Origin of the sequence: Microbacterium arborescens, from assembly GCF_049707515.1 — a bacterium.
GTDB lineage: Bacteria > Actinomycetota > Actinomycetes > Actinomycetales > Microbacteriaceae > Microbacterium > Microbacterium arborescens_B.
In genome coordinates this window covers 57672-170007 of record NZ_JBNAFI010000005.1, presented here as the reverse complement: position 1 = coordinate 170007, position 112336 = coordinate 57672, and the positions used below count along the sequence as shown (strand labels likewise).

General features: G+C 71.3%; 103 protein-coding genes and 2 tRNA genes (2 of these 105 only partly in view). 38 read left to right on the top strand and 67 right to left on the bottom strand.

Translation table 11 applies throughout. The annotated features are described in order from the left end of the window. Window positions 1–2, bottom strand: partial view of an asparagine synthase gene (locus ACPYN5_RS11435; protein ID WP_424449114.1) — a 2-nt sliver only. Its footprint begins 616 nt before the window's first position; a 2-nt sliver of its 618-nt coding sequence is all that appears in the window; the start codon is cut by the window's left edge — 2 of its three bases fall inside, at window positions 1–2; its stop codon lies off the left edge, out of view. Between the two features lie 44 nt (window positions 3–46). After that, window positions 47–457, bottom strand: coding sequence for a YdeI/OmpD-associated family protein (locus ACPYN5_RS11430; RefSeq protein ID WP_424449223.1), 411 nt, complete (start codon window positions 455–457; stop codon window positions 47–49). Window positions 458–627: 170 nt separating this feature from the next. Here ACPYN5_RS11430 and ACPYN5_RS11425 point away from each other — a divergent pair, with 170 nt between their 5' ends. Beyond that, entirely contained in the window at window positions 628–1044 is a 417-nt protein-coding gene (locus tag ACPYN5_RS11425; RefSeq protein WP_424449113.1) for a DUF4383 domain-containing protein, read from the top strand. Next, entirely contained in the window at window positions 1044–1589 is a 546-nt protein-coding gene (locus tag ACPYN5_RS11420; RefSeq protein WP_424449112.1) for a hypothetical protein, read from the top strand. The genes ACPYN5_RS11425 and ACPYN5_RS11420 overlap by 1 nt, the downstream gene beginning before the upstream one ends. Window positions 1590–1649: 60 nt before the next feature. On the opposite strand, the gene ACPYN5_RS11415 is transcribed toward ACPYN5_RS11420, so the two are convergent. The 8 genes from ACPYN5_RS11415 to ACPYN5_RS11380 all read right to left on the bottom strand — a co-directional run bounded on the left by ACPYN5_RS11415 (window position 1650) and on the right by ACPYN5_RS11380 (window position 12283). Then, a complete protein-coding gene (locus ACPYN5_RS11415) occupies window positions 1650–2585 on the bottom strand; it encodes an aldose 1-epimerase family protein (protein WP_424449111.1) in 936 nt (311 codons plus the stop codon). Window positions 2586–2617: 32 nt separating this feature from the next. Then, window positions 2618–4120, bottom strand: coding sequence for an L-arabinose isomerase (gene araA / locus ACPYN5_RS11410; RefSeq protein ID WP_424449110.1), 1503 nt, complete (start codon window positions 4118–4120; stop codon window positions 2618–2620). A gap of 28 nt (window positions 4121–4148) precedes the next feature. Beyond that, window positions 4149–5774, bottom strand: coding sequence for a xylulokinase (locus tag ACPYN5_RS11405; protein WP_424449109.1), 1626 nt, complete (start codon window positions 5772–5774; stop codon window positions 4149–4151). Window positions 5775–5847: 73 nt separating this feature from the next. Further along, window positions 5848–6864, bottom strand: a complete 1017-nt coding sequence (locus ACPYN5_RS11400; protein ID WP_424449108.1) for a LacI family DNA-binding transcriptional regulator — start codon at window positions 6862–6864, stop codon at window positions 5848–5850. A gap of 20 nt (window positions 6865–6884) precedes the next feature. Beyond that, window positions 6885–7808: a carbohydrate ABC transporter permease gene (locus ACPYN5_RS11395; RefSeq protein ID WP_424449107.1), complete on the bottom strand. Its 924-nt coding sequence runs from the start codon at window positions 7806–7808 to the stop codon at window positions 6885–6887. Further along, on the bottom strand, window positions 7805–8743 hold the full coding sequence (locus tag ACPYN5_RS11390) for a carbohydrate ABC transporter permease (RefSeq protein WP_424449106.1): 939 nt from the start codon (window positions 8741–8743) through the stop codon (window positions 7805–7807). Before ACPYN5_RS11390 ends, ACPYN5_RS11395 begins: the two co-directional genes overlap by 4 nt. Before the next feature lie 52 nt (window positions 8744–8795). Further along, the gene (locus tag ACPYN5_RS11385; RefSeq protein ID WP_424449105.1) at window positions 8796–10145 is read right to left on the bottom strand and encodes an ABC transporter substrate-binding protein; all 1350 of its coding nucleotides are present in this window, start codon (window positions 10143–10145) and stop codon (window positions 8796–8798) included. Window positions 10146–10189: 44 nt separating this feature from the next. After that, entirely contained in the window at window positions 10190–12283 is a 2094-nt protein-coding gene (locus tag ACPYN5_RS11380; protein ID WP_424449104.1) for a beta-galactosidase, read from the bottom strand. A gap of 129 nt (window positions 12284–12412) precedes the next feature. Here ACPYN5_RS11380 and ACPYN5_RS11375 point away from each other — a divergent pair, with 129 nt between their 5' ends. After that, window positions 12413–13429, top strand: coding sequence for a LacI family DNA-binding transcriptional regulator (locus ACPYN5_RS11375; protein WP_424449103.1), 1017 nt, complete (start codon window positions 12413–12415; stop codon window positions 13427–13429). A 236-nt stretch (window positions 13430–13665) separates the two neighbouring features. Here the strand turns inward: ACPYN5_RS11375 and ACPYN5_RS11370 are convergent, their stop codons facing one another. From ACPYN5_RS11370 to ACPYN5_RS11360, 3 genes are all read right to left on the bottom strand, one after another. Beyond that, a complete protein-coding gene (locus ACPYN5_RS11370; protein WP_424449102.1) occupies window positions 13666–14337 on the bottom strand; it encodes a hypothetical protein in 672 nt (223 codons plus the stop codon). A 231-nt stretch (window positions 14338–14568) separates the two neighbouring features. Then, on the bottom strand, window positions 14569–15168 hold the full coding sequence (locus ACPYN5_RS11365; protein ID WP_424449101.1) for a PadR family transcriptional regulator: 600 nt from the start codon (window positions 15166–15168) through the stop codon (window positions 14569–14571). An 81-nt stretch (window positions 15169–15249) separates the two neighbouring features. Continuing rightward, window positions 15250–16320 carry an FUSC family protein gene (locus ACPYN5_RS11360; protein ID WP_424449100.1) on the bottom strand — a complete coding sequence of 357 codons (1071 nt, stop codon included), beginning with the start codon at window positions 16318–16320 and terminating at the stop codon, window positions 15250–15252. 73 nt (window positions 16321–16393) lie between these two features. Here ACPYN5_RS11360 and ACPYN5_RS11355 point away from each other — a divergent pair, with 73 nt between their 5' ends. Continuing rightward, window positions 16394–16939, top strand: a complete 546-nt coding sequence (locus tag ACPYN5_RS11355) for a DnaJ family domain-containing protein (protein WP_424449099.1) — start codon at window positions 16394–16396, stop codon at window positions 16937–16939. Window positions 16940–16960: 21 nt separating this feature from the next. Here the strand turns inward: ACPYN5_RS11355 and ACPYN5_RS11350 are convergent, their stop codons facing one another. The 3 genes from ACPYN5_RS11350 to ACPYN5_RS11340 form a co-directional block, all read right to left on the bottom strand. Next, window positions 16961–18115, bottom strand: a complete 1155-nt coding sequence (locus ACPYN5_RS11350; RefSeq protein WP_424449098.1) for a cystathionine gamma-synthase — start codon at window positions 18113–18115, stop codon at window positions 16961–16963. Further along, window positions 18112–19143 carry a pyridoxal-phosphate dependent enzyme gene (locus ACPYN5_RS11345; RefSeq protein ID WP_424449097.1) on the bottom strand — a complete coding sequence of 344 codons (1032 nt, stop codon included), beginning with the start codon at window positions 19141–19143 and terminating at the stop codon, window positions 18112–18114. The genes ACPYN5_RS11350 and ACPYN5_RS11345 overlap by 4 nt, the downstream gene beginning before the upstream one ends. A gap of 155 nt (window positions 19144–19298) precedes the next feature. Next, window positions 19299–20117, bottom strand: a complete 819-nt coding sequence (locus ACPYN5_RS11340; RefSeq protein WP_424449096.1) for an NADPH-dependent oxidoreductase — start codon at window positions 20115–20117, stop codon at window positions 19299–19301. A gap of 109 nt (window positions 20118–20226) precedes the next feature. Between ACPYN5_RS11340 and ACPYN5_RS11335 the strand changes: the two genes are divergently transcribed. Both ACPYN5_RS11335 and ACPYN5_RS11330 read left to right on the top strand, forming a co-directional pair. Continuing rightward, window positions 20227–21573: an O-acetylhomoserine aminocarboxypropyltransferase/cysteine synthase family protein gene (locus ACPYN5_RS11335; RefSeq protein ID WP_424449222.1), complete on the top strand. Its 1347-nt coding sequence runs from the start codon at window positions 20227–20229 to the stop codon at window positions 21571–21573. A gap of 80 nt (window positions 21574–21653) precedes the next feature. After that, complete coding sequence (locus ACPYN5_RS11330) at window positions 21654–22223, top strand: flavin reductase family protein (protein ID WP_424449095.1); 570 nt, start codon at window positions 21654–21656, stop codon at window positions 22221–22223. Window positions 22224–22267: 44 nt separating this feature from the next. Here ACPYN5_RS11330 and ACPYN5_RS11325 read toward each other — a convergent pair whose 3' ends face one another. Next, window positions 22268–23125 (bottom strand): sulfurtransferase, encoded by an 858-nt coding sequence (locus ACPYN5_RS11325; protein ID WP_424449094.1) that lies wholly within the window; start codon window positions 23123–23125, stop codon window positions 22268–22270. A 172-nt stretch (window positions 23126–23297) separates the two neighbouring features. Between ACPYN5_RS11325 and ACPYN5_RS11320 the strand changes: the two genes are divergently transcribed. Both ACPYN5_RS11320 and ACPYN5_RS11315 read left to right on the top strand, forming a co-directional pair. Continuing rightward, entirely contained in the window at window positions 23298–24626 is a 1329-nt protein-coding gene (locus ACPYN5_RS11320) for an O-acetylhomoserine aminocarboxypropyltransferase/cysteine synthase family protein (protein WP_424449093.1), read from the top strand. Continuing rightward, window positions 24623–25948, top strand: coding sequence for an NtaA/DmoA family FMN-dependent monooxygenase (locus ACPYN5_RS11315; protein ID WP_424449092.1), 1326 nt, complete (start codon window positions 24623–24625; stop codon window positions 25946–25948). Before ACPYN5_RS11320 ends, ACPYN5_RS11315 begins: the two co-directional genes overlap by 4 nt. Before the next feature lie 115 nt (window positions 25949–26063). Here ACPYN5_RS11315 and ACPYN5_RS11310 read toward each other — a convergent pair whose 3' ends face one another. Both ACPYN5_RS11310 and ACPYN5_RS11305 read right to left on the bottom strand, forming a co-directional pair. Next, window positions 26064–28550 (bottom strand): MMPL family transporter, encoded by a 2487-nt coding sequence (locus ACPYN5_RS11310; RefSeq protein ID WP_424449091.1) that lies wholly within the window; start codon window positions 28548–28550, stop codon window positions 26064–26066. A gap of 54 nt (window positions 28551–28604) precedes the next feature. After that, window positions 28605–29159 (bottom strand): TetR/AcrR family transcriptional regulator, encoded by a 555-nt coding sequence (locus tag ACPYN5_RS11305; RefSeq protein WP_424449090.1) that lies wholly within the window; start codon window positions 29157–29159, stop codon window positions 28605–28607. A gap of 105 nt (window positions 29160–29264) precedes the next feature. Between ACPYN5_RS11305 and ACPYN5_RS11300 the strand changes: the two genes are divergently transcribed. Beyond that, the gene (locus tag ACPYN5_RS11300) at window positions 29265–29720 is read left to right on the top strand and encodes a CinA family protein (RefSeq protein WP_424449089.1); all 456 of its coding nucleotides are present in this window, start codon (window positions 29265–29267) and stop codon (window positions 29718–29720) included. Window positions 29721–29725: 5 nt separating this feature from the next. Here ACPYN5_RS11300 and ACPYN5_RS11295 read toward each other — a convergent pair whose 3' ends face one another. The 3 genes from ACPYN5_RS11295 to ACPYN5_RS11285 form a co-directional block, all read right to left on the bottom strand. Beyond that, window positions 29726–30019 carry a hypothetical protein gene (locus ACPYN5_RS11295; RefSeq protein ID WP_424449088.1) on the bottom strand — a complete coding sequence of 98 codons (294 nt, stop codon included), beginning with the start codon at window positions 30017–30019 and terminating at the stop codon, window positions 29726–29728. Between the two features lie 64 nt (window positions 30020–30083). Next, a complete protein-coding gene (locus ACPYN5_RS11290) occupies window positions 30084–31040 on the bottom strand; it encodes a Gfo/Idh/MocA family protein (protein ID WP_424449087.1) in 957 nt (318 codons plus the stop codon). A 41-nt stretch (window positions 31041–31081) separates the two neighbouring features. Beyond that, on the bottom strand, window positions 31082–31390 hold the full coding sequence (locus ACPYN5_RS11285) for a hypothetical protein (RefSeq protein WP_424449086.1): 309 nt from the start codon (window positions 31388–31390) through the stop codon (window positions 31082–31084). A 158-nt stretch (window positions 31391–31548) separates the two neighbouring features. On the opposite strand from ACPYN5_RS11285, the gene ACPYN5_RS11280 reads away from it, so the two are divergent. Further along, window positions 31549–31848, top strand: coding sequence for a DUF7882 family protein (locus ACPYN5_RS11280; protein ID WP_424449085.1), 300 nt, complete (start codon window positions 31549–31551; stop codon window positions 31846–31848). Window positions 31849–31850: 2 nt separating this feature from the next. Here the strand turns inward: ACPYN5_RS11280 and ACPYN5_RS11275 are convergent, their stop codons facing one another. Further along, a complete protein-coding gene (locus tag ACPYN5_RS11275; RefSeq protein ID WP_424449084.1) occupies window positions 31851–32168 on the bottom strand; it encodes a MarR family winged helix-turn-helix transcriptional regulator in 318 nt (105 codons plus the stop codon). A gap of 282 nt (window positions 32169–32450) precedes the next feature. Between ACPYN5_RS11275 and ACPYN5_RS11270 the strand changes: the two genes are divergently transcribed. From ACPYN5_RS11270 to ACPYN5_RS11260, 3 genes are read left to right on the top strand one after another with little or no spacing between them, the layout of a single operon-like run. Further along, complete coding sequence (locus tag ACPYN5_RS11270) at window positions 32451–32819, top strand: ArsR/SmtB family transcription factor (protein WP_424449083.1); 369 nt, start codon at window positions 32451–32453, stop codon at window positions 32817–32819. Continuing rightward, window positions 32816–33277: an SRPBCC family protein gene (locus ACPYN5_RS11265; protein ID WP_424449082.1), complete on the top strand. Its 462-nt coding sequence runs from the start codon at window positions 32816–32818 to the stop codon at window positions 33275–33277. The genes ACPYN5_RS11270 and ACPYN5_RS11265 overlap by 4 nt, the downstream gene beginning before the upstream one ends. 20 nt (window positions 33278–33297) lie before the next feature. After that, window positions 33298–33906: a dihydrofolate reductase family protein gene (locus ACPYN5_RS11260; protein ID WP_424449081.1), complete on the top strand. Its 609-nt coding sequence runs from the start codon at window positions 33298–33300 to the stop codon at window positions 33904–33906. Window positions 33907–34015: 109 nt separating this feature from the next. On the opposite strand, the gene ACPYN5_RS11255 is transcribed toward ACPYN5_RS11260, so the two are convergent. Genes ACPYN5_RS11255 through ACPYN5_RS11240 form a run of 4 tightly spaced genes read right to left on the bottom strand, consistent with a single transcriptional unit; the run spans window position 34016 to window position 37322 of the window. Next, the gene (locus ACPYN5_RS11255; protein ID WP_424449080.1) at window positions 34016–35470 is read right to left on the bottom strand and encodes a phytoene desaturase family protein; all 1455 of its coding nucleotides are present in this window, start codon (window positions 35468–35470) and stop codon (window positions 34016–34018) included. Next, the gene (locus tag ACPYN5_RS11250; protein ID WP_424449079.1) at window positions 35467–35907 is read right to left on the bottom strand and encodes an SRPBCC family protein; all 441 of its coding nucleotides are present in this window, start codon (window positions 35905–35907) and stop codon (window positions 35467–35469) included. Before ACPYN5_RS11250 ends, ACPYN5_RS11255 begins: the two co-directional genes overlap by 4 nt. Before the next feature lie 24 nt (window positions 35908–35931). Continuing rightward, complete coding sequence (locus ACPYN5_RS11245) at window positions 35932–37107, bottom strand: zinc-dependent alcohol dehydrogenase (RefSeq protein ID WP_424449078.1); 1176 nt, start codon at window positions 37105–37107, stop codon at window positions 35932–35934. After that, window positions 37104–37322: a multidrug transporter gene (locus ACPYN5_RS11240; RefSeq protein WP_424449077.1), complete on the bottom strand. Its 219-nt coding sequence runs from the start codon at window positions 37320–37322 to the stop codon at window positions 37104–37106. Before ACPYN5_RS11240 ends, ACPYN5_RS11245 begins: the two co-directional genes overlap by 4 nt. A gap of 104 nt (window positions 37323–37426) precedes the next feature. Here ACPYN5_RS11240 and ACPYN5_RS11235 point away from each other — a divergent pair, with 104 nt between their 5' ends. Continuing rightward, the gene (locus tag ACPYN5_RS11235) at window positions 37427–37549 is read left to right on the top strand and encodes a hypothetical protein (protein WP_424449075.1); all 123 of its coding nucleotides are present in this window, start codon (window positions 37427–37429) and stop codon (window positions 37547–37549) included. 61 nt (window positions 37550–37610) lie between these two features. On the opposite strand, the gene ACPYN5_RS11230 is transcribed toward ACPYN5_RS11235, so the two are convergent. Further along, window positions 37611–38120, bottom strand: a complete 510-nt coding sequence (locus ACPYN5_RS11230; protein ID WP_424449074.1) for a MarR family winged helix-turn-helix transcriptional regulator — start codon at window positions 38118–38120, stop codon at window positions 37611–37613. Between the two features lie 174 nt (window positions 38121–38294). Here ACPYN5_RS11230 and ACPYN5_RS11225 point away from each other — a divergent pair, with 174 nt between their 5' ends. Both ACPYN5_RS11225 and ACPYN5_RS11220 read left to right on the top strand, forming a co-directional pair. Beyond that, a complete protein-coding gene (locus tag ACPYN5_RS11225; protein ID WP_424449073.1) occupies window positions 38295–38651 on the top strand; it encodes a DUF7882 family protein in 357 nt (118 codons plus the stop codon). Window positions 38652–38805: 154 nt separating this feature from the next. Beyond that, window positions 38806–40458: a thiamine pyrophosphate-binding protein gene (locus tag ACPYN5_RS11220; protein ID WP_424449072.1), complete on the top strand. Its 1653-nt coding sequence runs from the start codon at window positions 38806–38808 to the stop codon at window positions 40456–40458. Here the strand turns inward: ACPYN5_RS11220 and ACPYN5_RS11215 are convergent. Next, window positions 40455–42344, bottom strand: coding sequence for an FAD-dependent monooxygenase (locus ACPYN5_RS11215; RefSeq protein ID WP_424449071.1), 1890 nt, complete (start codon window positions 42342–42344; stop codon window positions 40455–40457). The two genes, ACPYN5_RS11220 and ACPYN5_RS11215, sit on opposite strands and share 4 nt — an antisense overlap. Before the next feature lie 25 nt (window positions 42345–42369). Then, entirely contained in the window at window positions 42370–43770 is a 1401-nt protein-coding gene (locus tag ACPYN5_RS11210; protein WP_424449070.1) for an MFS transporter, read from the bottom strand. Window positions 43771–43846: 76 nt separating this feature from the next. On the opposite strand from ACPYN5_RS11210, the gene ACPYN5_RS11205 reads away from it, so the two are divergent. From ACPYN5_RS11205 to ACPYN5_RS11180, 6 genes are read left to right on the top strand one after another with little or no spacing between them, the layout of a single operon-like run. Beyond that, window positions 43847–45319, top strand: coding sequence for a fumarylacetoacetate hydrolase family protein (locus ACPYN5_RS11205; RefSeq protein ID WP_424449069.1), 1473 nt, complete (start codon window positions 43847–43849; stop codon window positions 45317–45319). Next, a complete protein-coding gene (locus tag ACPYN5_RS11200) occupies window positions 45316–46008 on the top strand; it encodes a GntR family transcriptional regulator (protein WP_424449068.1) in 693 nt (230 codons plus the stop codon). Before ACPYN5_RS11205 ends, ACPYN5_RS11200 begins: the two co-directional genes overlap by 4 nt. A gap of 27 nt (window positions 46009–46035) precedes the next feature. Beyond that, window positions 46036–47547: a 5-carboxymethyl-2-hydroxymuconate semialdehyde dehydrogenase gene (gene hpaE, locus ACPYN5_RS11195; RefSeq protein WP_424449067.1), complete on the top strand. Its 1512-nt coding sequence runs from the start codon at window positions 46036–46038 to the stop codon at window positions 47545–47547. A gap of 39 nt (window positions 47548–47586) precedes the next feature. Next, window positions 47587–48747, top strand: a complete 1161-nt coding sequence (gene hpaD / locus ACPYN5_RS11190) for a 3,4-dihydroxyphenylacetate 2,3-dioxygenase (RefSeq protein ID WP_424449066.1) — start codon at window positions 47587–47589, stop codon at window positions 48745–48747. A 9-nt stretch (window positions 48748–48756) separates the two neighbouring features. Beyond that, complete coding sequence (locus ACPYN5_RS11185; protein ID WP_424449065.1) at window positions 48757–49542, top strand: 2-keto-4-pentenoate hydratase; 786 nt, start codon at window positions 48757–48759, stop codon at window positions 49540–49542. Further along, on the top strand, window positions 49527–50330 hold the full coding sequence (locus ACPYN5_RS11180; RefSeq protein WP_424449064.1) for an aldolase/citrate lyase family protein: 804 nt from the start codon (window positions 49527–49529) through the stop codon (window positions 50328–50330). The genes ACPYN5_RS11185 and ACPYN5_RS11180 overlap by 16 nt, the downstream gene beginning before the upstream one ends. Before the next feature lie 97 nt (window positions 50331–50427). Here ACPYN5_RS11180 and ACPYN5_RS11175 read toward each other — a convergent pair whose 3' ends face one another. The 3 genes from ACPYN5_RS11175 to ACPYN5_RS11165 are packed head-to-tail and all read right to left on the bottom strand — an operon-like array spanning window position 50428 to window position 54645. After that, window positions 50428–51255: a PRD domain-containing protein gene (locus ACPYN5_RS11175; RefSeq protein ID WP_424449063.1), complete on the bottom strand. Its 828-nt coding sequence runs from the start codon at window positions 51253–51255 to the stop codon at window positions 50428–50430. Between the two features lie 44 nt (window positions 51256–51299). Continuing rightward, on the bottom strand, window positions 51300–52751 hold the full coding sequence (locus tag ACPYN5_RS11170) for a family 1 glycosylhydrolase (protein WP_424449062.1): 1452 nt from the start codon (window positions 52749–52751) through the stop codon (window positions 51300–51302). Beyond that, window positions 52738–54645, bottom strand: a complete 1908-nt coding sequence (locus ACPYN5_RS11165; protein ID WP_424449061.1) for a glucose PTS transporter subunit IIA — start codon at window positions 54643–54645, stop codon at window positions 52738–52740. Before ACPYN5_RS11165 ends, ACPYN5_RS11170 begins: the two co-directional genes overlap by 14 nt. A 218-nt stretch (window positions 54646–54863) precedes the next feature. Between ACPYN5_RS11165 and ACPYN5_RS11160 the strand changes: the two genes are divergently transcribed. The 3 genes from ACPYN5_RS11160 to ACPYN5_RS11150 all read left to right on the top strand — a co-directional run bounded on the left by ACPYN5_RS11160 (window position 54864) and on the right by ACPYN5_RS11150 (window position 58416). Continuing rightward, window positions 54864–55559, top strand: a complete 696-nt coding sequence (locus ACPYN5_RS11160) for an SDR family oxidoreductase (RefSeq protein ID WP_424449060.1) — start codon at window positions 54864–54866, stop codon at window positions 55557–55559. A gap of 4 nt (window positions 55560–55563) precedes the next feature. Continuing rightward, window positions 55564–57096: a glycosyltransferase gene (locus ACPYN5_RS11155; RefSeq protein WP_424449059.1), complete on the top strand. Its 1533-nt coding sequence runs from the start codon at window positions 55564–55566 to the stop codon at window positions 57094–57096. 87 nt (window positions 57097–57183) lie between these two features. Beyond that, the gene (locus ACPYN5_RS11150; RefSeq protein WP_424449058.1) at window positions 57184–58416 is read left to right on the top strand and encodes a glycosyltransferase family 4 protein; all 1233 of its coding nucleotides are present in this window, start codon (window positions 57184–57186) and stop codon (window positions 58414–58416) included. Here ACPYN5_RS11150 and ACPYN5_RS11145 read toward each other — a convergent pair whose 3' ends face one another. Genes ACPYN5_RS11145 through ACPYN5_RS11130 form a run of 4 tightly spaced genes read right to left on the bottom strand, consistent with a single transcriptional unit; the run spans window position 58417 to window position 62451 of the window. Then, window positions 58417–59214 (bottom strand): glycosyltransferase family 2 protein, encoded by a 798-nt coding sequence (locus ACPYN5_RS11145; RefSeq protein WP_424449057.1) that lies wholly within the window; start codon window positions 59212–59214, stop codon window positions 58417–58419. Next, window positions 59211–60209 (bottom strand): hypothetical protein, encoded by a 999-nt coding sequence (locus ACPYN5_RS11140; protein WP_424449056.1) that lies wholly within the window; start codon window positions 60207–60209, stop codon window positions 59211–59213. Before ACPYN5_RS11140 ends, ACPYN5_RS11145 begins: the two co-directional genes overlap by 4 nt. Further along, window positions 60206–61324, bottom strand: coding sequence for a glycosyltransferase (locus ACPYN5_RS11135; RefSeq protein WP_424449055.1), 1119 nt, complete (start codon window positions 61322–61324; stop codon window positions 60206–60208). The genes ACPYN5_RS11140 and ACPYN5_RS11135 overlap by 4 nt, the downstream gene beginning before the upstream one ends. Next, the gene (locus ACPYN5_RS11130) at window positions 61321–62451 is read right to left on the bottom strand and encodes a glycosyltransferase (RefSeq protein WP_424449054.1); all 1131 of its coding nucleotides are present in this window, start codon (window positions 62449–62451) and stop codon (window positions 61321–61323) included. The genes ACPYN5_RS11135 and ACPYN5_RS11130 overlap by 4 nt, the downstream gene beginning before the upstream one ends. 115 nt (window positions 62452–62566) lie before the next feature. Between ACPYN5_RS11130 and ACPYN5_RS11125 the strand changes: the two genes are divergently transcribed. Continuing rightward, window positions 62567–63607 carry a hypothetical protein gene (locus ACPYN5_RS11125; protein WP_424449053.1) on the top strand — a complete coding sequence of 347 codons (1041 nt, stop codon included), beginning with the start codon at window positions 62567–62569 and terminating at the stop codon, window positions 63605–63607. After that, entirely contained in the window at window positions 63604–64893 is a 1290-nt protein-coding gene (locus tag ACPYN5_RS11120; protein ID WP_424449052.1) for a glycosyltransferase family 2 protein, read from the top strand. Before ACPYN5_RS11125 ends, ACPYN5_RS11120 begins: the two co-directional genes overlap by 4 nt. 1 nt (window position 64894) lies before the next feature. On the opposite strand, the gene ACPYN5_RS11115 is transcribed toward ACPYN5_RS11120, so the two are convergent. Then, a complete protein-coding gene (locus ACPYN5_RS11115) occupies window positions 64895–65527 on the bottom strand; it encodes a flavodoxin family protein (RefSeq protein ID WP_424449051.1) in 633 nt (210 codons plus the stop codon). Window positions 65528–65644: 117 nt separating this feature from the next. Continuing rightward, window positions 65645–67723 carry a beta-galactosidase gene (locus ACPYN5_RS11110; protein ID WP_424449050.1) on the bottom strand — a complete coding sequence of 693 codons (2079 nt, stop codon included), beginning with the start codon at window positions 67721–67723 and terminating at the stop codon, window positions 65645–65647. Between the two features lie 61 nt (window positions 67724–67784). Here ACPYN5_RS11110 and ACPYN5_RS11105 point away from each other — a divergent pair, with 61 nt between their 5' ends. Both ACPYN5_RS11105 and ACPYN5_RS11100 read left to right on the top strand, forming a co-directional pair. Further along, window positions 67785–68381, top strand: a complete 597-nt coding sequence (locus ACPYN5_RS11105) for a TetR/AcrR family transcriptional regulator (protein WP_424449049.1) — start codon at window positions 67785–67787, stop codon at window positions 68379–68381. A 164-nt stretch (window positions 68382–68545) separates the two neighbouring features. Then, the gene (locus tag ACPYN5_RS11100; protein ID WP_424449048.1) at window positions 68546–71629 is read left to right on the top strand and encodes a chitobiase/beta-hexosaminidase C-terminal domain-containing protein; all 3084 of its coding nucleotides are present in this window, start codon (window positions 68546–68548) and stop codon (window positions 71627–71629) included. A 127-nt stretch (window positions 71630–71756) separates the two neighbouring features. Here ACPYN5_RS11100 and ACPYN5_RS11095 read toward each other — a convergent pair whose 3' ends face one another. From ACPYN5_RS11095 to ACPYN5_RS11065, 7 genes are all read right to left on the bottom strand, one after another. Beyond that, window positions 71757–72566, bottom strand: coding sequence for a sugar nucleotide-binding protein (locus ACPYN5_RS11095; RefSeq protein WP_424449047.1), 810 nt, complete (start codon window positions 72564–72566; stop codon window positions 71757–71759). 63 nt (window positions 72567–72629) lie between these two features. After that, window positions 72630–73586 carry a sugar kinase gene (locus tag ACPYN5_RS11090; protein WP_424449046.1) on the bottom strand — a complete coding sequence of 319 codons (957 nt, stop codon included), beginning with the start codon at window positions 73584–73586 and terminating at the stop codon, window positions 72630–72632. Beyond that, entirely contained in the window at window positions 73583–74245 is a 663-nt protein-coding gene (locus ACPYN5_RS11085) for a bifunctional 4-hydroxy-2-oxoglutarate aldolase/2-dehydro-3-deoxy-phosphogluconate aldolase (protein ID WP_424449045.1), read from the bottom strand. Before ACPYN5_RS11085 ends, ACPYN5_RS11090 begins: the two co-directional genes overlap by 4 nt. Further along, complete coding sequence (gene manD, locus ACPYN5_RS11080) at window positions 74235–75476, bottom strand: D-mannonate dehydratase ManD (protein ID WP_424449044.1); 1242 nt, start codon at window positions 75474–75476, stop codon at window positions 74235–74237. The genes ACPYN5_RS11085 and manD overlap by 11 nt, the downstream gene beginning before the upstream one ends. Window positions 75477–75510: 34 nt before the next feature. Beyond that, a complete protein-coding gene (locus tag ACPYN5_RS11075) occupies window positions 75511–76902 on the bottom strand; it encodes an MFS transporter (protein WP_424449043.1) in 1392 nt (463 codons plus the stop codon). A gap of 87 nt (window positions 76903–76989) precedes the next feature. After that, window positions 76990–77994 carry an L-idonate 5-dehydrogenase gene (locus tag ACPYN5_RS11070; RefSeq protein ID WP_424449042.1) on the bottom strand — a complete coding sequence of 335 codons (1005 nt, stop codon included), beginning with the start codon at window positions 77992–77994 and terminating at the stop codon, window positions 76990–76992. Continuing rightward, the gene (locus tag ACPYN5_RS11065) at window positions 77991–79514 is read right to left on the bottom strand and encodes a mannitol dehydrogenase family protein (protein ID WP_424449041.1); all 1524 of its coding nucleotides are present in this window, start codon (window positions 79512–79514) and stop codon (window positions 77991–77993) included. Before ACPYN5_RS11065 ends, ACPYN5_RS11070 begins: the two co-directional genes overlap by 4 nt. Window positions 79515–79665: 151 nt before the next feature. On the opposite strand from ACPYN5_RS11065, the gene ACPYN5_RS11060 reads away from it, so the two are divergent. Continuing rightward, entirely contained in the window at window positions 79666–80631 is a 966-nt protein-coding gene (locus ACPYN5_RS11060) for a LacI family DNA-binding transcriptional regulator (RefSeq protein WP_424449040.1), read from the top strand. A gap of 17 nt (window positions 80632–80648) precedes the next feature. On the opposite strand, the gene ACPYN5_RS11055 is transcribed toward ACPYN5_RS11060, so the two are convergent. Then, a complete protein-coding gene (locus ACPYN5_RS11055; RefSeq protein ID WP_424449039.1) occupies window positions 80649–81722 on the bottom strand; it encodes an alanine racemase in 1074 nt (357 codons plus the stop codon). A 129-nt stretch (window positions 81723–81851) separates the two neighbouring features. On the opposite strand from ACPYN5_RS11055, the gene ACPYN5_RS11050 reads away from it, so the two are divergent. Beyond that, window positions 81852–82802, top strand: coding sequence for a manganese catalase family protein (locus ACPYN5_RS11050; protein ID WP_424449038.1), 951 nt, complete (start codon window positions 81852–81854; stop codon window positions 82800–82802). A gap of 79 nt (window positions 82803–82881) precedes the next feature. On the opposite strand, the gene ACPYN5_RS11045 is transcribed toward ACPYN5_RS11050, so the two are convergent. Both ACPYN5_RS11045 and ACPYN5_RS11040 read right to left on the bottom strand, forming a co-directional pair. Then, window positions 82882–82973: transfer RNA gene (locus tag ACPYN5_RS11045), tRNA-Ser, on the bottom strand. 90 nt (window positions 82974–83063) lie between these two features. Next, entirely contained in the window at window positions 83064–84386 is a 1323-nt protein-coding gene (locus ACPYN5_RS11040) for an LCP family protein (RefSeq protein WP_424449037.1), read from the bottom strand. Between the two features lie 363 nt (window positions 84387–84749). Here ACPYN5_RS11040 and ACPYN5_RS11035 point away from each other — a divergent pair, with 363 nt between their 5' ends. Beyond that, a complete protein-coding gene (locus ACPYN5_RS11035) occupies window positions 84750–86411 on the top strand; it encodes a helix-turn-helix transcriptional regulator (RefSeq protein ID WP_424449036.1) in 1662 nt (553 codons plus the stop codon). On the opposite strand, the gene ACPYN5_RS11030 is transcribed toward ACPYN5_RS11035, so the two are convergent. Together ACPYN5_RS11030 and ACPYN5_RS11025 are read right to left on the bottom strand one after the other, a co-directional pair. Beyond that, the gene (locus ACPYN5_RS11030) at window positions 86354–87985 is read right to left on the bottom strand and encodes a RecQ family ATP-dependent DNA helicase (protein WP_424449035.1); all 1632 of its coding nucleotides are present in this window, start codon (window positions 87983–87985) and stop codon (window positions 86354–86356) included. The genes ACPYN5_RS11035 and ACPYN5_RS11030 overlap by 58 nt on opposite strands. 4 nt (window positions 87986–87989) lie before the next feature. Next, window positions 87990–88766, bottom strand: coding sequence for a hypothetical protein (locus tag ACPYN5_RS11025; protein WP_424449034.1), 777 nt, complete (start codon window positions 88764–88766; stop codon window positions 87990–87992). 95 nt (window positions 88767–88861) lie between these two features. On the opposite strand from ACPYN5_RS11025, the gene ACPYN5_RS11020 reads away from it, so the two are divergent. Beyond that, window positions 88862–91360, top strand: a complete 2499-nt coding sequence (locus tag ACPYN5_RS11020; protein WP_424449033.1) for an acyltransferase family protein — start codon at window positions 88862–88864, stop codon at window positions 91358–91360. 308 nt (window positions 91361–91668) lie between these two features. Then, window positions 91669–92538: a hypothetical protein gene (locus tag ACPYN5_RS11015; protein WP_424449032.1), complete on the top strand. Its 870-nt coding sequence runs from the start codon at window positions 91669–91671 to the stop codon at window positions 92536–92538. A 343-nt stretch (window positions 92539–92881) separates the two neighbouring features. Here ACPYN5_RS11015 and ACPYN5_RS11010 read toward each other — a convergent pair whose 3' ends face one another. The 5 genes from ACPYN5_RS11010 to serS all read right to left on the bottom strand — a co-directional run bounded on the left by ACPYN5_RS11010 (window position 92882) and on the right by serS (window position 96358). Further along, window positions 92882–93277: a hypothetical protein gene (locus ACPYN5_RS11010; protein WP_424449031.1), complete on the bottom strand. Its 396-nt coding sequence runs from the start codon at window positions 93275–93277 to the stop codon at window positions 92882–92884. Continuing rightward, window positions 93270–93914, bottom strand: a complete 645-nt coding sequence (locus ACPYN5_RS11005; protein ID WP_424449030.1) for a helix-turn-helix domain-containing protein — start codon at window positions 93912–93914, stop codon at window positions 93270–93272. Before ACPYN5_RS11005 ends, ACPYN5_RS11010 begins: the two co-directional genes overlap by 8 nt. Before the next feature lie 88 nt (window positions 93915–94002). Beyond that, window positions 94003–94090: transfer RNA gene (locus ACPYN5_RS11000), tRNA-Ser, on the bottom strand. A gap of 49 nt (window positions 94091–94139) precedes the next feature. Then, window positions 94140–95096 (bottom strand): HAD family hydrolase, encoded by a 957-nt coding sequence (locus ACPYN5_RS10995; protein WP_424449029.1) that lies wholly within the window; start codon window positions 95094–95096, stop codon window positions 94140–94142. After that, on the bottom strand, window positions 95093–96358 hold the full coding sequence (gene serS / locus ACPYN5_RS10990; protein WP_424449028.1) for a serine--tRNA ligase: 1266 nt from the start codon (window positions 96356–96358) through the stop codon (window positions 95093–95095). The genes ACPYN5_RS10995 and serS overlap by 4 nt, the downstream gene beginning before the upstream one ends. Window positions 96359–96475: 117 nt before the next feature. On the opposite strand from serS, the gene ACPYN5_RS10985 reads away from it, so the two are divergent. The 3 genes from ACPYN5_RS10985 to ACPYN5_RS10975 all read left to right on the top strand — a co-directional run bounded on the left by ACPYN5_RS10985 (window position 96476) and on the right by ACPYN5_RS10975 (window position 100229). Further along, window positions 96476–97666: a diacylglycerol/lipid kinase family protein gene (locus ACPYN5_RS10985; RefSeq protein ID WP_424449027.1), complete on the top strand. Its 1191-nt coding sequence runs from the start codon at window positions 96476–96478 to the stop codon at window positions 97664–97666. Window positions 97667–97749: 83 nt separating this feature from the next. After that, on the top strand, window positions 97750–99114 hold the full coding sequence (locus ACPYN5_RS10980) for a cryptochrome/photolyase family protein (protein WP_424449026.1): 1365 nt from the start codon (window positions 97750–97752) through the stop codon (window positions 99112–99114). Window positions 99115–99182: 68 nt separating this feature from the next. Continuing rightward, complete coding sequence (locus ACPYN5_RS10975; protein ID WP_424449025.1) at window positions 99183–100229, top strand: LLM class flavin-dependent oxidoreductase; 1047 nt, start codon at window positions 99183–99185, stop codon at window positions 100227–100229. A gap of 38 nt (window positions 100230–100267) precedes the next feature. Here the strand turns inward: ACPYN5_RS10975 and pheA are convergent, their stop codons facing one another. Next, the gene (gene pheA, locus ACPYN5_RS10970) at window positions 100268–101233 is read right to left on the bottom strand and encodes a prephenate dehydratase (protein ID WP_424449024.1); all 966 of its coding nucleotides are present in this window, start codon (window positions 101231–101233) and stop codon (window positions 100268–100270) included. A gap of 164 nt (window positions 101234–101397) precedes the next feature. Here pheA and pgm point away from each other — a divergent pair, with 164 nt between their 5' ends. Next, entirely contained in the window at window positions 101398–103038 is a 1641-nt protein-coding gene (gene pgm / locus ACPYN5_RS10965; RefSeq protein WP_424449023.1) for a phosphoglucomutase (alpha-D-glucose-1,6-bisphosphate-dependent), read from the top strand. 110 nt (window positions 103039–103148) lie between these two features. On the opposite strand, the gene ACPYN5_RS10960 is transcribed toward pgm, so the two are convergent. The 10 genes from ACPYN5_RS10960 to ACPYN5_RS10915 all read right to left on the bottom strand — a co-directional run. Then, entirely contained in the window at window positions 103149–103769 is a 621-nt protein-coding gene (locus ACPYN5_RS10960) for a bifunctional 4-hydroxy-2-oxoglutarate aldolase/2-dehydro-3-deoxy-phosphogluconate aldolase (RefSeq protein ID WP_424449022.1), read from the bottom strand. After that, window positions 103766–104698: a sugar kinase gene (locus tag ACPYN5_RS10955; protein ID WP_424449021.1), complete on the bottom strand. Its 933-nt coding sequence runs from the start codon at window positions 104696–104698 to the stop codon at window positions 103766–103768. Before ACPYN5_RS10955 ends, ACPYN5_RS10960 begins: the two co-directional genes overlap by 4 nt. After that, the gene (gene kduI / locus ACPYN5_RS10950) at window positions 104695–105531 is read right to left on the bottom strand and encodes a 5-dehydro-4-deoxy-D-glucuronate isomerase (RefSeq protein WP_424449020.1); all 837 of its coding nucleotides are present in this window, start codon (window positions 105529–105531) and stop codon (window positions 104695–104697) included. Before kduI ends, ACPYN5_RS10955 begins: the two co-directional genes overlap by 4 nt. A gap of 53 nt (window positions 105532–105584) precedes the next feature. Then, a complete protein-coding gene (gene kduD, locus ACPYN5_RS10945; protein ID WP_424449019.1) occupies window positions 105585–106349 on the bottom strand; it encodes a 2-dehydro-3-deoxy-D-gluconate 5-dehydrogenase KduD in 765 nt (254 codons plus the stop codon). Further along, entirely contained in the window at window positions 106346–107203 is an 858-nt protein-coding gene (locus ACPYN5_RS10940) for a fumarylacetoacetate hydrolase family protein (protein WP_424449018.1), read from the bottom strand. Before ACPYN5_RS10940 ends, kduD begins: the two co-directional genes overlap by 4 nt. Next, the gene (locus ACPYN5_RS10935; protein WP_424449017.1) at window positions 107200–108423 is read right to left on the bottom strand and encodes a glycoside hydrolase family 88 protein; all 1224 of its coding nucleotides are present in this window, start codon (window positions 108421–108423) and stop codon (window positions 107200–107202) included. Before ACPYN5_RS10935 ends, ACPYN5_RS10940 begins: the two co-directional genes overlap by 4 nt. A 19-nt stretch (window positions 108424–108442) precedes the next feature. Continuing rightward, entirely contained in the window at window positions 108443–109114 is a 672-nt protein-coding gene (locus ACPYN5_RS10930; RefSeq protein ID WP_424449016.1) for a DUF624 domain-containing protein, read from the bottom strand. A gap of 4 nt (window positions 109115–109118) precedes the next feature. Next, window positions 109119–110039 (bottom strand): carbohydrate ABC transporter permease, encoded by a 921-nt coding sequence (locus tag ACPYN5_RS10925; protein WP_424449015.1) that lies wholly within the window; start codon window positions 110037–110039, stop codon window positions 109119–109121. Further along, complete coding sequence (locus tag ACPYN5_RS10920) at window positions 110039–110974, bottom strand: carbohydrate ABC transporter permease (RefSeq protein ID WP_424449014.1); 936 nt, start codon at window positions 110972–110974, stop codon at window positions 110039–110041. The genes ACPYN5_RS10925 and ACPYN5_RS10920 overlap by 1 nt, the downstream gene beginning before the upstream one ends. Before the next feature lie 93 nt (window positions 110975–111067). Then, a protein-coding gene (locus tag ACPYN5_RS10915; protein ID WP_424449013.1) for an ABC transporter substrate-binding protein crosses the window boundary here: on the bottom strand, window positions 111068–112336 show its 3' portion. Its footprint extends 15 nt past the window's final position; only the last 1269 of its 1284 coding nucleotides appear in the window; its start codon lies off the right edge, out of view; its stop codon occupies window positions 111068–111070.

Here is a 112336-nt window from a genome sequence, read left to right as displayed (position 1 = left end):
AACGCTGCCCCTCCTCACCTCACCCCAATCCTACGGGGCCGCTGCGTCAGCCGAGCTTGGCGAGAATCGCCGCGACTCTCCTTGCACGCGTCTCCGGCGCTTTCGCGGAGTCGACGTTCGAGACGTGCGCCTTGCGCGCGCTCGGCGAGAGCCGGTCGAAAGCCTCGCGCGCGCCCGCGGCCTCGAGCGCGTCGGACAGATCGGTGGGCACCTCCACCTCGCGTGGCGCGTCGTCGAGCTCGAGGTCGACGACGATGGCATCCCCGCCCGCGAGGCCACTCTCGCGCCGGCGTTCGGCCGAGACGGGGACGAGCGCGAGGCCTCGCATCGCGCCGACCGTGGTCCGGAAGGTGTAGCCGTTCACGGTGACGGAGACGGCCGGACGGCGACCGCCGCCGAGGGCTTCGAGCACCGACGGCGGCACCTCGATGCCGGTGTTGTTGCCGAACTGCGACAGCGTCGCTGACCGTAGCCTCGCGTCACGGCCTGGGCCTCACTCACACCGAGATAAAACGACCCATGACACAAGATCGGCAGCTCCGGGCCCGACCAGAGGCAAACCGATCTGCCACCGTCACCGAACAACCGCTGCACCGCGACATCCGTCGCCCAATGGAGGGAACCCTCATGCGTACATCACCGAACCGCCTCGTGGCGATCATCTTCGGAGCCGTCTACATCCTCGTCGGCCTTCTCGGCTTCACCGTGACCGCCGGCGTCGACTTCATCGCCACCGAAGGTGGCCTGCTGCTCGGCATCTTCGAGGTCAACCCGCTGCACAACATTGCGCACCTCCTGATCGGTGCCGCACTGCTCATCGGCGGCCTTTCGAACGTCCGCGCCGCGAAGGGCGTCAACATCACCATCGGTGCTGCATACCTGCTGCTCGGCATCGTCGGCTTCTTCATCCAGGACAGCGCCGCCAACGTGCTCGCCCTGAACACCGCCGACCACTTCCTCCACCTCGCCAGCGCGCTCGTGCTGCTGGGCGTCGGTCTCGGCGCTGACCGCGCGGTGGACCACCACCGCACCGCCACGGTCTGATGAACGCCGCCGCGCTCACCCGCTCCTGGCCCACGCTCGCCGCGTGGGGGGCTGGTCTGCTCCAGCTCGGCGTGGGCGCCGGCATGATCACCCAGGGCACCGGCGTCGCCGATCGCGGCGCCGGTGTCCTGGCGGTCGTGACCGGGGCAGCTGCGCTCGGTTGGGGCGTCGCCGCCCTGGCCCGCGGCCGCCTCGTCGCACCCCGGGTCGCGATGGCCATCGCCGTCGTCGGCACGGTCGTCGCCGGCGTCGCACTGGTAGCCGATCCCCAGCGCGTCAGCGTGCACGCGGTCGGCGTCACGGCGCTGCTCCACGTCGCCTACGGCGTGGCCGCGGCCGCCGTCGTGCGACGGGCACGCTCCGCCCTGGGCGACGCGCGCGCGACCCAGGACCGCACCGCTCAGCGCACGAGCGTCTGGGGACTCGTCGCCGGCTGCGTCATCGTCGCCGGCCTCGTCACCCCGGCACTCGGCGCGACCGAGGCCGGTCGTGCCGCGCCGAGCCACTCCGACCACCCGCTCTTCTCCACCGAGCACGGTCACTGAACCAGCGAAAGGCCCGGGCGGCGATGCTGCCCGGGCCTTTCGCTGTCCGATCGGGCTCGATCAGATCGCGCTGATGCGCCAGGAGGCCTCGACCGTCTCGGCCGGCTCGATGAGGATGAGGCCCGGGTCATAGTCGTAGCGGCTCGCGTTGAAAGCGTCCGGCGCGCACGTCATCGGCTCGACCGCGAGACCCGCACGATGCCCCGGCTGAGCCGGCCCGCCCGGAAGGTCGGCCGTGTGGACCTGCACCCACGAGCACGCGGCGCCCCACGAGATCGCGACGCCGGTTCCCGAGGGGTCGATCACGCGCACGGCGGCCTCGTCGTCCGCGGCGCGCGAGATGCCCGTGAAGGCGTGGTCGATCTCGATCGAGCCGAGCGTCCGGGGCTCACGGAAGTCGAACCCGGCGACATCCGCGACGTCCGCCAGCCTCACCGGCGACAGCCGATCGGGGGTCACCTCGAGCACGCGCTCGGCCGGCAGCTCGAGCGTCCACTCATCCAGCGGCGACGGCCCGGCGACGAGGTAGGGATGCGGCCCGGTTCCGTAGGGCGCGGCATCCGCGCTCTCGTTCGTCGCACGCACGGTCTGCGTGAGGCCGTCCGCACCGAGGCGATAGGTCGTCTCGACGCGGACCGTCCACGGATAGGCCGTCTGCGCGACGATCGTCGCACCGAGCGTCACGTGGTCGGCAGCGACGACCACCGGCTCGAAGTCGAGCCAGGCGACGAGGCCGTGCAGGGCGTGGTGCCGTTCCGGCTCGGTGAGCGCGAGTCGGTACCGGGTACCGGCGACCTCGTACTCACCGTCGACGACGCGATTCGGCCAGGGAGCGAGCGTCGCGCCGCGGTAGCCGGGCCGCACCTCGTCCTCGCCGTAGGGCACGACGAGGTCGCGTCCGGCGACCTGGAAGGAGCGCAGAGACGCTCCCACGCTCGCCACGCTCGCCTCGGTGTCGCCGAATCGCAGCACGTACGACGTTCCGGATGCCGCCACGGGCGTCCCCTCTCGGTTCTGGTGCTCGGAGGTCACAGTCCGCGCGCCAGGCGGTAGTAGGCCTGGTTCCAGCGGAGCTCCTTCTGGAATCCTCGCACCGTCGTGTCGTCGTCGATGACCACCAGCTCCGTGCCCGCGATCTCGGCGAAGTCGCGGAACACCTCGATGCCGACCGCCGTCGTCATGACGGTGTGGTGGGCAGCACCGGCGGCGAGCCAGCACGCGGCCGAGGTCGCGAAGTCGGGTGCCGGCTTCCAGATCGCACGCCCCACGGGCAGCTTCGGCAGGTCGGGGGCCTCGACGTTCTCGACCACGTTGGCCGTCAGGCGGAAGCGGTCGCGCATGTCGCTCATCGCGACGACGAGAGCCGGGCCGGGGTCGGCGGTGAAGACCAGGCGCACCGGGTCGTCCTTGCCGCCGATGCCGAGCGGGTGGATCTCCAGACGCGGCTTGGCGGTCGTCAGCGACGGCGAGACCTCGAGCATGTGCGCACCGAGGATGCGCTCCGAGCCGGGCACGAGGTCGTAGGTGTAGTCCTCCATGAGGCTCGCACCACCCGGAAGCCCCGCTCCCATGACGTTGGCGACCCGAACGAGGATGGCGGTCTTCCAGTCGCCCTCCGCGCCGAAGCCGTAGCCCTCGGCCATGAGGCGCTGAACCGCGAGCCCCGGCAGCTGCTTCAGCTCGCCGAGGTCTTCGAACGACGTCGTGAAGGCGCCGAACCCGCCCGCCTCGAGGAAGGAGCGCAGCCCGATCTCGATGGCCGCGCCGTCGCGCAGCGACTGGTGCCGCTCGGCCCCGGGGAGAAGCTCCTCGGCGACGTCGTACTGCGCGAGGTACACCTCGACGAGCGCGTCGATGTCGGCGTCGGAGGCCGCCGCGACGGCATCCGCCAGTTCGTTGACGCCCCAGGTGTTCACCTGCACGCCGAACTGCAGCTCGGCCTCGGTCTTGTCGCCCTCGGTGACGGCGACGTAGCGCATGTTGTCGCCGAAGCGCGCGAGCTTGAGCGTGCGGGCGGCCTGCCAACCGGCCGCAGCACGCTGCCAGTCCGCGATCTGACGGGTGACCTCGGGGTTGGAGACGTGTCCGACGACGGTCTTGCGCGAGACCCCGAGGCGCGTCTGGATATAGCCGAACTCGCGGTCGCCGTGGGCGGCCTGGTTGAGGTTCATGAAGTCGAAGTCGATGTCGGCCCAGGGCAGCTCGACGTTGGCCTGCGTGTGCAGGTGCAGCAGGGGCTTGCGGAGCGCGTCGAGACCCGTGATCCACATCTTGGCGGGGCTGAAGGTGTGCATCCACGCCATGACGCCGATGACCGAGTCGTCGGCGTTCGCGTCGAGGGCGAGGCGGCGGATCGAGTCGGAGTCCTTCAGCACGGGCTTCCACTCGACGCGGACCGGCAGCCCGGCGAGGCCTTCGACGACCTGCTGCGATTGCTCCGCGACCTGGCGCAGCGTTTCCTCGCCGTAGAGGTTCTGGCTGCCCGTCACGAACCAGACGGTGTACTGCTCGAGAGAGGTGGAGAGGGTCATTGTTCTTCTTCCAGTGGTGTCGGACGGGTCAGGACAGTGCTGCGACGGCGGCGCGCTCGATGGCGAGACCCGCGTCGTAGCGATCGAGGTATGCGGCGAAGCCGGCGGCATCCGCCGAATCGGGCTCGGCGACGTCGACGGATGCCGACGCGAAGACACGCTCGCGGAGGTAGGTGTCGAGGTCGAGCCGGTCGCTGTGGGCGAGGTAGTCGGCCAGGACGGCGATGCCCCATGCCCCGCCCTCGGACGCGGTGTCGCCGACGGCGACCGGTGCGCCGAGCGCGGCGGCGAGGAAGCGCTGTGCGACACCGGCGGTGCGGAACATGCCGCCGTGCGCGAACATCCGATCGAGCCGCACCCCTTCGCGGTCGAGGACGCGCATACCGAGCGCGAGCGTGCCGAACACGCCGTAGAGCTGGGCGCGAACCGCGTTGGCGAGCGTGAAGCGGCTGTCGGGAGTGCGGACGAACAGCGGCCGGCCCTCGTCGGTGCCCGCGATCGGCTCACCGGCGAGGTGGTTGTACGCGAGCAGCCCGCCGGCATCCGGATCGCCCGAGAGGGCCTCGCGGAAGAGGGTGTCGTAGACGGCGTCGGCGTCCGGCTCGGCGCCCGAGAGGACGGCGAAGCGTTCGAACATCGCCACCCAGGCCGCGAGCTCGCTCGCCCCGTTGTTGCAGTGGACCATGGCGACGAGGTCGCCCGCCGGAGTCGTGACGACGTCGATCTCGTGATGCGTGCTCTGGAGCGGCCCCTCGAGCACGACCATCGCGAAGATGCTCGTGCCCGCGCTGACGTTGCCCGTGCGGGGAGCGACGGCGGCCGTGGCGACCATGCCGGTTCCGGCGTCGCCCTCGGGCGGGCAGAACGGGATGCCGGGACGCAGCGTCCCCGACGGGTCGAGCAGCGCAGCGCCGGCCGGCGTGAGCGAGCCGGCGACCTCGCCGGCGACGCGGACCTCGGGGAGCAGGGCGCGGAGGCCGGCCGGCAGGCGACCGGCGGCGTGGGCGTCGAAGAGGTCGACCCGGCGCTGGTCGTAGTCGCGCGTCGCCGGGTCGATGGGGAACATGCCCGAGGCGTCGCCGACGCCGAGCACCTTCTCCCCCGTGAGTCGGGCGTGGACGTAACCGGCGAGGGTGGTCACGTGGTGGATGTCGGCGACGTGCGCCTCGCCGTCGAGGACGGCCTGATGCAGGTGCGCGATCGACCACCGCAGCGGGATGTTGATGCCGAGCAGCTCGGTGAGCTCGGCTGCGGCCGCGCCGGTGCTGGTGTTGCGCCAGGTGCGGAACGGGACGAGGAGCCGGTCGTCGGCGTCGAAGGCGAGGTAGCCGTGCATCATCGCCGAGACCCCGATCGCGCCGAAACTCGCGGGAACGACGTCGTACTCCGCGGCGACGCCGGCGACGAGTTCTGCGTACGCCGCCTGCACCCCGGCCCACACATCCTCGAGGGCGTAGGTCCAGCGGCGCTCCTCGAAGCGGTTCTCCCACGCGTGCGATCCGGTCGCCAGGACCTCGGCGGGATCGGGGCCGACCAGGCACGCCTTGATGCGGGTCGAGCCGAACTCGATGCCGAGGCTCGTGCGGCCAGCGAGGATGTCGTCGCGCTGTGCGGATCGGTCGCGCGTGGCGGTGTGGGTCACGGATGCCTCCATTGGTCGTGCCGCGGATGATTCATGTTACCGGTAACACAGCTCCGGCGCGAGGGTGATCCGATCGTGTGCGTCGTCAGATCTCCCGGGTCGAGGCGCGGACGACGAGGCGGGGCGCCTCGGGCTGCGCCGGCGCCCGGTCGCCCAGCAGGATCCTGACGCACCGCTCCGCCTCCCCCGCGATGTCGAGCCGCACGGTCGTGAGCGCGGGGCGGTAGAACGCGGCGTCGGGATGGTCGTCGAACCCGACGACGCTGACGTCCTCGGGCACACGGAGCCCGAGGGAGGTCAACCCCGAGACGAGACCGAGGGCCATCTGATCGTTCGCCACAACGACCCCCGTCGGACCTTCCGGGCCGCGCACCGCGCGCGCGATCTCCGGCGCGCGTGCCGCACCGGATGCCGCCGACCAGTCGCCTCGCCACCGGCTCACGAGTTCCTCGCCCCGCCGCGCCAGCGCCGACTCAACGCCGGCGTCCCGGGCGACGGCTTCGAGCCAGGCGGCCGGGCCGGAGAGTTGGGCGATGCGGCGGTGCCCGGCATCCAGCAGGTGATCCACGGCGAGCGCGGCTCCCTCGGCGCCGCGGTCGGGTCCGCCACCGCGCTGCTCCGGATCGTCTGCCCGAGAATGCAACAGCACGACCGGCACGTCGAGGCCCGCCGCGGCGAGCGCCTCCAGGGCCGCGGTGTGGGGTGCCACGACGATGATGCCGTCGACGCCCTGAGCCAACAGGTGGTCGGCCGCGGCCGTCACGCCGGCGCCGTCCGACCCGTCTGCGTACGCCGTCGCGATCCAGCGTCCCGCCGTGCGAGCCGCGCGCTCGAGCGCCCCGATACCGGCGGCCGGTCCGTACAGGTCGGTGTCGGAGACGATCACCCCGATCGTCCGCGTCGTCGCCGTGCCGAGCGCCCGCGCCGCGTTGTTCACGCGATAGCCGAGCTCGGCCATCGCCGCGACGACGCGATCGCGGGTCTCGGGGCGGATATGCGGGTGGTCGTTCAGAACCCGCGAGACCGTCTGCGTCGAGACGCCGGCTGCGGCGGCGACGTCCCGCACCCCCACTCGGGTCCGCCCCGGCATCGCTTCGCTCACTGCGCCAGGGTAGCGGGCGCTCAACCCTTGACCCCTCCGGTCCCCAGCCCCGACTGCCAATACCGCTGCAGGAAGAGGAAGGCGATGACCAGAGGGAGGATCGAGACGAACGACCCGGTGATGACGGTGGAGAACACGGCCTGCGACCCGCCGCCCGCCGACGCAGCGGCCTGAAGCTGCGCGAGCCCGACGGTGATCGGGTACAGGTCGGACGAGTTGAGCATGATGAGCGGCAGGAAGTAGTTGTTCCACGTGCCGACGAGCGAGAAGAGGAAGACGGTCACCAGTCCCGGCCCCATGAGCCGCAGGCCGACCTGCCAGAAGATCCGGAACTCCCCCGCCCCGTCCATCCGCGCCGCCTCGATGAGACTGTCGGGGATGGCGTCGGCCGCGTACACCCGCATGAGGTACACGCCGAAGGGCGACACCAGGGAGGGGATGATGATCGACCAGGGCGTATCGGTCAGGCCCGCCCGCGAGAACAGCAGGTAGGTCGGCAGGGCGAGGGCCGTCAGCGGGATCATGATCGCACCGAGCGTGATGCTGAACAGGGCGGAGCTGCCCGGGAAGCGGTACTTGGCGAAGGCGTAGCCCGCCATCGCGGCCAGCAGCGTCGCGCCGATCGCCGAGACGCCCGCGTAGAACACCGTGTTGAGCATCCAGCGGCTGAACAGCCCGCCTCGGGTGGTGAACAGATCGGCGAGGTTGTCGAAGAACGAGAACTCCGGCGCGAACCACAGCCCGAACGACGAGAAGAGCGCCGACGTGTCCTTCGTCGAGGCCACCGTGAGCCACCACAGCGGCAGCAGGAAGTAGGCGACGCAGGCCCATAGGACGACGGTGAGCAGCCAGCTCCGGCGCCGCTGCGGCGTGTACGGTCGCGGCCGGCGACGGCTGCGGGGCGGGCGACCTGTGACGATGGCCCGGGTCTCGAGGGAGGTCATGCCGTTCCCTTTCGCTCGCGGCGTTCCCGGCGCTGCTCGCCCAGCTGCACCACGTAGGACACGACGGCGATGACGAGCCCCAGGAGGAATGCGATGGCGGAGGCGTAGTTCAGCTCCTGATTGATGAACGCGAGGTTGTAGGCGTAGTAGTTCGGTGTGAACGAGTTCGAGATCGCGTCGGGGGCGACGGCGTTCAGGAGGCTCGGTTCGTTGAAGAGCTGGAACGATCCGATGACCGAGAAGATCACTGTGAGGATGATCGCGGGTCGGATGGCGGGGATCTTGATGCTCCACGCGGTGCGGAACTGACCGGCCCCGTCGATCTCGGCGGCCTCGTAGAGCTCGGCGGGGATCGCCCGCAGCGCCGCGAACATGATGATCATGTTGTAGCCGACGAACTCCCAGGTGACGATGTTCATCATCGACCCGAGGATGCTCTGCGGCGACAGGAAGTCGGGGGTGCCGAGCCCGGCGGCCCGCGCGATCTGCGCGAGCGGCCCGAAGTCGGGTCCGTAGAGGTAGCCCCACATCAGGGTCGCGATGACGGCGGGGACGGCGTACGGCATGAAGATGAGCAGCCGGGCGCTGCGGGATCCCCGGGCGCGGCCGCTGTCGAGGGCGAGCGCGAAGAAGAGCGCGAGGCCCAGCATGATCGGCACCTGCACGACGAGGAACGTCGCGACCCGGCCCAGCCCGCCCCAGAAGTTGGGGTCGCCGAAGGCGCGGAGGTAGTTGGCCAGGCCGACGAAGCTCTCGCCTCCGATCAGCCGTCTCTCGAAGAGGCTGAGGTAGCCGGAGTAGACGAGCGGCACGACGAGCATCGCCACGAAGACGACGAAGAACGGAAGGACGAAGAGGTAGGCCGCGCGATGCTGCCTCCGCGTCGCGGTCGAGGGGCGGCGGGTGGTGCCGGCTCGGGTCTGCGTGGTGGACATGTTGCTCCTGAGGAAGGGGTGGGGACCCGGCAGCAGCCGGGCCCCCACGTGCTCACTGGACCGTGAAGCCCTGGGCTTCGGCGTACGACACGAGCTGGTCCTGCCAGGTGTCGAGGGCGGCGGAGATGTCGCCGCGGTCGGCGATCACCGTGCCCAGGGTCTCCTCGTAGCTCGAGTAGACGTAGTCCATGAACGGCAGCCACTGGAAGTCCGTGTCGACGGTGTCGGAGATCTCCGCGAACAGCTTGTTGACCTGCTGGCCGCCGTAGAACTCCGACTCCTGGTCGACGAACGCGGGATCCTCGAGCACCGACGTCTGCGGCGGGTAGAGGAACTGCTGCGTCGCCAGCTGCATCGCCGATTCCTCGTCGTGGTTGATGAACTGCGCGAGCATGGCCGCCGCGATCGGGTTCTCGCTGCTGGCGAGCACCGCGTCGGCCGAGCCGCCCCAGTTGCCCGAGACGTTCTGCCCGGCCTCCCACTGCGGCAACGGCGCCGCGCGCCACAGCCCCGAGGTGCCCTCCGCCGTGCCTTGCAGGAACACGGGCCCCCACGCGGCCGTCAGCCAACCGGCGTACTTGCCGCTCGCGAGCCCCTGGTACCAGGCGTCGTTGAAGTCGACGTCGGTGGAGATGAGGCCGCGCTGGATCAGGTCGGTCCAGTAGTCGGCGACCTCCTTGGCCCCCTCGCTGTTGACGTCGATCGTGACGGTCTCGGCGCCGTCGTAGCCGAAGGGCTTGACGCCGGCCTGCCAGAAGAAACCGATCATCTGCCCGGCCTGGGTCGCGCCGAGGTTGGAGATGTACGACCCGGTGGAGGTCTTGACCGCCTCGGCGGCCGTCGCGTACTCCTCCCAGGTGGCCGGCGGCTCGGTGATGCCCGCCTGGGCGAGGATGTCCTCGCGATACAGGTTGCCCATCGGGCCCACGTCCTGCGGGATCGCCCAGACCTCCTCGCCCGGCGACACCTGGTTCCACGCCCACTCGACGTAATCGCCCGAGAGGTCGTCGGCGCCGTACGGCGTGAGGTCGAGCAGGGACTCGCCCAGCACGAACGACGGGATGTACTGATACTCGACCTGTGCGACGTCGGGGGCGCCTTCGCCCGCCTCGATCGCGCTGCGCAGCTTCTGGTAGTGCGGCAGACCCTGGCCGACGTTCTCGACCGTGACGCTGATGTCGGGGTACTTCTCCTCGAAGAGGGCGACCTCGTCCTCGATGTCGGGCACCCACGTCCAGAACGTCAGCTCGGTGGGCGTGGTCATGGCCTCGTCGATCTGGTCCTGCGTCACCGCCTCTCCCGAGGGCGCATCCGACGCGCTCGGGCTGCACCCCGTGAGCACGAGCCCCAGAACGGCGGCGCTTCCGAGCACCGACGCTGCTGCTCTCCGCGTGTTCCTCATGGTTTCCTCCTGTGATTGTGCGGATCGAAAGATCCCTCGGTGACTCACTGCTCCAGCAGAGTCCGGGTAGACCACGCGGGCAGCGAGAGCTCGGAGCCGGCGGCGAGGTGCTCGCCGGTCTCGGCATCGGTGACGGCGGCAGCGAGCGTGACCAGCTGCGGCTCCCATCCCCAGTTGAAGACGAACCACGCCCGTGAGCCCGCCCCGGTGCGCCCGGACGAGACGGTCACCGGAAGCGCGCGCTCGGGCGCCAGGACATCGGCGATCGGATGCGGGACCAGCCGGGCCACCAGCGCGGCGGCCAGCTCGGGCGAGGGGACGGTGCCGACGGTCGTGATGGTGCCGGCGCCGTGCGGATGCTCGGCGACGGCCGCGAACGTGCCGAACCACGGGTGGTCGTAGCCGGCGAGGACCTCGGCGTCGCGGGCGACCAGCCCATCGGCCCACAGGGTCGCGGACGCGTCGTCGGGGAAGACGTCCGAGCGGAGCCCGAGCGGATGCCGCAGGTTCGAGAACTCCGAGTACTCCAGGCCGGCCGCCTCGGTCAGCCGCGGCGGCGCCACCTCGACGCGCGCACGACCCTCCTCGTCGGCGTACCCGGTGCGGATGCCCAGCACGAGCCGGCCGCCCGCTGCCGCATAGTCGCGCAGGAGGTCGAGGTCGGCGTCGGTGGCGACGTACAGCGCCGGCGCGATGAGGACCGGGAAGCGCTCCGCGAGGGCTCGCGCCCCGATCTCCCGCGCCTGCCCGACGTGGAGGAGGCGCGCCTGCGCGCCCGCCGCGACAACGCCGGCGTGGAAGGCATCGAAGATCCGCGTGTAGGCACCGGTGTCGGGCGTTCCGTCGGACGTGACCAGCGGGGGCGAGAACTCGAGGGCGAACCGGCTGTCGTTCGACCAGAGCATCGCCACGTCGGCATCCGGCTCGAAACCGTCCAGCGCCGTCCCGATCGCCCGGAGGCGACCGCCGAGCTCGCTGACCTCGCGGTAGATCCGCCCCGGCTCCAGGCTGTGCGGGATCACGCCGCCCCAGTAGGTCTCGGTGCCGTAGGGCAGCGTGTGCCAGTGCCAGTACTCGATCATCGCGGCGCCGCGCGAGATCAGGGCGAAGGCGGATTGAGCGAGCTGGCCCGGGTAGGGCGGGAGGTTGAACTCGGGCCCGCCGATCGACTGCGCGTCGGTCTCGGTGACGAGGAACCGCGACTGCTTCGATGAGAAGAGCCGGTCCGCCTGCCGGAAGAGCCCGGCCACGCCGCTCGTGGTCCACGGCGAGGCGGGAGTCAGTGTCTGCCCGGCGTCGAGGTGGTCCTGCATCGCGTAGTAGGGATTGCCCGCGGTGATGTCGAGGGTGCGGACGAGATCGTCGTCGGCGACCGCGCGGCGCGGGTAGGCGATGCACGTGGTGACGAACTGCTCGGGCGCCGCGTACTCGCGGACGATGCCGACCTGCCAGGCGATGAACTCGGTGGTGAGGTCGGCCTGGTATCGACGCCAGGCCAGGTCGTACTCGGGCAGCGTGTTGCCGTCGGGGGTCCACAGCTCCGACCAGTCGGCGATGCGGTGAGACCAGTACGTGAGCCCCCACTCGCGGTTGAGCGTCTCGACGTCGCCGTAGCGGTCTTCGAGCCGGCGGACGAATCGGCGGAACGTGCCGCGGTTGTGCAGCAGCAGCAGGCCGGGCTCGTTGTCGACCTGGAACCCGATCACGGCGGGATGGTCGGCGTAGCGCGACACGACGGCGCGGATGATGCGCTCGGCGTGGAACCGGAAGGCGGGATGGGTGAAGTCGACCTCTTGCCGTCCGCCCCACGGCACGGGCTGCCCCGTGCGGGTCTCGCCGGCGATCTCCGGGTGCGCAGCCTGCAGCCACGGCGGCACGGCGTAGGTGGGCGTGCCGAGGATGACGCGGATGCCGCGGGCGTGGGCGGCGTCGAGGACGGGCTGCAGCCAGTCGAGGTCGAATTCGCCGTCGCGCGGCTCCCAGGTGGACCACACGGACTCGCCGACCCGGATCACGGTGAACCCGGCGGCGGCCATCAGATCGAGGTCGGTCTCGGTGCGCTCATCGCGGTGGTACTCGGCGTAATACGCCGCACCGAAGAGGATGCCGGTCGGGCGATGGCTCGGTCGCGAGAACATGTGACTCCGTCGTCGCAGGGAACCGGAAACTCCGATGTTTCCGATAACAATCCCCGTCGGGCTCCACTATGTTGCCGATAACATTGGATGTCAAGAGCCGCATCGCACGAGTTACCCGAAGGGGGGACGATGACCTCGACCACGGATCTCGCCGACCACGGCGGGCGCAAGCCGGCGACGATCTACGACGTCGCGACGGCAGCCGGAGTCTCCCACCAGACGGTCAGTCGCTTCCTCGCCGGATACGAGGGCATCCGTCCCGCCACCCGCGCGCGCGTCGAGCTCGCGCTGGCCGAGCTGGACTACCGCCCGAACATGTCGGCGCGCAGCCTGAAGTCGGGGCGCTCGCACCGGATCGGCGCGCTCACCCACGAAACGGCGCAGGTCGGCCCCGGCCGCATCGCCGAGGGTGCGGCGGCTGCGGCCCGCGATGCCGGCTACGTGCTCGATCTGATCTCGGTCGACCTGCACAGTCCGCACGCCATCGACGACGCGCTCGGCCAACTGACCAGCCACAGTCTCGCCGGCGTGCTCGCGCTCGTGTCGACCGACGAGATGCGCGATGCCGTCACGGCCGCGCGATTCGATGTGCCCGTGGTGATCGAGCGCGAGAGCGACGACGCCCACGGCATCTCCGAATCGGGAGTCCAGGCGCTCGTCGCGCACCTCGCCGCGCTCGGCCACCGTCGCCTCCTGCACATCTCCGGCCCCTCGAACTGGTCGTCCGCCCGCAGCCGCGAACGCTCCTTCCGCGCGGCGGCCACCGCACTCGGCCTCGAGACCGAACCCACCCGCTACGGCGACTGGTCACCGGGATCCGGCTACGCGGCGATCGCCTCCGCTCCGCTGCGGAGCACGGCCATCGTGGCATCCAATGACCAGATGGCCCTCGGCGCCATGCTGGCGCTCAAGCGCCAGGGCCTCGCGGTGCCGGCCGACGTCAGCGTCGTCGGCGTCGACGACATCCCCGAGGCGGAGTACTTCGATCCCCCGCTGACGACCGTGCGCAACGACTTCGCCGCAACCGGCCGCTACGCCGTCGAGGAGCTGATCGCCCGCATCGAGGGCACCCCTGCCCCCGGGCCTCCGGTGCGCCTCGCGGAACTGGTGGCGCGGGAGTCCTCGGCCCCGCCTCGCGGAGCCTGACGGCGCACCCCGCGCGATACGTCTGTCGGGCGCGTGGGGCTGGCGCGACCTCCGACCGCCGCCGAGGCGACACCAGCCCCGGCGGTCCGACAGGTGTATCGCCGTGGGGGTGCCGCGACCCCGCGAATCCGGTCGGACGGCGACGGGCGGCACCGACCGTGGTCGATGCCGCCCGTGGCTTCTGCGGCGCCGCCTCTGTCGAGCCGGACCGCACGAGTATCAGCGGTCGCCGAGGATCAGCGGTCGCCGAGGATGCCGCCGACCAGGTCGTCGACGTCGGAGGTGACATCGCCCACGACGCCGTCGACCGTGTCGCCGATCTCGCCCGTGAGGTCACCGGTGCTCACATCGCCGGTGCCGACGTCGGTGCCGTTGCCGAGGTCCGTGTCGGTCTCGTTGCCGCTCCCGGTCTCGTTGCCGCTGCCGGTCTCGTTGCCGTTGCCGCTGCCGTTGCCGACCTCGTTGCCCGAGCCGATCGGCGCGTCCACCGCGGTGTCGTTGCCCGAGCCGACCGGAGCGTCGACCTCGTTGCCCGAGCCGATGGGCGCATCGACGGGCGCGTCGATGTCGTTGCCCGACCCGATCGGGGTGTCGTTGCCCGACAGCAGGGCGCCGTTGCCGACGTCACTGACGAGCGGCCCGTTGATGAGCCCGCCGTCGAGACCGAGGTTGCCGATGGCGGCGTTCTCGCCGACAGCATTGCCGTTGGCGTCGATGACGTCATCGAGCCACGTCGACAGGGCGTCGAAGGACGGCGAAACGTCGGTGGAGGTGTTCGTGTCGGTGGTGGACGAGTCGACCGAGGTGTCGTCGGCCGACGCGGGCAGAGCGAATCCGGCGGTGGCGATGGCGGCGGCGCCGAGGCCCGCCGTGCCGAAGATTGCTGCTCGCTTCAGGTTCGTACGCATGTCTCTTCCTTCCGTCACGTGCGCTCTTTGTCGCACGTGGGGCTATCCGGAAAGACCCGCGAAGCGGATTGGCGCCGACCACGGAATCGGCTCGCATCCGACGACCGTGAGCAGCCGCGATCCGCATGAGCATGCGGATCGCGACCGTCTCCTGACAGTCGGCTGAGAACGCGGCGGACACGCTCCTGCGCCCGCCGCTGCGCGCGGGTTCCAGGGAGGGGATGTCGTCGTTCAGGCCGAGGCCTCCGTCTTCGCCGGTCGACCACGCTTCGGCTTGTCGGTCGACAGGGCGAGCGCCATCGCGTGCTGCGGATGCTGCGCGAGGCGCTGCTCGGTGTGGTCGAGCCAACGCACCTCGGCCTCGGCCGCGAAGATCATCGAGTCCACGACGAGAGACCATGCCAGCTCTTCGGGGCCGTCGGGGCCGTTGCCCGCGTACTTCGCCCGGTTCAGGCTCTGCAGTTGCGCGACCGAGGCGCGCCGCTGCGCCTGGATCACCTCGGCGACGTCGACGCCGGGAAGGGTCGCCGCGACGGCCAGCTTGATCGCGAGCTCATCGCGCGTGCCCGGGGAGCGTTCGACGGGCGCCCGCAGCCAGGTCGACACCTCCGCGCGGCCGGCATCCGTGATCTGCCAGTAGACGTGACCCTGATCGTCGATCGCCCCCTTCTCGACGAGGCCGTCGCGCTCGAGCCGGTCGAGGGTGTTGTAGATCTGCCCCACGTTCAGCGGCCAGGTCGATCCGGTGCGCCGGTCGAACTCCGCCCGCAACTGGTAGCCGTAGCAGGGGCCCTGGTCGAGGATCGCCAGGAGACTCAGTCGCACCGACATGGTCGTCCTTTCGCATACTGGGTATGTAGTTTGCGAGTATATACATACCGAGTATTTAATGACGCGCCATGCGCCCTCGCGTCAACTGCGGCGCCGAACCACGATGAGGCCGCTGATCAGCCCCAGGCCTGCTCCGACGAGCGTGTCGACGACGCGTTCGACCGCGAGGTCGGGCCCGCCCACGCCCGCGGCGCCGAGGATGAGCAGCACCAGCGGCGTGATGAACGCGAGGGCGAGGGCGTAGTGCCGGACCACCACCAGCTCGATCGCGAACTGCAGCAGTCCGAGCACGAGCCCGAGCACGATCCCCGTGAACGGAACCAGCGTCAGCGCGAGATACACCCCCGCGCCCACCGCGGTTCCGACGGCACGGTGCACGCCGCGCGTCAGCGCGACGCGGCGGCTCGTGCTCACCCCGAGCACGGCGATGCCCGCCCCCACCACCCAATAGGCCCGCTCCGGATCGACGATCGTCGCGAGCACCGTCCCGACGACCGCGATGGCCGCCGCGCGGAGGAGCAGCGTGAGGGCCGCGGCATCCCACCGCGCCCCCGGGAAGAGCGCCCGCAGCGGTCGCGCTGCCGCGCGCCGGTGCCGCGGCCGAACGAGCGGGGCGAGGACGACGACGCTGGCGAAGACCAGTGAGCCCGCCACCACGGCCAGGTACACCCGTGGATCGACGTGCGCGGCGACGGGGTCGGCGAGATGCGCCGACAGGCCGTAGACCAGGATGCCGAACAACGGCCCGGGCGGCCCGACCGACCATCCGAAGCAGAGCGCCGAGACGCCGACGGCGACCGCGACGAGCCCGAACGCGACGGCGACGGGTCCGAGGAACGCCGCACCGACACCGGCCGCCGCGATCGCGAACAACGCCACGGCCACGAGCGGCACGAACGCCGCGCGCTCACGTGCGCTCAGCCGGCCTCCGTAGAGCACCGCGAATGCTCCCGTTGCCGAGAGGAGACCCAGGTCGTCGCGGCCGAGCGCCGAGAGCACGACGACCGGCACGGCCATCGCGATCCCGGCCTGCAGCGCCAGCGGCAGACGCGGCCCCGGCGAGGGACCGAACCGCCCGAGACTGCGGAAGACCTCGCCGGCCTCGGTCCGCCAGCTCGGCCTGCGCGGAGCGGGACGGGGGTCTTCGGGCACCCCTCATTATCCCGCCCTGGCCCCGCGAACACGTCGTAGCCTGGTTCGACGAACCCGCAGGAGAGGTGACGGGATGAACGACGACCCGCGCATCGCGGCGGCCCGCTATCGCGCACGGCAGGACGGCGTGGAGACCGAGGACGCCGAGCCCGAGGCCCCGGTGCCGACCGAGCGCGAGCGGGCGGCCTACGTCGAGACCGTGATCCAGCAGGCCATCCGCCGCGGCGACTTCGAGAATCTGCGCGGCGCCGGGAAGCCCATCGCCGACCTCGGCCCGCAACATGACCCGGACTGGTGGATCAAGCGGAAGATCCGCGAAGAGCAGCTCACCGGGCTCGGCCCGCCCGCGCTGACTCTGCGCATCGAACACGCCGAGTTCGACGCACGAGCGGATGCTCTCGCCCGCGAGGAAGACGTGCGGGAGTACGTCACCGACTTCAACCGGCGCGTCATCGAGGCCCGTCGTCAGCTGCAGGGCGGACCGCCCGTCGTCACCCCGACGCGCGACGTGGAGAGCGAGGTCGCGGCGTGGCGTCAGCGCCGCGCGGATGCCGCCGCCGCGGCATCCGCCGCTCCCCCGGCCACGACCCGGCGCCGTCGGCGACTGTTCCGGCGCTAGGACGCCCTCGCCCCAGGGGGATCAGCGCAGCGCCTGCTCCACGTCGGCGAGCAGATCGTCGACCGACTCGATGCCCACCGACAGCCGCACGATCTCGACCGGCACGGCCGCTTCGGTTCCGCGCACCGACGCGTGCGTCATGGCGTCGGGGTAGTTCACGAGCGACTCGACGCCGCCGAGCGACTCGGCCAGCTGGAAGAGCCGGGTCGACTCCGCGAAGCGCCGCGCCGCCTCGCCCGACTCCAGCGCGAGCGAGAGCATGCCGCCGAAACGCGTCATCTGGGATGCGGCGAGCTCGTGGCCCGGGTGCGACGCCAGGCCCGGGTAGAACACCCGCGCCACCCGCTCGTGCCCCTCGAGGAACGCCGCGATAGCCGCGGCGTTCTCGCTGTGGCGCTGCATCCGCACGTCGAGGGTCTTGATGCCACGCGTCGTGAGCCACGCGTCCATCGGGCCCGACACCGCTCCTGCCGCGTACTGCAGGAAGCCGATCTTCTCCGCGAGCGCATCGTCGTCGAGTACGAGCGCGCCGCCGACGACATCCGAGTGCCCGCCGAGGTACTTCGTCGTCGAATGCACGACGACGTCCGCACCGAGTTCGAGGGGGCGCTGGAGTGCCGGCGTCGCGAAGGTGTTGTCGACCACGACGAGCGAGCCCGCCTCATGCCCGACCGCCGCGAGACCGGCGATGTCGGTGATGCGCAGGAGCGGGTTCGACGGCGTCTCGACCCACAGCACCCGGGGCGCGCGCTCGACGACCGCGGCGCGCACGGCGGCGAGATCGCTCATGTCGACCACGCGCAGCTTCACTCCCCAAGGAGCCAGGACGCGCGCGATGAGGCGGTGCGTTCCGCCGTACACGTCGTTGCCGAGGAGGACCTCGTCGCCGGGCTGAAGCGCCGCGCGCAACAGGACGTCCTCGGCGGCGAGTCCGGAGGCGAACGAGAAGCCGTGGGCGCCGCCTTCGAGCGCGGCGAGCTGGACCTGCAGCGCCGTGCGCGTCGGGTTGCCCGAACGGCCGTACTCGTAGCCGCCGCGAAGACCGCCGATGCCGTCCTGAGCGAACGTCGTCGAGAAGTGGACGGGCGGGATGACGGCACCGGTCGTGGGGTCGAACTCCTGGCCGGCGTGGACGGCGAGGCTCGCGAGGCCGCGGGCGGAATCGTGGGTGCTCATACGTCGCTCCTGGAATCGGCTGTGTCGTTATCGGATGTGTCGGTATCGGATGTGTCAGTGGTGGGTGCGTCGACGAGATCGGCGAACCCGTGGTCCCGCATCCAGCCGTCGTCGTAGATCTTCGAGAGGTAGCCCCGGCCATGGTCGGGAAGCAGGACGACCACGACGTCGTCGCGGCCGAGATCGCGCGCTGTCCGCAGCGCCGCGACGACGGCCATGCCGGACGACCCGCCGACGAGCAGCCCCTCCTCGCGCGCCAGGCGCCGGGTCATCGCGAACGCCTCCCGGTCGCCGACGCGCTCGTAGCGGTCGACGACCGACGGGTCGAAGGTCTGGGGCCAGAAGTCCTCGCCGACCCCCTCGACGAGGTAGGGGCCGACGTCGCCGCTGTAGATCGACCCGGCCGGGTCGGCGCCGACGATCGTCACCGCTCCGTCGGAGGCCTCACGGAGGTATCGTCCAGTGCCGGTGATGGTGCCGCCGGTGCCGACGCCGGCGACGAAGTGGGTCACGCGACCACCGGTGTCGCGCCAGATCTCCGGACCGGTCGTCTCGTAGTGCGCGCGCGGCCCGTTGGCGTTGGCGAACTGGTTCGGCTTGAACGCGCCCGGGATCTCGCGGGCGAGACGGTCCGAGACGCTGTAGTACGAATCCGGGTGCTCGGGGGGCACGCTCGTCGGCGTCATCACGACCTCGGCGCCGTAGGCCTTCAGCACGGCGACTTTCTCGCCGGCGAACTTGTCGGGCACGACGAAGACCATCCGGTAGCCCCGCTGCTGGGCGACGAGGGCGAGGCCCACCCCGGTGTTGCCGCTCGTGGGCTCGACGATCGTGCCGCCGGGCCGCAGCAGCCCATCGCGCTCCGCGGCCTCGACGATGCGGGCGGCGATGCGGTCCTTCGACGAGCTGCCCGGGTTGAAGTATTCGATCTTGGCGAGCACGGTGGCCTGCGTCGAGCGCGCGACGCTGTTCAGGCGCACGAGCGGGGTGTTGCCGACGAGTTCGGCGATGTTCTCTGCGTAACGCACGAGCGTGTCCTCACGGTGTCCGCGCGCTCAGAGGCGCGGGTGCTGTCGGGGTCGTCGAGGGTGTGCCGAGGGCACTCAGGGACGACAACGACAGGTCTGCACGCGTCCACCCTAAGCCAGGGCCACCCCGCTGTCGAGCGACCCGGCGTCGCGCGTCAGCGCGAGGCCAGTCCGCGCCGTTCGAGCGAGGCGCGCATCGTATGGCGCCCGTGCAGGCTCGCGGCATCCCGCACCCGCGCGATGGCCGCGCGCAGCCAGCCGCGGCTCTCGCCCTGGGTGCCGTAGTAGGCGGTGACGGCCTCGTCGTAGGCGGCGATCGCGGCGTCATCGGGCAACCGGTAGGTCTCGCGGTGCCGGACGACGCTCTGCGGCAGCCGCGGCTTGACTCCCGCGCGGTCGTCGGGATCGGGATGGCCGAGCACGACGCCGAATGCCGGGAACGCACCCTCGGGCAGCCCGAGGAGGTCGGCGATCTGCTCCGGGTTGTTGCGGACCGAGCCGACGTACACGGCGCCGAGGCCGAGCGATTCCGCCGCCACGACCGCGTTCTGGGCGGCGAGCGCCGCATCGACGAAGCCGACGATCGTGCTCTCGATGTAACCGACGGCGTCGGCCGGCTCGCCGACGCGACGCGCCAGCTCCCCCGCGCGCGCCCAGTCGGCGACGAAGACGAGGAAGACGCCGCCTCGGCGGATGAAGTCCTGGTCCCCGGCGAGCCGGGCGAGCGCGTCGAGCCGATCGGGATCCCGCACCTCGATGACCGACCACGCCTGGAGGTTCGAGCTGGTCGACGCGGACTGTGCCGCGCCGATGATCGCCGTCAGGGTCGCATCGTCGACGTCGCCCGGCGCGAAGGCCCGCACCGAGCGGTGGCGGTAGAGCAGATCCAGCACCGGGTTCCGCGGCAGGTCGGACGCGGGCGCGACCGATCCGTATCGGCGGAGCCACGCATCCTGGTCGTTCGTCGTCGTCACGCATCCTCCTCGGGGGCCGAGATCATCGTACGCACGCCGGGAATTCTGTCGGCGTGTGACGCCAGGATCGGGCGCCGCCCGCCCGGCCCCCTAGCCTGAGCCCGTGAGCCTGCGTCCCGACGAGACCCCCCACGAGACCCTGTCGCCCCGTTACGACTGGAACGGGTTCGGTTTCGACACCCGTCAGGTGCACGCGGGCGAGGCGGCCGAGCCGGCCCACGGCGCCCGCATCACGCCCGTCTACCTGACCGCCGCGTACCGCTTCGACTCCTTCGCCCAGGCCGAGGCGCGCTTCACCGGAGCCGACGAGGGACAGCTCTACTCGCGCAACCTCAATCCCACGCATCAGGTCGCCGAACGCCGCATCGCCTCGCTCGAGGGAGGCTCCGGCGCGATCGTCCTGGGGTCGGGCCAGGCCGCCATCACCGCCGCGCTCCTCGGGCTCGCCGGGGCGGGCGAGCGCATCGTGTCGACCGCGAGCATCTACAGCGGCACCCGCATCCTCTTCGACCGGACCTTCGCGCGTCTCGGCGTCTCGAGCGACTACGTCCGGGATGCGCGCAGCGAGGCCGATTGGGAGGCGGCGATCGGTCCCGACACGAAGGCGATCTTCGTCGAGACCATCCCCAACCCCAAGAACGACCTCGTCGATGTCGTCGCCATCGCGCAGATCGCCCGACGCCACCGCATCCCGCTCGTCGTCGACAACACCGTGGCGACCCCATATCTCATCCGACCGCTCGAGCTCGGCGCCGACATCGTCGTCCACTCGTCGACGAAGTTCCTCTCCGGACACGGGGCGGCCCTGTCGGGGGCGATCGTCGACGGCGGCCGCTTCGACTGGACCGGGTCGTCGCGCTCGTTCCCGGGACTGACCGACCCGACCGCGCCGGGCAAGCCCTCGTTCGTCGAGGCCCACGGCGAGCGCGCTTTCGAGGCCTACCTGCGCTTCGGGATCGTCAACGACCTCGGCGCCGCCCTCTCGCCGGTCAACTCGTTCCTGCTGCAGCAGGGCATCGAGACGCTGTCGCTGCGCATGGAGCGCCACCTGTCGAACGCGTCGACCGTCGCGGCCTGGCTCGATGCCCATCCCGCCGTCGAGAGCGTCGATTTCGCGGGCCTTCCCCACAACGCCTTCCACGACATCGCGCAGGCGCGGTTCGGCGGACACGCCGGTTCGGTCTTCGCGTTCACCGTGCGCGGCGGGCGACCTGCCGCCGAGGCCTTCTTCGACTCTCTGCGCGTCGTCAGCCGCATGACCAACATCGGCGATGTGCGTTCCATGGCCCTGCACCCTGCGACGACGACCCACGTCTCGTTCTCGGCCGAGGAGCGCGACCGCCTCGGCATCGGCGACGGGCTCATCCGCCTGTCCATCGGCATCGAGACCGTCGACGACCTCATCGCCGACCTGAGCGACGCTCTGGATGCCGCGAGCCGGCGCGTCGGCGACTGAGCGCGTCACACGGAGTCATCGACTGTCTCTCGGCGACACGGAACATGTGCGCGGCCTCGGGGGTTACTAACGTCGTGATCATGTCGCAGCCGAACCTCGACCCCTCCGCAGAGCACCCGTCACGTCATCTGGGCGCATCGCTGTCCGCCGACGAGTTCAAGACGCTCTTCCGCGGACACCCCGGCGGCGTCGCCGTCATCACCGCGGACGCCGGCGACGGACCGGTCGCCCTGACGGCCACCTCGGTGTCGTCGGTGAGCGCCGACCCGCCCCTCCTGGTCTTCTCGGTCTCGGCGCAGTCGTCCGCTTCGGCCGTGCTCTCGTCCGCTGAGACCGTCGTGGTCCACCTGCTCGACGCCGACGACCTCGCGCTGGCCAAGCTCGGCGCCACGAGCGGCGTCGACCGCTTCGCCGACACCTCCTCGTGGTCGCGGTTGACCACGGGCGAGCCGGTCTACCGCGGTGTCCGCGCCTGGGTCCGCTGCTCGGTCGTGTCACGGATGGATGCCGGCGGCTCGATCGTCATCGCCGGCCACGCCCTGCAGTCGCACGTCGAGCGCGACGTCGAGCCGGGCGGCCACGGCGAAGCGCTCGTCTACCACAACCGCACCTGGCACCGCCTCAGCGAGCACTCCGCGCTCGCGGACTGAATCCACGGTCACACGCGCACACTCGGGCACACGCGCCCCCTCGGTCACACCACGCTGATGGCTCCGGACGGGCTCGATCCCGTCGCGACGGGGCGCCCGGGGTCGCGCGACCACTGACTCCACGACCCGGCGAAGACCCGGACCCGCGGGTATCCCGCGACGGCGAAGGCGAGCGCCGTATGGGCGGAGGCGATGCCCGAGCTGCACGAGACGACGACGTCCGTGCCGGCGCCGATGCCGACGGCGGCCAGCGACGTGCGGATCTCCTCCGCGCTACGCAGCAGACCGTCGGGCGCGATGTGAGTGACCGTCGGGAGGTTGACGGCGCCCGGGATGTGCCCGCTCACCGGATCGGCCCCCGCCACCTGACCGCGATAGTGCTGCGGGGCACGCACATCGAGCAGCACGCCGAGCGCGGGAGCGACGGCTGCCTCGTCGATGTCGGCGAGCCCGCCCCGGCCCGGCACGAGGTCGACGTCGCCGATCGGCGCCGCGCGGTCGCTGCGCTCGAGGCGACGCCCCGACGCCACCCACGCTCGAAAGCCGCCGTCGAGAACGCGGATGTCGAGACCGTGCCGACGAAGCAGCCACCATGCCCGGGCTGCGGCGACCCCGTCGTTGTCGTCGTACGCGACGAGCCGGTCGCCCGCATTCACTCCCCAGCGGCGCACCGCCGCCTCGAGGTCGGCGCGATCGGGAAGCGGATGCCGTCCCTGCTCGGGGACCCCGGGACGTGCGAGCTCGCGTTCGAGATCGACGTACACGGCGCCGGGCAGGTGGCCGGCGAGATAGTCGGGTCGCCCTTCGGCACGGTCCAATCGCCACCGGACGTCGAGCAGACGCACGGGAGCGTCCGCGGCGATCTCGGCGGCGAGGTCGTCGACGCTCACCAGAGGGGACATGACCCCATGCTGACCAGCAACGACGATCCCCCGCCCTGCCCGGCGCAACATGCGGAAACGAGAGAACACACGGCGCAACACGAGGGCACGCGGCACCCCTCGCGTGACGCAGCGTGACGCAGCGTGACGGCGCGTGCGCGGCGGTGGCGGGGCCCGCCGTACTCTTCCAGCCATGCCCGCACCCGAGAACAGCGTCGAACCCCTCGCCTTCGCGACGCGTCAGCTGCACGCCGGCGCGCGCGGCTACGACCCGTACGGGTCGCGCGCGACGCCCATCTACTTGACCGCCGGATTCGAGTTCGACGACCTCGCCGACGGCGAGGGCCGCTTCGCGGACCCCGACACGGGCTTCAGCTACACGCGGGTGGGCAATCCGACGGCGGCCGCCGCCGAGCGCCGGATCGCCGACCTCGAGGGCGGAGTCGGCGCGCTGCTCGTGGGCAGCGGACAGGCGGCGACCTCCACGGCGCTGCTGACCATCCTCGAGGCCGGCGACCACGTCGTGGCGGCGTCGGCGATCTACGAGGGCACACGCGAGCTGCTGCGGTCCGACCTCGCGCGCCTGGGCATCACGACCGATTTCGTCGACGATCCGCGCGATCCGGCGGCGTGGGAGGCGGCCATCGGGCCGCGCACGCGCGCCCTCGTCGCCGAGACGATCGCCAACCCGCGGGGCGGCGTGCTCGACATCCCCGCCGTCGCCGCGATCGCGCACCGCCACGGCATCCCGCTCGTGGTCGACTCCACCCTCGCGACCCCGTACCTGCTGCGGCCGCTCGAGCTGGGCGCCGACATCGTCGTCCACTCCGCCTCGAAGTTCCTCTCGGGCCACGGCACCGCCCTGGGCGGCGTCATCGTCGACGGCGGCCGGTTCTCCTGGGATGCCGTCCCCCGCCGCTTCCGCCAGATCGCGGTGGAGACGGGGCCCGACGGCCGGACCTTCGTCGACCGGTCCCGCGAACGGGCCTTCCTCGACGCCGCCCGTCGCGTCGCGATGCGCTTCGGTCCCTCGCCCTCGCCCCTGAACGCCTTCCTGCTGCTGCAGGGCGTCGAGACGCTGTCTCTGCGGGTCGAGCGCCAGTCGCGGACGGCGGCGGCTCTGGCCGCCTGGCTCGAGACCCGCCCCGAGGTCGCCGGTGTCGACTACAGCGGACTCGCATCGCACCCCGACCACGACCTCGCCCTCCGACTCCTCCCCTCCGGACAGGGCGCGCTGTTCTCGTTCACCCTCGCGGGGGGCCGCGCCGCAGCGGAGGCCTTCACTGCGAGCGTGCGCCTGTTCACGCCGATGACGCACCTCGGCGACGTCCGCTCGCTCGTGCTGCATCCGGCCACCACCACCCACGCGAGCCGCAGCGACGCCGACCTCGAACGCATCGGCGTCGGTCCCGGGCTGCTGCGTCTGTCGATCGGGCTGGAGGATGTCGGCGACCTCACCGCCGATCTCGAGCGAGGACTCACCGCCGCGCGTGCCCGAACCGTCGAGGCGGTGCCGGCATGACGCGCACTCAGCACTTCGGATGGTTCCTGTCGCGGGGTTTCGGGCCGCACGGGTGGGCGCGGCCCTACCAGCGGTGGAACTGGCCGTGGCAGAAGCCCGACCTCTATCAGCACTCGGCGCGTGAGCTCGAGCAGGCCGGCTTCGACTTCGTCCTCATCGAGGACGCCCTCTCGGTGGGCATCACGCCCGAGACCCTCAACCTCCGCGTTCGCAAGGCCTACGGCGGGCCGAAGCACGACCCCTGGACCCTTGCGCCGTACCTCTTCGCCGCGACCCAGCATCTCGGCGTCATCCCGACCGTCAATCCCGCCGCCTGGCCGCCCTATCTCGCGGCACGCCAGTTCGCGTCGCTCCAGCACCTGAGCGGCAGCAGGCTCGGGCTCAACGTCGTCACCGATGTCGGTTCGGCGCACCACTTCGGCACGGAGCGCCTCGGTCACGACGCCGCCTACGACCGGGCGCAGGAATGGCTCGACGCCCTGCGCCTGCTCTGGCACAGCTGGGACGACGACGCCCTGATCGCCGACCCCGACACGCAGATCTACGCCGACGGCTCGAAGATCCACGCCGTGCAGCACCGTGGCGAGTACTTCTCCTTCGACGGCCCGCTCAACGCCGAGCCGCTGCCGTCGGGCGACCCGATCGTCGCCTCACCCGGCGGCTCGCCCCGCGGCATCGGCTTCGCCGGCGCCAACTCCGAGATCCAGCTCGCGCTGTCGAACCTCGACCCGGCCAGCATCCGCGCTTACCGGGCGCGCGTGCGCGAGGCGGCGACCGCTGCGGGGCGCGACGCCGACGCCGTCAAGACGTTCTTCGTGTTCAAGCCGATCGTCGCGAGCTCGATCGACGAGGCCGAGCGGATCGTCGAGGCGTCGCGGCATCCCGACGAGGCGGCGCTGCGCGAGGTCGCGGAGGCGTGGTCGAGCGATCTCGAGACCGACCTCACCGCGCTGGACCTCGATCGCCCCCTCGACCCCGCGATCTTCGGGGACCACGTCTCGAAAGGCACGATCAAGGGACTGCTCGGTCGCCACGCCGACTTCTCCGAGGCGCCGCTGCGCGACATCCTGGCAGGCAAGGCCCGGCTGGGCCGCGTGACCGACGGCGCGGGCGGCACCGTGGGCACGGCCGAGGAGATCGCCGACGTCATCCAGGCGCTCGGCGACGACGCCGACAACGACGGCCTGATCTTCTCGGGCGACTTCCATCCCGTCACTCTCCATCGGGCGCTCGACGAGCTCGTGCCGGTGCTGCGGCGGCGCGGCATCCTGCGCACTGAGCACACCGGCCAGGGCCTGCGCGCCGACCTCACCGCCTTCTGACCCGCCCGCCCGCGCGGCGGGTCAGCATCCGCGGCGAGAATCAGCATTCGCGGTGGGAATCGGCGGCTGTGACCGATTCCCACGGCGAGCACTGATTCTCGCGGGCGATGCGGGGTCAGACGTGCGGATGCGTGCGCTCGAGCTTGGCGCCCTCGACGTCGACATCCGGCAGGATGCGGTCGAGCCACCGCGGCAGCCACCAGGCACCGCGCCCGATGAGGTGCATGAGCGCCGGCATCAGCAGCATGCGGACCACGAGGGCATCGACCAGGATGCCGAAGGCGAGACCGAAGCCCATCGAGCGGATGATCGTGGCCTCGGCGAAGATGAAGCCGCCGAACACCGACACCATGATGAGCGCGGCCGCGATCACGACCGAGCGTCCGGCGCGGAAGCCCTGCATGACGGCGAGCCGCGCCTCGGAGCCGTGGACGTACGCCTCGCGCATGCCCGATGCGAGGAACAGCTGGTAGTCCATCGCGAGACCGAACAGGATGCCGACGAGGATGACCGGCAGGAAGTTCAGGATCGGCCCGGTGGTGTGCAGCCCGATGAGCTCGGCGCCCCAGCCCCACTGGAACACCGCGACGACGGCTCCGTAGGTCGCGAACAGCGACAGGATGAATCCGCCCGTCGCGATCAGCGGCACGACGAGCGACCGGAAGACGACGATCATGATGACGAGAGAGAGCCCCACGACGACGGCGAGGTAGATCGGGAGGATGCCGACGAGCCCCTCGGAGATGTCGATGTTGATCGCGGCCTGTCCGGCGACTCCCAGTTCGTACTCGCCGCCGATCGGCGGCAGCGAGCGCAGGTCGCGCACGAGGTCCTCGGTCGCGACGCTGCTCGGCCCCTCGGCGGGGATGACCTGGAACGCGGCGACCGCGCCGCTGTCGGACACGGCGATCGGTGCGACGGCGCTGACGTGATCGCGCTCGGCGATCGCCTCGGCGACGGCGACCTGCGCGCGCAGCTGCTCGGTCTCGTCGAGGCCGCCCGGCAGACTCGCCGTCACCAGCAGCGGCGAGTTGGCGCCGGGTCCGAACGCATCGTCGGTGAGCTCGAACGCGCGCTGGCCGTACGATCCCTCCGGCTCGGACGCGCCGTCGGGCAGGCCCACCCGCATCGACAGTGCGGGAACGGCGAGGACGAGGAGCAGTCCGACCGACACGACGGCGGTCGTCACAGCGCGCCAGGTCGGCATCGCGCGCGTCGGCGTCGTGACGGCGTCGGGCTGACCGATGCGCAGGCGGGCGCGGCGTCCGAGCACCCGCAGTCCCAGCAGCCCGAGGAGCGCCGGCAGCAGGGTGATCGCGATGAGCACCGCGATCGCGACGCAGACGGCCCCCGCCGTGCCCATGAGACCGAGGAACGGGATGCCGGTGATGTTGAGCGCGAGAAGCGCCACGACGACCGTCGAGCCGGCGAAGACCACGGCGTTGCCCGCCGTGCCGCCGGCGAGGCCGATCGACTCGTGCAGGTCGATGCCGCGCAGCAGCTGCTTGCGGTGCCGGTTGAGAACGAAGAGTGCGTAGTCGATGCCGACCGCGAGCCCCAGCATGACCCCGAGCACCGGGGTCACCGACGCCATCTGCACGACGCCCGACAGCGACAGCACCCCGAGCACGCCGACGCCCACCCCGATGATCGCGGTCACGAGCGGCAGCGCCGCGGCGATGAGGCTGCCGAGCATGACGAGCAGCACGACGGCGGCCACGGCCACGCCGACGGCCTCGCCGATACCGAGGATCTTCGGCACGCCCTGCGAGATCTCGGTCGAGAAGCCCACCTCGACGCCGTGGATCGGCTCGGCGGTGAAGTGCTCGACGACGGCATCCTTCGCGTCCTGCGGCAGCTCGAGGCGGGGCAGCGTGAAGGCGACGTTGACCGTTGCCGTCGAGCCGTCGGGTGAGACGAGCGCGATGCCCTCGGCAAGGCTGAGCAGGCGGCCGCCGAGGTCGGCGGTCTCGGCCTGCGCGTCGAGCTCGGCCCGTCCCGCGTCGAGGGCGGCCTGCTGCCGTTCCAGCTCGGCGCGTCCGGCGTCGAGGGCCGCCTGCTGCGCATCGAGGGCTGCGAACTGAGCCGCAGGAGCCCCGGCGGCCTCGGCCTGCGCCCGTGCGGCGTCGAGCTGCGCCTGGCCCTGCGCCAGCTGCGTCGTGCCCTGATCGAGCTGCGCCTGTCCGGCGTCGAGCTGGTCGCGTGCGGCGTCGAGCTGCGCTCGGCCGTCGGCGACCTGCTGCGCCTGCGCCGCGCGCTGGGCCTCGGCCTCGAACGGGTCGTTGACCGTCGCGACGTCGGGGAGATCGGTCGCGGTGGCGACGAGATCGGAGATGGCGGCACGCTGCTGGTCGGTCAGAGCGCCGTCCTCGGCGTGGAAGACGACGGTCCCGGCGGCGCCGGCGAAGTCGGGGAGCTCCTCGGAGAGCCGGTCGGTGACCTTCGACGAGGCGGTCCCCGGAATGTCGAAGCTCGACGAGAGACCGCCGAAGCCGAGAGCGAATGCACCGCCGGCGATCCCGAGCACCGCCACCCATGCCACGACGACGAGCCAGGCCCGGCGTGCGGCCCCCTTGCTCAAGCGGTACAGCAACTCGGCCATCGACGACTCCTTCGGGATGTGGACGTCTTGACGAGACGCGGCGTCTCGTCAACCCTAACCCGGGACGAGGACCTGGACGATCGCCCGGATGCCGTCCGGCGTGGGCGCCGCACCCGAGAGCGCGCGCATGATCATCCAGCCCGCGACCGCGTCTCCGATCTCGACCGCCGCGAGCGCCGGGTCGCCGTGGGCGACGATGCGCGCGCGGATGCCGCCGTCGGCGCTGAGTCGGTCACGCAGGAGCTCGCCGATGGCCGCGTCCTCGGTCGCCGCCGCAACGAGCGAGCGCAGCAGCAGCCGTCCCTGAGGTGCATCGAGGACGGTCCACACCCGCGACATCCACTCGGCGAGGTCACGCCGGAGATCGCCGGTGTCTCGCACGACCAGCTGCTGCTGGAGGATCATGCCCTCGAGCAGCGCCTCGGTCAGGATCGCCGCACGTGAGGGCCACCATCGGTAGATCGTCTGTTTGCCGACCGACGCCTCCCGAGCGATGGCCTCGATCGTGAGGTTCTCGTAGCCGCCCTTCGCGAGGAGCTCGGCCGCGGCCGTCAGCACGGCGAGGCGCGCGTGCTCGCTGCGCCGCGGTCCGGCCCGATGCTCCTCCATCCCCCCACCGTAACGAGCCCGGCGCGCGATATCACCGCGCCGAATCCAGGACAATCCCCGCGCCCGCCCCGACGCGGCGTACGTAGGGTCTGTCCAGGAGGAGTTATGACTGACATCGAGGAACTCGCCCGCCGCGTGCAGGAGACCGGCACGGTCGTGGCCGTCGCCGAATCGCTGACCTCGGGCAACCTCGCGGCCACGGTCGGCGCCGCAGAGGGCGCCGGAGAATGGTTCGCGGGCGGCGTCGTGGCCTACCGGCTCGAGACGAAGCAGCGCGTGCTGGGCCTCGCCGAGGGCATCGACCCCTGCTCCCCGGAGTGCGCCGAGCACCTGGCCGGAGCCGTCCGCGACCTGACCGGCGCAGACCTGGCCGTGTCGGTGACCGGTGTCGGCGGGCCCGAGCCCCATGACGGTCACGAACCCGGAACCGTCTACCTGGGGTGGAGCAACGACGCGGGCACCGGACACGTGCTCCTCGAGCTCGACGGAGACCCCGAGCAGGTGATCGACGCGAGCGTCAACGCCGCGGTCGGGCTCCTTCTCGATCGTCTGCGCGGCTGAACGCCTCACGCCGGAGAGAGCGGGGGCCGGTGCGCGATGGGGATCGGCTTCGTCGCGAGCGGCGAGCCCGTCCGACGCGAGGCCGCGTACCGGTGGCTGACGGCGGCAGCCGCTTCGTCGATGGAGGCGAAGGTCTCGGTGCCGGCGGTCCCGCAGAGCCACACCACTTCCAGGATGCCGTCCTTCCGTCGCTCGACGTAGGCGACGACGGCATCGGCGTCGGACGACGGGCGCGCCGGATCGCACACCCGCCAGGCATCCTCAGCGATCTCATCCCAGCGCAATCCCGAGTCGTGCATGGCACGAGGATGCGCGGAGACGCCGCGAAACCCCAGGGCCTTGACAGCGCGATGCGGGAGTGCGTCAGCCGGCTGCCCGTCGGATGCGCTCGAGGGTGCGGAGGGTCTGCGAGGTGCGAGCCTGATCTTCGTCGGGCGCGACTCCCCCCTCGACGAGTTCGACGAAGCGCGCGACCTCGCCATCGAGGACGTCGACGGCGGCATCCGATTCCCACGTCGACTCGGCGCCGTCGAGACCGATGCGCGTGAGGCGCCGGGGGCTCGCGAGGTGGTCGATCAGGAGCGTCGCGTCTTCGCCCTGGATCTCGCTCGGCCGCACGGCCGAGGTGATCTTCGAGTAAGCGACGTCGACGACGAGGCCCGGGTACTCCAGCACCGCCAGACCCGCTCCGTCGGCTCCCGTGGCGATCGGCACCGACGAGGCCGACACCCCGAGAGGCTCGCCGAACAGCAGCACGGTCGCGTGCACGCCGTAGACGCCGAGGTCTGCGAGGGCTCCCCCGCCCATCGCGGGATCGAAGATGTTGGGGGTCTCGCCCGCAAGCACCGCGTCGTAGCGGGACGACCGCTTGGCGTAGTGGAAGGACGCGCGACGGAGGACGCCGAGGGTCGCGATCCGCTCGCGCAGGGCGACGATGCCGGGGTCGTAGGCCGTGCGCATCGCCTCCAGGAGGACGACGCCGGCAGCGCGCGATCGTTCGACGAGGTCGTCCCATTCCTCGGCGGTCGCCACGGCGGGCTTCTCGACGAGCACGTGCTTGCCCGCCTCGATGGCAGCGGCCACCTGTCCGCCGTGGGCGGAGTTCGGCGAGCCGACGTAGACGGCGTCGATCCGCGGGTCGGCGAGCAGGTCGTCGAGTCCGGCGAACGATTCCGCGACGCCGAGGCGATCAGCGTACGCTCGTGCTTTCGCCGCGTCGCGCGAGGACACCGCAGCCACCTCGATACCGGGGGTGCGGGATGCCGCGCCGATGAAGGCGTCGGTGATGACGCTCGTGCCGATGGTGGCGATTCGGATCATCACCCCAGCCTACGAGGCCGAGGTCGCCTCGTTCGGCGGGCTCAGTGGCGCCGCGTGGAGCGCAGCGTCTGCACGGCCTCGTCGAAGCGCAGGGTCTGCCGCAGCTCGACGGCGGCCGAGTACCAGGGGCCGCCGAGAGCGACGAACACCGCTCCGACCACGTCGATGTACCCGAGGATGACCTCGCCCTCGCGAACCTCATAGCGGTCGACGTCGACGAGCTCCCAGCGGATGTCGGACTCCGGGCCGGCGGCCTCGGGTCGCCGCGTGGGCAGCTGACGCAGGGCACCCGCCGTGGCCAGACGCACGGCGCTGGGCTTGCGGGCGATCGGTGACATATCCAGGACCATGACCACTCCCATCGCTCTGCGTAGAGTGTCGCGGCCGGACGCACCCGCGCCTACCCGCTTGACAGAAGCGATCGATGCGGTTAGGCAGCCGTGCCCGTTTCTAGTTTTGCTAACTAATCAGAATTAGTTAGGCACGCCCCCGCGATTAGCCTCGGGCCGTGGGAACACTCGTTTACGGCAGCCAGGGACGGACGTTCGATGTCGAGGACCGTCTCCTCGCGCATCTGCGGGTCGTCTTCATGAACAAACTGCGACGCAACGAGCCCTTCATGTTCCACCGCTCAGTCGACAGCGGGCTGTTCAGCGTGTGGGTGCATCCGGCGGTTCCGATGGTGTTCCTCTTCAGCGGCAGCCGACCGCCGACGATCAATCGTCACTGGGTCGAGGCCCTCATGCTCGAGGCGGGGGGCGCGAACGGTCTCCGCGTCGTTCCCGAGCCGGCCACGGCCGACGCCTGACCTCAGCGGCACTCCTCGTCGACCGCGTCCGCGATCGCGTCGAGCAGCGTCGCCAGCTTCGCCGCCGTTTCGCCGTCGAGCCCGCGCGCGATGTCGCGCACCCGCACGGTGAGGGGATCGACGCCCTCGACGTCGGCGTTGCGGTCCGTCGGCACGACGTACTTGCTCCGGCCGTCGTCGGGATTGCGCTCGAACGCGACCAGACCGCCCTCGCGAAGCCGCTTGAGCATCGTCGTGGCCGTCGGGGTCGAGACCCCGAGCGTCGCGGCGATGTCGGTCGGGGTCACCCGCTTGCCGGCATCCGCGCTGTCGTAGACCACGCGCATCGCGGCTCGGGCCGTCTCGCTCGGACCGCAATCGCTCTGTCTCCGGCGCGAGAGACTCGCTTCCGCGAGACGGAGCCGCTCGACCGCGCGCGCGACGGACTCGGGTTCGGACGCACCGGACACCATGGAACCTCCCGCAGACGACGATGATCCGTCCACTGTAGGAGCGCGGCGTGCCGCAGCACCGGTGCTTGACTCCGGCGGCACCCGCACCTAGACCGTGCCTGCTGATCGGTCGTGCGGGTCACTTACTCATATGGGTATATGATGCGTGGTATGGCCCGTGCAGCGACGACATCGGACGTCTTCAACGCGATCGCGGAACCGCAGCGGCGTGCGATTCTGACGCTCCTGCGCACCGGCGACCGTCCCGCCGGCGAGGTGGCTCGGGAGTTGGGGCTGACCCAGCCCGGCACTTCGAAGCACCTGCGGGTGCTGCGCGAGGTCGGGCTGGTGCATCACCGCACGGCCGGCAAGCAGCGGGTGTACGGCCTGGATGCGAGAGGGCTTCGGCCGGTCCACGAGTGGACGGGCGGCTTCGAGGGATTCTGGAGCGAGAGCCTCGGCCGCCTGGACGCGTACGTGCGGCGGCTTGTCGGGGACGACGCGCGGCCCGCCAGCGGGCTCACGGAGAAGGAGCAATGACCGATACGAGCGACCGCGAGATCATGGTCTCGCGTGTGATCGCCGCCCCGCGTGAGCGGGTGTTCGAAGCCTTCACCGAGGTGCGGCACCTCTCGCAGTGGTGGGGACCGGAGGGGTTCACGACCACGACGCGGTCGTTCGTTTTCGCGGTCGGCGGGGTGTGGGAGTTCACCATGCGGGGTCCTGACGGCGTCGACTACCCCGAATGGATCGTCTGGGAGGAGATCGCCCGCCCTGAGCGCATCACGCTGCTGCACGGTGAACGCGAAGGAGATCCGAACGCCTTCACGACCGTCCTGTCGTTCACGTCCCACGGTGCGGCGACACGGGTGGAGTTGCGCACCATGTTCCCCACGAAAGCTCTGCGCGACGAGGCGGCGGAGAAGTATCACGCCGTCGAAGGCGGGAACCAGACCCTCGCAGGCCTCGATGCGTACGTCACCACTGCCGCCTCATGACCGGGAACATGGATAAGACGGTGGCCGACACCACCTGCCACATGTCCATGTCACTCGACGGGTACGTCGCCGGCCCCGAGCAAAGTCTCAACGACGGCCTCGGCGTCCGGGGCCAGGAGCTGCATCCCTGGCACATGGGCGATCCGCGCGCGAACGATGCCGACCGCATCGCCACCTCCTGGCTCATGCGTCCCCGCGGCGCGTATGTGATGGGACGCAACATGTTCGGGCCTGTTCGCGGGGAGTGGGACGATGCCTGGCAGGGGTGGTGGGGCGCCGAGCCGCCGTACCACGCGCCCGTGTTCGTGCTTACGCACTACCCGCACAAGCCGATCGAGATGACCGGCGGCACGACCTTCCACTTCGTGACCGAGGGCTTCGACACCGCCTACGCGCGGGCCCTCGCCGCCGCCGACGGCAGGGGCGTCGACATCGCTGGCGGAGCATCCACCGTCCGCCAAGCGCTCGCGGCCGACGTCATCGACGAGCTGGTCCTCGATATCGCCCCGGTTCTCCTCGGAGCCGGCGAACGTCTCTTCGACGGGGTCGGCGCCTTCGGGTTCGAGCCCGTCGAGGCCCTGCACTCCCCACTGGCAACCCACATCCGATACCGCCGCGCCACGCACTGACGCGATACGGCGGCTGGTCGACCTGGCCGGTGCCGTGCAAGGCCGATGGTCCCGGCCGCCTGGACGACATCACCCCGCGAGGCGCCGTCGCGGATGAGGAGACCCGCACCTAGGCGCGCGGCGACAAGTCGGGGCGCGTGAGAACACCGAACTCGTGACGCAGTGCACTGAGGGCCGCCCACCAACCACCGAGACCGTGTACGCCCGGCCCGGGGCTCGTCGAGGACGAACACAGGTAGACGCCGTCCATGGGCGTGCGCCACGGGTCTCGCGCGAGCACGGGGCGGGCGATCAGCTGGTCGAGCGAAGGCACGCCGGCCGAGATGTCGCCGTCGGGGTAGTTGAGGTTGCGTGCGGCGACCTGCTGCGCCGTCTCGGAATGGGTGGCGATGATCGTGTCGCGGAAACCGGGCGCGAAGCGCTCGATCTGACGGACGATCGCGTCGGTGCGGTCCACCTCGCTCCCCGCGGGAACGTGCGTGTACGCCCACAGGGTGTGATGGTCGCCGGGCGCACGCGTCTCGTCGAAGAGCGACGGCTGGGCAACCAGCACGTACGGCGCATCGGGCAGGTGGCCTGCCCGGACGGCGTTCTCCGACGCGGCGATCTCCGCGCGCGTTCCCCCCACATGCACGGTGCCGCTGCGCGCGATCTCGGCGTCGCGCCACGGCACGGGCGCCGAGAGGGCGAAGTCCACCTTGGCGACCGCATCGCCGTAACGGAAGCGCTCGAGGCGGTGCCGGTAGCGGGACGGCATCCGCTCCCCCGACATCTCGATGAGGGCCTGCGGGGTCACATCGAGCAGAACGGCGCGCGCCGGCGGCAGTTCGTCGAGCGATCGGATGCGGCGGCCCGCGAACAGCTCGCCGCCGTGAGCACGGATGTCGTCGATCATGGCCGCGACGATGGCGCCGCTGCCCCCGAGCGGAATCGGCCACCCGCGCGCGTGCCCGTAGGTCGCGAGAGTGAGGCCGCCGCCTGCCGCCGCGAGGCTGGGGAGTCCGAGGATCGTGTGCGCGGCGACGCCCGACATGAGGGCGGGGGCGGTCTGCTCGCGGAACCGCAGCCCCCAGGCCGGAGTGCCCTGCTCGAGCGTGCGCAGCCCGAACCAGAAGGCCGCGATCGGGTCTCCGGGCACCCGCAGCAGCGACCCTCCCGTGAAGTCGGCGATGCCGCGCACCCGGTCGACGAGCGGCGCCATGAGGCGCGCATACGCGGGGCCGTCTGCCCCGAGCGCATCGGCCGTGCGGTCGAGGTCGCGGTAGGCGAGCGCAGCGCGATCGTCGAGGGGATGCGCGTACGACACCTCGGGGACAACGAAGTCGACGCGCCGGCGCAGCCCGAACTCGCGGAAGAAGGCCGACTCGAAGGCGAGCGGATGCACCGCCGAGCACAGGTCGTGCAGGTAGCCCGGCAGGGTGATCTCCCCCGATGCCGCGCCGCCGCCGAAATGATCCTCGGCTTCGAAGACCGCGACCGCCAGCCCCGAACGCGCCAGGGTGACCGCCGCCGCCAGCCCGTTCGGCCCCGAGCCGACGATGACGGCGTCGTACTCGGTCGTCACCGTCCCGCGCCGCCTTCCGCCAGGTGCGCCAGCCGGCGCAGCGTCTCGGCGTTGCGCACCATCAGCGGCAGGTCGAGGAGAGGCTGCGGGATCAGCGAGCCCGGACCTTCCGCCGCGACCTCCTGGATGCGCACGACGCAGCTGTCGCCGCGCGGCTTGACGTCGAGGGTGATGCGGGCCTCGCCGATCGGCCAGCCGCGCGCCTGGAGCACCATGCGCCGCGGCGGATCGTACTCGAGCACCGACGTGGTGTCGTCGATGACGAGCGGCCAGGCACCGAACGAGTGGTGGAGGCGGGAGCCCTCGCGGGGCCACGAGTCGGACACGTCGCGCATGCGCGAGGCGCCGACGACCCAGGCCGGGAACAGCCACCCGTCGCTCAGCACCGCGAAGACATCCTCCGGTGCGCAGTTCATCACCCGGACGTTACGCGCCATGGCGGCCTCCTCGATCGGCGGGGGTCACGGCTGCAGCACCACCTTGATGCAACCGTCCTCCTTCTTCTGGAACATCTCGTAGAGGCCCGGCGCGTCGGCGAGCGGCGCCCGGTGCGTCGTCAGATCCATCACGCCGAGCGGGTCGGAGGGGTCCTCGACAAGGGGCAGGAGGTCGTCGACCCAACGCTTGACGTTGCACTGCCCCATGCGCAGGCTCAGCTGCTTGTCGAACATCGTCTTCATCGGCATCACGTCCGCCTCACCGGCGTACACACCGCTGAGGGACACCGTGCCGCCGCGGCGGACGATGTCGATGGACGAATGGAGGGCGGCGAGCCGGTCGAGCCCGCCGGTCTCCATCACCTTCTGGGCGAGGGCGTCGGGCAGCAGCCCCAGCGCCTTGTGCACGGTGGCCACGCCGGGGTTGCCGTGCGCCTCCATGCCGACGGCGTCGACGACGGCATCCGCTCCCCGCCCGTCGGTGAGGTCGCGCAGCTCGTCGACGACCGAGTCGGTGAGGTCGAAGACGTCGGCGCCGTGTCGCTCGGCCATCGCGCGACGCTCGGCGACGGGATCGACGGCCAGCACGCGGTAGCCGCGGTGGACACCGACGCGCGCGACGAACTGACCGACCGGGCCGAGCCCCATGACGGCGAGCGTCCCGCCCTCGGGCACGTTCGCGTACTCGACGCCCTGCCATGCCGTGGGGAGGATGTCGCTGAGGAACAGGTACCGGTCGTCGGGCAGGTCGGCGCCGACGAGGATGTGGTTGTAGTCGGCGAGCGGGACGCGGAGGTACTCGGCCTGTCCGCCCGGGACCTGGCCGTAGAGCTTGGTGTAGCCGAACAGCGATGCTCCGCTGCCGTACTCGGTGACCTGCGTGGTCTCGCACTGCGACTGCAGCCCGCGCCGGCACATGAAGCAGTGTCCGCAGGAGATGTTGAAGGGAACGACGATGCGGTCGCCGACGGCGAGATTCGTGACGGCCGAGCCGACCTCGACGACGACTCCCATCGGCTCGTGGCCGAGCACGTCGCCGCTGTCGATGAACGGTCCGAAGATCTCGTACAGGTGCAGGTCGGAGCCGCAGATCGCCGTCGAGGTGATCTTCACGATCGCATCCGTCGGCTCGAGGATCTCGGGGTCGGGCACGGTCTCCACGGAGACATTGCGTCGCCCCTGCCAGGTCAGCGCCTTCATCGTGCCTCCTCCGTGTCGTCGCCGTCCGCTTCGGGCGTGCCGGGTCCGGGCCCGGGTCGCACGGCCGCCGTGTCGGCGATGTCGATGCGCGTGACGCCGTCGTGCTCGCTCGTCTCGATGCGGGGTGCCGCGTCGGCCTCGGTCGATCCGCCGGCGCGCAGCAGCTCTTCTCGACGGGCGTCTTCGTCGGTCAGGGAATCAGATGAGTCGGACATGGCCCGACCGTAAGCACGACGCCCGGGCCGGGGCCAGGGGATGGCGAGGGCGGAACAAGCGTGATAGCCAGAAGACGACAAGCCACCGCGAAAGGAGACCGTCGATGTCACGAGACGACGCGAAGCCCAGCCAGGCCGAAGGCGCAGACCCGGAGCACCCCGATACGGGCGAGGCGCCCGAAGAGGCTCCAGGTCACCCCTCGCAGGCCGAGGGCGAAGACAGCTGACAGACGAAGGCGAGGGCCGGTTCCCACTGACGTGCGAACCGGCCCTTGTGCGTGTTCGGGGTCAGGCGCTGCGCTCGGCGACGTCGTCGAGCGCAGCGGCGAGCATCCCGATGACCTCTGCCGCGATCGCGGCGCGCTCGTCGTCGAGCTGATCGATGACGCTCACGATCGCGCGGTGGTGGGCGGCGAAGGCCTCGTCCACGCGTTCGATCGCCGACTCCGTGGGCACCAGGTAGTGCGCGCGACGGTCGCTGGGGTGCTGCACCCGCTCGACGAGCCCCTTCGAGGCGAGACGCTCGACGACGTTGGTCACGGTCGCGCTCGAGGTGGCGAGCATGACGATGAGGTCTTTCGGCCCGAGGTCGCGCCCGTCGCGGTGCCCCTGCACGAGATAGCGCAATGCGGTCAGATCGATCGCCGACAGCTCGGCCGCGCGCACGGCGAGCCCGGCCTGCACCTGCTCTGCACGGCGTAGCTGCAGAACGGCATCGCTCAGCCGGCGGCCGACCTCGTCGCGGGGCTGATCCGCATAGAGGTGAAGTCCTTCATGACGGACGACGTTTTGAAGCATCGGGTTGCCACCTCCTAGCGAGCATCTTAGAACACTAGCCGACCTTGACACTAGGCATCTTTCACAGGACGTGAGATACTTAGGAACTAGGAATTGACAGAAACTGTCTTGTCTGGCTAGATACTTAACAAGGGAACCAACACTTCCCCGACCCGACGATCTCAGGAGGACAGCATGGGACAGCTCCACTACGGAAACTCCGACACCCGAATCGAGATCCCGGACCGCCTGCTCGCACACCTGAAGGTGGTCATCGCGACGAAGCTGCGTCGCAACGAAAGCTTCATGATGTCGTGGACCGCCGACGACGGCCGTTCCTCGATCTGGCTGCAGCCGTCCATCCCGCTCCGCTTCGTCTTCGACACCGCCGACATGGAGGTGCTGAACCCCGCGGCCGTGCGCGACATGGCGAACGCCGCGACGTCGTCGGCCGGGCTCATCGTCGCGCTCGACCAGGAGATCCCCGAAGCACCGCAGCGGGAGCTCCGCCCCGTGACCGCGGGCGTCCCGCGCCTCAAGATCCCGGCGTAACCCGCTCTCCTCTTCACGCCGCCGCCGGACGTTCCTATAATCGGAACGTCCGGCGGCGGCGTTGTCGTCGGTGCTCGAAAAATGAGCACGAAGCGGCATCCGCGCGTGAGACACATACGGCCTCGATCTCCGTTACGTCTCGAAAGGCATCGCCATGCCGTCCGTCTCCGCGCACGTCTCCGCCGCACTCTCTCGCCACATCACGGACGTCTTCGGGGTGATGGGCAACGGCAACGCCCACCTGCTCGACGCGATCGAGCGCTCCCCCGAGGTCGCCTTCACCGCCCTCCGCCACGAAGCGGGCGGCGTCGTGGCGGCCGACGCCCACTACCGCGCGGGTGGCGGGCTCGCCGCGGCGACTGCGACGTACGGCGCGGGATTCACCAACACTCTCACCGCTCTCGCCGAGGCGGCCCAGGCACGCACGCCGCTCGTCCTGGTCGTCGGAGACGCTCCCACGTCGGGGCCTCGCCCCTGGGACGTCGATCAGATCGCCCTCGCCTCGGCGGTCGGGGTCCGCACGTACACGGTCGGCCGGACGGATGCGGTGGCCACGACGATCATCGCGATCGAACACGCTCTCGCCTTCTCCTCGCCCGTCGTCCTCGCGATCCCCTACGACGTCGCGAGAGCCGACGCGGGCCCGCTCCCCCCGATCCCCGAGCCGCGGCCCGCACCGGCGCTCCCCCCGGCCACGCCCTTCACGACCGGTGTCCTCCGGCAGGTCGCCCGGGCTCTCAGCGGGGCGCAGCGACCCCTCCTCGTCGCGGGTCGGGGGGCGTGGCTCGCCGGTGCGGGTCCGGCACTCGGGGCGATCGCCGATGCCACCGGTGCCCTCACCGCCACGACAGCCCTCGGGCGCGGCCTGTTCCCCCGGTCCGAGTTCGACCTCGGCGTGACCGGCGGGTTCGGTGCCGAGGGCGCGATGGCCGCCGTCCGCGAGGCCGACGTGGTCGTGGTGTTCGGCGCCTCGCTCAATCAGTTCACGATGCGGTTCGGCGCGCTCTTCGCCCCCGGCACCACGGTGGCGCAGGTCGACGTGGCGCCCACGGCGACGCATCCGAACGTCGGACTGTACGTCCGAGCCGATGCCGGCGTCGCCGCCCGCGCCCTGGTCGACGAGCTGGCCGCTCTCGGCGCGCGCTCGAGCGGGTGGCGCGAGACGCTCGACGTCGCGGCCCTGCGCTCCTACGACCACGGCGACGGGCTCGCGCCCGACGGGCGCCTCGACCCCCGCGCGGCCGCACGGCGTCTGGCCGATCTGCTCCCGGAGGATCGCGTCGTCGTCTCGGACGGCGGCCACTTCATCGGGTGGGCGAACATGTACTGGCCGGTGGCATCACCCGACCGGATGATGATGGTGGGCACGGCCTACCAGTCGATCGGACTCGGATTCCCGTCCGTTCCCGGCGCGGCGCGCGCTCGTCCCGACGCGACCATCGTCCTGACGACGGGCGACGGCGGGGGCCTCATGGCCGTCAGCGACCTCGAGTCCGCCGTCCGGGTCGCGGGCGGCCATGGCCTCGCGGTCGTCTGGAACGATCGCGCCTATGGGGCGGAGGTGCACCTGTACGGCGCGCAGGGTCTCGCTCCGGAGCCCATGCTCATCCCCGAGGTCGCCTTCGCAGCGCTGAGCCGCGCGGTCGGCGGCGAAGGCGTCGTCGTGCGCACGCTCGACGACCTGGACGCCCTCGCCCGGTGGCGCGAGCGGCCCGCCGAAGACCGGCCGTTCCTCCTGCTCGACCTGCGAGTGTCGAGCTCGATCCGTGCCCCGTATCAGGAGGAGATCCTGCGGGTGAACTCCTAGCGCGAGGCCAAGGCACCCGCGAAGAAGGCGGTGAGCTCGTCGGTCGCAGCCAGCGGCAGCACCGCCGCGACGTACTGGTCGGGACGCACCACGACGAGGACCCCGTCGCGCGAGAGGCCGCGCTCGTCGAAGATGTCGACACGATGCCACGCGCTCGGCGCCGCCGCGAACACCTTCTCCCAGTCCGTGAGACCGAGCGGCCCCGTCTGCGGGCGGAAGATCGCGGGCACGAGCGGGAGTTCGATCTCGTCGTATCGCTGCTGGTAGACGACCTTGACGTCGAACACCGCGTCGATGTCGGCACCTGCGGGCGTGTGCCGCACCACCGGGGATGCGGGCGACGCGAGCCACGCGGCGAGGTCGGCCAGGGCGGAGGGCTCGCCGGGCCCCGGGGAATCGGCGAACGCGTAGATGCGCCACCGCCCGTCGGCCCGCGCGTGGTGCCCGAGGTGGACGGCGTTGCCGTCCGCGACACGGGCGACCTCGACCGACGCGAAGCGCATCCCGATCGGGAAGCCGATCGCCAGGTCCTGGTGCTCGCCGCCGGCGACGATCTCCGACGGTTCGTAGCGGGTGCGGAAGCCCGAGGGGAACTCCGCTGTCGCGAGGTAATGGGTCGCGAGATCCTGCGGATCGGTGATCTCCTGGGGCTTCCGGGCCATGAGCGCCGACCACTCCCGGTCGAAGTCGATGAGCTGCTGCGCGACGGGGCGCCGCTCGGCGGAATAGGTCGACAGCAGCGTCGGCGACGCGAGACCGGTGAGGACGTGCCCGAGCTTCCAGCCGAGATTGAAGCCGTCCTGCATCGAGACGTTCATGCCCTGCCCCGCCTTCGCGCTGTGGGTGTGGCACGCGTCTCCGGTGAGGAACACGCGCGGCTCGCGATCGACCCCCTCGGGGACGTCGTCGAACCCGTCGGTGACCCGGTGCCCGACCTCGTAGACGCTGTGCCAGGCGACCTCTTTCACGTCGATCGAGTACGGGTGGAGGATCGCGTTGGCGCGCCGGATGATCTCGTCGATCGGGGTCTGGCGCACGCGGTGGTCGTCGTCGGGTGCGACCTCGCCGAGATCGATGTACATGCGGCTGAGGTATCCGCCCTCCCGTGGGATGTGCAGGATGTTGCCGGCGGCGGAGTTGATGGCGCACTTGATGCGCCAGTCCGGGAAGTCGGTGTTCACGAGCACGTCCATGACACCCCATGCGTGCGCCGACGCATCGCCGACGTGCACGCGGCCGATCGCCGCGCGCACGCGGCTGCGCGCGCCGTCGCAGCCGGCGACGTACTTCGCGCGGATCGTCCGTTCCTCTCCCGTCCGCTCACCCGTGAGGTGACGCACGCGGACCTCGATCGGGTACTCGCCCTCGTCGCCGACGGACAGGCCGAGGAACTCCACTCCGTAGTCCGGCGCGACGCGACCCGGACCCGCGGCCGCGGCCTCGGCGAAGTAGTCGAGCACGCGCGCCTGGTTGACGATGAGGTGCGGGAACTCGCTCATGCGGAGGGCGTAGTCCTCGGTGCGCGCGGTGCGCACGATCCGGTCCGGATCCTCCGGGTCGGGCGCCCAGAAGTTCATGTGACCGATGTTGTACGCCTCGGCCGTGATGCGCTCGGCGAAGCCGAACGCCTGGAACGTCTCGACGCTGCGGGGCTGGATGCCGTCGGCCTGGCCGAGCTCCAGCCGTCCCTCGCGCCGCTCGATGAGACGCACGTCGACGTCGGGGAACTGCGACAGCTGGGCCGCCAGCAGCATCCCCGCCGGACCCGAGCCGACGATCAGCACGTCGGTCTCGTCGGGCAGCTCCGTCGGACGGTTCAGGCCCCGCCCGGCCGCGGGCTGCACGCGCGGATCACCCGAGACGTAGCCGTGGTGATGGAACTGCATCTCCGCACTCCTCGTTCGAGGCCGGTCAGCGCCGGCCGGTGCCGACGACGGGGCTGACCGACTGCTCGGCCTCGTGATCGGGATCGAGCGGAATGCCGCTGCGGTCCCGGAGCAGCAGGGTCGCGATGAGCCCGAGCATCGTCATCCCGGCCAGGTACCAGGTGACCGACATGGTCGTCCCCGTCGCCTGGACGAGCGCGGTCGCGATGGTCGGCGCGAACGCACCGCCGAGGATCGCGCCGATCGCGTACGAGATCGACACCCCCGAGAACCGGATCGACGCCGGGAACAGCTCGGCGTAGAGGGCCGCCTGCGGGCCGTAGGTGAGGCCCAGGCCGATCGTGAGGATGGCGAGCCCGAGGAAGAGCAGACCGATGCTGCCGGAGTTCACGAGCGGGAAGAGCGTGAACACGCCCACGAGCTGGAGGATCCACCCGGCGATGTAGGTCGTCCGGCGGCCGATGCGGTCGGAGACGAAGCCGGCGACGAGCGTCGAGATCAGCCACGTGACCGCCGAGCCCGCGACCGCCCACAGCACCGGCTCGCGGTCGAACGCGAGGGGGCCGTCGGGGTTGGTCGCGTAGTTTTGGATGTAGCCGCCGGTGGTCATGTAGCCGACGGCGTTGTTGCCCGCGAACACGAACGCCGCGATGATGACGACCAGCGCGTGCTTCCGGAACAGCTGCACGATCGGCATGTGCGCCTTCTCGCGGCGCTCGGCGAGCTCCGTGAAGACCGGGCTCTCCTCGACGCGGCGTCGCACGTACCAGCCGACGAGGATGAGGACGACGCTCAGCAGGAACGGCACGCGCCAGCCCCACACCAGGAAGGCGTCGCCCGGGGCGATCATCGCCATGAGCGCCATCACGCCCGACGCGAGCAGAAGTCCGAGCGGCACCCCGATCTGCGGCGACGCGCCGAACGCGCCGCGTCGCGTCTTCGGGGCGTGCTCGACGGCCATGAGCACGGCGCCGCCCCACTCGCCGCCGGCCGAGATCCCCTGGAGGATCCGCAGGAGGACGAGGAGGACGGGCGCTGCGAGCCCGATCGTCTCGTAGGTCGGGAGGACGCCGATCAGGGCGGTCGCCGCGCCCATGAGGACGAGCGTCCACATCAGCACGACCTTGCGTCCGAGCCGGTCGCCGAGGTGGCCCGCGAGGAAGGCGCCGAGGGGCCGGAAGAGGAAGCTCACACCGACGGTGGCGAAGCCGATGAGGGCGCTGTTGGCGCCGAGCGGCGCGAAGAAGAGCTGGCCGAACACGAGCCCGACAGCGGTGGCGTAGATGAAGAAGTCGTACCACTCGACGGTGGTCCCGACGACGGTGGCGAACACCACGCGGCGGCGGTCGGCCGCGGTCGCGATGGTGCCGGTGGGGGTGAAGCCGCTGCGCGCGGCGCGGCCGGATGCGGGTGTGGGGGTGCTCATCTTCGTGCTCCCGAGCTGTCGACGACGTTGTCTGCAGACGTTGTTCTGCTGCCGCTGATCATATACGATTTCGAATATGAGACAAGAGCGAGGACGCTCCGACCGGCCCGGCAAGATCATCGCCGTCCACCTGAGCTACGGATCGCGAGCCGCACAGCGAGGCCGCACCCCCGCCGCGCCCTCGTACTTCCTCAAGGCGTCGAGCTCCGTCGCCGCCTCCGGTGGCACGGTCGAGCGTCCCGCGGGCACCGAGCTGCTCGCGTTCGAGGGCGAGATCGCGCTCGTCATCGGCCGCGACGCCCGCCGGGTCGGCCTCGGCGACGCCTGGGATCACGTCGCGGCGGTCACCGCCGCGAACGACCTCGGCCTCTACGACTTCCGCGCCGCGGACAAGGGGTCGAACCTGCGATCGAAGAGCGGCGACGGCTTCACTCCCCTGGGTCCAGACCTCATCGACGCGCGCACCGTCGACCCCGGTCGGCTGCGCGTACGCACGTGGGTCAACGGCGACCTCGTTCAGGACGACACCGCCGCCGACCTGTTGTTCCCGCTCGCGCAGATCGTCGCCGACCTCTCGCAGCACCTGACCCTCGAGACCGGCGACGTCATCCTCACGGGCACACCCGCCGGCTCCTCCGTCATCGTCCCGGGCGACGTCGTCGAGGTCGAGGTCGACGCACTCGAGACCGGAGCAACCTCCGGGCGCCTCGTCACGACCGTCACCGCAGGCACGGCCGACGGGTTCGACCCGGGCCTCGGGTCGCTGCCCGCCGTCGACGACACGCAGCGCGAGGAGGCCTGGGGGTCGCGCGCCGCCGCGGGGCTGCCCGCCGCAGAGCCGGCCCCCGCGGCATCCGGCCTCTCACCGGAACTGCGCGACAAGCTCGAGCGCGTCCCCGTCGCAGCCCTGTCGCAGCAGCTGCGCAAGCGCGGGCTCGACAACGTCTCGATCGACGGCGTGCGACCGATGCACCCCGAGCGCAGACTCATCGGAACCGCTGCCACGCTGCGGTTCGTCCCCCTGCGCGAAGACCTCTTCGCCGACTTCGGCGGCGGGTTCAACGCGCAGAAGCAGGCGTTCGACCGTGTCGCCACGGGTGAGGTCATCGTCATCGAGGCCCGCGGCGAGACCGGATCGGGAACGCTCGGCGACATCCTCGCCCTGCGGGCGCAGGCGCGCGGAGCCGCCGGCATCGTCACCGACGGCGGCGTGCGCGACGCGGCGGCCGTGGCCGACACCGGCCTCCCCGTCTACAGCGCCGGCGCGCACCCGGCCGTCCTCGGTCGCAGGCACGTGCCGTGGGAGGCCGGCGGCACGATCGCCTGCGGCGGGGCGACGGTGCAGCCGGGTGATGTCATCGTCGGCGACGCGGACGGGGTCATCGTCATCCCGCCGGGGCTCGTCGTCGAGATCGTCGACGCCGCGCTCGCCCAGGAGGACGAGGACGCCTGGATCGCCCAGCGCGTCGCCGAGGGAGCAGCCATCGAGGGCCTGTTCCCGATGAACGCGAGCTGGCGGGCCCGGTACGACGGCGAGCGCGGCGCATGAGCACCCCCGCCCCCGCCGACACGCAGAGCAAGTCGCAGCGCGCCTATCACTGGATCCGCGAGCGCATCGCGGAGCAGGAGTTCACGCCCGGCTACCGCCTCGTGCTCGGCACGATCGCCGGCGAGCTCGACATGAGCGTCGTTCCGGTGCGCGAGGCGATCCGTCAGCTGGAGGCCGAGGGCCTCGTGACGTTCGAGCGCAACATCGGCGCGCGCGTGGCGATGGTCGACGACTCGCAGTACCGCTACAGCATGCAGGCCCTGTCGATCCTCGAGGGGACGGCCACGGCTCTCGCCGCCCGCGCGCTCGACGTCGACGACATCCGGCGTGCGCGCGAGATCAACGAGCTGATGACCGAGTCGCTCGACCACTTCGATCCGCGCTCGTTCACCCGGCTGAACCAGGAGTTCCACGCCGTGCTGTTCGAGCGGTGCGTGAACCCCCGGATGCTCGAGCTGGTGCAGACCGAGTGGGCCCGACTCGGTCACCTGCGCGACTCGACCTTCAGCTTCGTGCCGGGACGCGCGCAGGAGTCGGTGCGCGAGCACGAGCAGATCCTCGCCCTGATCGAGCGGGGCGCGCCGCTCACCGAGATCGAGCACGCCGCGCGGCGGCACCGCTCGGCCACCCTCGACGCGTACATGACGCACGAGCACCCCGACCAGGCGCTCGGCCTGCCCAACTTCTGACCGCCCCCTGTTGCAAGGACGCACGAGATGACCGATCCGACGATGAACGCACCCCACACCCCCGCCGACCTGCCGGCGTCGATCCGTCACTACATCGACGGCGAGCTCGTCGACTCGATCGACGGAGCGACCTTCGACGTCCTCGATCCGGTGACGGGCCGCGTCTACCTGCAGACAGCGGCCGGCAAGAAGGCCGACATCGACGCGGCCGTCGCAGCCGCCCGGCGCGCGTTCACCGATGGACCCTGGCCCCGGATGCTGCCGCGCGAGCGCTCGCGGGTGCTGCACCGCATCGCCGACCTCGTCGAATCGCGCGACGCCCGTCTCGCCGAGCTCGAGTCGTTCGACTCGGGGCTCCCGATCACGCAGGCGCTCGGTCAGGCCCGCCGAGCCGCCGAGAACTTCCGCTTCTTCGCCGACCTGATCGTGGCGCAGACCGACGACACCTATAAGGTCCCCGGCCGCCAGATCAACTACGTCAACCGCAAGCCCATCGGCGTCGCGGGACTCATCACGCCGTGGAACACCCCGTTCATGCTCGAGTCGTGGAAGCTCGCCCCGGCGCTCGCGACCGGCAATACCGTCGTGCTCAAGCCGGCCGAGTTCACGCCGCTGTCGGCATCGCTGTGGGCGGGCATCTTCGAAGAGGCGGGGCTGCCGCCGGGGGTGTTCAACCTCGTGAACGGCCTCGGCGAAGACGCCGGCGACGCGCTCGTGAAGCATCCCGACGTCCCGCTCATCTCGTTCACGGGCGAGAGCTCGACGGGCCAGCTGATCTTCGCCAACGCGGCGCCGCACCTCAAGGGCCTGTCGATGGAGCTCGGCGGCAAGAGCCCCGCGATCGTGTTCGCCGACGCCGACCTCGACGCGGCGATCGACGCGACGATCTTCGGGGTGTTCTCCCTCAACGGCGAGCGCTGCACCGCCGGCAGCCGCATCCTCGTCGAACGCGCGATCTACGACGAGTTCGTCGAGCGCTACGCGGCGCAGGCGAAGCGCGTGACAGTGGGCTACCCCCACGACCCGGCCACCGAGGTCGGCGCGCTGGTGCACCCGGAGCACTTCGAGAAGGTCATGTCGTACGTCGAGCTCGGAAAGAGCGAGGGCCGGCTCGTCGCGGGCGGCGGGCGCCCCGAGGGGTTCGAGAGCGGCACCTTCGTCGCCCCCACCGTGTTCGCCGACGTCGCCTCGACCGCGCGGATCTTCCAGGAGGAGATCTTCGGGCCGGTCGTCGCCATCACCCCGTTCGACACGGATGCCGAGGCCCTCGCTCTCGCCAACGACACGAGGTACGGCCTGGCCGCGTACGTCTGGACCAACGATCTGAAGCGCGCGCACAACTTCTCGCAGGCGGTGGAGGCGGGCATGGTGTGGCTCAACTCCAACAACGTGCGCGACCTCCGCACGCCCTTCGGCGGGGTGAAGGCGTCGGGCCTCGGGCACGAGGGCGGCTACCGGTCGATCGACTTCTACACGCACCAGCAGGCGGTGCACATCACGCTCGGCGGGGCGCACAACCCCACGTTCGGCAAGAGCTGAACAACCGCCACCACCGACTTCGAGAGCAAGGACGCTGTCATGACCCACCGCGACCAGATGACCCGGACCTCATCGGGCCATTTCGTGAGCCAGGAGGCGCCGATCGCCGCCTCCGACCCGATTCCGACCCCCACCGCGCCGGCCCCCGACATCCTGCGCTGCGCCTACATGGAACTCGTCGTCACCGACCTCGCCGCGTCGCGCGAGTTCTACGTCGACGTGCTCGGGCTCTACGTCACCGAGGAGGATGACGAGGCCGTCTACCTGCGCTCGACGGAGGAGTTCATCCACCACAACCTCGTCCTCCGCCAGGGACCGGTCGCCGCCGTGGCGGCGTTCTCGTACCGCGTGCGCTCGGCCGCCGACCTCGACCGCGCCGTGGCGTTCTACACCGAGCTCGGATGCCGGGTCGAACGTCGCGCGGGCGGTTTCGTGCGGGGCATCGGCGACGCCGTGCGCGTCGAGGACCCGCTCGGCTTCCCGTACGAGTTCTTCTTCCAGACCGAGCACGTCGAGCGTCTCTCGTGGCGGTACGACCTGCACACCCCCGGCGAGCTCGTCCGTCTCGACCACTTCAACCAGGTCACCCCCGATGTCCCGAGAGCGGTGAACTTCATGCAGTCGCTCGGCTTCCGGGTGACCGAGGACATCCAGGACGAGGCCGGCACCGTCTACGCGGCGTGGATGCGGCGCAAGCCGACCGTCCACGACACCGCGATGACCGGCGGCGACGGCCCCCGCATGCACCACGTGGCCTTCGCGACGCACGAGAAGCACAACATCCTCGCCATCTGCGACAAGCTCGGCGCGCTCCGCCGATCCGACGCGATCGAGCGCGGCCCCGGCCGCCACGGCGTGTCGAACGCCTTCTACCTCTATCTGCGCGACCCCGACGGTCACCGGGTCGAGATCTACACGCAGGACTACTACACCGGCGACCCCGACAACCCCGTCATCACCTGGGACGTCCACGACAATCAGCGCCGCGACTGGTGGGGCAATCCCGTCGTGCCGTCGTGGTACAGCGAGGCATCCCTCGTCCTCGACCTCGACGGCAACCCGCAGCCGGTCCTCGCCCGCACGGACGACTCCGAGATGGCCGTCACCATCGGCGCGGACGGGTTCTCGTACACCCGCCCGGGCGACGACGAGCTGCCCGAATACAAGCAGGGCGAGTACAAGCTCGGCCACCAGCTCTGAAGGACGCTCATGCTCTCTCACGACGACATCGCCGCGATCGCCGGCGAGCTGGCCGAGGCGGATCGCTCGCACGGGGTCATCCCCCGCATCACCGCGCGCTACCCGGATGCGACGATCGACGACTCGTACGCCATCCAGCGTGTCTGGCGCGACCGCATGATCGCTGCGGGCCGCCGGCTGGTGGGCCGCAAGATCGGTCTGACCTCGCGGGCGATGCAGCAGGCGACCGGGATCACCGAGCCCGACTACGGCGTCATGTTCGACGACACCGTCTACGGCTCGGGGGCGGAGATCCCCACCGAGCGGTTCTCGAACGTGCGCGTCGAGGTCGAGCTCGCCTTCGCACTGGCCCGCCCCCTCGCGGGTCCGGACTGCACTTTGGCCGATGCGCTGGCTGCCATCGACTACGCCGTCCCGGCTCTGGAGGTGCTCAATTCGCACATCGAGCTCGAGGGGCGGACGATCGTCGACACGATCGCCGACAACGCCGCCTACGGCGCGATGGTGCTCGGCACCGAACGCCGTCGCCCCGACGAGATCGACCTGCGCTGGGTGCCCGCGCTGCTCTCGCGCAACGGTGACATCGAGGAGACCGGTGTCGCCGCGGGCGTGCTCGGACACCCCGCGACGGGGGTCGCGTGGCTCGCCAACAAAGTGGCCCAGCACGGTGCGCGCCTGGAGGCGGGCGAGCTGATCCTCGCGGGCTCGTTCACGCGGCCGATGTGGGTCTCGCGCGGCGACGAGGTCCGCTGCGACTATGGCCCGATGGGAGTGATCGCATGCCGTTTCGTCTGACACCGACCTTCCGCGACGTGCTCGCGCGGGCCGATCGACCCCTCGCCGGGATGTGGGTGTGCTCCGGGTCGCCGCTGGTCGCCGAGATCTGCGCGGGCGCGGGACTCGACTGGCTGCTCATCGACATGGAGCACTCCCCCAACGGGCTGGAGTCGGTCCTCGCGCAGCTCCAAGCCGCCGCTGCGACTTCGGTGACGACGGTCGTTCGCGTTCCGACCGCCGATCCGGTCGTCATCAAGCAGGTGCTCGACCTCGGGGCGCAGAACCTGCTCGTCCCCATGGTGTCGTCGGTGGCCGAGGCCGAAGCGGCCGTGCGGGCGGTGCGCTATCCGCCGCGCGGCATCCGCGGGGTCGGATCGGCGCTGGCACGCTCGGCGCGCTGGAACCGCGTCGACGACTACCTGGCCGAGGCCGACCAGCACGTGTCGCTTCTCGTGCAGATCGAGACGGTCGCCGGGGTCGAGGCTGCGGCCGCGATCGCGGCGGTCGACGGGGTCGACGGCGTGTTCGCCGGCCCGAGCGACCTCGCCGCGTCGATGGGGCTGCTCGGCCAGCAGACGCATCCCGAGGTCGTCGCCGCGGTGCGCCGGGTCTTCAGCGACGCGCGAGCCGCGGGCACCCCCGTGGGAGTCAACGCCTTCGATCCCGCAGTGGCCCGCGAGTACGCCGACGCCGGCGCTGACTTCGTGCTCGTCGGAGCCGACGTCGCGCTGCTCGCCCGCGGCTCCGAGGCGCTCGCGGCGGCCTGGGTGCCCGAGGCCGATCGCACGTCCCGCGCCGGCTACTGACGCGATACACCTGTCGGACGGCCGAGGCAGGTGGGACACCCGGGGTCGCTGCCGACCACTTCAGTCCCGCCCGTCCGGCAGGTGTATCGGCGCCGACTCAGCCCGGTACTGCTCGGGCGATGTGCAGCGCGAGGTAGGCGACCTCCTCGTCGGAGATCTCGATGTCGTGCTGCGCGCGCACGAGGGCTCGCACCCGCTCGGCGGTCGACAGGGCACGCGGATGCCGCTGCCCCATGCTCTCGAAGAGGAATCCGTCGTCGCCGTCGAGCATGCGCCCCGCGAACACGCGCTCGGCGAAGAACTGCAGGTGCACGAGGAAGCGCGACGAGTGCAGGTCGTCGGAGAAGACGATGCCGGTGGAGTTGGTGACGATCGTCGTCGCCGCCGATATCAGCCGCACGACGTGCATCGTGTCGGCACCCGCTCGGCCGTTCGCGGCGTTCGCGAGGTGGAACGCGATGTTCGCCGCCTCTTCGTCGGGCACCTCGACCCGCATGCGCGTGCGCAGCAGCTCGACGCCCCGCCGGCCGACCGCGTACTCGTCGGGATAGACGGTGCGCAGCTCCCACGCGAGCCGGTTCACGACGACGAGCCCGCGACGGTGTCGCTCGACGGCGAAGTGGAGGTGGTCGGTGAGGGTCAGATAGATGTGCGGGTCGAGGTCGAGTCCCGCCGCGACGGCGTCGCGGACGATCTCCCGGGTGAGCTCGACGAACTCACCCGGGATCTGAGCGAGCAGCTCGACGAGGTTCCGCTGGTCGGCGTCGTCGAGCGCGACGAACACGCGGTCCGTCGCGCTCTCGTCGACGGCTCCGCCGGGCTTGGCGCCGAAGCCGATGCCCTTGCCCAGCAGCACCCGCTCGACACCGCGCTCGTCCTCGACGAGCACGACGCTCGAGTTGAGCACCTTCTTGATGATCTGCATGCCTGTCCTCATCGACCCGGCCTCACGCTCGTGAAGCAGTGGGGTCACCCGAGGTCTGCGCCGTTCGTGGCGATCACCCGCTGGTACCACCAGAACGAATCCTTGCGCCGACGCTCACCGCTGCCCTGACCCAGGTCGTCGAGGTCGACGTGAATGAAACCGTACCTCTTCGATATCTGCGACGACGACGCGCTGATGATGTCGATGGGCGCCCAGCTGGTGTATCCCATCAGCTCCACACCCTCATCCACCGCGCGGATCATCTCCCGGAAGTGCGCGCGGAAGTAGTCGATGCGGTACGGATCGTGGATGCGGCCGTCCGCGGTGACCTGATCGCGCATCCCCAGCCCGTTCTCGACGATGAACAGCGGCTTGCCGTAGCGGTCGTACAGGTCGATCAGCGAGATGCGCAGGCCCACGGGATCGATCTGCCATCCCCACTCGCTCGATGGGAGATACGGGTTCTTCACCCCCAGCACCGTGTTGCCCGGCGTCCGCTCGGCTTCGGGGTCGACCGACTCGGCGAGCGTCATGTAGTACGACAGCGAGATGAAGTCGACGGGATGCTCGCGCAGCAGCTCGGCGTCGCCGGGCGCGAACGGGATCTCCACGCCCTGGCGGGCGAGGGCGTTGAGCGCGAGCCGGGGATAGGCGCCGCCGGCCTGGACGTCGGTGCAGAGGTAGAGCAGCCGGTCCTTCGCCTGCGTCGCCGCGATGTCGTCGGGGTGGCACGTCAGCGGGTAGGTCTTGAGCATCGTGAGCATGCAGCCCATCTGCGACTCGGGCCACATCTCGTGCAGCATCCGCGTCACCGACGCCGACGCCACGAACTGGTGGTGGAGCGCCGTGTAGCACGCCTGCAGCACGCTGCCCTCGACGGTCTCCTCGATGATGCCGCCCGAGGTGAGCGGATGCCGCACGATGCCGTCGATCTCGTTGAACGACAGCCACAGCTTCACGAGGTGGCCGAAGCGCTCGAAGCACGTGCGGGCGAAGCGCTCGAACAGGGCGATCGTGCCGCGGTCGACCCACCCGTTGCTCTTGAGCGCGAGCGCGAGCGGCGGGTCGTAGTGCGACAGCGTCACGAGCGGCTCGATGCCCAGCCGTCGCATCTCGGTGAACAAGTCGAGATAGAACGCGATGCCCGCTTCGTTGGGCTCGGTCTCCTCCCCCGTCGGGTACAGCCGCGTCCACGCGATCGACACCCGCAGCACCGTGAAGCCCATCTCGGCGAACAGCGCCACGTCTTCCCGGTAGCGGTGATAGAAGTCGATGCCGCGGCGCTTGGGGTAATACGTCTCGTCGTCGTCGGCCATCGCCGCCGTGATGCTCTCGACGGTGTGCGCGTGGTGGATCGCGTACTCCCGAGGATCGACGTTGGGCCGGTACTTGGCGATGTCCGACACCGCCGGGCCGCGGCCGCCCTCGCGCCACGCGCCCTCGGCTTGGTTGGCGGCGAGTGCGCCGCCCCACAGGAACGAATCAGACAGTGCCACGAGCGGCCTCCTTGGTGCGTGCGGTGAAGATGCCGGTACCTGCCTCGACGGGACCCGTCAGCGCCTCGACGACCTCGAACGCGTCGCCGTTGAGCACGACCACCGGCGTGATGGTGTCGAACCCGGCGCGCTCGATCGCCTCGAGGTCGGCCTCGAGCACGAGCTGTCCGCGCGCGACCCGGTCGCCCTGGGCGACATGGGCGACGAAGGGCGCACCGTCGAGCTTGACGGTGTCGAGCCCCACGTGCACGAGGATCTCGACGCCGTCGTCGCCGGTGATGCCGAACGCGTGCTTCGACGGCAGCAGGCTCGAGACGACGCCCGACAGCGGCGCGTAGACGGCGCCGGCGCTGGGGCGGATCGCGACGCCCTCGCCGAGGATGCCGCCGCCGAAGACCGGGTCGTCGACGCGGTCGAGCGCGACCACCTCACCGGCGACGGGAGCCACGAGGCGCCCGTCGGCGACGGAGTCCGAGGTCGAGGCGCCGGCCGAACCGCCCGCCTGCGCCTCGAGGGCGCGGATGGTCCCCGAGTCGGAGTCCTTCCAGATGACCAGGGCCACGATGAAGGCGGTCGCGAAGGCGACGAGGGCGCCGATCACGGCGTGGATCAGGTTCCAGGGGTTGAGCACGTCGATGAACATCGAGATGCTCGCGGCCCCGGGACTCACGATCGCGAAGGCGGCCACCGCGGCGAGGCCGAGGTAGACGCCGCCGGTGAGCGAGCCCGCGATCACGGCGAACAGGGCCCGGCGGTTCTGCAGCGTCACGCCGTACAGGGCTGGCTCGGTGATGCCGAAGAACGCCGAGATGCCCGAGGAGATCGCGGTGCCGCGCAGCGTCTTGTTGCGGGTACGGATGGCGATGGCCAGGCTCGACCCCGACTCGGCGATGTTGTGCGCCAGCGATGCCACCAGGTAGAAGGGGTCGCGTCCCTGCTGCGCGACGGTGGCGATCGTCGGCGGGATGAACGCCTTGTGCATGCCGACGGAGATGATGAAGGGAAGCACGACCGCCAGGAGCGCGATCGCGACCCAGCCGAGAGTGCCGTAGAGCCACAGCATGCCACCGGTCAGCAGCGAGCCGAGCCCGTAGCCGAGCGGCCCGAGAGCGAAGATCATGACCGGCGAGACGACGATGAAGCACAGCAGCGGCACGAAGAAGGTGCGGATCGGGCCGGGCGTGATGCGGGTCGCGAGCTTCTCGACGGGCCAGAGCAGCAGCACGGCGAGGATCGGCGGGAAGACCTGCGCGTTGTAGGCGATCGCCGGCACCGGCAGCCCGAACAGCGCGATTCCCCCCTCCTGCGTCAGCAGGGCCGAGAACGCCGGGAACACCAGGAGTCCGACGATGCCGAGGGCGAGGGGGATGTTCACCCCCAGCTTCTTCGCCGCGGTGTAGGTGACCAGCAGCGGCAGGAAGAAGAAGACCGCATCGGGGATGGCCGACAGCACCTGGTAGCTGGGGTCGGTGGTCTGCATCCATCCCAGCGCCGAGGCGAGGATGAGGAAGGACTTGAAGATACCGGCGCCGGCGATGGCGGGGATGATCGGGGTGAACACCGCGACGACGAAGTCCATGATCGCCGAGCCCGCGCGCTTCCACGTGAGCTTCGGTCGCGCCTCCCCCGCCGAGCGGGATGCCGCCCGCCCGCCGCGCAGCTTCTCGATCTCCGTGAAGTAGTCGCCCACCTTCGAGCCGACGATGATCTGGGTCTGCGGACCGCGCACGACCCCGATGACGCCCGGTACGGCCTGCAGCGCTGCCTCATCCGCGCGCGCGTCGTCGACGAGATTGAACCGGAGCCGTGTCGAGCAGTGCTGCAGCGCCGCGACGTTGCCGGGTCCGCCGACGTGCTCGAGGATCGCGCCGGCGGCATCCTTCGTGGTGGTCATTCGTTTTCCTCCTGTGGAATCCCGGACGGTGCCGCCGGGGCGACTCCGCTCCGGCGCCGGCCGCAGGCAACAAAAAAAGGACCCGACCGCCGTGCGATGCACGTACGTTCGGATCCTGCCTGCATGACCAGTCACATGTCCGCCACGATCGTCGCACGTTCCCGCGAAGGGTGCAACCGCGCGCCGGGGCGACGCCGCCCGGGTGGGACGATGGACGCATGACGCAGACGCACCTCATCACGGGAGCGGGGTCGGGCATCGGCCTGGCGATCGCCCGCCGCCTCGCCGATCGGGGCGACCGCCTGATCCTCATCGGGCGCAGCGAAGCTCGGGCCGACGAACTGGCGGCGCTCCTCCCGGGGGCCGTGGGCGTGGCCGCAGACCTGCGGCATCCCGAATCGCTCGCCGACGCGCTGGCGGCGGCCGACCTGCCCGGCGCTCTCGACACCGTCATCCACGGCGCCGGGATCGTCGAGCTCGGGCCCGTCGCCGAGCTGCGTCCGAGCGCGTGGACCGACCAGCTCACCGTCAACCTGGTCGCCGCCGCCGAGCTGACGCGGCTCACCCTGCCCGCCGTGCGGGCGGCGCGCGGGCAGGTGCTGTTCGTCAACTCCGGCGCCGGGCTCACCGCTCACCCCGACTGGAGCGCGTACGCCGCCTCGAAGCACGGCCTCAAGGCCCTCGCCGACGCGCTGCGAGGCGAAGAGGCGCCCCACGGCGTACGGGTGACGACGGTGTACCCCGGACGCACCGCGACGCCGATGCAGGAGGAGGTGCACCGGCAGGAAGGGCGCGCCTACGACCCCACCGCCTTCATCGACCCCGAGTCGGTCGCCACGACCGTGCTGGCCGCCCTCGATCTGCCGCGCGACGCACTCGTCCCCGACGTGTCGGTGCGGCCGGGACCGCGGTGACGCGGTGATCGCTCACGACCTTCCGGCCGGACGCCATTTCGCCCTCACCTGGGGCATCGCGACCCCGTACGGGGGCATGACGACGGCGCTGCTGGAGCGCAGCCGGATGTTCGCCGAGGCGGGCACTCCCGTCGACGTCCTCACCCTCGACCCCCGCCCGGCCGCACTCGGTCCGGAGTTCGCCGAGCTCGCCGCCGCCGGGGTGCGGGTCCGGAACCTCTACGACGGGGCACGCTCGGGCGACATCCCGCCATCGTCGAACGCGCGTCCGGCCCCTGCCCCGCTGCGCGACGGCATCGACGGCGTCGTCACGGACGAGGTCGACGGGGTCGCGGTGCGCCGAGTCCGCCTCGGCGATGACGGGCGTCCGATCGACATCGACCACCTGCGTGCCGACGGCTCGATCGCGCTGTCGGAGCGCCGACCGGCCGCAGGCGGGCGCCTGCTCGTCGCGATCGATCCGATGGGCTCGCCGGTGCGCTCCTGGCGCCGCCGGTACGACCTCTACGGCGACTGGCTCGACAGTCTCGTCGGCGACGACGAGGCCTTCGTCATCGTCGACAGCAAGACCGTCGCGCCGTTCGCCGCGGACTACCGCCGCCCGCGCGTGACCGTCGTCCACGTCGTCCACGGTTCGCACCGCGGGCCGACGCCGGGGTCGGTGCGCGCGTCGCGGCAGCCCGTCTTCGCACGCCTCGACGACTTCGACGCCGTGGCGTTCGCCACCGATGCCCAGCGCCGCGATGTGCGCGCCCTCGTCGGTTCGCGCCCGCTCCTGACAGCGGTGGCCCACCCCGTCGCACCGGTGCCCGCGACGGCGCTGCCGGCGGAATCCGACCGCACGTCCGCGGTCGTCATCGCGCGGCTCGAGCCCATCAAGCGCGTGGACCACGCCGTCGACGCGGTCATGCGGCTGCATCGAGACGCGAGCCCGGCGATGCGACTCGACGTGTACGGCACCGGCTCACGGGCCGACGAGCTCGCTGCGCGGGCCGCGGGCGATCCCGCGATCCGGTTCCACGGCCACACCGACGACCCCGCCGGCGCGCTCACGGCAGCGAGCGTGCTGCTGCTGACGAGCAGGTCGGAGGCGTTCGGGCTCGTCCTGGTCGAGGCGATGGCCGCCGGCTGCCTGCCCATCGCCTACGACATCGCCTATGGCCCGGCCGACCTCATCCGCCACGGAGAGAACGGCTGGCTCGTCCCGGACGGCGACGTCGATGCCCTCGCCGAGGCCGTCCGCGCGGCGGAACAGCTCTCGCCGGAGCGCCGCGCCGCGATGCGCGCTCGGGCTCGCGCCACCGCGGCGGAGTACAGCACCGACCGCATCCGGCGACGGTGGGCATCGGTGCTGCGGACGGCGCAGCGCCGACGGCGTCTCCAGCGCCGCACGCGACCACTGCTCCGCGAAGCAGGGCGCGCCGTGCGGGCGGTGCTCCGCCGGGCCCGGGCGGTCGTCCGCCGAGGCCGGGCGGTCGTGCGCCGCGGCCGGGCGGTCGTGCGCCGCGGCCGGGCGGTCGTCCGCCGCGCCCGCTAACCCTCCGCCCGGCACGGCGTCAAGGCCCCGCCCTTGCCCGGGGCGGGTAGGGCACGCTATGGCGGACGCGAAGGAGGCGACGCCGCGATGGGAACGATCCGAGACGATGCCGAGACGCCGCGCTGGCTCGTGGCCACGACCGAGTACGCCGGACTCACCGCCTACACCGGCGGCATCGGACGACACTACGCGGCACTCCTCCCGGCGCTCGTGCGCCAGGGTGTCGCGGTCGACCTCGCGGTGCTCGCCGACGACGACCTCGTCGCCGAGGACGTCCCCGGTGACGTGCACCTCGTCGACCATGCGACCATGCCGACGCACCATCGTCCCCACGCGATCGGCGCGCGGGCCCGGCGGCTGCGCCGCACGTACCGGCGGCGGCCCTACGACGTCGTCTTCGCTCCCGAGTGGGCGGGCTTGGGCGCCGCCCTCCCTCCCGGCACCCCCTTGCTGACCAACCTCGCCACGGGTGCGCGTCTGGCCGATGACGTGTCGGGGCTGTCGCTGCGTGACCTGCCCGTCGACACGCGCGTGTCACGGATGGTGCAGATGAAGGCCGAACGCCGTCAGCTGCAGCGGTCGGCGGGCGTCATCGCGATCTCGGCTGCGATGCTCGAGCGCACCGCGGCTCTCTACCCGGGGTTGCCGCCCGCCCGCATCGTGCGCAACTGCATCGACGTCGAGGCGGTCGCCGCCGCGGCCCTCGCCGCTGCGCCGCCCCTGGGATGGCCCGACGACGGCGCACCCGTCGTGCTGTTCCTCGGACGCTCCGAACGACGCAAGGGCGTCGAGGATGCCGTCGCGGCGTTCGCCCGCGTGCACGCCGAGCTCCCCGAGGCGCGACTCGTCTTCGCCGGTGCCGGCGGCGACGCACGCTTCGAGCCGACCCGCGACGGGCTGCGCGAGCTGCTGCCGCCGACGGCGCGGGACCGGGTCACCTGGCTCGGCCACGTCGGCGGCGACGAGCTCTACGGCGCCATCGGTCGGGCCGACGTCGCGATCTGCCCCTCGCGGTGGGAGGGCTTCGGCAACGTCGCGCTCGAGGTCAAGGCGATCGGCACCCCGCTGGTGGTGACCTCCGGCAGCGGGTTCGACGACTTCTGCACCGACGGGCAGGATTGTCAGAGCGTTCCGCCCGCGGATCCCGAACGCTTGGCGGCCGCGATCACCGTCGCGCTGCGTCACCCCAGCTGGGCGCTCACGCTCGCCGAGCGGGCCCGCGCACAGATGGCCGATTTCGCGCCCGACCCGGTCGCCCGGGATCTCATCGACGCCGCGAGCGAGCTGCTGGCTCCGGCGCCGCTGCGAACGTCCGCCTGATCAGGCCGTCACGCGCCGCCACCCGCCGGGCACCCGCTCGACGGCTCCGGCCTCGGCGAAGGCCGCGAGCCACCCGCCCATCGGCCACTCGCCCCACTTCTCGGCGAACAGCGCCCCGTTGCGCAGGATGTCGTCGAGGTGCTGCCAGGGCGGCGATGAGGTCTCGTGGTACTGGTGGTAGGCGTCGGCGCCGCCGACCCACACGAGCGGGATGCCGCGGGCGCGCAGCGAGAACGCGAAGTCGGTGTCTTCGCCCCCGTAGCCCTCGAACGCCTCGTCGAAGCCGCCGACCTCACGCCACACCGTCGGCGCGACGGCGAACGAGAGCGACCAGAACAGCGGGTACTCCGCTGCCGTGGCCGGGCGCAGCTCACCCGGCGGCGGTGCCGGTCGCGCCGCGTGCGGAGCCGTCGCCGCCCGCAGCGCGGCCGCATCGAGGGCAGCGCCGGCCGGCAGATACGTCACAGGACCGCACAGCACCGCGCCGGGGCTGCGGTCCGCCGCCGCTCGGTAGGCGTCGACGAGCCCCGGGGCGGGAACGCAGTCGGCGTCGAGGAAGATCAGCAGCGTCGCGCCCCGCGCCGCGGCCTCGCGCGCGCCGGCATTGCGCGCGGCGGCGAGACGGAGTCCCGCGGCGCCGGGCGGCACGCGCACGACCGCTTCGGCGTCGAGCACCGGAGGCTCGTCGTCGCCGATCCACACGACGATGCGCGGCACCCCCGCGGTCGCGCGCAGCTGATTCCGCAGATGCTCCAGGCGCGGCGCGGAGCACAGCGTGACGACCGCGGCGCCGCTCACGGCGCCATCACCGCCTCGATCTCGTCGGCCGCTCGCTGCGCGGCATCCCGCACCCGCCAGGCATCCCAGGCCGGGCGCAGTGCGCGGGCGCGGTCGAGCAGCTCCGGCCACCGGTCGGCCTGCGGCCACGTCTCGACGGCGACGGCGAGACCGCTGCGGTCCAGCGCCGCGGCAGTCGCGGCCTGCTCGCCGAAAGGACGATCCTGCGGGATGACGATCGCACGGGCGTCCGCCGCCGCGAGATCCGCGACGGCGTTCTGCCCGCACCACGAGACGACGACGGCCGCGGTCGAGATCGCGGCGAACGGGTCGGCCCGCCACGTTCCCGATCCGGCGCCGAGCAAGGTCCACGGCCGGCCCGTCGCCCGTTCGGCGGCCGCGACGTCGTCGCCCGACACGGCGGTGCCGCCGCCACCGCCCAGCAGAACGACCGCGTCCGTCCGTCGCTCGGGGTCGCGAACCCGATCGGCGAACCGGCTGATGCCGCCGACGAAGGCGACACGGTCGCCGAGAGCTGTCAGGTGCGCCGGCGCGTACAGCTCGCGCGGCCACGGCGCGACGATCCGGGTGGCCGCGGCGTAGCCGAGCCGGTGCGCCTCGTCGACGCGCTCGCCCGGCTGGGTGATCGCGACCACGGGCATGCCGAGCAGGCGCAGGAACAGCGTCACCTCGACCGAGACGTCGACGACGAAGGCGCCGATGCGCCCCGTCGCCACGGCCGCGGCGATCGCCGCGAGGCGCGTGCGGTGCCCGTCGTGGCGCAGCGGCGCCCAGTGCAGGATGCCGCCGACGGTCGGGTCGTCGTGCGGCAGGCGCGGCGCGGGATCGTCGTCGCGCGGCAGCACGGTCCACGTGACACCCGGCGGCAGGTTGTCGGGCCGGGCCAGCGAGCTGAAGCAGTCGATCTCGCGTCCGAGGTGGCGCGCGATGACGAGCATCCGCGTGAGATGTCCGCGTCCGTGGTGGTGGACGTACCAGCCGATCCGCTGCGTCATGCGGGCAGCTCGGCGGGCTCCGCCGTGTCGCTGAGCGAGGCGAAGATCTCCTCGAGCGCGGCGGTGCGGGCATCGAGCGAGAAGCGCTCGACCGCGCGGGCGCGGACGGCGGCGCGGAACCTCGCGTCGCGCGCCTCGGGCAGGACGGCCTCGACGGCACCGGCCATCGCGACGACATCACCGGCGGGAACCAGCTGCATCCCCACGCTCGCCGCGGCGATCTCGGGCACCCCGCCCACGGCGAACCCGACGACGGGCGTGCCGCACATGAGGGCTTCCGGTCCGACGAGCCCGAAGGGCTCGGCCCAGGCGGGCGTCGCGAGCGCGACGGCGGAGCGTCCGACGAGGGCCGCGAGCGCGGCCGGCTCGAGCTCGCCCACGAACGTGACGTCGTCGCCGAGGAGAGGCCGCAGCACGTCGTCGGCGTAGGCGCGGTCGCCCACACGTCCGGCGATGGTGAGGCGCCGGCCCAGGGCCCGAGCCACGGCGACGGCGAGGTGCGGGGCCTTCTCGGGAACGATGCGGCCGAACCAGACGAGGTCGTCGCCGCCCGGGCCGGGTACCCACACGGACGGATCCACGCCGTTGGCCAACAGCGTCGACGGCACTCCCGCGTGCTGCCACTCGCGGCGCGTGTGCTCGCTGACCGACACGAAGAGGCTGCCCCGGCCGGCCGCCTGCCGGTGCGCGCGCACGAATGCGTCGTCGACGGGGGTGTGCAGGGTCGTGAGCATCGGCACCCCGAGCTGCGGGGCGAGCTGCAGCGGGAGAGCGTGGAGGCAGTGGTTCGAGATGACATCGAACGCGTCGGCGTGCGCGCCGATCGTCTCGAGCGCCCGGCGCAACCGCGGGACGCTGAGCGTCTCGTAGGCCGGCGGATAGGTCTTGTCGGTGCGCACGGCGTCGGCGTCCCAGCCGAGCTCGGGCATCTCGTACACACTGCCGGGCTCGACGTGCTGCGACCCCGTCACCGCGACGACCGTCACCTCGTGCCCGCGGGCTCGGAGCGCCTCGACCTCCGACCACACAGCCGCCTCGAGTCCGCCCGCGTGGGGCAGTCGGATGGGGAACCGCAGCGGCGCGATCACCGCGATGCGCAGAGCGCGGCCCCTCACGAGGCACGCTCGCTGCGGAGCCGGCGGTACAGGTCGGCGTGGGCGGACGCCGTGCGGGCGTCCTGTTCGCGGCGCAGACGTCGGCGCTCCTCGACGAGCTCGGCGCGGGCGAGCGACCCGGGGCGGGCGACGGCCTCGTGGCGCGAGAGCAGCGTGGTCAGCGCGGCCGCGAGGCTGTCGGCGTCGCCGGGGTCGAACGTGGCGGTCGAGTCGTCGTCGTGCTGGTCGGCGAAGTGCCCGGTCGCCGGGACGGCGATGGGGACACCGAGGTCCCAGCACAGCTCGAGCCAGCCCGAGTGACTGCCGAAGCGGTACGGCAGCACGCAGACGTCGAGGCCGGCGAGCGCGGTGTTCAGCGCGGCATCCGGCAGTCGCGCCTGCTCGACGAGCACGGCGAAGGGCTGCCCGGCGACGGCGGCTCGCACCTCGTCGCGCGCGGCCTCGTCCCGCACCGCGCGGTGCATGCGGATCTCGGCGACGACCGAGCGCCCCGACTCGCGCAGCCGCGCCACAGCGGCTACGAGCGCCCGCGCGCTGGTGGGGCCGTCGGTGCCGGGGCGGAGGTCCTTCAGGTGCATGCCGACGCGCAGGTCCTCGCTGAGGGCGACGACCGGCGGCGTCTCGCCGTCACCGAGGATGGCCGGGTGCGGCAGCACGATCGCCTCGCGCCCCCACCGCTGGCGCACCTCGGCGGCGGCTCCGGGTGTCAGCGTGACGATCGCATCGGCGCGCGGAACGAGCTCGTCCAGCTGAGCGCGATAGGGCTGCTGGTCCGACAGCTGCGGGTGGGTCAGATCATGGACCGTGAAGACGACGGGCCAGCCGGCCTCGCGAGCGGCGTCGACGCAGGCGGTGAGGTGCCCGGCGGGGAACGACTCGGTGCCGAAGTGCACGTGCAAGACGTCGGCCCGTGCCGCGTTGGCCCGGATCCACGCGGGATCCAGTGCGACCGGCGGCCACCACACGTCCTCGGCGGCACCGGGCACCGGCGGGTCGGGCAGCAGCTCGACGCCCGCGGCATCCGTCACCCGCCGCACATACGGATGGCTCGCGGGGATCCCGACGACCCGGACGGCGGACGCACCGGGCTCCTCGGCCCCGAGCGCGCTGGCGGTCTCGATCGTCACGGTTCTCCTCGTCGTTCGGCGGCGCCCAATCAGGCGCACGATTCGGACGCTAGCGGAGCGCGCGGCCAGCCGCCCTCACTTGACCGAAGTGAGCGCGAACGGTAACGATGACCCGATGCCTGCCGAAGCCCCGCCCCTCTGTCTCGTCTGGGGCCCGCCCGGACACGGCGTCACCGATTACGGCGCCGATGTCGCGACGGCGGTGGCGCGCCGTGATGCAGCGGCGCGCACCGTCCGCGTGGCCGACCTGCCGGCGGCGCTGCGTGCGGTGAGCGCCGGCGAGCGTGTGCACCTGCACGCCACCGATCGCCTGCTCGGCCCGACGCTCGAGGATGCCGCCGACGCGCTCGAGCAGCTCGCAGCGGTGTGCCGGCTGACGCTGACGCTCCACGATCTGCCGCAGGAATCCGACGGCACCGGGTACGACCGGCGCGTCGCGGCGTACCGCCGCTTCTTCGCCGCCGCCGAGGCGGTCGCCGTCAACAGCGAGCACGAGCGGATGCTGGTGAGCGAGCACCTCGGCGACGTGCCCGCGCCCCACGTCATCCCGCTCGGGACGCGGGAGCCGGCCCCGAACACGGATGCGGCGGCCGCGGCTCCGGGTGACCTGATCGTCCTCATCGCCGGCTTCGTCTACCCCGGCAAGGGGCACGACGTCGCTCTTCACGCGGCAGCCGAGGCCGTCGCCGCCTTGCGTGCGGCCGGACGACCCGTGGGGCGCACCGTCGTGCGGGCGCTCGGCGCGGCATCGCCGGGACACGACGGGGATGTCGACTCCCTGCGTGTACGCGCAGCCGAGCTCGGCGCCGACTTCGAGATCTCGGGCTTCCTCGACGACGCGACGTTCGCGGCGAGCCTGCGCGCGCCCGGCATCCCCGTCGCGGCGCACGAGCACGTGTCGGCGTCGCGGTCGATGCTCGACTGGATCGAGGCGGGACGCCGGCCGCTCGTCGTGCGGTCTCGGTACAGCCTCGAGATGGACGCGCTGCGACCCGACACCTGGACCCTGTTCCACCCGGACGAACTCGGCGCACGCCTCGCCGAGGCCTGGGAGAACCCCGCGTCGACGTGGCTTCCGGCCGGCCGGTCGCTCGCGCCGACGCTCGACGACGTCGGCGAGTCGTACCGCTCGTGGTGGGACGAGGTCGCCTCGTGAGCCCGGACGCATCGACGGCGCCGAGGGGGGTGCCGCTGCCGGGCAACCGCTGGGACACGCTCGCGGATGCGTGGCCCGACGAGCCCCCGCTCGTCTCGGTCGTCGTCGCGCACTACCGTCAGCCCGACGAGCTCGCCCGCACCCTCGCGGCGCTGCACCGGCAGGACCACCCGGCCGACCGGCTGCAGATCATCGTCGCCGACGATGGATCTCCGGAGCCGCCCGAGGTGCCGGACGGGGTGGAGCTCGTCCGGCAGGCCGACGAGGGCTTCCGCCTCGCCGCCGTCCGCAACCTCGGCGTGCGCCGGGCTCGCGGCGACGTGCTGGTCTTCCTCGATGCCGACACGGCGCCCGAGCCGGCCTTCGTGCGCGAGCTCACCCGGCTTCCCGCCCTCGCGCCCGACTGCGTCACGGTGGGCCGGCGCCGGCACGCCGACCTGCGCGGCGTCGACATCGACCGCCTCGCCGAGTCGGCCGCCGAGCGCGCGCTCCCCGAGCCCGCGTGGCTCACCGACGCCTACCGGCGCAGCGACGACCTGCTGCGGGCCGACGACCGCAGCTACCGCCACGTCATCGGCGCCGTCATCGCGTGCTCACGCACGATGTTCGATGCGACCGGCGGCTTCGACGAGTCGTTCACCGCGTACGGCGGCGAGGACTGGGAGTGGACCTACCGGGCCTGGCTGCAGGGGGCCGTGCTCGCGCACGTCCCGCAGGCGATCGCCTGGCACGACGGACCGGATGCCGCCGGCCGCGGCGACGGCGGCCTCGCCCACCGCAATGCCGAGGCGATCCGTCTCGCAGACCTCATCCCCGTCGCCGGGTCGGCGGGCCGAGGGCTGCGCTCCGCCCGCGTCGACATCGCCGTCGCAGGGCCGGCAGGGGCGAGCCCGGGTCAGCGGTTCGTGAGTCTCGACAGCGCGCTGGCCGCGCTGCCCGCCGCCCGCGCGGCGGCGTGGCCGGATCGCCACGACACCGGACCCGACATCACCGACACCGCGTTCGACCGGGTGCGCGTGCTCATCGAGCTGGTGCGGCCCGTCCGCGTCGACGGCGACGATCTCGCCGCAGCGGTCGACCGGCTCGACACCGAGCAGCTGGGGTCGCTCACCCTGCTCTCTCCCGATGGTGAGCCGCTCGTGCGGCTGAGGGCGACGCGAGCCCGTGCACGCGAGGAACGCTGGGGTCGCGACGACCTGTTCCCGCGAGCGCAGGCGGCGGCACCCGGCATCCGCCCGCTCGCGGACGAGCCGGATGTCGCCGCCTACCTGGGCGGGTGGGGCTGACCTACTCGGCCGGGTACCGCGCCGCGCGCAGCACCCGCGCCAGGTGCGCTGCGTTGCGGGCGAGCGTCGCGGTCGTCGAGGCGACGCTCTCGGGCGTCTCGTCGAGGTCCTTGTAGTCGACCGTTTGCATGGCCTCGCCGTTCCAGTACGTGCCGCCCTGCGCGGGGATGGTGAACCCCACGTCGTTGAGCCCCTGGAACAGATCGGCCGTCGCCTTGTGCGCGCCGTCCTCGTTGCCCACGACGGCCACGACCGCCACCCGGTCGAACATGATCGGACGTCCTGCGTCGTCGGTCTCGGACAGCTCGGCGTCGAGGCGCTCGATCACGCGCTGCGCGAGGCTCGAGGCGTGACCGACCCAGATCGGGGTACCCAGGACGAGGATGTCGGCGGCGAGGATCTGCTCACGCACCGACGGCCACTCGTCGCCGTCGCCCATGTCGGTCTCGACGCCGGGGGCGATGCCCAGATCGGCGATGCGCACCTGCGTGCCCGACGCGCCGTGCTCGGCGAGGGCGTCGAGCACCTGCTGCAGCATGAGCTGCGTGCTCGATTCGGCCGAGCCCGGCTTGAGCGAGCAGTTGAGGGCGACGACGCGCAACGGGGCGTCGGTGGGAAGGATGTCGGCGGTCATCAGGGTCCTTTCGTCACGGACCATGCTGGGCCGACCGTCGTGCCCGCGCGAGGCTCTTGACAGCGGTCCGGCCCGCGCGAGGCGAGCCTCGACGCGGGCCGGACGGGCGGGTGACCCTCAGGACCGGACGGACAGGCCGTCGGCGACGACCGCGACTCCCCGGGGCTCGATCGTCGTCGTGGCGCCGTCGGAGGTCGCGGCTCCCCCGATCAGCTCGCCGGAGGCTGCCACCGTCACCGCGTCGTCGGTGCGGTTGGCCAGGAACAGGTACCGCCCGCGCTCGTCGGCGCGCACGATGACCTCGACCGCTCCGTCGGCCGCGCGAGCGTCGCCCGCGAGCGCTTCGACATCGGCGGCCAGGCGCTGCAGCAGCGCGCGGGCGCCCTCGCGGCCGACCGCAGCCGAGACGTACGTGGCGCTGCCGCTGGCGCTGCCGGTGCCGCTGGCGCGGCCGCCCTGTCGACGGGTGACGGCGGGGGCACCGGCCAGGTCGCCGTCGCGGTAGGTGTCGAGGATCTCGACGTCGGCCTCGACCCGCGAGATCCGCTCGGCCCAGTCGCGCACGACTGTCCCCGACGACAGCGCCGTCGTCTCGCCCGGGAGCATCGGCGCGAACTCCTCGACCGTGACGCCGAGCAGATCGCGGAGCGCACCCGGATAACCACCGAGCCACACGTGGTCGTTCTCGTTCACGACGCCCGAGAAGTAGGTCGTCACGAGGTGGCCGCCGGCGGACACGAACGCGGTCAGCCGGTCGCGCAGCGCCGCCGGGACGACGTGCAGCATCGGAGCGATGACGACCTCGTACTCGTGCAGGTCGGCTGCGATCGGAACGACGTCGACGCGCACGCCGAGATCGAGCAGCGCTCGGTACCACAGCAACGTCTCATCGTCGTAGGCCGGCGACTCGGAGGGATGCGAGTCGCGCCCGCTGACCCACCACGACTCGTAGTCGAAGACGAGGCCGACCCGGGCCTTCTCGCGGCGGGTGCCGGTGACGGGGGCGAGGGCCTGCAGCTGCGCACCGAGGTCGACGACGTCACGGAACACCCGGCTGTCGGCACCGGCGTGGGGCACCATGCCCGAGTGGTAGCGCTCACCGCCCGCCCGGGACTGACGCCACTGGAAGTAGCAGACCGCGTCGGCGCCGTGACCGACGTGGGTCAGGGCGTCGCGGACGAGCTCACCCGGCCGCTTCGGCGGATTCACGGCGCGCCAGTTCACCGCACTGGTCGCGTGCTCCATGAGGAACCACGGTCGCCCGCCCGCGAGGTTGCCGGTGAGGTTGGCCCAGAACGACAGGTCGTCGCGCCCGAGCTCGCCGGGACGCAGGTAGTGGTCGTTCGAGACGAAGTCGACGTCGTAGAGCCAGCTCGCGTAGTCGATGTCGCGGACGTTCTGCGCGACCATGAAGTTGGTCGTCCGCGGGACGTCGGGGGTGACCTCGGCCAGCACTGCGTTCTCCGCACGCAGGTGGTCGCGCACGGCATCCGACGAGAAGCGCTCGAAGTCGAGCTGCTGCCCGGGATTGCGCTGCGTGGGGGCCGCGCGCGGTGGGAGGATCTCGTCCCACTCCTCGTAGTGCTGCGACCAGAACGCCGTGCCCCACGCCTCGTTCAGCGCATCGAGGCTCGCGTAGCGATCCTGCAGCCACACGCGGAATGCCCGCGCCGCGTCATCCGAGAAGTCGTAGAGGTTGTGGCAGCCGAGCTCGTTCGAGATGTGCCACGCGACCAGCGCGGGATGGTCGGCGTAGCGCTCGGCGAGTGCCCGGGTCAGCCGCAGGGCGTACTCGCGGAAGACGGGCGACGTCGGCCGCCAGTGCTGCCGCGAGCCCGGCCAGAGCGTCGTGCCGTCGATGGTCACGGGCAGGATCTCGGGATGCCGCTTCGCGAGCCACGGCGGCGGCGACGCGGTGGCGGTGGCGAGATCGACGTCGATTCCGTTCTCGTGCAGGAGACCCATGACGTCGTCGAGCCAGCCGAAGTCCCACTCACCCGGGCGCGGTTCGAGCAGCGCCCACGAGAAGATGCCGAGCGAGACGACGTTGACCCCGGCCTCGCGCATCAGCCGAACGTCCTCGTCCCAGACCTCCCGTGGCCACTGCTCGGGGTTGTAATCGGCGCCGTAGCGCATCCGCCCCGGCCCGAGAGCCCCATCCTTCACCCAGCGATACGTCGTGTCATCCGTTGCCATGCGATCAGCGTAGACCCAAAAACGTGCATATGCACGGTTTCCTGTGCCCTACGCTCGGGTCATGCCCTCCGATGCCGCACCGCTCCCCCGCGGTCCGTATGCGAAGAGCGCCGCGCGTCGCGCCGAGATCATCGCGTCGGCGACCTCCGTGTTCGGAACCCACGGCTATCGCGGCGGGTCGCTGCGCCAGATCGCCAAGCAGCTCGACCTCGGTCTCACCACCGTCATGCATCATTTCCCCACCAAGGTGTCGCTGCTCGCGGCCGTCCTCGAACAGGAGGACGCCGCCGACACCGGCTTCTCCGAGCGTGCAGCCCGCGACGGCTTCATCCCGAGCGTGCTCGCGATCGTCGAGCGCAATCTCGAGCGGCGAGAGCTCGTGCGCATGTTCTCGATCGTGTCGGCCGAGGCGACGCACCCCGAGCACGAGGCGCACGCCTGGCTGCTCGAGCGGTACCGGGCCGTCACCGAGACCTACGCGACCGCCATCGCCGACGACCGCGGTCGCGGCCGGCTTCGGACGGATGGCGACCCGCGCGCACTCGCGGACCTCGTGATCAGCGGCTGGGAGGGAATCCAGATCCGCTGGCTCGCCGACGACACCGACCCGGTCGCTGCGATGCGCCTGCTCCTGGTCGGGCTGCTGCAGCCCGCCTGAGTCGACGACGCCGACCCGGTCGATAGCTTCACTACCCGAATGTTTGCGAATCCAGCCCTTGCGCGGGCCTTCCAGGGTGCCATACGCTTCCGCGCAGGCGCTCCTGAGTAGTATTGCTACCCGCTGCGCTCGACACGGTCCCCTCGATGACGACGGAGCAACCCATGAGATCCCCCCTTCCCCCGCGCCGCTGGACGGCGCTGATGACAGCCGGGGCGGTGGTCGCCTCGCTCGCCGTCGTCGGCAGCGTCTCGCCCGCAGCGGCAGCCGACGCCGCCACGATCACCATCGACACGGACACCGTGGTGCAGGAGGACTTCCTCGGCGTCGGCGTCAACGTCATCCCTTCGAGCCTCATGGAGCGATCGCGCGGCTTCGGCTACACCGATGCGGATTGGGCCGTCGACGCCGAGCGCATCGCCACGCTCCGGCCGAAGGTCGCCCGCGTGTGGTTCCAGATCGACTGGATGGAGCAGGACAAGGGCGTCTACACCTGGACGAGCGATCGGATGCAGGCCTTCTACCGCTACCTCGACGCGTTCCAGGCCGCCGGCACCGACATCGAGCTCAACTTCGGCTGGAAGGTCGGCGCGGGCGTCCACGACTGGTTCTCGATCCCGGGCGTCGACCCCTGGACGAGCGCTCCGGCAGACCTCGACGCCTACGCGGCCTCCGCCTCCGCCCTGATCGACCAGCTGAAGAACGTCCGCGGGTACGACAACGTCAAGTACCTCACGTATTACAACGAGCCCAACGGCAGCTGGGACTTCGAAGCGCCCGGCGATCAGCAGGCCTACTACGTCGACATGGCCCAGGCGGTGCACGAGCGCCTCGTGGCCGACGGGCTGCGCGACGAGGTCGAGATCTGGGGGCCCGAGGAGACCGGCGCCCCCGCCTGGACGGCCTATATGGCGCAGAACGGCGGCGACGCGTTCGACCAGTACAGCTTCCACACCTACGGCGACTCGTACGCATCCGTGCCCGCGAGCATCAATGCGCGCACGAGCGTCGCGGGAGGAAAGCCCGTCAACATGTCCGAGTTCGGCTGGTCGGCCGACGACGCAAGCGGGTGGAATTCGGGCTACGCCAATTACGTCATCGCGGGCGCGAACCTCGGCTTGCACTCCATGCTCGTCTGGCAGCTCAACGGCACCTGGACCGTCGACCCCGACGGCGACACGAACGGCACCTACAACATGTGGGATTCGGTCATCCTGGGCCTCGAGCCCCGTCGCACCTTCCTCTCGGCAGGCCTGTTGAGCCGCTACATCCCCGCCCACAGCGACGTCCTGCATTCGTCGTCGTCCTCGGGGGATGTCCGAACTGCCGCTTTCCGGGACGACGCCGGCGACTACACCGTCCTGGTCGAATCGAAGGGCGCGGCGCCCACCGACCTCACGGTCGACTTCGGCACCACCGCCGTCGACGCCGACTTCCACCGCGTGGTCTACAGCGACGACCTCGTCCCCGACGAGAACGCCCTCCTGCCGACCGTGTCGGCCTCCATTCCTGCGGGGACCTCGTTCGACGACAACCTCGAGCAGGGCTATTCCTTCGCGATCTACACGACGGCCGACCCGGCCGTGCAGGTGCGCCTGGGCGACGTCGACCCGACGGTCGCCACGGGCGCGACTCTGCAGCTCAGCGCGGACGTCCTCGACGGCACCGGCGGTGTCACGTGGTCGGTGGCCGGACCGGGCAACGGCTCGGTCTCGAGCTTGGGCGTCTACACCCCGCCCACCGTCGACTCCGAGCGCAAGGTCGCGGTGCGAGCGACGAGTACGGCCGATCCGACCTCCTCCGCCGTCGCAGTTGTGACAGTCACCCCGCAGCTCTCCTCCGCACGCGTCGACCCCGTCCAGTTCGATCTCGACAGCGGCGTCTACCCGGGATCCGAGGTCCTGACGCTCACGACGGCGACCCCGGGCGCCCAGATCCGCTACACGACCGATGGATCGGCCCCCACGGCAACCTCGACGCTCTACGAGCGCCCGATCATCCTCGCGGAGAGCTCGACTCGCTTGTACCGGGCGGGCGCCTTCGCTCCGGGGCTGCAGCCTTCGGGGCTGACGAGCCGTCTGTTCAAGATCGGCGGGGTCTCGCAGGGACCCGACGGATACACCCTCTGCGCGAACGAAGGCGGCACCTGCTTCTTCTCGGGTCAGCAGAGCGTCGCGTTCGGCGGCGACGGACTCTTCACCTACCAGGCGAAGACCGGGCCGGTCGCGTGCGATGCGGCGACCCTTGGCGACCCGAACCCGGCCGGCACTCAGCGCTGCTACGTCAGCCCCGAGCTGCCCGGTTCGTACCCGCTCGTCACGTTGAGCAACGCCGGCTTCGAGAAGCCCGCCGGAACCCGCTCGCGCACCGGCCCCTTCACCAACGGCTGGACATTCGACACCCGTTCGGGCATCCAGAACGGGCAGGGCCCGCTCGGGCCGCCCACGCCCGCCGAGGGGCAGCAGGTCGGGTACCTCAAGACGGATGCCGGCGTGCAGGGCACGATCTCGCAGCAGGTGGCATTCCCCGCCGGCGAGTACCAGGTCGTGTTCGCCTTGTCGGGGCGATCGGGCTATCCCGCTCAGAGCTTCGACGTGCTTTACGACGACACCGTCATCGGATCGTTCACGGTGGGCTCGACGAGCACCTACACGACCGAACGGACGGGCGCCTTCACCTCGGGCGGCGGACGGCACACGATCACGTTCCGGGCCACGGCACCCTCGGGCGACCGGACGGCGTTCCTCGACGCCGTCCGGATCGAGGCCCCGGTCGCGCCGGAACCGGCGCAGCTGTCGAACACCGGGTTCGAGGCGCCCGCCACGACGGGGGTGAAGTCGGCCCCGTTCACGGAGGGGTGGTCTTTCACGGGACGCTCGGGGATCCAGCGCAACGGCAGCGCCTTCGGGGCGCCGACGGCGCCGGAGGGCGTGCAGACGGCGCTGCTGCAATCGCGCAACGGTGAGCACGGCGCGTTCTCGCAGACGATCGACCTGGCCGCCGGCGACTACACCCTCAGCTATCAGGCATCCCGCCGGCCCGGCTACAGCGCGGTGCAGACGATCCAGGTGGTCGTCGACGGAGTCGTCGTCGACAGCTTCGCGCCCCCGGGCAACACCTTCACGGCGCACACGACGCCGGTGTTCTCGGTGGCGGGGGGCGACCGGCAGATCACCCTGCGCGGATCGGCTGCCACCGGCGACGCCACCGCCTTCGTCGACGCGGTGTCGCTCGTCCCGGTCGACTGACCCGGTTGCGGTCCGGTCGGCGATACAACCGTCGGATCGGTGGTGGTGGTGACGACGCGGCTGCGGCTGCGGGCGACACCGGCACCGCCGTTCCGGCGAACGTATCAGCCTCGACCGGACCCGAGGATCAGCCGCGGTCGGCGATGATGCGCGCGTAGCCCTCGACGAAGGTCGGGAACTCGAGGTCGCCGAGCAGGGCCGCGAGACGCGAGCCGTCGAGGATCTTGCCGCGGTCGGCTCCCGCCCCGGCCTCGGCCCGCGGCGGCGCGTCGACCCCCAGCCGGTCGGCGATGAACGCGACCACCTCGCCGAGCGACGCCGGCCGGCGGTCGACGCCGTGCAGCAGCGCGGGGGGCTCGTCCGCGGCGAGCAGGCGCTCGATCGCGCGGACGAGATCGGCCTCGTGGATGCGGTTGGTGCGGCGGTCGTAGTCGACGGCCTCGCCGGCGAGCACGTGGCGGATCAGCCGCTCGCGCCCGGGCCCGTAGATCCCGGCGGGGCGCACGATGATCGCGCCGAACAGCTCGGCCGCCGCCCGCTCGCCGTCGACGAGCTGTTCGCCGCGAGGGCTCGTGGGCCGCGGTTCGTCGTCCTCGTCGAGCGGGCGGTCGACGTCCCACCCCTCGAAGACGCGGGTGGATGACACGAAGACGGTGCGCTCGGGGAGTTTCGGGAGCGCCTCGGCGACCCGTGCCAGCGCGGCCCGGTAGAAGCCGGCGTCATCGCCCGGCGGAAGCGTCACGACCATGGCGTCGACGGCGGGCAGCGCCATGTCGAGGGGCGCGGCGAGGTCGGCCACGATGGGGGTGAAGGAGGGCCGGATGCCGCCGGCGCTCCGCCGGATCGCGACGACCTCCTGCCCCGCGTCGACCAGACTCTCGCCCAGGCGCGTGGCCACCTTGCCTGATCCGACCAGAAGCGTCCGTCGAGCAGTCATGGTCTCATCCTCCCAGCTCCGGAGCGGGGTGGGCCGAGTCCGCCGCCGCCGCCGGCGCGGTGGTCAGCGCCGAACGGGGTCGGTGCCGACGGCGTGGAAACGCTCAAGGTCGGCGAGGGTGGGCGCGGCCTCCCAGTCGCCGGGGCCGAGGCACGCGATCGCGCCGCACGTGTTGCCGCGGCGCAGCGCCTCCGCGACGCCGCCTCCCGCGAGCCGCACGCTCAGGTAACCGGCGACGAACGCGTCTCCGGCGCCGACGGTGTCGAGGGGGTCGATCGCGAAGCCCGGCGCGTCGACGACGTCGGCACCGGCGTGGACTGTGGCTCCCTCGGCCCCGCGCTTGACGACGACCTCGGCGACTCCGGCCGAGCGCAGGAGCGCCGCGGCCTCGTCGACATCCGCGCCCGTGATGAGTTCGAGTTCCGCCACGCCGCCGAACACGGTGTCGGCGCTCTCGGCGATCTCGCGGAGAAGCGGCGCCGCGACGGCGGACGGTGCCAGGGCGGAGCGGTAGTTCACGTCGAAGCTGACCGCGACGCCCGCTCCCCGCGCCCGGGCCACGGCGTCACGGACCGCGTCTGCAGCCGACTCCGAAAGAAGCGGAGTGATGCCGGTCACGTGCAGCAGCGCCGCTTCCTCGATGCGCCCGGCAGGCACATCGTCACGTCCCAGCCGCGAGCCCGCGGAGCCGGCCCGGTAGTAGTGCACGGCCGTCGTCGCAGCCGTCGGCCGTTCCTTCACCATCAGCCCCGTCGGCGCGCCCGTGTCGACCCGAGCCTCGACCTCGACGCCCTCGCCGCGAAGCTCGCGCACGACGCGCTCGCCGAGGGGGTCGGCGCCGACGCGACCGCACCAGGTGACGGGTACACCCAGGCGACGCAGGGCGATGGCGACATTCGACTCCGCGCCACCGATCCCGATCGCGAGCGTGGCGATGTGGCGGAGCGATCCGATCTCCGATGCCCGCATGAGCGCCATGGTCTCGCCGAGCGTCACGACGCTCCGCTCCGCCGCGCTCATCCGCCCACCCCGTCGGCGCAAGCCGCGACGAACTGCCGTGCGCGCTCACGCAGCGCTGCGAGGTCTCCCCCGGCGAAGGCGTCACCCAGCAGGGGTCCGCCGACGCTGACGGCGACAGCGCCGGCGTCGAGCCAGGCCCGGGCGCCGTCGAGGTCGACGCCGCCGGAAGGCACCACGCTGATGCCCGGGAACGGCCCGCGCAGGTCCTTCACGTAACCGGGGGTCACCTGCCCCGCGGGGAAGACCTTGACGGCGGCCGCGCCGAGCGACCACGAGGCGAACAGCTCGGTCGGCGTGAGGCCGCCGGGCACGATCGGAAGCCCGGCCGCGACGGCCCGCTCCACCAGCGCCCGCGCGGTGATCGGGGTGACCGCGTACGGCGCGCCGGCGTCGATGACGCGCTCCAGCTGGTCGAGCGCGGTCACCGTGCCCACGCCGATGTCGGCGGCGCCGCGGTATCGCTCGATGAGGGCGGGCAGCCGGTCGAAGGTGCCGGGGGTCGTGAGCGTCACCTCGACGCTGCGGACACCGGCATCCACGAGCACGTCGATCACCCGGTCGTAGTCCGCCGCCTGCTGCGCCCGGGCCACCACGACGAGTCGCCCGTCGCGTGTGAACGTCGGCAGCGAGGGCCGCGACGCTGCATTCTCACCAGTCATGCATCGTCCCATCGGTCAGCCGGTTCACCGGCAGGTAGGCCTTTGTGTACTCGAAGGCACCGGCGGCGTCCTCGTCGAGCTCGACGCCGAGGCCGGGCGCATCCCCCGGGTGGAGGAACCCGCGGTCGTAGGTGTACGAGGTGCGGAAGACCTCGAGCGTCGTGTCGTTGTGGGGCATGTACTCCTGGATGCCGAAGTTGTGGATCGCCAGGCCGAGGTGGAGGGCCGCGGCCATACCGACCGGAGAGATGTCGGTAGGTCCGTGGATGCCCGACTTGATGCCGTAGAGGGCGGCGAAATCGAGCAGCTTCTTCATCGAGGTGATGCCGCCCGTGTGCGTCACCGCCGAGCGCACGTAGTCGATCAGCCGCTCGGTGATGAGGGTCTGATAGTCGTGAACCGTGTTGAACACCTCGCCGATGGCCAGCGGCGTCGTGGAGTGCTGGCGCACGAGCCGCAGGGCGCTCTGGTCCTCTCCGGGCGTGCAGTCCTCGAGCCAGAAGAGGTCGTACGGCTCGACGTCTTTCGCGAACCGGGCGGCCTCGATGGGCGACATCCGGTGGTGACCGTCGTGCAGGATGCGCAGGTCGGTGCCGAAGTCCTCCCGCAGTCGGGCGAAGACCCCCGGCATGTGAGCGAGGTACTTGCGGGTGTCCCAGCTCTCCTCGGCCGGCCGGGTGGCGGACGAACCGTCCGCTGCCCGCTTGGCGGGCTCGTAGTCGTACTTCGCGCCGGGCTTGTTGGTCGCGACGCCGTAGATCTGGCCGAGCCCGGGGATGCCGGTCTGCACCCGCACCGCTGTCACGCCGCTCTCGACGTAGGCGGTGACCGCGTCGCGCAGCGAGGCGTAGTCCGCGCCCGAGGCGTGGACGTACACCCGCAGGGCGTCGCGGCTCGCCCCGCCGAGCAGCTGGTACAGCGGCATCCCGGCCTTCTTGGCCTTGATGTCCCACAGCGCCATGTCGACCGCCGCGATCGCGGCCATCGTCACAGGACCCCGTCGCCAGTACGGCGCGCGGTAGAGGTACTGCCAGGTGTCTTCGATGCGATCCTCGTCGCGGCCGATGAGGGTCGAGGCGACGTGATCGCGCAGGTACGACGCGACGGAGAGCTCGCGACCGTTGAGGGTCGCGTCGCCCCACCCCACGACGCCGTCGCTCGTGGTGATCTTGAGGGTGACGAAGTTGCGTCCCGGGCTGGTGACGCTCACGTCGACGAGTTCGATGGTCATGCGAAGCTCCTGGAGAGGTGCGGGATCGGTTCGGTCAGATCGCGTCGCGCGGGTCGGTCAGATCGCGCCCCGCGACCTCGGGCATCCAGATCGACGCCACGAGCGCGCAGAGCGTGAAGAACATCAGCATGATGATGATCGGGATGAACGAACCGGTGACGGCCGAGACCCAGGCCGCCGCGATGACGGGGCCGGCGCCGGTGGCCACGATCGCCGCGATCTCGCGTGCCATGGCGGTGTAGGTGTACCGGTTGCGGGCGCCGAAGATCTCGGGAAGCGTGAGATTCTCGAGCGAGGCGAAGCTCATCACCGCGAGGTTGTGCAGCACGACGTAGCCGACGAACACCTGCACAGTGTCCTTGCTGCTGATCATGAGCATCGTCGGGACGATGACGATGAGTGCGATGATCGCCCACACCATGTACATGCGCTTGCGGCCGAAACGGTCGCCGAGCCAACCCGAGAGCGGGACGGTGACGAAGGCCACGAGCGACGAGACGATCACGGCATTGACACCGATGGAGCGGTCGAGCAGCAGCACGACGGTGATGTAGCTGATGAGGTACGTCTGGATCATGCCCGAGTTGCCGGCCTGACCGAAGCGCAGCAGCAGGGCGATCGAGAAGGCCTTCCAGGGCTTGCGCTGCATGGCCTCGAGCGTGCGGACGTCGCCGGTCTCGGTGGCGAGCTGCAGGGCCTCGGCCTTCGAGAGGGCCTTGCCGTCGACGACGTCGTCACGCTCCTCGAAGACCGGGGTCTCCTTGAGGTTGAAGCGCACCCAGATCGCGAAGAGCATGATGACCGCGCTGGCGACGAAGGGGATGCGCCAGGCCCAGTCGATGACCTCGTCCTCGCTGAAGGTGACGAGCAGGATCGCCCAGATGCCCGAGGCGAGCAGCGTGCCGCAGTTCGTGCCGAGCGCGACGAGCGACGCGATGATGCCGCGGCGCTTGGCCGGGGCGTACTCCGCGAGCATGACGCCGGCGCCCGAGATCTCGGCGCCTGCGCCGAAGCCCTGCGCGATGCGCAGCAGCACCAGCAGGATCGGCGCGAGGATGCCGACCTGGTCGTACGTCGGCAGGAAGCCGATGAGCGTCGTCGCAAGCCCCATGAGCAGGATCGTGTAGAACAGCACCTTTGTGCGGCCGGTCTTGTCGCCGAGGCGGGCGAAGAAGAACGCGCCGACCGGGCGGGCCACGTAGCCCACGCCGTACGTCGCCATCGCGGCGACGACCGCCACGGCGGGGTTCTCGGACGAGAAGAACAGGTCGGCGAACACGAGCGCGGCTGCCAGCGAGTACAGCTGGTAGTCCATGAACTCGAGCGCGGTGCCGAGCCAGCCCGAGATGGCGGCGCGGACGAGGTCGCGCACCGACCTCTTCGCTGTGGGATCGGCGGCCGAGGCCGTTGTGGTGGCGTCTGACATGGTGAGGTACTCCTTCGGACCTGTGGAGGGGTTATCGGATGCGGCGGTCGGACGGGCGCTATGCCGACGGACGATGCCGCGGTATCGCTAGAGGGAGAGCAGCACCTTCGCCGAAGCGGAGGAATCGCGGGCCACCGTGAGCGCGTCCACGGCGTCGGATGCCGGGATCACGTGCGTGATGACCGAGTCGAGGGCATCGGATGCCGCGAGCATCTCGATCGCGTCGTCTATCTCGGTCGAGAAGCGGAAGGCGCCGCGCAGCGTCAGCTCCTTGGCGAGCATCGGCGCGAGGTTCACCCCGATCTCGGCGTTGGCGAGCATGCCGACCTGCACGACGGTGCCGGCTCGCCGGGCCGCGCGGACCGCCTGGGTGAGAGCCGGCGCGACGCCGGAGCACTCGAAGACGACGTCGAACGACTCGTCGTCGATGGTGTCGTCGCCGACGAGGAAGAACTCGCTCGCTCCGAGGGATCGGGCGCGCTCGAGCGGCTCGGGGCGCACATCGCTCGCGCCCACGACAGCAGCGCCCGCGCGGTGGGCGGCCGCCGCGACGAGAAGCCCGATGGGTCCCGCACCGATGACGAGCACCCGCTTGCCCGCGACCTCGCCCGCGAGTCCGACGGCATGCAGCGCGACCGCGAGCGGCTCGGCGAGCGCCGCACGCTCGAGCGGCAAGCCCTCGGGCAGCACGCGCACCATCTGCGCCTCGACGATCAGGTACTCCGCAGCCCCGCCCTGACGGTGCGGATCGGCCGCGGCGCTGCCGAGGTAGTCGCCGCCGGCGCGCAGGTGCGGGTACGCCTCGAGCCCCGGCGTCTCCGGGCCGAAGCGAGCCGGGTGCACCGTGACGGGTGTTCCCGGAGCGAGCCGGCCCGAGGGGTCGAGGTCGACGACACCCGACAGCTCGTGCCCGGGGGTCAGGGGTTCGCGGATGGTGTATTCGCCGTTGGCGCCGTGGAAGTAGTAGTGCAGATCCGAGCCGCAGATGCCCACGAAGCCGACCCGCAGTCGTACCTCGCCGGCGCCCGGTTCGGGCACGGGGCGCTCCTCCCAGCGGAGGTCTTCACGGGAGTGGATCGCGAGAGCCTTCATGCTCGGTGCTCCTTCGGGTTGGTGTCGGGCGCAGCGGATGCGCCGACGCAATCATCGATGGCGGCGGCGACGCCGTGGCGTGCGATCGCGTCGACGAGCTCCCCTACCCGGTCGATGAACGGCGTCCGGGCCGCGAGGCGCTCGCCGAACAGCCGGCGGTCGCCGATGACGCGCTGCGCGAGCTCGCGCCCGTCGCGCGCGGAGGCGGCGAGCCCCGCGAGTGCCTCGCGCGCGGGATCGGTCATGGCGCGTGCGTGCTCGCCGGGATCGGTTCCCGTCAGCGGCGCGACGCAGGAGAGGTAGCCGGCGACCGTGAGGGCGATGAGATGCGGCATGCGTCCCTCATCCAGCGCCTGCAGCGCCGGCTCCGGAATCCGCTGGCCGAGCTTGACCGAACCGTCCGAGCCGACCTGGGTCGTGCGGTGTCCCAGGGCGCTGTTGCCCCAGCGATCGAAGAGCTGCCGCTCGTACTCGCGGACGTCGACCGCCGTCGGCACATCGACCGACGGCTCGTACTCGTCGCGCAGCACGATGCGCGCCGCGGCCTCGATACCGGCCGATCCGATCGCCTCGGGGATCGTCGCCGCGCCCGACAGCGCGCCGAGGTAGGCGATGAGCGAATGGGTGCCGTTGAGCAGTCGGACCTTGAGCTGCTCGTAACGGCTCACCTCGTCGGTGAAGACGGCGCCGCCGGCCTCCCATGCCGGCCGGCCGCCGGCGAAACGGTCCTCGATGGCCCACATGGTGAACGGTTCGGCGGGCACCGGGATGCCGTCGTACAGGCCGAGCAGCGCGCTCACCTCGTCGCGCAGACGCGGCGTCGTGGCCGGGACGATCCGGTCGACCATGCTCGAGGGGAACGTCACCGCCTCGTCGAGGAAGGCCAGCGCCTCGGCGCCCTCGGATCCGGGCAGCGTGGCGAGGAATTCGCGCACGAGCTTCTCGGTGTGCGTGCCGTTCGAGGCGAGGTTGTCGCAGCTGAGGATGGCGATCGGCGCTCCGCCGGAGCCGGCGCGGCGCTGCAGCCCGCGGGCGAGCTGACCCACCGTCGAGCGGGGTGCCGCTCCGTCGAGGTCGGCGCGGACGACCGCGTCGTCGGTGTCGAGGTGCTGCGTGGCGGCGGAGTAGCTGTAGCCGTTCTCGGTGACAGTGAGCGTGGCGACCCGGATCCGCGGGTCGGCCAGATCGGCCACCACGCGGTCGGGGTCGTCGGCCGCGACGTAAGCGTCGGTGTGGACGCCGGGCACGCCCAGCACCGTCGAGCCCGGCGAGATCGTCGCGACCGCGTAGAGCATGTCCTGCTCGTGCATCGCGTCGACGATGCCGTGTGAGCGCGAGGCGACCCCGACGATGCCCCAGTCCCCGCCGTGCGCATCCATCGCGGCGGCGGTGTAGACGGCCTGGTGCGCCCGGTGGAAGCTGCCGAGTCCGAGGTGCAGGATGCCGGCGGCGTGGGGCGCGGGCCGGACATCGACGCCGATCCGGGCGGCGCGGCCCAGGCGGGCGGTGCCGCCGGTCATGCGCGGGTGCCCTCGGGGGCGGCGGCGCGACGCGTCGGGAGATCGGCGTTGATCGTCATGCAAACAATGGTGCGGTGTTTGTACAACATTGTCAACCTCTTACATCGACAACATGCAGGATCATGGGGAGGGCGAGAGAGGACGGGTGACCGTGGCAGCGACTTTGACCGACGTGGCGCGACGGGCCGGCGTGTCCGTCGCGACGGCGTCGCGCGCCTTCGGCGAGCCCGACCGCCTTGCCGCCGCCACCCGCGAGCGCGTGCTCGTCGCGGCCGGCGAGCTCGGGTACGCCAACCCGCAGGCGAGCACGGCACGGCGCACGATCGGCGTGGTCTTCCCCGATGTCGCGAACCCCGTCTACGCGACCACGCTCAAGGCCATCCAGGGTCAGGCCTGGCACGGCCGGCACCGCACGGTCGTGTTCGACGCCGATGAGGATCCACGCCGCGAGCGGGAGCAGATCGAACGCGCCCGCGAGCTCGACGGGATGCTGCTGTGCTCACCCCGCCTCCCCGACCGCGACGTGCTCGACCTGGTCGGTAGCACTCCCTGCGTCATCGTGAACCGGCTGATCGAGCCGCTGCCGAGTGTGCTCATGGACACCGAGCACGGACCGACTCAGGCCGTCGAGCACCTCGCCGCTCTCGGCCACGAGCACATCGCCTACGCGTCGGGGCCGCGCGGATCGTGGGCCGACGTGCGCCGCGCCGACGCCATCGCGCGGGCCTGCGAGCGGCACGGCATCCGCCTCACCCGCCTGAGCCACCACGCCGCCTCGATCCAGGGCGGCCGGGCTGCGGCCGCGCCCGCGTCGGCGAGCGGGGCGACGGCCGTCGTGGCGTACAACGACCTCGTCGCCCTCGGCATCGAGGCGGGCATGTCCGAGCTCGGGATCGTCTGCCCCGACGACGTCAGCATCGTCGGGATCGATGACATCGACCTCGCCGGTGCGGTCACGCCGGGCCTGACGACGGTTCGCATGCCCATCGACCGCTGCGGCGCGCTCGCGGTCGACCTGCTGCTGCAGGCGCTCACGAGCGGCACCGCTCCCGAGACCGTGACCCTTAACTCGCAGCTGATCGTGCGGTCGTCGACTGCCGCCCCGCACATCCGCTGACTGGGCGGGGTGCTGCGTCAGGAGTTCTTGCCCCTCGCGGCCACCCTCCATCGCTCCGTGCCCGATGCCGCGACGGCGACGACCTCGTCGACGAGATTGAGGACGAGGCACACGTGGTTGGGGATCAGCTCGAGCTCGCTCCCCAGTGCCGGCGACGGCTGATCGGACGGCCACGCCACCGTCGCGTGATGCTCCGACAGCGCGACGATGACCGCACCCGGCTGTCCCGCGACGCGTCCGAACCCCTCGACCCAGGCCGGCCGGTCGCTGCCGAGCACCTTGCTCCCCGCATCCAGGACGAGCTGCATCCCGCCGTCGGGCCCCGGATGCCGGCTGACCACGGTGGCCACGACGGTGAGGGCGATGTCGTCCGGCTCGCAGCGGCCCAGGGCGAGCTGCTGAGCGTCACCGAAGACGTAGACGCCGGGCCGCACCTCGGTCGCGCCGCCGTCGGCGGTCGCCAGCGCACTCGGCGTCGACCCTCCGCTGCGGCGCTCCACCGTGAAACCGGCGGCCTCGAGCCCGGCCGCAGCAATACGCAGCGCCTCGCGTTCGTCGAGTGCCGCCTGCTCTGCGGCTCCCGGGGCGTAGCTGTGGCCCGGGAAGGTGAAGAGGCCCGCCACGCGCAGACCACCGGCTTGCGCCGCCGCGGCGACGGATGCCGCGTCGCCCGGGTCCGCACCGCTGCGATGATGCCCGCTGTCGACCTCGACGAGCACCTCGAGCAGGGACGCCGCAGCACCGAGCGTCCGCGCGGCGTGCGCGGCGCCCTCGACGGAGTCGACCCCGAACGACACGCGCGCCGACCGCGCGAGCCGCTCGAGCCGCGCGGCCCGGTCGGGCGTCAGCCACAGCGGATACGCGATGAACACGTCGGGCGCACCCTCGGCGACGAAGACCTCGGCCTCGCCGATCGTCGCGACGGTGAGCCCCACGGCGCCGGCGTCGAGCTGCATCCGTGCGATGCTCGGGATCTTGTGCGTCTTGACGTGCGGACGCAGGGCGAGGCCGCGCTCGCGGACGGCGGCGGCCATCCGGTCGATGTTGCGGGCGAGCACATCGACGTCGATCCGGACGTAGGGGGTCTCCATGCCCCTCACGCTAGCCACCCGGACGCACGAGCGGACGTGAAGGGTACCGGGTGAGCGCGTTGTGATCGAGGGGGTAGGTGAACGGCGCCGCGGCTCGGAGTGTGGGGGCCACACCCCCGAGGAGGAAACATGTACTTCCACGTCCAGGAATTCATCAACGAGATCGCTCAGGACGAGCCGGATCCGGCCGCAGCCAACGCCCTGCAGGAGGGACTCGGCGGACAGTTCGGCGAGATGCGCACCATGATGCAGTACCTCTTCCAGAGCATCAACTTCCGCGGCCCCTCGGCCAAGGCGTACAAGGACCTCATCCAGGGCATCGGCACGGAGGAGATCAGCCACGTCGAGCTCATCGGAACGACCATCTCCCGCCTGCTCGACGGCTCCCCGGCCTATCGGGGCAAGGAGAAGGACCCGGTCGACCAGCCCGGCGCCGGCGGCGCGACGCCGCTGAGCATCGCGATGGACCACAGCAACATCCACCACTACCTCGTCGGCGCTCAGGGCGCCCTGCCCGTGGACGCGGCCGGCAACCCGTGGTCGGGAAGCTACGTCTACAACTCCGGCAACCTCGTTCTCGACCTGCTGTACAACCTCATGCTCGAGTCCACGGGGCGACTGCAGAAGTGCCGCCTGTACGAGATGACGGACAACAAGATGGCTCGCAGCACGATCTCGTACCTGATCGTGCGCGACCAGGCGCACGAGAACGCGTACGCGAAGGCGCTCGAGACCCTGGGGGTGAACTGGCGCACCTCGCTGCCGATCCCCAAGACCAACGCCGAGCAGTTCCCCGAGGTGAAGCGCCTGGTCGACCTCGGTCTGCAGAGCAAGCAGTACTCCTTCGATCTGGGCAACCAGTCCGAAGCGGGCAAGATCTTCCAGGGCGCGTCCCCGTCGAACGACGGGACGCTGCTGGACGCGAGCGAGCAGGCCCCGGCGGGAGCACCCATGACGATCGCCCCGGAGCGGCTCGAGGAGTTCTCCCCCGGCGCCGACGCCGACCTGCGCGAACTCATCGCGGCGACAGCCGCGATGGAGATGGCCGACATCGACGCGACCTTCGGTCGGATGTCGTAAGCCGTCGAACGGCACGTCCGACGCGAACGACGAAGCCCCCGCGAGCCGCATCCTTCTGCGGTTCCGGGGGCTTCTGCGGTGGCGGAGACGGAGGGATTTGAACCCTCGGTCCCCTTACGGGGACTCCACCTTAGCAGGGTGGTGCACTAGGCCTGACTATGCGACGTCTCCACGGCATCCGACGCGAGACGGCGCGGATGCACCCGGCAATCATAGCCCGCTCCGACCCTGGGGCCGAATCGGGAACGAGAGCCGCGACTCCTACTGCTCCGCGACGGTGCAGGTGACCTGGGCTGCGCTCGATCCTGCGATGTCGCTCGGCAGCTCGACGTACTCGGTCGGCGTCTCGGTCGGCTGCGACGCGTTCGGGTCGGGCGCCGCGCCCTCCCCCTCGACGGGCGGCGTCGCGGCGGGATCGGGTGTCGCGCCGGGCTGCGGAGCCTCGCCGACGACCTCGACGCCATAACCCTGGCTCGCATCCCCGGTGAGCTGGATCGGACGGTTCTCGGCGAGCGCCTGGAAGAGCATGTCGGCCGAGGTGGTGTTCGGAAGCACGCGCAGGCCGTCGGATGCGTAGGTCGTCGGATACTGCAGGAAGTTGATGTCCGAGAACGGCACGTCCTTCACAGCCATCGCGATCTGCACCATGCGCGTGGGGCTCGCGAGCGTCTCGCTCAGCTGCAGCTGCTTGCTGTTGACCTGCTGCAGCGCCGTCGTGGCGATGTTGAACAGCGCCTGCGGGTTGGCGAGCACGGCGTCGGACTGGAGCTTGCGGACCATCGAGCTCATGAACTGCTGCTGGTTGGAGATCCGCGCGAGATCGGACCCGTCGCCGATCCCGTGACGCATGCGCAGGAACTGGAGCGCCTCGGCGCCCACGAGGGTGTGGGTTCCGGCTGTGAGGTCCAGACCGGTGTGACGGTCGCTGACGTCCTGCGAGAGACAGACGTCGACGCCGCCGATCGCGTCGGACATGTTGATGACGCCGGTCCAACGGATGGATGCCGCGAACTGGATGTCGATACCGGTGAGCTCTTCGACCGTGAGCACGGTGCACGGCAGGCCGCCGTACCCGAACGACGCATTGATCATCTGCGCGCTCATCTCGGGGTGACGCCCACCCTGACCGTCGGGGCAGGAGGGGATCGGAACGACCATGTCGCGCGGGAACGAGACGACGGTGACGCGTCGCGGCTCGTCGCTGATGTGGACGAGCATCGTGACGTCGTTGCGCTCGCCGCCGTCGTCGTCGATGCCGCAGCGGGGGAAGAGCGCGAGATCCTGGCCCTCGCACGAGTCGGTGCCGGCGATCAGCATGTTGACGCCGCCCTCGATCTCGCCGATCGTGGGCGGCAGCTGGGCGACGTCGTCGCCCTCGAGCGCGATGCTGTTGTCCGAGACGGTGCGCGCGGCGTCCCACACGTAGAAGCCGCCGACGGCGAGCCCGCTCACGACGACGACCGCCACCATGACGCCGAGCACCGCGAGGATCTGCGTCAGCGGGTTCGGCGAGCGCAGCTGACCGTGCCGGGCGACGGGACGACGACGGCGACGCGACGCCTTCGCATCGGAACGTGCGCTCACGGGTGTCCTCTCGACGGGCCGGCGTGGAGGGCGTTTCGGATGTCACGACCTCGACCGTCGCGACAACACACTCCCGGTGACCGACTCATCATAGGGACGGATGTCTGGAAAGTCCGTGAGCGCCGTCGGGCATGCGAGGTGGTGACGCCCCCCAGTCGGTCGCCACCACCCGACATGCCCTGCCGCGCTGGTACCGACGCTAACGAGGCACGCTCGGTGCCGGTGACCATTTCGCGTGAGACTGGTAGCCGATCCCAGGGCGACGAGCGCACGACTGGTAATGCCGTCGTCACCCCGGCCTGTGCCAGCATGGACGCACGGTGAGCGGCATCCGGTGATGATGCCCCGCCGAGGGAGGTGCGCATGTCCGACAGCGCAGGCGAGCTCGTCGCGCTCGCTGCCGAGAGCGGTGACGCCGGCCCGCTCGCCCCGATCCTGGCGGCCGACCTCGAGATGACGCGTCCACCGGTGCTGCCGGCATACGCGGCCCAGCTCGCGGCGCTCCCGCCGGGCGCCGTCCGCGATGCCGCGCTGGCCTTCGTCTCGCTTCTCACCGACGCCGATGCCGCACGCGTGGTCGCCTCGACGCAGGCCGCCGTGGCAGCGCTGGAGCGGCGCGACGATCTGCTCGCGTCGGCACTGGCGTCCTGCGCGGCGCTGATCCTCATCGACCGGGCGCATTGGGTGGAGTCCGCCTGGTTCGTCGCCGCCGCCGACCGCTCGACCGCCCGCGCTCGCGCCCGCGACGGCGACACCGACGAGGTGGAGGCGTCGTGGTTCCGGATGATGGCGGCCGCGGTGCTGATCGAGTGGAACACCTACGACGGCACCGCGCGACTCGACGCCCTCTCCGCGGCGCTGACCGCACCCCGAGCCCGCAATCTCCTCCGCTCGCATCACGGTCCCGCGCTCGTCGCGATGGGGCAGGTGCTCGCTGCCCGCGGCGAGTTCGGCGCGGGGGCGGTCAGCATCGCCCGCGGCATCCCCCTGTTCCCGCCGCGCTCGCATGCGTGGGCGTCGGCGCAGGCCCGGCTCGTGTACGTGAAGTACCGACAGGGCGACTGGATCGGGGCGCGGCGAGCGGCACGAGCGGTGCGCGAGGGGACGCAGCGCGACTCCGCCTGGGCCGCCAGTCTGCTCTCGGCCGTCGAGACCCTCGAGCCGGCGACCGGCGGCGACCTCGCGACCGCGGTGACGCGCATCGAGGAGGCGACGGCCTCCCTCGCGGCGCACCCGAGCGTGCAGGCTGACATGATGCTGCTCCACTCCCGACTGGCGGTGACGATCGGGGCGAACGACTGGGTCGCGATGAACCGGGTGCTCGACGATGCCGAGGAACCCGGGTACCGGCGGGTCTTCACGGAGCACGAATGGCGCGCGCTGCGCGGCATGGCGCTGCGGAATCTCGGACGCACCGCCCGGTACCGCGAACTCGTCGCGAGCTGGGCCGACGAGCCCGGCGCCGAAGGCAGCTCGTACTACTGGGCGCATGTGGCACTGCTCGCCCACCTCGACGGCGACACCGGGTCGGCTCTCGCGGCCGCTCACCGATCACGCGGCCTGGTCAACGACGGCGACGATCCGCTCGGACGCACCTGGGTGCGCATCGTCGTCGGCACCATCGTCTCGTTGCTCGGGGACGCGACCGATGGCATGGGATCGTACGAGGCGGCGCGCGCCGAACTCGCCTCTATCGGCGCGAACGGGTTCGTGCGCCTGTGCACCCGGATCATCGAGGACGTCGCCCGGCAGCTCACCCGTGCGAGCGGTGACGCGCTCGCCCCGCTGACGGCGCAGCAGCGTCGCGTGGCCGAGCTCGTCGCAGAGGGCTTCACGAGCGCCGAGATCGCCGAGATCCTCTACCTGTCGAAGAAGACGATCGATTTCCACGTCGCCAACATCCTGTCGCGCCTGGGCCTGCCCAGCCGCCGCGAGCTCGTGCGATGGATGGGGCGGGCATCGGACGCTCAGGCGGGGGCGAGCAGACCTCGTTCGGCGACCAGCTCGGTCGAGAGCACCTTGTAGCCCTGCGAGTCGAAGAACACGGTGACGCGATCGTCCTCGACCGCCATGACCGTGCCTTCGCCCCACTCGTGGTGGCGGACGACGTCGTCGACGCGGAACGGCCCGTCGCTGCGCTCCGCCTCCTCGTCGCCGCGCGCCGCGCGATCGGCGGCAGATGCCGCGCAGGTGTCGCAGCTGTCGCACGGCTCGACGTAGTCCTGGCCGAAGTATCCCAGCAGCGTCGCTCGGCGGCACCGCCGCGTCTCGGCGTAACCGCGCAGCATCTCGATGCGTGAGGCGTCGATGCGCTCGCGCTCCTCGGAGCGCTCGAGCGCCGCCTCCACGGCGCGGCCCGTGGTCATCCCCCGGCGCAGGGCGACGCCCGCCCGGCTCGTACGCACCGCGCCGGCGTCGACGAGCACCGTGAGCAGAGCCGTGACCCGTCGCGACGACAGGCCGCTCGCCGCCGCCAGCCGGCTGCGAGACCGTGTGCCACCGGTGATGGCCGACACGAGGCGCTCGAGCTCGCCCCGCTTGGGCGCCGACGCCGCGAAGAAGCGGCGCAGCGAGAGATCCTCCGGCCGGTAGTGCAGCGTCGCCGTGGCAGGCTCACCGTCACGGCCGGCTCGACCGAGTTCCTGGTAGTACGCGTCGATCGAGTCGGGGATGTCGGCGTGCACGACGAATCGGACGTCGGCCTTGTCGATCCCCATGCCGAAAGCGGAGGTGGCGACCACCACGTCGACCGCGCCGTCGTGGAAGGCTTCGTGCACGCCGTTGCGCTCCGTGGTCGGAAGGCCCGCGTGATAGGCCACGGCGTTGACCCCGCGCTCCTGCAGCGCCTCGGCGTACTCCTCCGCGCCCCGACGCGTGGCCGTGTAGAGCAGACCGGGCATCGGCAGTGCGGCGACCTCCGCGAGGACGGCGTCGCGCTTACCCGACTTCTCGCTGTGCCGGCGGACGTTCAGCTCGATGTTCGGTCGGTCGACGTCGCCGACGAGGATGGCGGGATCGTCCATGCCCAGCCGCTCGATGATCTCGGTGCGGACGGGGCTCGTCGCCGTGGCCGTCAGAGCGAGGATCGGCGGTCGGCCCAGACGCTCGGACACCTCGCCGAGCATCAGGTAGTCGGGGCGGAAGTCATGGCCCCAGGCCGCGATGCAGTGAGCCTCGTCGACGACCAGCAGCGACGCCCCGGCTTCCGCCAGATCGGCTACGACGTCTTCCTTGGCGAGCTGTTCGGGTGCCAGCAGCACGTACGACGCCTCCCCCGAACGGATCGCGTCCCACGCCTCTCGCTGCGCCCGCACACCCCGGCTGGAGTTCAGCGCGACGCCGTCGGGCGCGTCAGGAGCGTCTTCGATGCGGGCGAGCTGATCCTCCTGCAACGCGATGAGCGGCGACACGATCACCGTGAGGCCGGGACGAAGAGCCGCAGCGACCTGGTAGACCGCCGATTTGCCGGCGCCGGTAGCCCACACGACCAGCACGTCGCGTCCCGCGACGGCCGCCTCGATGGCGTCGAGCTGCTGCGGGCGGAGCTCCTCGATGCCGAAGGACTCTCGAGCGACACGGGCGATCTCATCGGGCTGCACGGCATCAGTCCATCGCGGGTGCGGCGACCTCGCATGCCGGTTGCGCCGGCGCCCCGGGTGTGGAAGGGCCCGGGCCGTCACCGTGGGAGCCGTCGCGCTGCACGAGGTCGTAGGAGGGCTGGCGCAACGCTCGGACCCACGGATAGACGCGGGCGCCGGGGAGCACCCTGCTCCCGGCGTCGAAGCGGGGCTGATCGCCCTGCCATGCGATCCGGCTCAGCTGCACGAGGGCGAAGGGTCGCCAGTGTCCCAGCGGGGAGGCGAACGAGAGGACGAGCCGCCACGACTCCGCCGCGGCACTCCCATCGACCGTCGTCGCCGACAGCAGCACCGGCCCGCGGCGACCGCGGTAGGGAAGCAGGATGCCGAACCGCGCGCGTTCGGGCCGGCGCACCGGCAGCAGGGCGAAACGCAGTGGGACGCCGCGACCCGTCGAGGCGAACTCGATGTCGGAGGCACCGGATGCCTCGCCGCCGGGTTCACGGTCTTCGGGTGCTCCGTCCACGCGGAGAGCCAGCCCGAAGATGTCGGGCAGCGCGTCGGGAAGGCCGATCGATCGCGACAGCCGAGCTGCGACCGCCGCCTCGTGGGAGGGCGGCGGGTCATCGATCCACGAGACGCCGGAACGCCGCGGCGGCCCGACCCAGCGCACCGTGCCGTGGAACATCGTCCCGTGCACGTGGATGGGGCGCGGCCGTCGAACGGCCAGAACCGTCGCGAAGAACCGACGCAGGGCCGAGCCGGCGAGGCGGGCGAAGGGCGCTCGGGGAAGAGCTGTCATGCGTGAAGCGAACCGCTCACCGAGCCCGAGCGCATCGGGGTTGCGTTCGCGCGCGCACGCGCTATCGCGCGAATGAGACCGCTCCCACTACACTCGTGCTCGCCCTTCCGGACTCGTATGTGAACAGCCCGCTCCCCTCGCACCCCACCCCGCGACGCGACATCCAAGGCCTCCGTGCCCTCGCCGTCCTCGCGGTCATCGGCGCGCACGCGGCCGGCTGGCCGCGCGGTGGCTTCGTCGGCGTCGACGTCTTCTTCGTGATCTCGGGCTTCCTCATCACAGGCGCGCTGCTTCGCGAGGTGCAGACCACCGGAGGCATCCGCCTGGGGGCCTTCGTCGGCCGCCGCGCGCGACGCATCCTGCCGCTCGCGATCGTCGTTCTCGTGGCGACGGGGGCGACCGCCTTCGCCGTGCTCAACCGTGCTCGCGCCGAGCAGACGCTCGCCGACGCGCTGTGGTCGGCGGGGTTCGCCGCGAACTGGCGCTTCGCCGCGCTCGGCACCGACTACTTCCACGCCGACGACGTCGTCTCGCCGCTGCAGCACTTCTGGTCGCTCGCTGTCGAGGAGCAGTTCTATCTCGTCTGGCCGCTCCTGCTCCTGCTGGCGGTCTCGCTGCTGCCCGCGGCCCGGCGTCGCAGCGCGGCGGCGGCCGGGGCCGTGGCTGCGCTCGCAGCGACCATCGTCGCCGCATCCTTCGCGTGGGCCCTCGTGCAGAGCGCGGATGCCGCCGTCCCGGCGTACTTCTCGACCCTCACCCGCGCGTGGGAGCTGGCGACCGGCTCTCTCATCGCCGCCGCGGTTCCGCTGCTCCGCCGCATCCCGCCCGTCGTCGGCGGCGTCGTTTCCTGGCTCGGCGTCGCCGGGCTCGTCGCCGCCTTCGCGGTCATCGACCCCGAAGCGGGCGGATTTCCCGCACCCTGGGCGGCGCTCCCGGTCGCGGCGACGGCGCTCGTGCTCGCGGGCGGGGTTCCGGGCGACCCGCGGCATCCTCACCTCTTCCCGCTGACGAACCCGGTGAGCGTCTTCGCCGGAAATGCGTCGTACTCGCTCTACCTCTGGCACTTCCCCGTCGTCGTCTTCGCCGCCGTGCTCCTCCCGGCACGCGAGGCCACGACCGTCCTCGTCCTGGTGGTCACCGGGGTCCTCGCGATCGCCTCGTACCACCTCGTCGAGCGGCCGTTCCGGTTCGCGCCATACGGGCGCAGACGCACCGCGGACGGCACCGCCCCGCCGGAGTCGGTGCCCCCGATCGCGGTGGCGCCCGCTGCCTCGGCCACGGCGTCCGCGCCCGCTCCGACTCTGGCCTCGGCCCCGGCCTCGGCCCCGGCTCCGCGAGCCCTGAGCACCCGCCCCGCAGGATGGACACCCGGCACCCGCTACTACCCCGGTGCGCCCCGACCGGAGGGGGCACGCGAACCGGCTGAGGGCTCCGCGGCGGACCTTCTCCCGGCGGTCGCACACGGCACCCCGGCGCCGGCACCAGTACCGGAACCAGAGCCAGCGCCTCTGCTCGCGGAACCGCTCGCGGTCGGGGCGCCGGAGGTCGCGCCCGCCGACGCGGCACCGTGGGCCGCGTGGCGCGCGCGCTTCGGGCCACCGGCGCTGCTGGCAGCATCCGGCCTCGGGATCGCGAGCCTCGCCGTGATCCTCGTCGTGCAGAACATGTTCGGCGGGCTCGTCGCCGCGCCCGTCGCATTCCCTCCGGCGGGGGTCGCCGACGGGGCGGCCGACGCCGCCACGGCGGATCCGGCAGACCCCATCGCGGACCTCCAGGCCGAGCTCGCTGCCGCCGCGACGGCGACCGCGTGGCCCGAGCTGCACCCCTCGCTCGACGAGGTCATCACCCGGTCGTCGGCGAGCAACCCGGCCCGGGACTGCTTCTCACCCGACGTCTCCCCCAGCGGCGGCGCCTGCAGCTCGGGAAGCGCCGACGCCCCGACCCACATCTACCTCGTGGGCGATTCGACCGCGATGGCCTACGCGCCCGCGTTCCGCAAGCTCGCCGACGATAGCGCCGGGGCCATCCGGGTGACCACGGTGGGGCTGTACGGATGCCGTTTCACCGACGTCGCCGTGCAGAACGACGGCGCGGGGATCATGGCGGCGTGCCCGCAGCGCAAGGCCGACGTGCGGGCGATGATCCTCGCGGACGCACCGACCCTCGTCGTGATGTCCAACGCGTACACGCTCGGTCACACGCCCGACGGCGCCGACCTCTCGGCCGACGCTCTGCTCGCGGCGCAGGAGGCCGAGGCCGACACGTACGGGATGCCGGGCCGGATCGTCCACCTCGCGCCGCCTCCCGAAGGCGCCGACCTCGGGCGCTGCTACTCCCCTGCGACCTCGCCGTACGGCTGCGCCGCGGGCGTCTCGAGCACCTGGGGGCAGATGGAGGCCGCTGCGGAGAAGATCGCGGCGGCATCGGGCAATCAGGCCGTCAGCTCGCTCCCCTTCACCTGCTGGGAGCTCGTGTGCCCGGCCTTCGCCGGCGGCCTCCCGACGCGGTACGACCGCACGCACCTGACCGTCGCGTACGCCGAGCACATCGCGCCGGCGCTGCGTGCCGAGCTCGCGGCCCGCGGGCTGCTGTAGCCCGACGCTGTGCCGATCACCGCCATGCCGTCATCCGTTCGGATGAATTTCTTGAGCGCATTTGCCTGTTCGGTGCCAGAGCTGAGGCGACTCGAGACGACTGCCGCCCGCGGTTTCCTCCACTTTCGCCGAGTCGTCTGAGCGCAGGTCGTTGCTCGGAGGACGCTTCCGCCCGATTCGTGAGCACAGTGTCGGCGGGCGGACGGACTAGCTTGAGGTGCCCGCTCGACGTGGCTGCTCTGGGGGCGCCACCTGACGACGTTCCGTCGTGTCCGCGCGGCATCACACCGTTCGATCTGGAGATCCGCATGACCACCACTCCGCCGCCTTCCGGCGCGCCCGAAACGCAGCAGTCCGCTGCTCACTACCCGCCGCAGCCCGCCGGGGTGCCGACGAAGCGACGCAACGTCGTCGGAATCGTCGCGCTCGCCGTCGCGGCCGTCGGATTCGTCTTCGCGTGCGTGCCCGGAGCTCTGATCCTGGGCTGGATGCTGCTGCCGATCGGCTTCGTTCTGGGCGTCATCGCCGTCTGCCTGTCGGGAAGGGTGAAATGGCAGGCGGTCGCGGCGATCATCGTCGCGGTCGTCGGAACCATCGTCGGCTTCCTCGTCTTCACCTTCGTCGTCGCGGGGGCGCTCTCGGACGCCGTCGATGAGGCCAGCGGCGGGACCACGACGGTGAACGAGGCTCCTGCCGAGGCCGAGGCCGAGGCCGCTGCCGAGGACGAGACGACCGGTGACGCCGCGACCACCGAGCCCAACGGCACACGCGAGGACCCGCTGCCGTTCAGCGCCTCGATCAGCAACGACGACTGGGACGTGACGCTCAACTCCTTCGAGCGCAACGGAAACGATGCGGTGATGGCCGCCAGCATGTTCAACACGGAGCCCAGCGAGGGAACGCAGTACGTCGTCCTCGACATGACCGCCACGTACAAGGGAACCGGTGACGGCGTGTCTGCGCTCGTGCAGGTCGAGTACGTCGCCGCGGATGGCACTGTCGTCTCGACGTGGCACAACGTCGTTGTGGGTGTCGAGCCGACCTTCGGCTCAGCAAGCCTGCTGGCAGGTGCGTCCGACACCGGGAAGCAGGTCTATCTCGTGCCGTCCACGCTCGACGGCCTCATCCGGGTGACTCCGGGCATGCTCGCGGACGAGATCTACTTCCAGCTCCCGTAACCGTCTCGCCGGTCGGCCGGGCGACCCTATGGGCCCGGCCGACCGCGCCGCTGTTTCCGTTCGCCGCCGCCGCAACGCACGCTTCGGGCATTTCGATACCAGGCTCGAAGGGGCTGCGCTCGTCATCCGGGGACGAGCTTTCAGCTACCTGGGCCGGGCGCCTTGCGGCGCGCGATGCCCCAGCTGGACCGTGGCACAGGTTCTCCCGCACGCGCCGTGCCGTGCAACTCGCGCGCGCGACGAGCGCCGTCGACGATGAGGGCCACCCGATCCAGTCCCTCGGCGCCACGGTCCACATGGCGCCACGCACCCGGTGCGGCGCGTGCATTCCCGAGCGCATTGGTCATGAGATCCAGCTCACGCTTATCCAGCTGAGGGTGATCCTCGACATCGCCAGGTCTGAGCAGCGGTGCCGAGGGATGAGCACGTCGATGACGGCGTCGTCTTTGCGCCAGCGATGCTGAACCCCCGAGCTCGCGGTCTCAGCGTCGAACCCTCGTCGCTTGAGCGCGGCGGTGAACGTATAGAGAATTCCGGGCTCCAGGCGCACATCGAGCACGGCGTCGGCATCGTCGGTCGGGCGCGCCATCGTGACGCCGCGTTCCGCACACCAGAGATGCACCATCTGCCCCCCGACGATGGTCCACCCACTCGGGAGCTCTTCGTGTAGATCCAGCAGCGTGACCCACGCGTGTTCTTGAGCTTCGGTCATCGCGGGCATCGCGATGACCTCAGCCACGGCCGGCCTCCCTTCTGAAGAGGATCTCCGCCTGCTGCGTTTCGCGGGCATCGCCATCAGCGAGGTCAGCCACTACGGCCAGCCATGGCACGGGGAACGGCACCGGTCCTTCGACGGCACGCAATACGACGTTCTCGGGCCCACGCGCGGGCAGCAGCATGTGCTTTTTCACGACGCGGTGGAGATCGGACGACTCTACGTAGGCTTCCGCGAACTGAACCGCGGAAATACCTGCCCGGTGGTCGCTCACCCCGGAGGCGGAGACCTGCGGGTCATGCAGGACACGGGTGGGTTCCGGAGCGGACCACCGTGTCCGTTCGGCTCGACGCGCGAGTGTGGCTCGGATGAGCGGGAGCGGGTCGGCGTCCTCTTGCAGCTTTCGCCACCGCGATCGCAAGCGCGAGAGTTCGGAGGCCGAGACCCAATCGGGGGTGTTCCCACTCGCCACCTCCATGAAAGCCCACGCAACGCGAGGACTGAATGGCTGCCCGGCTCGACGCGCGTGCGACGGCAGACTCGCGGCGTCGACCATCCACTGCGCGCCGACGCGCTCGCCGCTGATGTCGTTCGATGCGATCATGGCGCGGATACGCCGTGGGGAAACCTGGAGTTGCGCGGCCGCATCGGCAACACTCATCAGTCTCATAAACAGTATTGTTCCGCTCGCGGAATAATACTGTCAACGCCGTGATGGAGCCCGCCGGCGCCGAACGGCGAAACGGTTCTGGCGGAGGGTGTGGGATTCGAACCCACGGGACATTGCTGCCCACCAGTTTTCAAGACTGGATCCTTCGGCCGCTCGGACAACCCTCCCAGCGGCGCGAACCGCTGAGCTTCGATCCTAGTCGCCCGACGCGACGGGTCAGAGCGTGCGGAGGATGGCGGCCACGCCGCCTTCCTGCACCGAGACCGTGGTCTCCGAGGCTTCGGCGAGCACCTCGGCCGGGCCCTGCGCCATCGCGATGGCCCGCCCGCCGTGCTCGCGCGCCCAGCGGAACATCCCGACGTCGTTGCGACCGTCGCCCATCACGAGCACATCGGCCGGGGCGATGCCGAGCCACGTGCGCACGCGCTCGAGCGCGGTGGACTTGTCGACGCCCTGAGGCGCGATGTCGAGCCACGCCGACCAGCCGACCGCGTACGACACCTCGTTCAAGCCGATGCGCTCGACGAGCTCGACGAAGTCGGAGTCGGTCTCGTCGGGTGAGACGACGACGACGCGGCAGACCTCCTGCTCCGACAGCCCGGCGAAGGGGACCTTGTCAGCGTCGTGGAGGTTCCAGTCGTGCAGCTCCTCGGTGTACAGCCGGCGCCCGTCGGGCAGCTCGACCATGTACCGCGCGTTCGGCAGGTGCTGACGCAGCAGCGCCAGCACCTCGCTCGGGTCGAACGTCTCGATGTAGAAGCGCTCGTAAGCGAGCACGTCGGCGAAGTCGTCGTCGACGCGCTTGAGGATGACGGCGCCGTTGGAGCAGACGACGTAGTCGGGGCTCAGCGCGAGGGAGCTGAGGATGCCGTGCGTGCCCTCCCACGAGCGGCCCGTCGCGAGCATGACCTCGTGGCCGGCGGCGTGGGCGTCGGCGACAGCGTCGACGACGCCGGGGCTCAGGGTCTCGTCCTCGAGCAAAACGGTGCCGTCGATGTCGAGCACGATCAGCAGACGGGTGGCGCCGGCAGCCGCCGGCATCCCCTCGGCGACGTCCTCGACGATCTCGACGGCATCCCGCGGCTCGACGACCTCGATGCCGCCCTCGTCGGGCAGGGCGTCCGGCAGCGTGTCGGGCACGCGGGTCTCGCTGCCCTCGGCGGGGGCGGTCATGCGATCGGCTCCGCGACCTCGAGGCCGCCCAGGTACGGGCGCAGCACCTCGGGGATCACCACCGAACCGTCCGCGCGTTGGTGCGTCTCGAGCAGGGCGACGAGCCACCGCGTGGTGGCGAGGGTGCCGTTGAGGGTCGCTACCGGCTCGGTCTTGCCGCCGTCGGGACGGTGACGGATGTCGAGGCGCCGAGCCTGGTACGTCGTGCAGTTCGAGGTGGAGGTGAGCTCGCGGTACGCGCCCTGCGTCGGCACCCACGCCTCGATGTCGTACTTGCGCGCCGCGCTCGACCCCAGGTCTCCCGCCGCGACGTCGATGACGCGGTACGACAGACCGAGGTCCTGCAGCATGCGCTCCTGCATCTCGACGAGGCGGAGGTGCTCGGCCTCGGCGTCGGCAGGCGTCGTGTAGACGAACATCTCGAGCTTGTTGAACTGGTGCACCCGGATGATGCCGCGCGTGTCCTTGCCGTACGAGCCGGCCTCGCGCCGGTAGCAGGTCGACCAGCCGGCGTAGCGCTTCGCCCCGCGCTCGAGGTCGAGGATCTCGTCCATGTGGTAGCCGGCGAGGGGCACCTCGCTCGTGCCGACCAGGTACGCGTCGTCCTCTTCGAGGTGGTACACCTCGGCGGCGTGCTGCCCGAGGAACCCGGTGCCGCGCATGACCTCCGGGCGCACGAGCGTCGGCGGGATGAGCGGCGTGAAGCCGGCGGCGAGCGCGCGGTCGAGACCGAGCATCATGAGCGCGAGCTCGAGGCGGGCGCCGATCCCGCTGAGGAAGTAGAAGCGGCTGCCCGAGACCTTCGTGCCCCGCTCCATGTCGATGGCGCCCAGCTTCTCGCCGAGGGCGAGGTGGTCGAGCGGCGTGAAGTCGAACTCCTGAGGCTCGCCGTGGGTTCGCAGCGTGACGAAGTCGTCCTCGCCGCCGGCGGGCACCTCGTCGATCACGATGTTCTCGATGCGCGCCAGGGCCGCCTCGGCGGCCTCCTCGGCAGCGGTCACCGCCTGCTGCGCCTGCTTGACGCGCTCGCTGAGCTGCTTGGCCTCGGCGACCAGCGCGGCCTTCTCCTCCTTGGGAGCCTGCGCGACCCTCTTGCCGTGGGCGTTCTGCTCGGCGCGGAGCCGCTCGAACGTCGTGATGGCCTCCCGACGCTCGCGGTCGGCGGCCACAGCGGCATCCACGGTCTCGGCCGACTCGCCGCGCTTCACCTGCGAGAGTTTGACCAGGTCGGGCTGTTCACGAAGAAGTGCGAGGTCGATCACCCGTCAAGTCTAGGGTCGCGCGCACCGCCCCATGCCTGACCTGATGGTGCCGATACCGGCGTGACGGCGCGGCGCAAGGGGCGCTTCCTCGCGGGCGCGCGGCCCTAGGGTGTAGCCATGGCGACCGAATCCGACGACACCTCCCCCCGGGAGCGCTCCGACGATCCCACCTCAGCGACCCCCGATCCGGCGGAGGCGGCGGCGCCCGACGACGTCATCCGCGAACCCGAGGATGTCGCCCCCGACACCACCGACGGCGAGACCGGCGAGGCCCGCCGCGTCGGGCCGGAGGGCGAGACCGAGCCCATGGCCGGCGGTGACGAGAAGCCCAGCCCGAAGGCTGCGCTCGTCTACAACCCCATCAAGGTCGACGGTGATGCGCTGCGCGAACAGGTGCTGCGCGCCGCCGAAGCGGCCGGGTGGGAGGAGCCCCTCTTCTACGAGACGACGGTCGACGACCTCGGCGACGACGTCACCCGCCAGGCCCTCGAAGCGGGCGCGAACGTCGTGCTCGTCGCCGGCGGAGACGGCACCGTGCGGGCGGTCTCCGGCGAGATGAGCGGCAGCGGCGTGCCGCTCGCGATCGTCCCGAGCGGCACGGGCAACCTGCTCGCGCGTAACCTCGGGCTGCCGCTCACCGACCCGGAGGCGATGATCGAGGCCGCCTTCTCGGGCGACCGCACGCCGATCGACGTGGGCTTCGCGCGCCTGACCCGCAAGGGTGGCGAGGTCGAGGAGCACGCGTTCGTGGTCATGGGCGGCATGGGCCTGGATGCGGCGATGATCGCCAACACCAATCCGCAGTTGAAGAAGTCGGTCGGGTGGGTCGCGTACGTCGACGGGGCGACGCGCTCGCTCGTGAAGGCGAAGCCGTTCCGGGTCGTGTACCGGCTCGAAGGACACCGCATGCACGCGGCGCGCGTGCAGAGCGTCCTGTTCGCCAACTGCGGCTCGCTGCAGGCGGGGCTCGAGCTGATCCCCGAGGCATCGATCACCGACGGCGAGCTCGACGTCGTGATCATGCAGCCCAAGGGGTTCTTCGGCTGGCTGCTCGTGTGGCGCCGAGTGGCCTGGGACAACAGCTTCCTGCGGAAGTTCCGCGCGGGGCGCCGCATCCTGTCGCTGCGCACCAAGGACAGCGCCGTCGTCTATTCGCGAGGACCGGGCATGGAGCTCGCGCCGCAGGATCCGCATCCCGTGCAGCTCGACGGCGACGAGTTCGGCGAGGCGTCGCACGTCACGACGCGGGTCGAGGCGGGAGGCCTCATCGTCGCCGTTCCGACCGGACACACGCTGCCCGAGAGCTGAGGCGCGCCACCCCGAGCCGGGCACGTCCGTCCGTGGCTGTCAACCGGTCCCACCGGGGTCGGCGCCCGAGTCAGGATGACGGGATGAGCTCGCCCTCGATCGTCTGGTTCCGCGACGACCTGCGCCTGGCCGACCACCCGGCGCTGCTGGCCGCGATCGACCGGGGCGAACCCGTGCTCGGCCTGTACGTGCTCGACGACGAGTCCGACGGCATCCGCCCGCTCGGCGGCGCCGCACGGTGGTGGCTGCATCATTCGCTGACGGCCCTGGCGGCGGACCTGCGCGAGCGCGGGTCGCACCTCGTGCTGCGGCGGGGGCCGGCGGCATCCGTCGTCCGATCCGTCGTGGCGGATGCCGGTGCCGGCGCGGTCTTCTGGAACCGTCGCTACGGCGGCGCGGAGCGCGCGATCGATGCGGGCCTGAAGGAGGGGCTGCGGGCCGACGGCGTCGACGTGCAGTCGTTCGCGGCCAACGTGCTGTTCGAGCCCTGGACCGTGAAGACGGGCAGCGGTACGCCTTTCTCGGTGTTCACGCCGTTCTGGAACGCCGCCCGGAACCTGCCCGCGCCGCGGGAGCCGCTCCCCCGCCCGGACGAGGTTCCCGGCCTGTCCTCGGCTCCCGCGGGCGACGACCTCGCCGACTGGGAGCTGCTGCCCACGACCCCCGACTGGGCCGGAGGCCTGCGCGAGCGGTGGCAGCCCGGCGAGGCGGCTGCGCGGGCCCGACTGCGGGAGTTCCTCGACGACGACCTCGGCACGTACGACGCCGCCCGCGACGAACCCAGCGCCGGCGCGACCTCGCTGCTCTCGCCGCGTCTTCGCTGGGGCGAGCTGAGCCCCCACACGATCTGGCACGCCGGCGTCGAGACCGGGGGCGGCACGGGCAAGCATGCGACCTCCGCATCGCGCTTCCTGTCCGAGCTGGGCTGGCGCGAGTTCGCGTGGCACACGCTCTTCCACTTCCCCGACCTCGCCACGAAGAACTGGCGCCGCGGCTTCGACGCCTTCCCGTGGCCCCCGCTGCGACCGGAGCTCCTCACCGCGTGGGAGAAGGGCGAGACCGGCGTGCCGCTCGTGGATGCCGGCATGCGGGAGCTCTGGCACACCGGCTACATGCACAACCGGGTACGCATGGTGACCGCATCCTTCCTCACCAAGAACCTGCTGATCGATTGGCGGCTCGGCGAGCAGTGGTTCTGGGACACCCTCGTCGACGCCGACGGCGCGAGCAACGCCTTCAACTGGCAGTGGGTCGCGGGGTCGGGAGCGGATGCCTCGCCGTACTTCCGCATCTTCAACCCGCAGCGTCAGGCCGAGAGATTCGACCCGAAGGGCCGGTACGTCGCGCAGTGGGCTCCCGACAGCGCCGCGCGCCCGCCGATCGTCGATCTCGCCGAGACGCGCAAGGCCGCCCTGCAGGCGTACGAGGCGGTCAAGCGGGCCCAGTGACGCCTCGCTGCCGGTTCGCTGCCGGTTCCGGGAATGCCCGCGGACGCCGCGAGGTTCACAGAAAGGCTATGAGTGATGCAGCCCGCCCCGCCCTGTCCGTGCTCGACCTCGTGCCCGTGCGCACGGGACAGACCAGCGCCCAAGCGATCGCCGCATCGCTGACGGTCGCGCAGCGCGCCGACGAGCTGGGCTACCGCCGCTACTGGTTCGCCGAGCACCACAACATGCCGGCCGTCGCGTCGACGACGCCGCCCGTGCTCATCGCCGCGGCTGCCTCGCGCACCTCGCGCATCCGCGTCGGCTCGGGCGGCGTGATGCTGCCCAACCACTCACCGCTCGTCGTCGCCGAGCAGTTCGCCGCGCTCGAGGCCATCGCCCCCGGACGCGTCGACCTCGGCATCGGGCGCGCGCCCGGCAGCGACCCGGTCATCACGCAGCTGCTGCGCCAGTCGGGCACGACGAGCGATGTCGACCGTTTCCCCGACAACATCCGCGACATCCTCGCGCTCGTCTCGGGCGACGGCGCGACGGTGCGGTTCACCTCGGGCGGCACCTACGACGTCCACGCGACGCCCGCCGCCACCTCGACCCCGGACGTGTGGCTGCTCGGGTCGAGCGACTACTCCGCGCAGCTCGCCGCAGCGCTGGGTCTGCCCTACGTCTTCGCGAACCACTTCTCGGGCGAGGGCCTCGACCGTGCGATCGGACTGTACCGCGACCAGTTCCGCCCGTCCGAGACGCTCGACGCGCCGCGGACGTTCCTGACGGCGAACGCCGTCGTCGCCGACAGCGATGCCGAAGCCGAGGCGCTGATGCTGCCGCAGGCGCGCATGATGGCTCGTCTACGCAGCAACCGGCCCCTCGCCGCGCTCGAGAGCGTCGAGGAGGCGGCTGCGGCCGAGGCATCCGACCACCTCGCCGGACCGATGCTGGACGCGATGCGCTCCCGCTGGTTCGTCGGCACCGGACCGGAGGCCCGCTCGGCTCTCACCGCCTTCGCAGCGCAGCACGGCGTGGACGAGGTCATGGTCTCGCCGGTCTCAGCCAGCTACGACGGCGAGCAGGCGGACACCGCCCCCACCCGCATCCGCACCCTCGAGCTCCTCGCGGCCTGAGCCCTCCGACGCGTCCGGGGCCGAACCCCGGCGGCGGGTCAGGCCTCGGGCTCGCCGGAGATCAGCGCGCGCAGCCAGTCGCGCGCCTCGACGAACACGTCGTCGGAGTAGCGCTCGGGGTATCGGACGATCGCGCGATCGGCGCGTGGATACGACCCGAGGTACAGCACCTTCGGGCTGAACCGGCGCACGCCCATCAGCGCGTCGGCCATCCGCTCGTCGGCGACGTGCCCCTCGGCGTCGATGACGAACCGGTACCGGCCGAGCGCGTCGCCGATCGGCCGCGACTCGATGAGCGACAGGTTGATGCCGCGGGTCGAGAACTGCTCGAGCAGCTCGAGGAGCGATCCGGGGCGGTCGTCGGGAAGCTCCGCGATGAGCGAGGTCTTGTCGGCGCCCGTCGGCGACGGCGGCGCGACCGTGCGACTGACGAGCACGAAACGGGTGACGGCGTGCTCGTTGTCGCCGATGTCGGATGCGAGCAGTTCGAGATCGTGATGCTCGAGGATGCCGGGGGGCGCGATCGCGGCGTCGGCGTCGCTGACTCCGTCGATCAGACCCACTGCGGCGGCCACGTTGCTCGCGGCGGGCAGGTGCGCGTGCTCGGGCAGCGTCTTCAGCAGCCACTGCAGGCACTGGGCGTAGGCCACGGGGTGCGCCGCGATGAGCGAGACATCCTCCATGCGCGTTCCGGGGCGCGCGACGAGCACGAAGTTCACGGGTACCAGGTACTCCCCGACGATCCGGAGGCCCGGCATGGTCGCCAGCGCATCCTGCGCGGTCGAGACGCCGCCGTCGACGGAGTTCTCGATCGCGATCATCGCCGCGTCGGAGCGTCCCTCGACGACGTCGGCCAAAGCTTCGCCGACATTGCGCACCGACCGCCAGATCTGGTCGCGGGCCTCGGGCACCTGCGCGAGCGCGGCCTCGGTGAATGTCCCCGCCGGCCCGAGATAGCTGTAGATACGACGGCTGGAACCGGATGCCTCGGGCGCGTTGCTCACGGGGACTCAGCCTAGTGCGACGGCTCTGCCGACCCGAGCCTGTTCCCGGCGCCTGATGCCGGGTCCGGTGTCAGCACCCCCGAGCGATATCACGGCCGGGAGGTCGGTGCGAACCCGGCGCGAGCCACCAGCGCATTCGGCGTTTAGGGGGCAGACTAAGAATCATGAGCCGCGCAGGACAGCCCGCCGAAGCATCCGACCTCATCGACATCGATGAGCTGATCGCCGCCTACTACGACCGCAAGCCCGACGCATCCGTGCCCGCGCAGCGCGTCGCCTTCGGAACGAGTGGTCACCGCGGCTCGTCGCTGTCGACGAGCTTCAACGAGGACCACATCCTCGCCACCACGCAGGCGATCGTCGACTACCGGCGGGCGCAGGGCATCGAGGGGCCGCTGTTCCTCGGCCGCGACACGCACGGGCTCTCCCTTCCCGCCGAGCGCAGCGCCATCGAGGTGCTCGTCGCCAACGGCGTCGACGTGCGCGTGGACTCGCGTGATTCGTGGGTTCCGACGCCGGCGCTCAGCCACGCGATCCTCACCTACAACCGCGGCCGTTCGCAGGGCGACGCGGGCCGCGCCGACGGCATCGTCGTCACGCCGTCGCACAACCCGCCGCGCGACGGCGGCTTCAAGTACAACCCCCCGCACGGCGGGCCCGCCGACACCGACGCCACCTCGTGGATCGCCGACCGCGCCAACCAGCTGATCGCCGCGGGGCTCGACGGAGTGCTGCGCACGCGCCACGCCGACATCGACCTCGACTCGCTCGGCCAGTACGACTTCCGCGACGCGTATGTGCGCGACCTCGCCACGATCATCGACATCGACGCCATCAAGGCATCCGGCGTCCGCATCGGAGCCGACCCGCTCGGTGGCGCGTCGGTGGAGTACTGGGCTCTCATCGCCGAGGTCTACGGCCTCGACCTGACCGTTGTGAACCCCGAGGTCGATCCGACCTGGAAGTTCATGACGCTCGACTGGGACGAGAAGATCCGGATGGATCCGTCCTCTCCCTCGGCGATGGCCGCGCTCGTGGCCCGGCGCTCGGAGTACGACATCCTCACCGGCAACGACGCCGACGCCGACCGCCACGGCATCGTCACGCCCGACGCGGGTCTCATGAACCCGAACCACTACCTCGCCGTTGCGATCGACTACCTGTTCGCGAACCGGCCCGGCTGGCCGGCGGATGCCGCGGTCGGCAAGACGCTCGTGTCGTCGATGATCATCGACCGCGTGGCATCCGCTCTCGGCAAGCCCCTGCTCGAGGTTCCGGTCGGTTTCAAGTGGTTCGTGCCGGGCCTGCTCGACGGGTCGGTCGCCTTCGGCGGCGAGGAGTCGGCGGGAGCCTCGTTCCTCCGCAAGGACGGCAGCGTGTGGACGACCGATAAGGACGGCATCCTGCTGTGCCTGCTCGCCGCGGAGATCCTCGCCGTCACCGGCAAGACCCCGTCGCAGCGCTACGCCGAGCTCGAGGCCCAGTTCGGATCGTCTGCCTACCAGCGCGTCGACGCCGCGGCCACGCCCGAGCAGAAGGCCGCCCTGGGCAAGCTGTCGGGAGACGCGGTGTCGGCGACCGAGCTCGCCGGCGAGCCCATCACGGCCAAGCTCTCGCATGCGCCCGGCAACGGCGCGGCGATCGGCGGCCTGAAGGTGCAGACCGAGCATGCCTGGTTCGCCGCGCGCCCCTCGGGCACCGAGGACGTCTACAAGCTCTACGCCGAGAGCCTGCGCGGCCCCGAGCACCTCGCCGAGGTGCAGGCCGAGGCCCGCGCCGTGGTCAGCGCCGCCCTCGGCGCCTGACCACGCTCAGCCCTCGCATCGCACGCCCAATGCACGGCTGAGCACCGAGCGCACGACCTCCGAGCGCGAGCAGGCCGTGCGCTCGCAGCGAAGCCGTCCGCTCGTGCGAGTCACCGCGCGAGGAGGGCTGCGAGGCGGGGCAGCTGCGACTCGTCCTCGAGGGCCGAGCCGACGGCCACCACGCGCACGCCGGCGTCGAGGAAGGCCCCGGCGTTCGTGGCGTCCATGCCCCCGGTGGCCACGAACCGCACGCCCGGGAACGGACCGCGGATGTGCTTGAACCAGTCCGCGCCGAGCCACTGGGCGGGGAACGCCTTCAGCCACGTCAGCCCGAGGGCGAGCGCCTGCTGCACCTCGCTCGGCGTCGCGACGCCGGGCAGGATCGGGATGCCGCGCTCCCGGGCCGCGCGCACCACGTCGGCGTCGAGACCCGGGGCGACCAGATAGGCGGCTCCGGCCGCCACGGCCTGATCGACCTGGGCGACCGTGAGGATCGTGCCGGCCCCGACGGCCTTTCCGCGCTCGGCGCCGAGGCGCACCACCTCGCGCAGCGCGCGTTCGTCCTCCGCGGTCTGCAGCGGCACCTCCACGGAGTCGATGCCGAGGTCCCACGCGGCTGTCGCGAGCAGGACCGAGCGCTCGAGCCCCATCCCCCGCAGGATCGCCATGAGCGGAGCACCCGCGAAGATCTCGTCGAGCGCGGCGGTCGGGTCGGTGGGGGCGATGGTCATGACGGGTTCCTTTCGGAGAACGAGGCAGGGGTGGCGGCGGCGCCGTCGGGGAAGTCGCCGGTCGTCGCCATCGTCAGCGCGGCGCGGGAGTGGCCCGAACGCAGTCGCTCGGATGCCGGCGCGCCGGCGAGAAGGGCCGCCAGGTAGCCGCCGGCGAAGGCGTCGCCCGCGCCGACCGGCTCGACGACGTCGACGACGAGGGCGGGCTCGAACACCCGCTCGTCGCCGGCGAAGAGCGTCGCGCCCACCGCGCCGTCCTTGACCACCAGCTGCGGCACCGCCGCGAGCAGCGCTCGCGCGTCATCGGCCGTCGCGGCACCCCAGAGGGCCTCGGCCTCGTCACGGCCGACGAAGACGATGTCGGCCCGGCATGCGAGCGCGAGGAGGGGCTCGGCCGCCGCGGCGACAGGCCACAGCGGCGCGCGGTGGTTCACGTCGACGCTCACGAGCGCGCCGGCCGCCCGCGCCCGGTCCACGACGCGGTCGAGGAACGCCGGGGCGGTCCCGCCCAGCGCCGCGGTGATGCCCGAGACGTGCAGCACCGCGACCGCATCCCATGCCAGCTCGTCGGCGTCGGTGACCGCCAGGTGCGACGCGGCGGATCCGGCCCGGTAGTACGTGACCCCGTTGCCGGGGTCCTTCACGTACAAGCCGGTCGGGTGGGCGGCATCGACGATGACGCGCGAGACGTCGACGCCGCGGGCGCGGACGCGGCCGAGGACGCGCCGCCCGAGGGCATCGTCGCCGACGCGCGAGAACCACGCGGCGGGGAGCCCCAGGGCGGCGACGTGGGCCGCGACGTTGGACTCCGCTCCCCCGGCGTCGACGCGGAAGAGCTCGGCCTGCTCGACGGGTTCCGCCGCGATCGGAGCGACCATCGCCATGGTCTCGCCGATCGCCAGCAGCATCCGCTTCACCGATCCGGTCACTTCAGGGTCGTGACCGGCGCGGCATCCATGTCGTCGAACGCCTGGTTCTCGCCGGCCATCGCCCAGATGAACGAGTAGGCGGCGGTGCCGACGCCTGAATGGAGCGACCAGCTCGGCGAGATGATCGCCTGGCGGTCGGCGACGACGAGGTGGCGGGTCTCCTCGCGCTCACCGAGCAGGTGGATGACGCGGGCGTCTTCGGGGACGTCGAAGTACAGGTAGCACTCGGTGCGGCGGTCGTGGGTGTGAGCGGGCATGGTGTTCCACATCGAGCCCTCGTGCAGCGTCGTGACGCCCATGACGATCTGGCAGCTCTTCACGCCGTTCTCGTGGATGTACTGGTTGAGCGTGCGACGGTTGCTCGTGGCCTGGTCGCCGAGTTCGCGGATCGTCCCCTCACCGGGCGAGACGAGCGCTGCGGGATAGGCGGTGTGAGCTGGCGCCGAGAACAGGTAGAACTGCGCGCCGCCCTCGGAGTCGTCTCCGGCGTCGGCGAAGACGACGTCGCGGATGCCGCGGCCGAGGTACAGGCAGGCGCCCTTCACGAGCGTGTAGACCTCTCCGTCGGCTGTGACCGTGCCGGTGCCGCCGACATTGATGATGCCGACCTCGCGGTGCTCGAGGAAGTAGTCGCTGCGGATCTCCGGGTAGCCGGGCAGCACGAGGTCGCGCCCCGCGGGGACTGCGCCGCCCAGGACGATGCGGTCGTGGTGGGTGTAGACGACCGTGACCTCTCCCGGCACGAAGACCTCGGGCACGAGGTACTGCTCGCGCAGGTCGGCGGTGGTCATGCCGGGGATCTGTGCGGGGTTGGTGGCGTAACGCTGCTGCATGGGGTTCCCTTCTGGGGCGGTTCGGCGGGAGCCGGGGACGGGATGGGTTCGGGTCAGCGGACGAGCCAGCCGCCGTCGACCGGCACGATGGCACCGGTGACGTAGGCGGCGGCATCCGAGGCGAGGAAGACGAAGGCGCCCTGCAGATCGCCGGGGGTGCCCCACCGGCCGGCCGGGATGCGGGCCAGGATGGAGGCCTCGCGGTCGGCGTCGGCGCGGATCGGCGCGGTGTTGTCGGTGGCCATGTAGCCCGGCGCGATCGCGTTGACCGTCACTCCCGACGCCGCCCACTCGTTCGCGAGCGCCTTGGTCAGCCCTGCGACCGCGTGCTTGGAGGCGGCATATCCGGGCACGAAGACGCCGCCCTGGAACGACAGCATCGAGGCGACGTTGACGATGCGGCCCGAGCCCTGGGCGATCATTCGTCGACCCGCGGCCTGCGACAGGTGGAACACCGCATCGAGGTTGACGGCGAGCACCTCGTCCCAGTCCGCGGCGGGATGCTCGGCAGCGGGGGCGCGGCGGATGGTGCCGGCATTGTTGACGAGGATGTCGATGCCGCCGAGCTCGGCGACCGTCTCGGCGACCGCTTCGGAGAGCTGCTCAGGCGTCGCCGTGCCGAAGTCCAGGCGGATGCGGCGCGCCCGGCGCCCGAGGGCCGTAACGGCCTCCGCCGTCTCCGTCGCATCGCCGCGGTCGAGCAAGGCGACGTCGGCGCCCGCCTCGGCGAGCGCGAGCGCGGCGCCCTGGCCGAGGCCGCGGGTCGAGCCGGTCACGAGGGCGACCCGGCCGTCGAGGCGGAAGGAGTCGAGGATCATGCGGGGCCTCCGATGAAGGTGGTGGTCAGTTCGCCGAGACGTTCGATGCGGACGGTCACCGCGTCGCCCGCCCGCAGCGGCCGGTGCGCCTGCTGGGCGTCGGGTAGTTTCTGCGGCGTGCCGGTCGAGACGACGTCACCGGGTTCGAGGGTCATGACGCTGCTGAGGTAGGACACGACGTAGGCCACCGAGAAGATCGTCGTCGCGGTGGACTGCGAGACGGTGACGACACCGTCTCGGACGACCTCGACGAGCATGTCCTGCGGGTCGCCGGCCTCGTCCGGGGTCACGAGCCAGGGCCCGAGGGGCGCGAAGCCGTCGAAGCACTTGCCCAGTGCCCACTGGCTCTGCCGGCGCTGCCACGAGCGGTCGGAGACGTCGTTGAGGATCGTGTAACCGGCGACGTGGTGCAGCGCGTCGTCGATGCCGACATCTCTGGTACGGCGTCCGATGACCACGGCGATCTCGCCCTCGTAGTCCACGTCGTCGGCCACCTCGGGCACGACGATGGGATCGGCCGGGCCGCCCAGAGTGTTCGGCGTCTTGACGAAGACGTCGGGGAAGGCGGGGTCGTCGGCCGTCGGGTCGACGCCGTCGGGCACGTGGCCGCGGTAGTTGTAGCCGAGGCAGAGGATCTTGCCCGGGCGCACCGGCGCCTCCAGTCGCACGTCCGACAACTCGGGATCACTCGCCCCGGCTCGGGCCGCCGCGGTGTCGAGGACATCCCGCCCGGTTGCGAGCAGGGAGGGAAGATCGGCCGCGCCGAGGTCGACGACGCGGTCGACGCCGTCCACCGCCACGACGACGCCCGAGCGGATGCCGCTGTCGGCGGCGCGGTACCGGACGAGCCTCACCAGTACGGCTTCCAGTCGGGGCGCGCGGCGCGCACGAGCGCTTCGAGGTAGAAGTAGTCGCCCCACAGGGTGCCTTCGTCTACCCCGACGGACTTCGGCAGGTCGTACACGCTGTGGAGGATCACCGCGTCGGAGTCCTCGGGGGTCTCGGGCGTGTAGTTCTCGATGAGCGAGGCGAGGATCTCGTGCGCGCGGGCGCGGTATCGAGCGGCCTCCTGCGGGGCACCGTCCGGCCCGCCGTCGAGCACTCCCGCCAGCTCGAACAGACCCGAGACGGCGATCGCCGCCGACGAGCTGTCGCGCGGAGCGTCGGCCCCGTCGGTGTAGACCATGTCCCAGAACGGCACCTTGTCGCTCGGGAGGTGCGAGAGGAAGCGCTCGGCGCAGCGGCGCGAGGCGTCGAGCAGGGCGGGGTCGCCGGTGGCCCGATGGTTCATGGCGAACCCGTAGATCCCCCAGGCCTGCCCGCGAGCCCAGCACGAGTCGTCGAAGGCGCCCTGCTCGGTCGCACCTCGCAAGGGCTCGCCGGTCTCGGGGTCCCAATAGAACGTGTGGAAGGTGGTGTCGTCGTCGCGGAGGATGTGGGTGCGCAGCTGCGTCGTGTGACGCCGCACCGCGTCGGCGAAGCGCTCCTGCCCGGTCTGCTCGCCCGCCCAGGTGAGCAGCGGCATGTTCATCAGGCTGTCGACGATCGTACGACCGCGCTGCGCGGGGTCGGACAGGTCGCCCCAGGCCTGGATGATCCCGGCCGGCTCGAGGAAGCGGCGCATCAGGTGGTCGGCCGCCGCGAGCGCCGTCGCACGAGCATCTTCGTCGCCGAGGAGGCGATACGGCGCGACCGACGCGAGGGTGTACAGGAACCCCAGGTCGTGGGTGTCGAGGTCGTCCTCGTCGCGGATGCGCCGAGCGAAGTCCGCGGCGTGGGCGAGCCCGGCGTCGCGGAAGAACGCGTCGCCGGTGACCTCCCACGCGATCCACATCATCCCCGGCCAGAAGCTCGTCGTCCACCCCCGGTTCGCCCCCGCGGGGAACCCGTTGCCGGCGGGGCGGATCGGGTAACGATCGCCGTCCGTGGTGTCGTCCGGGTAGCGCAGGCCGAAGGTCTCGATGTTGCGGCGCAGGGTCGTCAGGGCGGCGGTGATCGCTGCCTCGATCGCGGCGGAGTCGGCGGGTGCCACGCCCGCGGGCGCGTCGAGGCCGGTGCCGGGGAGGGATGTCATCACGAGGATTCCTTCGGGGTCAGACTGGCTGGGGCGCGGGCTCGCCGAGCACCGGGCGGAGGATGTAGCGGGCGTTGGCCCACGCGAGGTACAGGGCCGGCGCCGAGGTGAGGCCGATCGCGATGGCCGGCATCGAGACGAACAGCCCCGCCTGCAGGGCGATGACCGCGAGCGACACGAGGCTCAGCCACCAGCGGCGCACACTCAGGAAGATCGCGGCGCGGGCGATCGAGCGGAGCGCGGTATCCGGCTCCTCGGCGAGCGCCGCGAACGAGACGAGTCCGGCCGCCAGGACCAGGACCGTGAGCACGGCCAGCACGGGCACGACGGCGACGCCCGCCTGAAGCGGCGCGAAGAACCGGACGTCGACGAGCACGACGACCAGGGCGGCCACGACGACCGCGCCGAGAAGCATGGCCTTGCGCCACGAGCGCTTCCAGCTTCGGACGAAGGTGCGCGCCACCTGGTTCTCACCGTCGCCGTGAGCGCGGAAGGTCGCGAAGGCCGCCGTGATGCCGGGAGCGCACAGCGGGGCGACGACGGCGAGCATCGGCCACGACAGGGCCGGGTCGGTGATCACCAGAAGCACAACCAGCGGCAGGCACGACGCCAACAGCAGCAGGTTCGTCATGAGCCCGAGGTAGACGACGCCGAACACGGTGGCGTAGGTGTTGTGAGAGATGCGCTTCACGGCCTCAGCCCTTCATGCCGCTCGTGGCGATGCCCTCGACGAAGTACTTCTGCCCGAGCAGGAAGATGAGCGCGATGGGCACCACCGAGATGACGAGGCCGGCGAACAGGAGGGCGTAGTTGGTGTCGTACAGGTTGCTCACGAAACTCTTGAGACCGAGCTGGATCGTCCACAGGTCGGGGTTGCGCAGGTAGATGAGCGGCCCGAGGTAGTCGTTCCAGGTGTTGACGAAGGTCAGCAGCGTCAGGCTCGCGAGCGCCGGCACCGACAGAGGCAGCATGATCCGTCGCCAGATGCCGTACTCGCTGAGTCCGTCCAGACGTGCGGCCTCGGACAGCTCCTCGGGGATGGTCTCGTAGAACTGCTTCATGAGGAACACCCCGAACGCGCCGAACGCCTGGATGAGGATGATCGCCCACAGCGTGTTCGAGACCTTGACGTTCGAGAGCAGGATGAACTGCGGGATCATGTACGACTGCCACGGCACGGCGATCGTGCCGATGTAGGCGAGGAAGAGCACGTCACGTCCGGGGAAGCGGATGCGGGCGAAGCCGTAGGCGGCGAACGACCCTGTCAGCACCTGCAGGAAGGTCACGACGACGGCCAGCACGAGGGTGTTGCGGATCCACGTCAGCATCCCCGACTGGTTCCAGATGTCGACGTAGTTCTGCCAGACGAACACCTCGGGGATCCACTGGATCGGCACGCTGAAGACTTCGTTCGCGGTCTTCAGCGAGCTCATGATCATCCAGAAGAACGGCAGCAGCAGCGCGGCGGCCGCGAGGATGAGCGCGGCGTAGCCGGCGATACGGCCGACGCGGCGCAGCGGCGACACGGTGTCGGGGCGGTGGCCCTCGGGAAGGCCGTCGGCGGCGATCTTGCGCAGTGCGCGACGGTCGTCCTGGGGTACGAGAAGATTCGTCATCAGACGTTCCTCCGCTTGTTCCAGATGAACTGGAGGATGGTCACGAGGATGCAGAGGAAGAAGAGCGCCACGGCCGCCGCGGAGGCGTAGCCGAACTGGTTCTCTTCGAATCCCTTGCGGTAGATGAACTGCGAGATCACGAGCGTCGACTGTCCCGGCCCGCCCTCGGTCATCACGAGGATCAGGTCGAAGATCTTGAACGAGTTGATCGTGAGCATCACGGTGACGAAGAACATCGTCGGACGCAGGCACGGGATGGTCACGTTCACGAAGCGCTCCCACGCGTTCGCGCCGTCCATGCGTGCGGCCTCGTAGAGCTCGCGCGGCACCGTCTGCAGGCCGGCGAGGAACAGGATCATGTAGTACCCCATGTCGCGCCAGGTGCTCACGATGACCACGGCCGGCATCGCCCACTCCGAAGAGGTGAGCCAGCCCGGAGGGTTCGCGATGCCGACGGCGCGGAGGATCTCGTTGATGGGGCCGTACTCGGGGCTGAAGAGCAGGTTCCACACCACGGCGATCGCGACGATCGAGGTGATGTAGGGGAAGAAGGCCGCCGTCCGGAAGAAGGCGACCCCGCGCAGCTTGTTGTTCAGCAGCAGCGCGAGCCCGAGTGACGCGATGATCGTCAACGGGATGTGCAGAGCCGCGTAGTAGAGCGTGTTGACGAACGAGATGCGGAAGCTGCCGTCGCCGAGCAGCCGCTCGAAGTTCGCCAGCCCGACCCAGTTGGCCGTGCCGAAGATGTTCCAGTTCGTCAACGACATGTAGAAGAGCGTGATGACCGGCACGAGGGTCAGCAGGGCGAAGCCGACGAAGTTCGGCAGGATGAAGCTCCAGCCGAGCAGCGTGTTGCGCAGGGTCAGCTTCGAGCGCCGGCGGCGCTGCGTCGGCTCGGGGCGGCCGACCTTCGGGGCGGCGGCTGTGGTGGTCATGGGTTCTCCTGGGGAGGGCGGAGGGGGATGCGGCCGGCGCGGGCGCGCCGCGCCGGCCGCGGGTGCCGTCGCGGGTGGCGACGACGGGTGGGCTCAGTCGAGTCCGACCTCGTTGGCGACGCGGTCCTCGGCCTCGGTGATGGCCCGCTCGACCGGAGTCGAGCCCGACAGGATCGCGCTGTGCATGTCGTTGAGGATGTTCTGGATCGCCGCGGTCTTGTTCGACGTCGGGTTCTCCGGTGCCACCTCGCCCGTCGACCAGGCGAACTTCGACAGGTCGTCGGTGGGCGCGCCCTCGACGGCGAAGTACGCTTCGGTGACGGCGTCGTTCGACGCGGCAGGGGTGATGCCGATCTTGGCGAGCTCCTCCGCCGCCTCGAGGCTCGCGGCGTAGGCGAGGAAGTCCTTCGCGGCCTGCGTCTTCGCGCCGTCGATGTTGGCGTTGATCGAGAAGCCGGTCGGGTCGCCGAACGTCACCGGGGTGTTGTCGGTGCCGGCGGTCGATTCGTCGAGCTGCGGGATGGGTGCGATGCCCCACTCGAAGTCGTTGGCCTCGCCCGAGGCCTGCTGCGAGATGAGGGTCGCGACGTACCAGGTGCCCATCGGCAGCATGGCCGCCTTCTGGGTGCCGAACTCGCCCTGATAGGTGAGCTGGTTGGCCGTCGAGGTGTTGAAGTCGACCTGGGCGCCGGCGTTCTGGAGGTTCAGGACGCGGTCGTAGTAGTCGGCGAAGTAGCCGTAGTCGCCCGAGAGCACGTCGGTGTCCTCCTGCGCCGAGGCGAAGCCCTGCACGGTCGACTGCCAGCGGTGCTGGTAGGTGCCCTTGGCGACGCCGGACGTGTTGATGGCCTCGGCCGCGGCGTCGTAGTCCTCCCACGTCCACGAGCCGTCCGGGTACTCCTGCCCCGCGGCATCGAAGAGGGCCTTGTTGTAGAACAGCACCCAGCGGTCCTGGCGGTAGGGAACGCCGTAGGCGGTGCCGTCGATCTCGTACGACGAAGCGCCGCCGACCCCGTCGGGCAGCTCGACGTCGGAGACGTCCAGAAGCTGACCTCCCTCCTGGAAGGTCGTGACGAACTTCACCTCTTTCTGGGTGATGATGTCCGGTCCGACTCCGGCCGCGAGGTCGGCGGTGACCAGCGTGTTGTACTCGGCGGCGTCGTACTGCTTGAGCTCCACGGTGACATCGGGGTTCTTCTCGTGGAAGGCGTCGGCCAGCACCTGGAACTCGGGGGTGGTGTCGAGGCTCCATCCCGAAAGGGTCAGGGTGACGGGGCCGTCTGCGGTCTCGGCGGGCTCGGATCCCCCGCCGCAGGCGGCGAGCGACAGGGTGGCGACGACCGCCATGCCCGCCGCGGCTGT

What these genes read in the sequence shown, in the direction of transcription:
- ACPYN5_RS11425 (WP_424449113.1), top strand. Translation starts at nt 628, where the DNA reads ATGCGTACATCACCGAACCGCCTCGTGGCGATCATCTTCGGAGCCGTC.
- ACPYN5_RS11420 (WP_424449112.1), top strand. Translation starts at nt 1,044, where the DNA reads ATGAACGCCGCCGCGCTCACCCGCTCCTGGCCCACGCTCGCCGCGTGG.
- araA (WP_424449110.1), bottom strand. Translation starts at nt 4,120, where the DNA reads ATGACCCTCTCCACCTCTCTCGAGCAGTACACCGTCTGGTTCGTGACG.
- ACPYN5_RS11405 (WP_424449109.1), bottom strand. Translation starts at nt 5,774, where the DNA reads ATGGAGGCATCCGTGACCCACACCGCCACGCGCGACCGATCCGCACAG.
- ACPYN5_RS11395 (WP_424449107.1), bottom strand. Translation starts at nt 7,808, where the DNA reads ATGACCTCCCTCGAGACCCGGGCCATCGTCACAGGTCGCCCGCCCCGC.
- ACPYN5_RS11390 (WP_424449106.1), bottom strand. Translation starts at nt 8,743, where the DNA reads ATGTCCACCACGCAGACCCGAGCCGGCACCACCCGCCGCCCCTCGACC.
- ACPYN5_RS11385 (WP_424449105.1), bottom strand. Translation starts at nt 10,145, where the DNA reads ATGAGGAACACGCGGAGAGCAGCAGCGTCGGTGCTCGGAAGCGCCGCC.
- ACPYN5_RS11380 (WP_424449104.1), bottom strand. Translation starts at nt 12,283, where the DNA reads ATGTTCTCGCGACCGAGCCATCGCCCGACCGGCATCCTCTTCGGTGCG.
- ACPYN5_RS11375 (WP_424449103.1), top strand. Translation starts at nt 12,413, where the DNA reads ATGACCTCGACCACGGATCTCGCCGACCACGGCGGGCGCAAGCCGGCG.
- ACPYN5_RS11370 (WP_424449102.1), bottom strand. Translation starts at nt 14,337, where the DNA reads ATGCGTACGAACCTGAAGCGAGCAGCAATCTTCGGCACGGCGGGCCTC.
- ACPYN5_RS11365 (WP_424449101.1), bottom strand. Translation starts at nt 15,168, where the DNA reads ATGTCGGTGCGACTGAGTCTCCTGGCGATCCTCGACCAGGGCCCCTGC.
- ACPYN5_RS11355 (WP_424449099.1), top strand. Translation starts at nt 16,394, where the DNA reads ATGAACGACGACCCGCGCATCGCGGCGGCCCGCTATCGCGCACGGCAG.
- ACPYN5_RS11350 (WP_424449098.1), bottom strand. Translation starts at nt 18,115, where the DNA reads ATGAGCACCCACGATTCCGCCCGCGGCCTCGCGAGCCTCGCCGTCCAC.
- ACPYN5_RS11330 (WP_424449095.1), top strand. Translation starts at nt 21,654, where the DNA reads ATGTCGCAGCCGAACCTCGACCCCTCCGCAGAGCACCCGTCACGTCAT.
- ACPYN5_RS11325 (WP_424449094.1), bottom strand. Translation starts at nt 23,125, where the DNA reads ATGTCCCCTCTGGTGAGCGTCGACGACCTCGCCGCCGAGATCGCCGCG.
- ACPYN5_RS11320 (WP_424449093.1), top strand. Translation starts at nt 23,298, where the DNA reads ATGCCCGCACCCGAGAACAGCGTCGAACCCCTCGCCTTCGCGACGCGT.
- ACPYN5_RS11315 (WP_424449092.1), top strand. Translation starts at nt 24,623, where the DNA reads ATGACGCGCACTCAGCACTTCGGATGGTTCCTGTCGCGGGGTTTCGGG.
- ACPYN5_RS11310 (WP_424449091.1), bottom strand. Translation starts at nt 28,550, where the DNA reads ATGGCCGAGTTGCTGTACCGCTTGAGCAAGGGGGCCGCACGCCGGGCC.
- ACPYN5_RS11305 (WP_424449090.1), bottom strand. Translation starts at nt 29,159, where the DNA reads ATGGAGGAGCATCGGGCCGGACCGCGGCGCAGCGAGCACGCGCGCCTC.
- ACPYN5_RS11300 (WP_424449089.1), top strand. Translation starts at nt 29,265, where the DNA reads ATGACTGACATCGAGGAACTCGCCCGCCGCGTGCAGGAGACCGGCACG.
- ACPYN5_RS11295 (WP_424449088.1), bottom strand. Translation starts at nt 30,019, where the DNA reads ATGCACGACTCGGGATTGCGCTGGGATGAGATCGCTGAGGATGCCTGG.
- ACPYN5_RS11290 (WP_424449087.1), bottom strand. Translation starts at nt 31,040, where the DNA reads ATGATCCGAATCGCCACCATCGGCACGAGCGTCATCACCGACGCCTTC.
- ACPYN5_RS11285 (WP_424449086.1), bottom strand. Translation starts at nt 31,390, where the DNA reads ATGGTCCTGGATATGTCACCGATCGCCCGCAAGCCCAGCGCCGTGCGT.
- ACPYN5_RS11270 (WP_424449083.1), top strand. Translation starts at nt 32,451, where the DNA reads ATGGCCCGTGCAGCGACGACATCGGACGTCTTCAACGCGATCGCGGAA.
- ACPYN5_RS11265 (WP_424449082.1), top strand. Translation starts at nt 32,816, where the DNA reads ATGACCGATACGAGCGACCGCGAGATCATGGTCTCGCGTGTGATCGCC.
- ACPYN5_RS11250 (WP_424449079.1), bottom strand. Translation starts at nt 35,907, where the DNA reads ATGGCGCGTAACGTCCGGGTGATGAACTGCGCACCGGAGGATGTCTTC.
- ACPYN5_RS11245 (WP_424449078.1), bottom strand. Translation starts at nt 37,107, where the DNA reads ATGAAGGCGCTGACCTGGCAGGGGCGACGCAATGTCTCCGTGGAGACC.
- ACPYN5_RS11240 (WP_424449077.1), bottom strand. Translation starts at nt 37,322, where the DNA reads ATGTCCGACTCATCTGATTCCCTGACCGACGAAGACGCCCGTCGAGAA.
- ACPYN5_RS11235 (WP_424449075.1), top strand. Translation starts at nt 37,427, where the DNA reads ATGTCACGAGACGACGCGAAGCCCAGCCAGGCCGAAGGCGCAGACCCG.
- ACPYN5_RS11230 (WP_424449074.1), bottom strand. Translation starts at nt 38,120, where the DNA reads ATGCTTCAAAACGTCGTCCGTCATGAAGGACTTCACCTCTATGCGGAT.
- ACPYN5_RS11225 (WP_424449073.1), top strand. Translation starts at nt 38,295, where the DNA reads ATGGGACAGCTCCACTACGGAAACTCCGACACCCGAATCGAGATCCCG.
- ACPYN5_RS11220 (WP_424449072.1), top strand. Translation starts at nt 38,806, where the DNA reads ATGCCGTCCGTCTCCGCGCACGTCTCCGCCGCACTCTCTCGCCACATC.
- ACPYN5_RS11215 (WP_424449071.1), bottom strand. Translation starts at nt 42,344, where the DNA reads ATGCAGTTCCATCACCACGGCTACGTCTCGGGTGATCCGCGCGTGCAG.
- ACPYN5_RS11210 (WP_424449070.1), bottom strand. Translation starts at nt 43,770, where the DNA reads ATGAGCACCCCCACACCCGCATCCGGCCGCGCCGCGCGCAGCGGCTTC.
- ACPYN5_RS11205 (WP_424449069.1), top strand. Translation starts at nt 43,847, where the DNA reads ATGAGACAAGAGCGAGGACGCTCCGACCGGCCCGGCAAGATCATCGCC.
- ACPYN5_RS11200 (WP_424449068.1), top strand. Translation starts at nt 45,316, where the DNA reads ATGAGCACCCCCGCCCCCGCCGACACGCAGAGCAAGTCGCAGCGCGCC.
- hpaE (WP_424449067.1), top strand. Translation starts at nt 46,036, where the DNA reads ATGACCGATCCGACGATGAACGCACCCCACACCCCCGCCGACCTGCCG.
- hpaD (WP_424449066.1), top strand. Translation starts at nt 47,587, where the DNA reads ATGACCCACCGCGACCAGATGACCCGGACCTCATCGGGCCATTTCGTG.
- ACPYN5_RS11185 (WP_424449065.1), top strand. Translation starts at nt 48,757, where the DNA reads ATGCTCTCTCACGACGACATCGCCGCGATCGCCGGCGAGCTGGCCGAG.
- ACPYN5_RS11180 (WP_424449064.1), top strand. Translation starts at nt 49,527, where the DNA reads ATGCCGTTTCGTCTGACACCGACCTTCCGCGACGTGCTCGCGCGGGCC.
- ACPYN5_RS11175 (WP_424449063.1), bottom strand. Translation starts at nt 51,255, where the DNA reads ATGCAGATCATCAAGAAGGTGCTCAACTCGAGCGTCGTGCTCGTCGAG.
- ACPYN5_RS11165 (WP_424449061.1), bottom strand. Translation starts at nt 54,645, where the DNA reads ATGACCACCACGAAGGATGCCGCCGGCGCGATCCTCGAGCACGTCGGC.
- ACPYN5_RS11160 (WP_424449060.1), top strand. Translation starts at nt 54,864, where the DNA reads ATGACGCAGACGCACCTCATCACGGGAGCGGGGTCGGGCATCGGCCTG.
- ACPYN5_RS11150 (WP_424449058.1), top strand. Translation starts at nt 57,184, where the DNA reads ATGGGAACGATCCGAGACGATGCCGAGACGCCGCGCTGGCTCGTGGCC.
- ACPYN5_RS11140 (WP_424449056.1), bottom strand. Translation starts at nt 60,209, where the DNA reads ATGACGCAGCGGATCGGCTGGTACGTCCACCACCACGGACGCGGACAT.
- ACPYN5_RS11125 (WP_424449053.1), top strand. Translation starts at nt 62,567, where the DNA reads ATGCCTGCCGAAGCCCCGCCCCTCTGTCTCGTCTGGGGCCCGCCCGGA.
- ACPYN5_RS11115 (WP_424449051.1), bottom strand. Translation starts at nt 65,527, where the DNA reads ATGACCGCCGACATCCTTCCCACCGACGCCCCGTTGCGCGTCGTCGCC.
- ACPYN5_RS11110 (WP_424449050.1), bottom strand. Translation starts at nt 67,723, where the DNA reads ATGGCAACGGATGACACGACGTATCGCTGGGTGAAGGATGGGGCTCTC.
- ACPYN5_RS11105 (WP_424449049.1), top strand. Translation starts at nt 67,785, where the DNA reads ATGCCCTCCGATGCCGCACCGCTCCCCCGCGGTCCGTATGCGAAGAGC.
- ACPYN5_RS11100 (WP_424449048.1), top strand. Translation starts at nt 68,546, where the DNA reads ATGAGATCCCCCCTTCCCCCGCGCCGCTGGACGGCGCTGATGACAGCC.
- ACPYN5_RS11095 (WP_424449047.1), bottom strand. Translation starts at nt 72,566, where the DNA reads ATGACTGCTCGACGGACGCTTCTGGTCGGATCAGGCAAGGTGGCCACG.
- ACPYN5_RS11090 (WP_424449046.1), bottom strand. Translation starts at nt 73,586, where the DNA reads ATGAGCGCGGCGGAGCGGAGCGTCGTGACGCTCGGCGAGACCATGGCG.
- ACPYN5_RS11085 (WP_424449045.1), bottom strand. Translation starts at nt 74,245, where the DNA reads ATGACTGGTGAGAATGCAGCGTCGCGGCCCTCGCTGCCGACGTTCACA.
- manD (WP_424449044.1), bottom strand. Translation starts at nt 75,476, where the DNA reads ATGACCATCGAACTCGTCGACGTGAGCGTCACCAGCCCGGGACGCAAC.
- ACPYN5_RS11075 (WP_424449043.1), bottom strand. Translation starts at nt 76,902, where the DNA reads ATGTCAGACGCCACCACAACGGCCTCGGCCGCCGATCCCACAGCGAAG.
- ACPYN5_RS11070 (WP_424449042.1), bottom strand. Translation starts at nt 77,994, where the DNA reads ATGAAGGCTCTCGCGATCCACTCCCGTGAAGACCTCCGCTGGGAGGAG.
- ACPYN5_RS11065 (WP_424449041.1), bottom strand. Translation starts at nt 79,514, where the DNA reads ATGACCGGCGGCACCGCCCGCCTGGGCCGCGCCGCCCGGATCGGCGTC.
- ACPYN5_RS11055 (WP_424449039.1), bottom strand. Translation starts at nt 81,722, where the DNA reads ATGGAGACCCCCTACGTCCGGATCGACGTCGATGTGCTCGCCCGCAAC.
- ACPYN5_RS11050 (WP_424449038.1), top strand. Translation starts at nt 81,852, where the DNA reads ATGTACTTCCACGTCCAGGAATTCATCAACGAGATCGCTCAGGACGAG.
- ACPYN5_RS11035 (WP_424449036.1), top strand. Translation starts at nt 84,750, where the DNA reads ATGTCCGACAGCGCAGGCGAGCTCGTCGCGCTCGCTGCCGAGAGCGGT.
- ACPYN5_RS11025 (WP_424449034.1), bottom strand. Translation starts at nt 88,766, where the DNA reads ATGACAGCTCTTCCCCGAGCGCCCTTCGCCCGCCTCGCCGGCTCGGCC.
- ACPYN5_RS11015 (WP_424449032.1), top strand. Translation starts at nt 91,669, where the DNA reads ATGACCACCACTCCGCCGCCTTCCGGCGCGCCCGAAACGCAGCAGTCC.
- ACPYN5_RS11005 (WP_424449030.1), bottom strand. Translation starts at nt 93,914, where the DNA reads ATGAGTGTTGCCGATGCGGCCGCGCAACTCCAGGTTTCCCCACGGCGT.
- ACPYN5_RS10995 (WP_424449029.1), bottom strand. Translation starts at nt 95,096, where the DNA reads ATGACCGCCCCCGCCGAGGGCAGCGAGACCCGCGTGCCCGACACGCTG.
- ACPYN5_RS10985 (WP_424449027.1), top strand. Translation starts at nt 96,476, where the DNA reads ATGGCGACCGAATCCGACGACACCTCCCCCCGGGAGCGCTCCGACGAT.
- ACPYN5_RS10980 (WP_424449026.1), top strand. Translation starts at nt 97,750, where the DNA reads ATGAGCTCGCCCTCGATCGTCTGGTTCCGCGACGACCTGCGCCTGGCC.
- ACPYN5_RS10975 (WP_424449025.1), top strand. Translation starts at nt 99,183, where the DNA reads ATGAGTGATGCAGCCCGCCCCGCCCTGTCCGTGCTCGACCTCGTGCCC.
- pgm (WP_424449023.1), top strand. Translation starts at nt 101,398, where the DNA reads ATGAGCCGCGCAGGACAGCCCGCCGAAGCATCCGACCTCATCGACATC.
- ACPYN5_RS10960 (WP_424449022.1), bottom strand. Translation starts at nt 103,769, where the DNA reads ATGACCATCGCCCCCACCGACCCGACCGCCGCGCTCGACGAGATCTTC.
- kduI (WP_424449020.1), bottom strand. Translation starts at nt 105,531, where the DNA reads ATGCAGCAGCGTTACGCCACCAACCCCGCACAGATCCCCGGCATGACC.
- kduD (WP_424449019.1), bottom strand. Translation starts at nt 106,349, where the DNA reads ATGATCCTCGACTCCTTCCGCCTCGACGGCCGGGTCGCCCTCGTGACC.
- ACPYN5_RS10935 (WP_424449017.1), bottom strand. Translation starts at nt 108,423, where the DNA reads ATGACATCCCTCCCCGGCACCGGCCTCGACGCGCCCGCGGGCGTGGCA.
- ACPYN5_RS10925 (WP_424449015.1), bottom strand. Translation starts at nt 110,039, where the DNA reads ATGACGAATCTTCTCGTACCCCAGGACGACCGTCGCGCACTGCGCAAG.
- ACPYN5_RS10920 (WP_424449014.1), bottom strand. Translation starts at nt 110,974, where the DNA reads ATGACCACCACAGCCGCCGCCCCGAAGGTCGGCCGCCCCGAGCCGACG.